At 40.9% G+C, this 115,343-nt stretch carries 92 protein-coding genes (2 of these 92 only partly in view); 40 read left to right on the top strand and 52 right to left on the bottom strand.

Going from position 1 to position 115,343, the window contains the following annotated elements:
• The 3 genes from hmpA to R2S08_RS05860 form a co-directional block, all read right to left on the bottom strand.
• Positions 1-1,178: the 5' portion of an NO-inducible flavohemoprotein gene (gene hmpA / locus R2S08_RS05850; RefSeq protein ID WP_316834262.1), read on the bottom strand. 34 nt of this gene lie to the left of the window's left edge; 1,178 of the gene's 1,212 nt are visible here — the first part of the coding sequence; its start codon is at positions 1,176-1,178; its stop codon lies off the left edge, out of view.
• Between the two features lie 47 nt (positions 1,179-1,225).
• On the bottom strand, positions 1,226-1,663 hold the full coding sequence (locus tag R2S08_RS05855; RefSeq protein WP_316834263.1) for an Rrf2 family transcriptional regulator: 438 nt from the start codon (positions 1,661-1,663) through the stop codon (positions 1,226-1,228).
• Positions 1,664-1,785: 122 nt separating this feature from the next.
• The gene (locus R2S08_RS05860; RefSeq protein WP_316834264.1) at positions 1,786-2,562 is read right to left on the bottom strand and encodes a helix-turn-helix transcriptional regulator; all 777 of its coding nucleotides are present in this window, start codon (positions 2,560-2,562) and stop codon (positions 1,786-1,788) included.
• A 110-nt stretch (positions 2,563-2,672) separates the two neighbouring features.
• Between R2S08_RS05860 and R2S08_RS05865 the strand changes: the two genes are divergently transcribed.
• Positions 2,673-3,428, top strand: a complete 756-nt coding sequence (locus R2S08_RS05865; RefSeq protein WP_133781751.1) for a DUF1349 domain-containing protein — start codon at positions 2,673-2,675, stop codon at positions 3,426-3,428.
• Positions 3,429-3,454: 26 nt separating this feature from the next.
• On the opposite strand, the gene R2S08_RS05870 is transcribed toward R2S08_RS05865, so the two are convergent.
• From R2S08_RS05870 to R2S08_RS05880, 3 genes are read right to left on the bottom strand one after another with little or no spacing between them, the layout of a single operon-like run.
• Positions 3,455-3,637, bottom strand: a complete 183-nt coding sequence (locus R2S08_RS05870; RefSeq protein ID WP_316834265.1) for a DinB family protein — start codon at positions 3,635-3,637, stop codon at positions 3,455-3,457.
• A gap of 10 nt (positions 3,638-3,647) precedes the next feature.
• Positions 3,648-4,598, bottom strand: coding sequence for a bifunctional helix-turn-helix transcriptional regulator/GNAT family N-acetyltransferase (locus R2S08_RS05875; RefSeq protein ID WP_316834266.1), 951 nt, complete (start codon positions 4,596-4,598; stop codon positions 3,648-3,650).
• A gap of 40 nt (positions 4,599-4,638) precedes the next feature.
• Positions 4,639-5,040: an IS630 transposase-related protein gene (locus tag R2S08_RS05880; protein ID WP_316834267.1), complete on the bottom strand. Its 402-nt coding sequence runs from the start codon at positions 5,038-5,040 to the stop codon at positions 4,639-4,641.
• 79 nt (positions 5,041-5,119) lie between these two features.
• Here R2S08_RS05880 and dctA point away from each other — a divergent pair, with 79 nt between their 5' ends.
• Positions 5,120-6,376, top strand: coding sequence for a C4-dicarboxylate transporter DctA (gene dctA / locus R2S08_RS05885; protein ID WP_316834268.1), 1,257 nt, complete (start codon positions 5,120-5,122; stop codon positions 6,374-6,376).
• A gap of 35 nt (positions 6,377-6,411) precedes the next feature.
• Here dctA and R2S08_RS05890 read toward each other — a convergent pair whose 3' ends face one another.
• The 7 genes from R2S08_RS05890 to R2S08_RS05920 form a co-directional block, all read right to left on the bottom strand.
• The gene (locus tag R2S08_RS05890; RefSeq protein ID WP_316834269.1) at positions 6,412-7,884 is read right to left on the bottom strand and encodes a L,D-transpeptidase family protein; all 1,473 of its coding nucleotides are present in this window, start codon (positions 7,882-7,884) and stop codon (positions 6,412-6,414) included.
• Positions 7,885-8,363: 479 nt separating this feature from the next.
• Positions 8,364-9,689 carry a DUF4302 domain-containing protein gene (locus tag R2S08_RS05895; protein ID WP_316834270.1) on the bottom strand — a complete coding sequence of 442 codons (1,326 nt, stop codon included), beginning with the start codon at positions 9,687-9,689 and terminating at the stop codon, positions 8,364-8,366.
• 22 nt (positions 9,690-9,711) lie between these two features.
• Complete coding sequence (locus R2S08_RS05900; protein WP_316834271.1) at positions 9,712-11,028, bottom strand: putative zinc-binding metallopeptidase; 1,317 nt, start codon at positions 11,026-11,028, stop codon at positions 9,712-9,714.
• Positions 11,029-11,044: 16 nt separating this feature from the next.
• A complete protein-coding gene (locus R2S08_RS05905; protein WP_316834272.1) occupies positions 11,045-12,499 on the bottom strand; it encodes a RagB/SusD family nutrient uptake outer membrane protein in 1,455 nt (484 codons plus the stop codon).
• Positions 12,500-12,510: 11 nt separating this feature from the next.
• Positions 12,511-16,137, bottom strand: coding sequence for a SusC/RagA family TonB-linked outer membrane protein (locus tag R2S08_RS05910; RefSeq protein ID WP_316834273.1), 3,627 nt, complete (start codon positions 16,135-16,137; stop codon positions 12,511-12,513).
• A gap of 150 nt (positions 16,138-16,287) precedes the next feature.
• Positions 16,288-17,499, bottom strand: coding sequence for a FecR family protein (locus R2S08_RS05915; RefSeq protein ID WP_316834274.1), 1,212 nt, complete (start codon positions 17,497-17,499; stop codon positions 16,288-16,290).
• An 83-nt stretch (positions 17,500-17,582) separates the two neighbouring features.
• Positions 17,583-18,188, bottom strand: a complete 606-nt coding sequence (locus tag R2S08_RS05920) for an RNA polymerase sigma-70 factor (protein WP_316834275.1) — start codon at positions 18,186-18,188, stop codon at positions 17,583-17,585.
• Positions 18,189-19,113: 925 nt separating this feature from the next.
• On the opposite strand from R2S08_RS05920, the gene R2S08_RS05925 reads away from it, so the two are divergent.
• Positions 19,114-19,734: a hypothetical protein gene (locus R2S08_RS05925; RefSeq protein WP_316834276.1), complete on the top strand. Its 621-nt coding sequence runs from the start codon at positions 19,114-19,116 to the stop codon at positions 19,732-19,734.
• A gap of 6 nt (positions 19,735-19,740) precedes the next feature.
• On the opposite strand, the gene R2S08_RS05930 is transcribed toward R2S08_RS05925, so the two are convergent.
• The 10 genes from R2S08_RS05930 to R2S08_RS05975 form a co-directional block, all read right to left on the bottom strand.
• Positions 19,741-21,948 carry an alpha-galactosidase gene (locus R2S08_RS05930; RefSeq protein WP_316834277.1) on the bottom strand — a complete coding sequence of 736 codons (2,208 nt, stop codon included), beginning with the start codon at positions 21,946-21,948 and terminating at the stop codon, positions 19,741-19,743.
• A 12-nt stretch (positions 21,949-21,960) separates the two neighbouring features.
• Positions 21,961-24,621, bottom strand: a complete 2,661-nt coding sequence (locus tag R2S08_RS05935; protein ID WP_316834278.1) for a carboxypeptidase regulatory-like domain-containing protein — start codon at positions 24,619-24,621, stop codon at positions 21,961-21,963.
• Between the two features lie 72 nt (positions 24,622-24,693).
• A complete protein-coding gene (locus tag R2S08_RS05940; protein ID WP_316834279.1) occupies positions 24,694-26,235 on the bottom strand; it encodes a RagB/SusD family nutrient uptake outer membrane protein in 1,542 nt (513 codons plus the stop codon).
• 18 nt (positions 26,236-26,253) lie between these two features.
• Positions 26,254-29,343 (bottom strand): TonB-dependent receptor, encoded by a 3,090-nt coding sequence (locus tag R2S08_RS05945; protein WP_316834280.1) that lies wholly within the window; start codon positions 29,341-29,343, stop codon positions 26,254-26,256.
• Positions 29,344-29,528: 185 nt separating this feature from the next.
• Positions 29,529-31,130, bottom strand: a complete 1,602-nt coding sequence (locus tag R2S08_RS05950) for a solute:sodium symporter family transporter (RefSeq protein WP_316834281.1) — start codon at positions 31,128-31,130, stop codon at positions 29,529-29,531.
• Positions 31,131-31,132: 2 nt separating this feature from the next.
• Positions 31,133-32,149, bottom strand: coding sequence for a GntR family transcriptional regulator (locus R2S08_RS05955; protein WP_316834282.1), 1,017 nt, complete (start codon positions 32,147-32,149; stop codon positions 31,133-31,135).
• 82 nt (positions 32,150-32,231) lie between these two features.
• A complete protein-coding gene (locus tag R2S08_RS05960; protein ID WP_316834283.1) occupies positions 32,232-33,911 on the bottom strand; it encodes a PNGase F N-terminal domain-containing protein in 1,680 nt (559 codons plus the stop codon).
• A 24-nt stretch (positions 33,912-33,935) separates the two neighbouring features.
• Positions 33,936-35,096 (bottom strand): AGE family epimerase/isomerase, encoded by a 1,161-nt coding sequence (locus tag R2S08_RS05965; protein WP_316834284.1) that lies wholly within the window; start codon positions 35,094-35,096, stop codon positions 33,936-33,938.
• Between the two features lie 9 nt (positions 35,097-35,105).
• Positions 35,106-36,284: a glycosidase gene (locus R2S08_RS05970; RefSeq protein WP_316834285.1), complete on the bottom strand. Its 1,179-nt coding sequence runs from the start codon at positions 36,282-36,284 to the stop codon at positions 35,106-35,108.
• A gap of 22 nt (positions 36,285-36,306) precedes the next feature.
• A complete protein-coding gene (locus tag R2S08_RS05975; RefSeq protein WP_316834286.1) occupies positions 36,307-38,151 on the bottom strand; it encodes a sodium:solute symporter family protein in 1,845 nt (614 codons plus the stop codon).
• A 220-nt stretch (positions 38,152-38,371) separates the two neighbouring features.
• Between R2S08_RS05975 and R2S08_RS05980 the strand changes: the two genes are divergently transcribed.
• From R2S08_RS05980 to lat, 3 genes are all read left to right on the top strand, one after another.
• Complete coding sequence (locus R2S08_RS05980; RefSeq protein WP_316834287.1) at positions 38,372-39,247, top strand: AraC family transcriptional regulator; 876 nt, start codon at positions 38,372-38,374, stop codon at positions 39,245-39,247.
• A 119-nt stretch (positions 39,248-39,366) separates the two neighbouring features.
• Positions 39,367-42,141 (top strand): hypothetical protein, encoded by a 2,775-nt coding sequence (locus R2S08_RS05985; protein WP_316834288.1) that lies wholly within the window; start codon positions 39,367-39,369, stop codon positions 42,139-42,141.
• Positions 42,142-42,342: 201 nt separating this feature from the next.
• Positions 42,343-43,674 (top strand): L-lysine 6-transaminase, encoded by a 1,332-nt coding sequence (gene lat, locus R2S08_RS05990; protein ID WP_316834289.1) that lies wholly within the window; start codon positions 42,343-42,345, stop codon positions 43,672-43,674.
• A gap of 96 nt (positions 43,675-43,770) precedes the next feature.
• Here the strand turns inward: lat and R2S08_RS05995 are convergent, their stop codons facing one another.
• From R2S08_RS05995 to R2S08_RS06010, 4 genes are read right to left on the bottom strand one after another with little or no spacing between them, the layout of a single operon-like run.
• The gene (locus R2S08_RS05995) at positions 43,771-45,132 is read right to left on the bottom strand and encodes an acyl-CoA dehydrogenase family protein (RefSeq protein ID WP_316834290.1); all 1,362 of its coding nucleotides are present in this window, start codon (positions 45,130-45,132) and stop codon (positions 43,771-43,773) included.
• Between the two features lie 46 nt (positions 45,133-45,178).
• A complete protein-coding gene (gene bshB1, locus R2S08_RS06000) occupies positions 45,179-45,895 on the bottom strand; it encodes a bacillithiol biosynthesis deacetylase BshB1 (protein WP_316834291.1) in 717 nt (238 codons plus the stop codon).
• Positions 45,896-45,910: 15 nt separating this feature from the next.
• Complete coding sequence (locus tag R2S08_RS06005) at positions 45,911-46,408, bottom strand: glutathione peroxidase (RefSeq protein ID WP_133781710.1); 498 nt, start codon at positions 46,406-46,408, stop codon at positions 45,911-45,913.
• 6 nt (positions 46,409-46,414) lie between these two features.
• On the bottom strand, positions 46,415-47,032 hold the full coding sequence (locus R2S08_RS06010; protein WP_316834292.1) for a DUF4294 domain-containing protein: 618 nt from the start codon (positions 47,030-47,032) through the stop codon (positions 46,415-46,417).
• A 241-nt stretch (positions 47,033-47,273) separates the two neighbouring features.
• Here R2S08_RS06010 and R2S08_RS06015 point away from each other — a divergent pair, with 241 nt between their 5' ends.
• The 4 genes from R2S08_RS06015 to R2S08_RS06030 all read left to right on the top strand — a co-directional run bounded on the left by R2S08_RS06015 (position 47,274) and on the right by R2S08_RS06030 (position 52,671).
• Positions 47,274-49,487 (top strand): bifunctional (p)ppGpp synthetase/guanosine-3',5'-bis(diphosphate) 3'-pyrophosphohydrolase, encoded by a 2,214-nt coding sequence (locus R2S08_RS06015; protein WP_316834293.1) that lies wholly within the window; start codon positions 47,274-47,276, stop codon positions 49,485-49,487.
• Positions 49,488-49,550: 63 nt separating this feature from the next.
• Positions 49,551-50,039: a Fur family transcriptional regulator gene (locus tag R2S08_RS06020; RefSeq protein ID WP_108553590.1), complete on the top strand. Its 489-nt coding sequence runs from the start codon at positions 49,551-49,553 to the stop codon at positions 50,037-50,039.
• Positions 50,040-50,076: 37 nt separating this feature from the next.
• Positions 50,077-51,354: an adenylosuccinate synthase gene (locus R2S08_RS06025; protein ID WP_316834294.1), complete on the top strand. Its 1,278-nt coding sequence runs from the start codon at positions 50,077-50,079 to the stop codon at positions 51,352-51,354.
• 66 nt (positions 51,355-51,420) lie between these two features.
• Entirely contained in the window at positions 51,421-52,671 is a 1,251-nt protein-coding gene (locus R2S08_RS06030; RefSeq protein ID WP_316834295.1) for an anthranilate synthase component I family protein, read from the top strand.
• Positions 52,672-52,708: 37 nt separating this feature from the next.
• Here R2S08_RS06030 and R2S08_RS06035 read toward each other — a convergent pair whose 3' ends face one another.
• The 4 genes from R2S08_RS06035 to R2S08_RS06050 are packed head-to-tail and all read right to left on the bottom strand — an operon-like array spanning position 52,709 to position 55,474.
• Positions 52,709-53,539, bottom strand: coding sequence for a M48 family metallopeptidase (locus tag R2S08_RS06035; protein WP_316834296.1), 831 nt, complete (start codon positions 53,537-53,539; stop codon positions 52,709-52,711).
• A gap of 3 nt (positions 53,540-53,542) precedes the next feature.
• Positions 53,543-54,184, bottom strand: coding sequence for a glycerol-3-phosphate 1-O-acyltransferase PlsY (gene plsY, locus R2S08_RS06040; RefSeq protein WP_133781696.1), 642 nt, complete (start codon positions 54,182-54,184; stop codon positions 53,543-53,545).
• 3 nt (positions 54,185-54,187) lie between these two features.
• A complete protein-coding gene (gene nadC, locus R2S08_RS06045) occupies positions 54,188-55,030 on the bottom strand; it encodes a carboxylating nicotinate-nucleotide diphosphorylase (RefSeq protein WP_316834297.1) in 843 nt (280 codons plus the stop codon).
• 48 nt (positions 55,031-55,078) lie between these two features.
• Complete coding sequence (locus R2S08_RS06050; RefSeq protein WP_316834298.1) at positions 55,079-55,474, bottom strand: DUF4783 domain-containing protein; 396 nt, start codon at positions 55,472-55,474, stop codon at positions 55,079-55,081.
• Between the two features lie 141 nt (positions 55,475-55,615).
• Between R2S08_RS06050 and gpmI the strand changes: the two genes are divergently transcribed.
• Together gpmI and R2S08_RS06060 are read left to right on the top strand one after the other, a co-directional pair.
• Positions 55,616-57,136 (top strand): 2,3-bisphosphoglycerate-independent phosphoglycerate mutase, encoded by a 1,521-nt coding sequence (gpmI, locus tag R2S08_RS06055; RefSeq protein ID WP_316834299.1) that lies wholly within the window; start codon positions 55,616-55,618, stop codon positions 57,134-57,136.
• Positions 57,136-57,660 carry a hypothetical protein gene (locus R2S08_RS06060; protein ID WP_316834300.1) on the top strand — a complete coding sequence of 175 codons (525 nt, stop codon included), beginning with the start codon at positions 57,136-57,138 and terminating at the stop codon, positions 57,658-57,660. Before gpmI ends, R2S08_RS06060 begins: the two co-directional genes overlap by 1 nt.
• Before the next feature lie 79 nt (positions 57,661-57,739).
• Here the strand turns inward: R2S08_RS06060 and R2S08_RS06065 are convergent, their stop codons facing one another.
• Positions 57,740-58,366 carry a tetratricopeptide repeat protein gene (locus R2S08_RS06065; RefSeq protein WP_316834301.1) on the bottom strand — a complete coding sequence of 209 codons (627 nt, stop codon included), beginning with the start codon at positions 58,364-58,366 and terminating at the stop codon, positions 57,740-57,742.
• 271 nt (positions 58,367-58,637) lie between these two features.
• Here R2S08_RS06065 and lon point away from each other — a divergent pair, with 271 nt between their 5' ends.
• Both lon and R2S08_RS06075 read left to right on the top strand, forming a co-directional pair.
• Entirely contained in the window at positions 58,638-61,112 is a 2,475-nt protein-coding gene (gene lon / locus R2S08_RS06070) for an endopeptidase La (protein ID WP_316834302.1), read from the top strand.
• Between the two features lie 60 nt (positions 61,113-61,172).
• Positions 61,173-62,126 carry a lipid A deacylase LpxR family protein gene (locus tag R2S08_RS06075; RefSeq protein ID WP_316834303.1) on the top strand — a complete coding sequence of 318 codons (954 nt, stop codon included), beginning with the start codon at positions 61,173-61,175 and terminating at the stop codon, positions 62,124-62,126.
• 28 nt (positions 62,127-62,154) lie between these two features.
• Here the strand turns inward: R2S08_RS06075 and arfB are convergent, their stop codons facing one another.
• The gene (gene arfB, locus R2S08_RS06080) at positions 62,155-62,568 is read right to left on the bottom strand and encodes an alternative ribosome rescue aminoacyl-tRNA hydrolase ArfB (RefSeq protein ID WP_316834304.1); all 414 of its coding nucleotides are present in this window, start codon (positions 62,566-62,568) and stop codon (positions 62,155-62,157) included.
• 68 nt (positions 62,569-62,636) lie between these two features.
• Here arfB and cmk point away from each other — a divergent pair, with 68 nt between their 5' ends.
• The 5 genes from cmk (at position 62,637) to R2S08_RS06105 (ending at position 69,759) form a co-directional block, all read left to right on the top strand.
• Positions 62,637-63,323 (top strand): (d)CMP kinase, encoded by a 687-nt coding sequence (cmk, locus tag R2S08_RS06085; protein WP_316834305.1) that lies wholly within the window; start codon positions 62,637-62,639, stop codon positions 63,321-63,323.
• 128 nt (positions 63,324-63,451) lie between these two features.
• A complete protein-coding gene (locus R2S08_RS06090; RefSeq protein ID WP_316834306.1) occupies positions 63,452-64,618 on the top strand; it encodes an efflux RND transporter periplasmic adaptor subunit in 1,167 nt (388 codons plus the stop codon).
• Positions 64,619-64,666: 48 nt separating this feature from the next.
• Positions 64,667-67,843, top strand: coding sequence for an efflux RND transporter permease subunit (locus R2S08_RS06095; protein WP_316834307.1), 3,177 nt, complete (start codon positions 64,667-64,669; stop codon positions 67,841-67,843).
• Positions 67,844-67,853: 10 nt separating this feature from the next.
• A complete protein-coding gene (locus tag R2S08_RS06100; RefSeq protein WP_316834308.1) occupies positions 67,854-69,257 on the top strand; it encodes an efflux transporter outer membrane subunit in 1,404 nt (467 codons plus the stop codon).
• 85 nt (positions 69,258-69,342) lie between these two features.
• Complete coding sequence (locus R2S08_RS06105; protein ID WP_316834309.1) at positions 69,343-69,759, top strand: DUF5655 domain-containing protein; 417 nt, start codon at positions 69,343-69,345, stop codon at positions 69,757-69,759.
• Positions 69,760-69,804: 45 nt separating this feature from the next.
• Here R2S08_RS06105 and R2S08_RS06110 read toward each other — a convergent pair whose 3' ends face one another.
• Positions 69,805-70,242, bottom strand: a complete 438-nt coding sequence (locus R2S08_RS06110) for an OsmC family protein (protein ID WP_108552830.1) — start codon at positions 70,240-70,242, stop codon at positions 69,805-69,807.
• 421 nt (positions 70,243-70,663) lie between these two features.
• Between R2S08_RS06110 and R2S08_RS06115 the strand changes: the two genes are divergently transcribed.
• A complete protein-coding gene (locus R2S08_RS06115) occupies positions 70,664-71,161 on the top strand; it encodes a hypothetical protein (protein WP_316834310.1) in 498 nt (165 codons plus the stop codon).
• Between the two features lie 23 nt (positions 71,162-71,184).
• Positions 71,185-71,409 (top strand): DUF6965 family protein, encoded by a 225-nt coding sequence (locus tag R2S08_RS06120; protein ID WP_316834311.1) that lies wholly within the window; start codon positions 71,185-71,187, stop codon positions 71,407-71,409.
• On the opposite strand, the gene R2S08_RS06125 is transcribed toward R2S08_RS06120, so the two are convergent.
• Both R2S08_RS06125 and R2S08_RS06130 read right to left on the bottom strand, forming a co-directional pair.
• Positions 71,406-72,086 carry a substrate-binding periplasmic protein gene (locus tag R2S08_RS06125; protein WP_108552818.1) on the bottom strand — a complete coding sequence of 227 codons (681 nt, stop codon included), beginning with the start codon at positions 72,084-72,086 and terminating at the stop codon, positions 71,406-71,408. The genes R2S08_RS06120 and R2S08_RS06125 overlap by 4 nt on opposite strands.
• Before the next feature lie 143 nt (positions 72,087-72,229).
• Complete coding sequence (locus tag R2S08_RS06130; protein WP_133781666.1) at positions 72,230-72,811, bottom strand: TMEM175 family protein; 582 nt, start codon at positions 72,809-72,811, stop codon at positions 72,230-72,232.
• 114 nt (positions 72,812-72,925) lie between these two features.
• Between R2S08_RS06130 and R2S08_RS06135 the strand changes: the two genes are divergently transcribed.
• Complete coding sequence (locus R2S08_RS06135; RefSeq protein ID WP_316834312.1) at positions 72,926-73,120, top strand: GntR family transcriptional regulator; 195 nt, start codon at positions 72,926-72,928, stop codon at positions 73,118-73,120.
• Between the two features lie 134 nt (positions 73,121-73,254).
• Here R2S08_RS06135 and R2S08_RS06140 read toward each other — a convergent pair whose 3' ends face one another.
• A complete protein-coding gene (locus tag R2S08_RS06140; RefSeq protein ID WP_316834313.1) occupies positions 73,255-74,382 on the bottom strand; it encodes a formylglycine-generating enzyme family protein in 1,128 nt (375 codons plus the stop codon).
• A 201-nt stretch (positions 74,383-74,583) separates the two neighbouring features.
• Here R2S08_RS06140 and R2S08_RS06145 point away from each other — a divergent pair, with 201 nt between their 5' ends.
• Positions 74,584-75,549, top strand: a complete 966-nt coding sequence (locus R2S08_RS06145; protein ID WP_316834314.1) for a DUF1080 domain-containing protein — start codon at positions 74,584-74,586, stop codon at positions 75,547-75,549.
• 17 nt (positions 75,550-75,566) lie between these two features.
• Here the strand turns inward: R2S08_RS06145 and R2S08_RS06150 are convergent, their stop codons facing one another.
• Genes R2S08_RS06150 through R2S08_RS06165 form a run of 4 tightly spaced genes read right to left on the bottom strand, consistent with a single transcriptional unit; the run spans position 75,567 to position 82,920 of the window.
• Complete coding sequence (locus tag R2S08_RS06150; protein WP_316834315.1) at positions 75,567-76,649, bottom strand: Gfo/Idh/MocA family oxidoreductase; 1,083 nt, start codon at positions 76,647-76,649, stop codon at positions 75,567-75,569.
• An 8-nt stretch (positions 76,650-76,657) separates the two neighbouring features.
• Positions 76,658-78,106, bottom strand: a complete 1,449-nt coding sequence (locus R2S08_RS06155; RefSeq protein ID WP_316834316.1) for a Gfo/Idh/MocA family oxidoreductase — start codon at positions 78,104-78,106, stop codon at positions 76,658-76,660.
• 30 nt (positions 78,107-78,136) lie between these two features.
• A complete protein-coding gene (locus tag R2S08_RS06160; protein ID WP_316834317.1) occupies positions 78,137-81,610 on the bottom strand; it encodes a DUF1080 domain-containing protein in 3,474 nt (1,157 codons plus the stop codon).
• 23 nt (positions 81,611-81,633) lie between these two features.
• Positions 81,634-82,920, bottom strand: a complete 1,287-nt coding sequence (locus R2S08_RS06165; RefSeq protein ID WP_316834318.1) for a Gfo/Idh/MocA family oxidoreductase — start codon at positions 82,918-82,920, stop codon at positions 81,634-81,636.
• Positions 82,921-83,168: 248 nt separating this feature from the next.
• Here R2S08_RS06165 and R2S08_RS06170 point away from each other — a divergent pair, with 248 nt between their 5' ends.
• From R2S08_RS06170 to R2S08_RS06190, 5 genes are all read left to right on the top strand, one after another.
• The gene (locus R2S08_RS06170; protein ID WP_316834319.1) at positions 83,169-84,422 is read left to right on the top strand and encodes an ROK family protein; all 1,254 of its coding nucleotides are present in this window, start codon (positions 83,169-83,171) and stop codon (positions 84,420-84,422) included.
• A 40-nt stretch (positions 84,423-84,462) separates the two neighbouring features.
• Entirely contained in the window at positions 84,463-84,804 is a 342-nt protein-coding gene (locus R2S08_RS06175) for a hypothetical protein (protein WP_316834320.1), read from the top strand.
• 66 nt (positions 84,805-84,870) lie between these two features.
• Complete coding sequence (locus tag R2S08_RS06180) at positions 84,871-85,023, top strand: lmo0937 family membrane protein (protein WP_108552824.1); 153 nt, start codon at positions 84,871-84,873, stop codon at positions 85,021-85,023.
• 153 nt (positions 85,024-85,176) lie between these two features.
• Complete coding sequence (locus R2S08_RS06185) at positions 85,177-87,198, top strand: hypothetical protein (protein WP_316834321.1); 2,022 nt, start codon at positions 85,177-85,179, stop codon at positions 87,196-87,198.
• Positions 87,199-87,442: 244 nt separating this feature from the next.
• Positions 87,443-88,762 (top strand): serine hydrolase domain-containing protein, encoded by a 1,320-nt coding sequence (locus tag R2S08_RS06190; RefSeq protein ID WP_316834322.1) that lies wholly within the window; start codon positions 87,443-87,445, stop codon positions 88,760-88,762.
• A 158-nt stretch (positions 88,763-88,920) separates the two neighbouring features.
• Here R2S08_RS06190 and R2S08_RS06195 read toward each other — a convergent pair whose 3' ends face one another.
• Both R2S08_RS06195 and R2S08_RS06200 read right to left on the bottom strand, forming a co-directional pair.
• Entirely contained in the window at positions 88,921-89,178 is a 258-nt protein-coding gene (locus tag R2S08_RS06195; protein ID WP_316834323.1) for a hypothetical protein, read from the bottom strand.
• 495 nt (positions 89,179-89,673) lie between these two features.
• Positions 89,674-90,327, bottom strand: a complete 654-nt coding sequence (locus R2S08_RS06200) for an NAD-dependent epimerase/dehydratase family protein (RefSeq protein WP_316834324.1) — start codon at positions 90,325-90,327, stop codon at positions 89,674-89,676.
• A gap of 323 nt (positions 90,328-90,650) precedes the next feature.
• On the opposite strand from R2S08_RS06200, the gene R2S08_RS06205 reads away from it, so the two are divergent.
• From R2S08_RS06205 to R2S08_RS06215, 3 genes are all read left to right on the top strand, one after another.
• Positions 90,651-93,053, top strand: coding sequence for a TonB-dependent receptor (locus R2S08_RS06205; protein ID WP_316834325.1), 2,403 nt, complete (start codon positions 90,651-90,653; stop codon positions 93,051-93,053).
• 220 nt (positions 93,054-93,273) lie between these two features.
• Positions 93,274-96,378 carry a TonB-dependent receptor gene (locus R2S08_RS06210; protein WP_316834326.1) on the top strand — a complete coding sequence of 1,035 codons (3,105 nt, stop codon included), beginning with the start codon at positions 93,274-93,276 and terminating at the stop codon, positions 96,376-96,378.
• A 97-nt stretch (positions 96,379-96,475) separates the two neighbouring features.
• Positions 96,476-98,023: a RagB/SusD family nutrient uptake outer membrane protein gene (locus R2S08_RS06215; RefSeq protein WP_316834327.1), complete on the top strand. Its 1,548-nt coding sequence runs from the start codon at positions 96,476-96,478 to the stop codon at positions 98,021-98,023.
• Between the two features lie 265 nt (positions 98,024-98,288).
• Here R2S08_RS06215 and R2S08_RS06220 read toward each other — a convergent pair whose 3' ends face one another.
• The gene (locus R2S08_RS06220; RefSeq protein ID WP_316834328.1) at positions 98,289-98,873 is read right to left on the bottom strand and encodes a hypothetical protein; all 585 of its coding nucleotides are present in this window, start codon (positions 98,871-98,873) and stop codon (positions 98,289-98,291) included.
• A gap of 178 nt (positions 98,874-99,051) precedes the next feature.
• Between R2S08_RS06220 and R2S08_RS06225 the strand changes: the two genes are divergently transcribed.
• Both R2S08_RS06225 and R2S08_RS06230 read left to right on the top strand, forming a co-directional pair.
• On the top strand, positions 99,052-99,270 hold the full coding sequence (locus R2S08_RS06225) for a hypothetical protein (protein WP_316834329.1): 219 nt from the start codon (positions 99,052-99,054) through the stop codon (positions 99,268-99,270).
• Between the two features lie 241 nt (positions 99,271-99,511).
• A complete protein-coding gene (locus tag R2S08_RS06230; RefSeq protein ID WP_316834330.1) occupies positions 99,512-100,672 on the top strand; it encodes a DUF1015 domain-containing protein in 1,161 nt (386 codons plus the stop codon).
• Here the strand turns inward: R2S08_RS06230 and R2S08_RS06235 are convergent.
• Entirely contained in the window at positions 100,653-100,829 is a 177-nt protein-coding gene (locus R2S08_RS06235) for a helix-turn-helix domain-containing protein (protein ID WP_316834331.1), read from the bottom strand. The two genes, R2S08_RS06230 and R2S08_RS06235, sit on opposite strands and share 20 nt — an antisense overlap.
• A 145-nt stretch (positions 100,830-100,974) precedes the next feature.
• On the opposite strand from R2S08_RS06235, the gene R2S08_RS06240 reads away from it, so the two are divergent.
• A complete protein-coding gene (locus tag R2S08_RS06240) occupies positions 100,975-101,595 on the top strand; it encodes a hypothetical protein (RefSeq protein WP_316834332.1) in 621 nt (206 codons plus the stop codon).
• Between the two features lie 122 nt (positions 101,596-101,717).
• Here the strand turns inward: R2S08_RS06240 and R2S08_RS06245 are convergent, their stop codons facing one another.
• Positions 101,718-102,200 (bottom strand): YdeI/OmpD-associated family protein, encoded by a 483-nt coding sequence (locus R2S08_RS06245; protein ID WP_316834333.1) that lies wholly within the window; start codon positions 102,198-102,200, stop codon positions 101,718-101,720.
• A gap of 88 nt (positions 102,201-102,288) precedes the next feature.
• On the bottom strand, positions 102,289-103,656 hold the full coding sequence (locus tag R2S08_RS06250; protein ID WP_316834334.1) for a TlpA disulfide reductase family protein: 1,368 nt from the start codon (positions 103,654-103,656) through the stop codon (positions 102,289-102,291).
• A 460-nt stretch (positions 103,657-104,116) separates the two neighbouring features.
• Between R2S08_RS06250 and R2S08_RS06255 the strand changes: the two genes are divergently transcribed.
• The 6 genes from R2S08_RS06255 to R2S08_RS06280 all read left to right on the top strand — a co-directional run bounded on the left by R2S08_RS06255 (position 104,117) and on the right by R2S08_RS06280 (position 109,623).
• Positions 104,117-105,994 (top strand): type VI secretion system Vgr family protein, encoded by a 1,878-nt coding sequence (locus R2S08_RS06255; protein WP_133781610.1) that lies wholly within the window; start codon positions 104,117-104,119, stop codon positions 105,992-105,994.
• A 1-nt stretch (position 105,995) separates the two neighbouring features.
• Positions 105,996-106,928 (top strand): hypothetical protein, encoded by a 933-nt coding sequence (locus tag R2S08_RS06260; RefSeq protein ID WP_316834335.1) that lies wholly within the window; start codon positions 105,996-105,998, stop codon positions 106,926-106,928.
• Complete coding sequence (locus tag R2S08_RS06265; protein ID WP_316834336.1) at positions 106,915-108,372, top strand: PAAR-like protein; 1,458 nt, start codon at positions 106,915-106,917, stop codon at positions 108,370-108,372. The genes R2S08_RS06260 and R2S08_RS06265 overlap by 14 nt, the downstream gene beginning before the upstream one ends.
• A 10-nt stretch (positions 108,373-108,382) precedes the next feature.
• Positions 108,383-108,826, top strand: coding sequence for a hypothetical protein (locus R2S08_RS06270; RefSeq protein WP_316834337.1), 444 nt, complete (start codon positions 108,383-108,385; stop codon positions 108,824-108,826).
• Complete coding sequence (locus R2S08_RS06275; protein ID WP_316834338.1) at positions 108,827-109,342, top strand: endonuclease V; 516 nt, start codon at positions 108,827-108,829, stop codon at positions 109,340-109,342.
• A 116-nt stretch (positions 109,343-109,458) separates the two neighbouring features.
• On the top strand, positions 109,459-109,623 hold the full coding sequence (locus R2S08_RS06280) for a hypothetical protein (protein ID WP_316834339.1): 165 nt from the start codon (positions 109,459-109,461) through the stop codon (positions 109,621-109,623).
• Between the two features lie 520 nt (positions 109,624-110,143).
• Here the strand turns inward: R2S08_RS06280 and R2S08_RS06285 are convergent.
• From R2S08_RS06285 to R2S08_RS06305, 5 genes are all read right to left on the bottom strand, one after another.
• A complete protein-coding gene (locus R2S08_RS06285) occupies positions 110,144-112,027 on the bottom strand; it encodes a PAS domain-containing protein (RefSeq protein WP_316834340.1) in 1,884 nt (627 codons plus the stop codon).
• Between the two features lie 82 nt (positions 112,028-112,109).
• Entirely contained in the window at positions 112,110-112,757 is a 648-nt protein-coding gene (locus tag R2S08_RS06290; protein ID WP_316834341.1) for a DUF2306 domain-containing protein, read from the bottom strand.
• Between the two features lie 144 nt (positions 112,758-112,901).
• Positions 112,902-113,753 carry a LytTR family DNA-binding domain-containing protein gene (locus tag R2S08_RS06295; RefSeq protein WP_316834342.1) on the bottom strand — a complete coding sequence of 284 codons (852 nt, stop codon included), beginning with the start codon at positions 113,751-113,753 and terminating at the stop codon, positions 112,902-112,904.
• 91 nt (positions 113,754-113,844) lie between these two features.
• Positions 113,845-114,549, bottom strand: a complete 705-nt coding sequence (locus R2S08_RS06300) for a hypothetical protein (RefSeq protein WP_316834343.1) — start codon at positions 114,547-114,549, stop codon at positions 113,845-113,847.
• A gap of 168 nt (positions 114,550-114,717) precedes the next feature.
• Positions 114,718-115,343: the 3' portion of a nucleotidyltransferase domain-containing protein gene (locus R2S08_RS06305; protein WP_316834344.1), read on the bottom strand. The gene runs 256 nt beyond the window's last position; the window shows 626 of its 882 coding nt (coding positions 257-882); its start codon lies off the right edge, out of view; its stop codon occupies positions 114,718-114,720.

The following is a 115,343-nucleotide window of genomic DNA, read 5'->3' on the forward strand; positions in this document are numbered from 1 at the left end:
TCAAACAAAATTGCTTCTTTATCAATACCCAAAGCGATTAGGTCTGTATATTGCTTTTGAATAAAAGCAGAGGGTCCGCACACATAATATCTTGTACCGGGAAATTGTGGCAAAGATGCTATCTTATGGATATCTAAAAAACCTTCTATAATGCCTTGTTGTCTATCTTCGTGAGTAGATACATCATAAAAAACATGTTGGGTAACCTGATCTGCCGTTTGAGTAATCTGATCTATTTTCTCTTTAAATGCATGTACAGAACGGTTTCTGCAGCCATGAAGCCAGGTTACCGGGTAGTTGTAATTCTTTTCAACCAAATTCTCGAGCATACTTATCATAGGTGTTAAACCTACTCCTCCGCTAATTAACACTACTGGAGCGCTAAGCTCCTCAGAAAGTGTAAAGGTCCCTGCAGGAGCCGTTAAATCCACCTTATTGCCTTCCTGAATAAAATTGTGAAGGTAGTTACTAATTTTACCATCCGTATCTATTTGGGTACCTTTTTCTTTTTTTACGGATATTCTGTAGTATTCGTTAGATGGGGCACTTGAAATGCTATATTGCCTGGCCTGATAAAGTTCCATCTCCGGAAAAAAGACCCTAAGACTAATGTATTGACCAGGTATATGAGGCATCACCTTTCCTCCATCGGAAGGATATAAGTAAAACGAAGTGATCTCTGTTGACTCCTCAACTTTTTTATCTATTTTAAATGGACGCCAGCCTGTCCATCCATTATCCAGACTTGTTTTTTGCTCATAAAGATTGGCCTCGTGACCAGACATCAGAGCAGCTAACTGTACATATGCTGCGGTCCATGCATCTACAATTTCAGGCATAGCAGCTTCCCCTAAAACTTCCTTGATGGAGGCAATTAAATGGCGCCCAACAATTTGATAATGCTCAGGCCTGATGTCCAGACTCACATGCTTATGCCCTATTCTGTCTACCACCGGCATTAATACTCCAGGATTTGCAATGTTTTCAGCATAAGCCAACACCGCCATAGCCAAAGCAGTTTGCTGTTTCCCACTTTGCTGATTTCCCATATTAAACATGTTTTTAAGTTCCGGATTGTGGGTGAACATTCTGTTATAGAAATGTTTGGTTAACAATATTCCGTTTTCTTTTAATACTGGAACCGTCGCGCTGATCAATTGTTTTTGTTCTGTTGTCATAATAAAATATATTAATACCTTTTTATCTTTTATTAGGGTAATTTTTTTTATTTCTTCAATTTAGTAATCCCCAGGTTCAGGTCTTCATTAAACTCTCCAATAGTGGTTTGTTGAAGCATTTGTTGTATTCTGTTTCTGATTCCTTTAAATTCTTCATGTAATGGACAAGGATTGGTTTCGGAGCAATATTCCAGGCCCAGACCGCAGCCGGTAAACAGGCTTTTCCCATCCACAGCTTCTACTACGTCAGACAAAGGTCTTGCAAGGGTTGTCGCGTCCATATAAAATCCGCCGTTAGGTCCTTTTATAGACTGAACAATTCCTTTTCTACTTAAATCCTGTAAAATCTTAGCTAGAAAATGCTCGGGAGAATCAATGCCAGATGAAATTTCTTTTATCCCTACCCTATTGCCGGAAGCTGTACGGTGAGCGATAAAAAAAACCGATCTCATAGCATATTCGCACGTTTTTGAAAAAATTCCCATTTGCACAACAAAGGTAAGCGATGGACCTGTAAAATAAAAGAGTTTTTTGTCTTTTATTTTACATACTCACTGCAATCAGCCGATACCTTTATAGACTATTATACATAGATATAAATATGCTTTCATATAATGATTCCTATAGCTAAACCCGTTTTTACAGCTTCTGCTGTATTGGAAACCTGCATTTTGCGAAGGATGTTTTGTCTGTGCCTGCGTACCGTGTAAACCGCGATATGTAACTGCGCGGCAATTTCTTTACTTCCCATTCCTTTTGCAATAAGATTAAGGATCTCTACCTCTCTTCGGCTAAGGACTTGCTGACTGTAATTTCTATACTGTTCAAAGGATATAGTTTCACCTGTTTCCCTGTTAACAATCTTCCCATCTATCCCCGGTCGTGGGAACAGGTCAACTGAGGGTGCGTAAATACATAAGGCCAGCCACACACTGTCGTTAGGTTGGCTCTTTAAATAAATGGTGCGATGGTTTATATAGGAATATTCGCCCTCTGCATTACTGGCCCTTATTCTACTGATTGTGCTGTATTTCTTGCGTTCGGAGGGCAGTAAACTCTTCTGATGTTCAAAATAGCTGAGCTCTAAAATATGGCGCTCTGTCAAGTCATCCGGGTGGACCTTATCAAAAATACATTCTTCAAATGCCGATTCAATTACAATATGACCACAAGACAATCCAAAGTGCTGACCAAAGCTACCCACATAGATATAGCTTCGGTTTGCCTGAAAATCAGAAAGTACGGCTATACTATGGTCAATATCTACATATCCTTCTACCAAACGCTTGTATTCATCAAGTAAAACAGTATCCTGGCTACTACTTGAAAAAGATTGTCCTAATAAAGCGGTAGTTAATTGATCCTGGATAGAGCGTTGTTCCATGTTTTCACTAAAAATTGGTTAATTTGAGGTATTGCAGCAACTGGAGTCTGTATTTAACTTTAGCCTGACGAAAATATGTTTTTTCGACGATTATAAAATATAAAACAACTATGAAATCAAAATTTTCAGGTATCAGTGCTTTACTAGGAATCGCTTTTTTATTCAGCTGCAATAATAAGGAGATCAAAGATCAGGAATCTAAAGATTCACTGAAGGTAACATCTACCGATTCGGCACGTGTAAATGGAACACCTTGCGATATTTCAATCTCTGGAATTCATTTTACAAAGTCCGTTAACGGAGCAGACACCCTTGCGAAAATAGACCAAAGTGGAAAAATAGCTTTCCATGTAGGTGAAAAGAAGGACTATTTCTCCGATCCGAATAACCAGCTATCGAATAATACCGCCCCTATTCTTCTGGCAAAGGTAGATAATACAAAGCCTTTCACCTTAGTTTCAAAGGTCACTCCTACTTTTACAGAAAAAGGACTTTACAATGCAGGAGTACTTTATATCTATGTACATGATAATTTTTATCAGAAGTATTGTTTTGAACAAGATGAGCGTGGAAACCACCGATTGGTCACTGTACGCACCATTGGCACCTCTGATGACAATAACCACGATGCCATACAGAGCCCTTTTGTTTACATGAAGATCTCTTCTGATACCCGTACGGTAGCCAGCTATTATTCTGTTGATAAGAAGACCTGGCATATGGTTCGCCTCTATAAGAACAACTACCCTGCTGAAATCTGGATGGGAATTAGTGCTCAATGTCCTGTAGATACGGGATCGGTAAGCTATTTCGAGGAATTGAGCCTGCAGCAGAACAGTGTGCGTGATTTTCGTATGGGAAATTAATACCTACATACAAATCCACAAACATATTACCATCCCATTCTTTTACGTAAGGAAATGATCTGCTCTGCATGATGTGCTCCATGCCAGTTGTACTGATTAACCATTTGCCAGATCGGCATGTATTCATTATTTCCGGGATGGTAATATGTTCTTTCCCAATGACCGGTTGAGATTCCTGAATTGTAAACGGCACCACAATAGTATGCCATAAATAAAGTTTCACAACTGTAGTTCCATTTGAATGTTAACCCTTTCGTAACCCGTGTTTCTTCCAGACACCTTATTAAAACCCAGTTTATGATACAAATTGATGGCTGGTTTTAGTATGGTATTGCTTTCCAGGTAGAGCTTATCTGCACCTAAAAGTTTTGCTTTTTCTATAACGGCCTGCCCAAGCAGCCAACCTGCATGTTTGCCCCGAGCACGGGGAGAAACCGCCATTTTTGCCAGTTCATACTCATATTCAGGATCTGTTCTCTTAAGCAATGCGCATACCCCTATTGGCTCATCATTATAAATGGCAACAAAGATATGCCCGCCATGATTTAAAACGTACCCTTCAGGATCATCCAGCATCTTATAGTCTGTATCCTCCATTTTAAAATAGGTAGAAATCCATTCCGTATTAAGCGCCTTATAAACTTCTTTGTATTTAGGCTCATAGTTAACAATTTCTACATTTTTACTTTCCCGGGCCTTCCTCTGTTCCTGTACCCTTAACAACAGAGATTTATGTTCCAGTAAGAACTCCCATTCTGCTACAGCTTTCCAAAGATCATGCTGTGTTTGTTGTGTAATTGCATCAATGGCCCCCGCCAGATCTCCGTACTGAACTTCAATCTTCTCGGTAATCTGTAAGCCTTTTTTAGAAAGTCCTACAATATTCCTGCGTCCGTCAGTTTTATCCTTTTTTTCTCTGATCAGCCCCTTTTTAGACATTTCACCCAAGATCTTACTCACTGAGGGATGTGAATGTCCTATCTCTTTGGCAATCTCGGTTACCGTCTTCTCTTCTCCCTGCGAAAGCACATAAAAAACAGGGAACCATTTTGGCTGAAGATCAACATCGTAAGACTTATACAGCTGTGCCGCATCTTCAGTAATTTTCTCTGTCAGCATCCGAAGCCGGCTTCCAATGGCTATTTTACCAATCTTATCAAAAAAATCCATTTATAAAATGACTAGGTTAGATATCATATTGTTTTGAGCGTTAAACCTTCCGTTGTAATTTACCTGGCTTCAATTTATCCAATTCCTTACGTTGCTCCGGCAATTGAATTCCTTGTTCCTTTTCCAGTATTTCAAACAGGTTTTCATACATCTGGTTTCGGGTTCGTTCTCTCTTTAAGGCCGACTCCAACTGTTTGATGCGTTGCTCCGGATGAAGTTCATTTTTCCGTTGTGTACTTTGTTTTTTAGGATATTTCCAATCCAGGCAACCATGCTTTCTCAGCCAAACCAGCACTGTACTCTTTCCCTGTATGCCATATGTCTTTTGAGCTTCATGATAACTCATCCGGCCACTTTCAACTTCGCGAACCACGCGCAACTTAAAATCAAGCTCATAATCCCGCCGGCTTCGTTTAGGCGGTTGTTCTTCTTCTGCGTTCATAGATAAGTAACTGATTACGCAATTATAAAGATATAATTTTATATTTACAAAAAGATCCAGCGATTAACCAGCGCAAGCAATGAAAAAAATCTTCAGCAACCTTACCTTTCAAGTCATCTTAGCCATCATTTTAGGAATAGAAGTGGGCGCCTACTTTCCTTCTTTTGCACCTACGGCCCAAACCATCAGCAAGACGTTCATCAATATGATCAGCATGCTGATTGCGCCCATCATCTTCTTTACGATTGTACTGGGTATTGCAAAAATGGGCGACGTGAAAAAAGTTGGTCGTGTAGGCGGCAAAGCGCTGCTGTATTTTGAAGTCATGACCACCCTTGCTCTTTTTATCGGGTTACTGGTTGCTAATGTCCTGAAACCTGGCAAAGGCGTTATCCCGGTACATGAAAAGATCAAATATGTCGTACCATTGGCTACTGACAGTATCAACTGGCTGGAATTCGTGACCCATATCGTTCCGCACAACATTGTAGAATCTTTTGCCAAGGGAGAGATCCTGCAGATCTTGTTTTTTGCCATCCTGTTTGGCTTCGGTATGAGTAAAATGGGCGAGTCCGGTGCCTCAGTACTCCAGGGATTTGAAAAAATCTCGCAGGTACTCTTCAACATGATGAAGTTTGTAATGAAACTGGCGCCCATCGGAGCCTTTGGCGGAATGGCCTTTACCGTCGGCAATTACGGCCTTCATACCCTGTTGCCTATGGCCAAGATTATGTTTACGGTCTACCTCACCTGTATTCTGTTTATTTTTATAGTCCTGAACCTGGTCTGTTACCGCTACAAATTCAGTTTGTGGGCCTATCTCAAATACATCCGGCAGGAAATCCTGGTGGTCCTGGGTACCTCATCCTCCGAATCGGCCCTGCCCAGCATGATGCAAAAGATGGAAAAGTTTGGCTGTTCCAAATCCGTGGTTGGCCTGGTTATTCCCACCGGCTATTCCTTTAACCTGGATGGCACCTCTATTTACCTCTCTGCGGCCCTGATCTTCCTTACACAAGTATTCAACATTGAACTCAGTATCTGGCAGCAGCTCACTGCAATGGGCATCTTAATGGTCACTTCCAAAGGTGCTGCTGGTGTTACAGGAAGTGGTTTTATTGTATTGAGCACTACCCTGGTTTCCTTAAAGATCATGCCCATTGAGAATGTAGCCATCCTTTTGGGCGTAGACCGCTTTATGTCAGAAGCCCGCTCCATCACCAATCTCATCGGTAATGGTATTGCAACCATAGTGATTGCCAAAAGTGAAAATGAATTCGACGAGCAAAAGTACCAGCAAGTCCTCACCCATTCCGCTGCCGAAGACACCGAATAAAGCCTTTCCAGAAAAACATAGGCCACAATTACAGATTACAACAAAGTTCTGTACACCAAAGGATCCAGCTGATAAACATCCTTATACAAATGAATCAAGCCATTCTGATCCGCCCATGCCGTAAAATAGGTAATCCAAATGGGAACCGGTTTGGGTAGCCCAATAAATTTAGCTTTAGGATAGCCGCTGCTCATGGCCCGTTTGATCTGTTCGTATTTTTCATTCTGTCCAAACAGTGCCAACACAAGCTCCAGTGGTTTCTCTACCCGCACACAACCATGACTAATGGCCCGCATCTCCTTTTTAAAAGGAGATTGTACCGGCGTATCATGAAGATAAACGCTGCTTTCATTTTTAAAGAGGAATTTAATCCGACCCAATGCATTCTGCTCCCCCGGCTGCTGTTTAAAAGAATACTCATCCGGATCTGCCATACTCCAGTCAATCGACTCCGGATCCCCGATCAACTTCCCCTTCTTATATACATTAATATTGTTATTGGCCAGATAATACCGGTCCTCAGCTGCATTTTTAGTCGTCTCGTTTCTGGCGATACTCTGCGGGATATTCCACACCGGATTGACCTGCACCGAATAAATCATACTATTCAGCTGCGGAGTTTCCTTCTCACCTTTCTCCCCTACACAAACCTTCATCTGCACAGTCGATTTTCCCTGGTTCAAAACATCAAGATTAAAACCTGCAATGTTCACCCGAACCAAAGTCTGCCCGGAAGGCTGGTTCTTCCACCTCAACCGTTCCAGGTTAACAACAAGCGCCATACAAACTTCCTCCTTGCTTTTCATGGCTGTTCGGGCTTCCGCATTCAAAGCCCTCTGCAGAGCCAGATACTGGCGGTTCTTAGGCTGTATGCTGTCCAGGTATTTCCTAAGAGACTGTACTTCCAATATATGAGAAATAGCTGCACTATCCGGCCGCAAAGTCAGCGTGCTGTAATGAGGACAAATTTGGGCAGGATCAGCCAGACCATATTGCAATACCGAACTGTATTTAATCAAGGCACTCGCTACCGATAACTCCAGTTCCATACTGTTCCTGTAGCCTTCCTTACCAGAAACCGATCCTTGTTCCAGATATTCATCGTACTGTTTCTGAATAGCCATTAAACCAAACAATTCCGGATTTAGACCATGCTTACCCGCCTGCGACAAATAACCCAGAAAACCTTCTATAGAATGATCAGAAAGGAACCTGGAAATCAATACAGGCTGATAATTTTCCTTCTCATAAAAACGACGGATCAACTCCGGATAAACCAGATCATCAACTTTATGTTTAAATACCTTACCAAATTCAGACTGAAAATCGACATCCGTTTTATTCAACTGAGCAACAGGCGCCTGTACAGCATCAGTTCTAACCTCGGATCCAGCTTTAACCAACGGCCGTTTCACCGTACAAGACCATTGAAAAACAAGGCAAATAACCACCAAAAACAAAATACCCTTTCCAGAAAGCATTGTTGGTATATATCCCCTTGATTCCATAATAAATAGCTGAACCTAATCAACAAACACACTGACGCACAAATAGTTTCAAAACCATCTATAAAAAAAAGAAATCTACTCCCTACCCTAGCCCCTGCTCTTTAAACTCTACTCCCTGCATTTTAACCTCTGCTCCCCGCTCTTTAAACTCCACTCCCTGCTCTTTAAACTCCACTCCCTGCATTTTAACCTCTGCTCCCCGCACCCAACTCTGCTCTCAACTCTCTACTCTCTCTACTCTGCTCCCCGCACGGTCACCACCCTCCTCTGCAATTTGCTACGGAAAATTCTCGTACGCTGCGGAAAGACCTCAGAGATCTGCGGGCCCTTCAGCCCGCCTGATATCGTTAGTCTTGAAGCAGCTGTACAGAATTTTCCAAAAAATTCACCTCCAAAAATTTCACTTCCAAAAACATTATGCATAAAAAGGGGTATCCGAATCCACGGATACCCCTTTCCCTATTCACACTAAAATTAATCTACTTAATTAAAGTACCATAAAAGAAGGAAGCCGGATTAGCAGTCGTATAAAAACCACCATAAGAAGCCCCTCCACCAGGATTAGAAACCCAATCCACTTTAAATGTATTGTTACTGAAGTAATCCTTTAAAGACGTCAAACCACCACCAACAACACCCGCATTACCATCCGAAGCCAGATATACAAAAGAAAACGTTCCACTTGCATCCCTCGAATAACTATAGGTCATATTGGCCTGGAAATTCGAATTCGACGTATTGTGGTAATAAAACCTCAAACTCATCGTATTGTCCAGGTTGATGATTACCCTGACAGCATCCAATGTCCGGCCCGCATTTCCCACAGCCGCCAAACCAGTCTTGGCCGTATTATATTTTGCATTAAAATCTGAAGACAAGTTCGCCGCTACAGTACTCGGATTGTATTCCATTTGTGAATAATCCTTCCCAGCCGGCATAAACAAGGTCCGGAGTGGAATAATAGGCGTTACAGAATTCTGCAAGTCAATACGAGTAGTACCAGACATCGCATAATAGATCTTAGCTGCCGGATCATATAACAGCTCATTAAAACTGAAATTCCCATATTTTAAATAACCGCTAAGCGTAATCTTGTTGATGCCATAAGCAAAATTTACCGTTTGCAACTGACTAGCTTCTTTACTGTCCAGATAATTTAACTTTACCGTTTTCGCAACCGGATCAATCAAAATGGCCCCTTTAGTCCCATCCGAAAACAATAAATAAGGGTTTTTATTGAGCTGCAAGTAAGCTGTATTCGCCTGAGTCATCGTTTTAAGACCACCCTCCAATAGAGCCTTTGACTCCTCAGCACCCAGTTTAATCATCACCATTTTATTGCTGTTAAATGTCCCCTCCATTTTGATGCTATCGCCCGCTACAGAAGCAAAAGCAAACTCAAAATCAGAAGACAAACCAGATGCAGAAGCACCACCACTTACCGAAGCATCAGGATCTGCAGCCAAATGGATATAATTGTAAGTATCAAAAATCAATGTAGGACGTTGCAGCGCTTTCAAACGATAAGTGCTTTCCTGCAAAGTCGTCGCTGAGGCTGCATTAAAATCAGACAACATTTTCACTTTTCCATCTGCACCAAACAGAAAATAAAAAGAGAAACCTTTCCCACCTTTAGGGTAAATCATCGCTTTCCAGCCATTGGTTGCCGAGGTAATCTGACTCTTATCTGCATCTAAGGCCTTTGCAAGCCTGGTATCAGGATCGTCGAAGATCGGGTCCTGGTCTTTTTTACAACTGGTTATAAAAGCAACTACAACCAGCAGAACATATATTATTTTTTTCATCTCTTATATTTTTTAAAATGAATTAATTACCAGGAACACCAAAGAAGAAAGATGTTGGATCAGCTGTTTTAAAAAGACCGATATATTCTGATGCATAATTCGGACTATAAAACCACTTATAGGTAAATTTATTCTGTGTCAGATAATTTGTTAAACTGGTTACACCTGAAGCAATAACCCCAGCATTACCGTCGGTACTCGCCAGCGCAAGAGAAATATTACCATTGGCATCTGAAGTTACATTGTAAGTGAAATTGGCCACCAAAGGACTTCCTGCTGAATTGCGGTAATTTAACCTCAACACCATCTGATTTGCAGCAGGATAAAGAATATTGAAATTATCCAGGATACGTCCTGCACCTCCTACCAGTGCCAAACCAGTTTTTGCAGCGGCAAAAACGTCTTTAAAGTCCGCAGATAAACCTGGTAAATTGTCCGGGTTAACGGTTAAAGCCGTATTGTTCTTTCCAAACCCCAGGTAAGTTAATGGCGAAAGCGGTGCTGTCTCGTTCAACGCAATTTGTACACGGCTTTGCAAGGCATAAATATCAATGCCCCAGGTCTGTTTAAAATAACTCACCACCAATTGTTCTTTTGCGCGGATAGCAGCCACTGCTGTAGCAGATGTATTGGCCTTTAAAATCGCCTCATATCCTTGCTTTCCTTCGGTCAGCATGATAGAAACCATCTCCGCATAATCCTCACCAGGAGCAGCCTGGGCATACTGGCTGATGAAACCATTTGCTGCAAAAGCTGAACTGTTGTTCCAATCCGCCGTATATCCGGCCGGAGTCACCATCGGAAACTCCTTCTGATAGGTAACGGTCTGGTTCAGGATGTGTGTAAATTCGTGATGTATCGTTTTCAATACCCTCTTTGCAACGGAGCGGTCTGTTTTATCAAAATTATTGACATTAAATAAAGTGACCTTAACACCACCTTCTGCTTCTCCAAGAGTAACCGTACCACCCGAGTTGTATTGTAAACTGCCCACCAGTACATATTGCTTAGGCGCAAAGCGTTTTATAAAGTCCTGACCGGTTTCGGCAGTGTACGCATCAATCCAGCAGGATTTAACCACCTCCATCAAAGGCTGTACTTTTTCAAATTTAGGTGGCGTAAGCGTTTTGGAATTGTCGTATTCCGTACCATCCCATCTGTATTTTACACTAATGTTATAAGGCTTTGTAAAGTTATTATACAGCCATTGATCCAGCGCCGTTTGCTCCCAGGTATCACCACCCAGACCAACGATATCCCGGTCAAGATTTTCATTCTTTTTACAGCCCAGTAAGGAGGCAACAAAAAAGAGTAAGATTAAAATATATTGTCTTTTCATGTTCTTGGTTCTAAAATTAACGTGGATTTTGTGCTAAACCTGCAAGAGTAACTTCTGAAGGCAACTGCCAAAGCTTGCGCTTGTCGTCAGCAGCCAGTTCCATTGCGTTTCCATTGGCATCAAGATGTGTAACAGTCATTTTTAGTCTAAGGATATCCATCCAGCGCATACCTTCTTCCACAAATTCGGCCCGCTTCAAATCCAAAAGCGCATACAGGTAAGCTTGTTTAACATCTTCTGTTTTAGCCGCGTAATACGTGGTGATCTTTGTTTCCGTTAAATTGCTGCTTGCAGCTACATAATTTGTCATTCTGGTACTGATCAAGGTGTTCATGTCTGTAAGCGCTTCGGTATACTTTCCCTGCATGATATAAGCCTCAGCCCTGTTCAAAAGCACCTCTTCAGTGGTCAGCAAAGACTGCATCAGATAGCCTACTCCTGTACTCGCATTAATACTCGTGCGTACAAAATGTTCATAAAGTTTGGGTACAAAATAGAAGGTAGAAGAGTAAGAATAACTCTTATAAGCATTCAGGCTTAAACCAACCGGAGCAAGAATACTATTTAAGCGGTTTTGGCTCAAAGAATAAATAGTTCTTGCATAATTCCTAGCGGCCCATGAAGATGTTTCGCAAAGCAACAGATTACCCGGATTGGCTGCACTCGACATATTCTGCGCAATTTCAGTAGAACCTCCCGTTGGAGAACCAAAAGCCAGCCAGGGACGAACATTGGCTGCAAAATTATTTGCAGGGAAAGCCAGGCCAGCATATTGAACAACCTTGGCCATATCTTTTTTAAACAGATAAAAACGACTGGCAAAAGCGTAAGCGGCCTTATGGGTAAAATGATATGCCGGAACCCTGTATTGCTCATCCTTTAACAATGGAATACCAGCCAGGAGGTCCTTCTCGATCTGCTCATATACATAGGTCACGGTTTTCCTTTCGTAATTTTTAAGAACGATACTCTCTGGTGTAGTAACATAAGGTATACCCGGATCCGTTGCTGCTGTTGCCGGATCATAACATTTAGAGAAAAAAGTAACCAGCATGAAATGCGCATAAGCACGGGCAACCAGAGCTTCTCCTTTCTGAGCACTGTAATTCTGCGGATCACTTATTTTATTTATGGCATCAAGCGCCTGGTTTGCAGCCGCAATGGCAGCGTAACAATCATTCCAGTAATTGTTCGGGGTATCTTGTCCGGTACCCTCAACGTCTTTCCAGAAATAAGCATCCCTGTTTTCAGGTTTATCATATCCGGTGGTACTGTTAAAAGAAGGATTGTCAGACATGGCCTCAGCCAGCATAATATAGCTTCCGCTAGGGTAAGCCGTTACCAGCAACTCCGAAACTTTTTCAGGAGTATTTAATTTGGTCCGCTGATCTGGAGCCTGCTCCAGATATTTTTTACATCCGGTACCCAGGGATGCTATAGAGATCAATAAATATGCAGTATATTTTTTCATTTCAAACACTTTTAAATTCCAACTTTTAGAGACAATGTAAACTGTTGCGGGATAGGCAATGCCACACCACCGGAACCAAAGAACTCCGGATCCTGGCCTTTTAGTTTTTTATCCGCATAGATCAGCCAGATGTTGTTGCCCTGCAGTTTTAAAGACAATGAGTTTACCCCGATCGTCTTTGCAAATTTCTTAGACAGATCGTAACCCACAGCTACCTGTTTAAGGCGTACAAATGAGCCATCTGCAACCCTGTCTGAAGAATAGTTATAAGCCGTAAACGGATATTTACCAGACAAAGACTTGATCATCAGGTAATCGGCTATTGCAGGCACATTGGTCATGTTTTCATCTCCAGGTAAAGTCCACCTGTCCAGAAATTCTCTTGGCATGGCTTTGCTGTCGTCATAACTGGTAGAGAAAACATTGTTTAACCTGATCTTGTTACCCGTTTGGTAAGAAACAAAAAAGTTAAAATAGAAATCTTTATATCTAAATGTATTGGTCCAGCCACCAGTAACCGGAGGATCTACCGGGCCTTCATATTTCAGGTAATCGGTTGTGGTACTTTGAACATACACACTGGTATTGAGCTGTCCATAATCGTCTATAAAAGTAGGTACGCCAACACCATTCAGTTTTTTGAAGTCGATAGAATATAAGCCTCTTACCGCTCCACCTTCTTTAGGACCGCCTTCTGGTACAATTAAATCGTAGATACGTGGCTTGCTTTTTAAGTTCGAAATCCTGTTTTTAGAGTATCCGAAGGTAAAATTCGTTGACCAGCTGAAATCTTTTGTTTTGACTGGCATACCACCAAGTGTAATCTCTACCCCCCGGGATTTCATATCCGCATAATTGGCATATTTGGTGAACTCCCCTCCAATACCTGAAGTACGGAAACTTCCGATCAGGTCAAAACCATTTCTTCTGTAATAATCAAAAGAGAAATTTACACGGCTTTGAAATAGCCCCAGGTCCACACCTATATTCGTTTCATATTGTTTCTCCCAGGTCAGTTCAGAATTTTCCAAACCATCCAGTTCAATCCTCGGCTCCACTTCAGATAACCTCGGTCTCAAGGTTGTGCTGTTGGTCAATACCACCGATGAATTGGTGGCACTTCCCATACTTGCGGTTAATCCGTATCCTAACCTCATTTTTAAAAAGCTGATGGTTGGAATCTTCTTAATAAATTCCTCTTCGTCCACATTCCAGGCGCCACTTATGGTCCAGGTCGGCAGCCATCTGGCTTTGCTGGTTTCTCCCAAACGGTTACTTCCATCATACCGGTAGGTACCGTTAATAATGTATTTTGAATCGTAAGAATAACTTCCGTTAGCAAAGAAGGCTGCATATCTATCATAGAACTGGTCCATTCCATAATAATTGTAATTGCCTTCCAGTTGCATTTTTATAATGCGGTAATCAATGAAGGGTTTACCGCCCTTATCATATTGGTAGCCGTAACCATTGCTGAAACTGTTTTGACGGTTTGCATATTTGATCTCCTGGCCAATAAATGCACTCAGGGCATGCTTACCATAATCATGTCTCCAGTTGATCTGATTTCTGACATTGAAATTCAACAGATAATCATCATTCCTGTTGTAAAAACCACCCTGTGGCAATACCGTTTCTTTATCAATGATTTCCGGATGATCGGGGTCATCATACAAGAAAATATTGGCATTGGTGATGGTCGAGTTCGGCATATAGCGGTAAGCCGCTGCCATATTGGAATATTCAGTAATCTTATGCTCACGTGTGGTCTTTACATAACGCATCGCACCGACAGATCTGAATTCAAAATCTTTCAGGAATTTATAGTTCAGTTCCCCCTGTAATTTCATATCAATCATATCCAGGTCGATATAATTGTTATCCAACTCTTTTATAATGTTAAAAGGTGCATAATTACGGGTAAAGTACTCCAGGTTTCCATTTTCATCATAAGGCCGTAAAGTACGACTGGTATTCAATGCATAACTAAATGGGTTAATGTCGAAATCGCGGGTATATTTACCTTCAACAACATTGCTGGTACGGCCCAGTGTTCCCGGAGCCCTTTGCTGGCGGAAAGCGCCTGTGGCCAGGATACCAATATTCAATTTTGGTGAAAGGGTATAGTTTCCGCGCAGGTTCATCGTATAACGTTTGGCCTTATCCGCAATGGTCCAGCCATTGTCGTTATAATAACCCATAGAGAAATAGTGCTGTGATTTCTCAGATCCCGAAGAAATACTCAGGGAATGTTCCTGTACGAAAGAATTCCGGAAAAGTACATCAAACCAATCGGTATTTGCTTTCGCATATTGCTTTAAAAATGCAGATCTTCCTTCCGGGGTATTCTCTACACCAAACTGTCCTGAAGTTGCATCAAAAGTATTGATCTGCTGGTACATTTTAGCAAATACACCGCCATTCATACCGTTCACAATATTTGGCGATAAGCCACCTTTACGGTAAACTTCAGCATACACAGACATCTGATCTGCTGAATTCATGATATTATAAGTATCGTAGCTTGGTTTCAAAAAGCTGGAAAAGTTCCCGCTATAGTTGATCGTTGTATTTCCGGCTTTACCTTTTTTAGTGGTGATCACGACCACACCATTCATTGCTCTCGCTCCATACAAAGCCGTTGCAGAAGCATCTTTCAGGATATTGAAGCTTTCAATATCATCTGCATTGATACCCGCAACCGATGAACCAAGTAAAGTGGTTGCATCTCCGCTGGAAAGCTGATCATTGGAAATATTTACAATATCTTCCAGCACCACTCCATCCACTACCCAAAGCGGCTTGTTCTCACCTGAAATGGAAGTTGCACCACGGACACGTATTTTAGGCGCCGCTCCAAAGGTTCCGGAAACATTTTGTACCGATACCCCTGCCACTTTACCTTCCAGCATACGACTCACATCGATTACTCCGTCTTGTTTGATATCCGAACCTTTAATGGTCGTTGCAGCACCGGTAAACAATTTCTTTTCAATGTTCTGAAACCCCGTAACCACCACCTCAGTAAGGGCATTGGTATCCTCACGCATCTGAACACTAAAGGTGTTTTTTCCGGTAACAGGAATCTCCTGACTTTTAAAACCCAGCATGCTTACCACCAAAATATCTCCATCCTTTACCCGAATGGAGAAGTCACCCATTTCATTGGTAGAGGTGGCCAGTGTAGCGCCTTTAATTCTTACCGAAACACCAGGTAAGCCAATACCATCATTAGCCGACACCACTTTTCCGGTAACAACCCGCTCTGGTGCAGCAGCAACATGTACCGCTTTAACCAGGATGTCTTTGTCTTTAATGGTAAAAGTTAAATTCCTGGGCTCAAAAATAGATTTAAGCACATCAGCAATTTCTTTGTCTTTTACCTGTACGGTGATGGGTCCGGTGCGTTCCAGTACCTCATTACCGTAGATAAAATCGTAACCAGTTTGTTTCCTTATTTCTTTAAATAGTTCCTTCAAACTGACATGGTCCTTGGAGAGCGTTACCCGCTGGGCAAAAGTGGTTGCTGATGCCTGCAGGGAAAGGACCAGGATTAATATTCCTGTGAGTTTCATAACCAGTATGGCAATTTTATAAGGGGCAATAGCGCTCCTTATTGAATGTGAATAATCATTCATATATTTGATTTGTAGGGTTTAAGTATTGGTTGATTGACACAATGAATAGGGTAACCCTTCAACCCTGCCGCCAAGCAGGATTTTTTGACCTTTCCGGGACGCAATCCGGAAAGGTTAATTTTTATAGGTTAACCTCTAGAATTTTAGTAATTATTTCTTCATAATCATCTCCTTTCCTGTTTTAACAGTGATTTGTTTCGCTTCAACTTCAAATTCCAGACCGCTGGTTTCTTTCAGCATTTCCAGGATCTTGGATAATTTCTTTGTCCTGGAGATCATCCCTGTAATGTACAGCCCGGGCTTTACATCCTGATAAACGACCTCTATATTGTACCACCTCTTTATTTGGCGCATGACCTGTTCAATGGGGGTATTGTCAAACTGAAAATAACCGTTCTTCCAGTCTGCAACCTCCTCCGGATCAATATTTTTCAGGCTGATATGATCTGAACCACTGCTGAACAAAGCCTGCTGGCCCGGAACCAGCAGCTGAGAATTTCTCTCCAGGTTTACCCGGACAGAGCCTTCTGCTAAAGAAACCTCAGATCTGGGTTCATCTGCATAAGACATAATGTTAAAATGCGTGCCTAATACCGTAACTTCTGCTTTTCCGGCTTTTACTTTAAAAGGATGGTTCTTATCCTTTGAAACTTCAAAATAAGCCTCTCCGGTTAAAGTCACATTTCTTTCGGCTCCGGTAAATACCGCCGGAAAGGATATCGATGAACTGGAATTCAGCCAAACCTGGCTGTTGTCTGGGAGAATGATCTTGTATTGACCCCCGGAAGGGGTACTTAATGTATTTATATAGGACTTACCTGCAACATCATCTATATTCGCGGAGGCCGCATCATACATCAGCATACCATCCGCTGTTTTCCTGATTTTGGTACTTCCCTGACTGGCCAGCAGCCCATCATTACTCGCATCAAGAATGATCTCTTTTCCATTGCCGAGTTTAAGTACCGCTTTATTGCTCCCCGGTTCTTTATCACTATGGTGTAAAACGACTGCTTTTGACGTCATTTTCAAACGCTCAGTACGTTCTTTCCAAATCAGCAGTCCTGTACCAGCAATGACTGTCCATACGGCCGCTATTTTCAATACCTTTTTCCATAAGGGCCGGATCTTCCTTTCTTCTGGTGCAGAGACAATTCCTGTAAACATCTCATCCCAGTTTACCGTATGCACACCTGCCCCGGGCACAACGGTTTTATACCGCTGCTCCATTTCTACCTCTAAACGACGGTTGTATTCATCCAGTTCCAGGTAATTAAAAAACTCCTTTAATTCCTCCTGGCTTACTGCCTTGTTTATATATTTTTCGAGAAGGTATTCAAACCTTTCTGTTGTTCTCTCCATCAGGACAAATCGCTGCTATTTGTGCAGTACTATCCTATAGTTACATGAAAGTGCTTAAAGGACCGCCCTAAATTGATTTTTTTTTAAAATATTTTTTTCAGAAGGACAAAAAGTACCATTAAATGGCCTTCCTGTGCTAAAAAGAGGCGAACATATCTTAAAACTTCAACCATAATATTTTTCACCCTGCTTTTGGAAAGTCCGGTTTCTGCAGCAATATACTCATGGCTAAGCCCTTCCTCCCGACACATCCGGAAAATTTTCTGTTTCTGTTCAGGTAGCCTGGCTATGGCTTCATCTATGCGTTTCTTACTTTCACGAAACTCCATATCCTCCTGGGTTGAATTGCTTTCGGTTTGCATATTTGCCAGGATGATCCGCTGCATTTTTTCATCTCTGATGACATTGCCTATATACCGCATGGTTTTGTTCCTCACCAGGGTATATATATAATTTCTCGGATGTTCCACGCTGGTCAGACTATTCCGCTGCTGCCACAGGCTTAGAAAGGTTTCCTGAACAATCTCTTCGGCATCTGCTCTGGAATGAATAAAATTTTCTACAAATGTGAATACCCTGCCTTTATAGGTATCAAAGACCTCTTTAAAAGCAGCTTCATCACCCATAGAAATCTTATGGAGCAATAGCTTTTCATTGATCAAATCATAAACTACCCCATGGGTTGCCATATTTATGCTTTAATTTAGTTCGTTTAGGAATAACAGTTCTTTAATTCAAGATTTCTTATGGAAATAGCAATGAATTGTTTGGTTTGGTATCGCAATTTAGTAATATTTAAAAAAAAACAAATTTTTGTTGAAATAATTTCCAGGATATATGGAAATAAATTACAGATCTATCTTATAAAAATGGCTTTGCAAGAAAAGAAGGATGAGTTCGAAGGCTGGTTAAGTTTAGGAATGAATTATGCAGGATCTTTTATCTTATAAAAAAAAGAAGGATGAGCTCGAAGGCTGCTTAAGCTTAGGCGGGCAGAAAAAGCCCGCAAACCTTAAAAGGCCTTCTCCCTTCATCCTTCTTTTTTTTCTGGGTGCATAGCCTGAGTTCCCGTATAAATTCAGCGGTTCATCACTACTCAATCCATAACCAGGATTAAAAAACAACCATCTAAAATTGAAAAATAACCAGTTTAAATCATCCTACATCCAAAGACGTAACAAAGTATCAATTGGCTTAATATAAACAGGGATCAAACAGGAACCAAACAGGGATTAAACAGGGATATAACAGGGATAAAATACCTGTTTAGCTCCTGTTTTTTCCTTATATATTATTTGTTTAGTTTTTATTTACCAATAACCACTATTATATCAATGATCAACCAGATACAATCCAAAACCTATAGAAAAACCCGCACCCAACATGGTCTCCTCCCTCCCTCTGCAATTTGCTAAGGAAAATTCTCGTACGCTGCGGAAAGGCCTCAGAGATCTGCGGGCTTCTTCAGCCCGCCTGATATCGTTAGCCCTGAAGCAGCTGTACAGAATTTTCCGACATAATTCAGCCCACCTGATATCGTCAGCCCCGAATCAACAAGCTAAATTTTTCAAAATTCACCTCTTTATATTTTTATGCTGTATCTTTAATCTGTCTATGAACACTCAAGAAAATAACATCCCCAGAGAAGCCCTGCGTGCTGTTGCAACTGGCCTGCTCCTCATGTCTGTATTCACTATGATTTGGAGTTCGATCGCAAATGGTGGTTATCAAGGTCAGGACCGACATTTGTTCCTGTACCTCTGCATCATCATCGTTCTTGTCTTTATAGTCAATAGCATCAAATTGTTTCGTCTCTCCTCAACACTGCCATTATCTTCCTCCGACCAGCAAAATCAGGAGAAAAAAAGATCAGGAAAATGGTTTGCTATCATTTTTGGTCTTGAAGGCATCAGCATTCCAATTGCGATCAATATTGCCATATACATGCATCATCCAGAACTTTCCATTCCACTTATGGCGCTGGTGGTGGGTTTGCATTTTTATCCCCTGGCCTGGGTATTTAGAAGAAAAATAGACTATTATCTAGCTACCTGGAGTTGTATAATTGCTATTTCAGCCATTTACTTCAGCCTCCATCAGACCTTCTCTCAAAGAAATATATTAGCAATGGTAGGCACAGGACTAGCCCTTGCTACCATTGCTTATGGGGTTTATATGATTTATAAGGGCAGGAAGATGGCCATAAAAGCGCTGCAGCAGCAATCAGCCATCTAAAATTCCCTACAAAGCTTCTATTTGCACAACAACACTAGTCCTGTTCAGATCAAGCAACGGGTTAAATCCAACTTTCATTAAAAAATCACCAGAATAAACCTGCTCACCAGACAGAGCAGAAGACGCGCCCGGATACAGGTTAACCTCTTTAAGTCTGTACTTCCTGGCAGGATCCAAACCTTTCAAACGTACAGGCAATTTACTTCCTTCATCATACCTGCTGCTCACCAGATAATTAAAAACAACCCCCTTAGACAGGTCATCCGATAGATACAACATGGATGCCACACTGCCTTCCCCAGGATTGGCCAGCCTGTATTGATTACCCTGCCAAATGGTCGGTTTCAAATCATTATACACCTGTATCGCCTCTTTGCAAAATTTCAGGTCATTCCCCGAAAGTTTACTCACCACGATATCAAATCCCAGTTTACCCATCATTGCCACATCCGTGCGGAACTTAAGTGGCTGCTTACCCCAATCGGTTACGTGGTTGGAACTGCTGATGGCCGGGTAGAAATAAGAATATTCCCATTGCATAAAAATACGCTCCAGAGGATCTGTATTGTCACTTGGCCAGAATTCGGTAAAATACTGCAATGCAGCATAATCTACCCTGCCACCGCCACCAGAACACAACATCATAGGCACCGTTGGATATTTGGCACGGATTCTCTCGAGCACCTTATACAAACCCCGCATATACTCAATATAAAAATGGTTCTGATTTTTCAGCGTAGCCGAATGGGCATTGTAAATTACCGCATTGCAATCCCATTTGATATAAGCCAGTTCCGGGTTTTTAGTAAATAAACCATCTACAACGCCATACACAAAATCCTGCACCTGCGGATTACTCAAATCCAGGACCAGCTGGTTCCTGAAATAATATTCCTCCCGCTTGTCTTCCTTAACCACCCAATCCGGATGCTTTTCATAAAGCTCACTTTTAGGATTCACCATTTCAGGCTCAATCCAGATCCCAAACTTCACTTCATTATTTTGTGCCTCTTTGATCAGCGAAGCAATGCCATTAGACAATTTCTTTTTGTTCTCCTGCCAATCGCCCAGACCCGCGTGATCATCATTTCTTGGATATTTATTGGCAAACCAACCATCGTCCAGCAGAAAAAGATCAACGCCCAGTTTTTTTGTATCCTTCAACAAGTCTGCAAGCTTGTTTTCATTGAAATCAAATTGCGTAGCTTCCCAGTTGTTCAGCAAGGTAAGCCGGCTTCCTTTTCCATCCAGCAATTTGTAATTCCTTGCCCAGCTTTGAAGTTTGCGGCTGGCCGCACCTTTACCCTGATCAGAAAAGGTATATAAAAAGGCCGGTGTCTTAAAGATTTCACCTGGTTTTAGCGTATAAGGAGAGGCATAGTTATTGATTCCTGCAATGATCCTCAGGTTGTCCTGATAATCTACTTCAAGATCGATCCTGAAATTACCACTGTACTCCAGTGCACCGTACAATACATCGCCCTCATCTTCCCCGGCCGGTTTATCTAAAGAAACCATAAATACAGAAGGCTGGAAAAGGTTAGCCCGGGTACCGAGTTTGGTATCCAGTGTCTTGATGCCATGGGTCAGTTTAGATTCTTCCGGCTGCATTTCTTTAGCCCAGTCTCCATGGTATTGTTTTAACCAATAACTGCCTGCTTTTAAATGAAGATTGGCCGAGGCAAATTTGTGCAGGACCACATTCCCTTTTTCCTGGTGGCGGATCTCTGTCCATTGCTCTATCACATCTTCATTATAATACACCTGGTAAAACAGCGTCACTTCAAATGCATAAACCGGATCCTTTAAGACTACGGATAGCAATTTCACCCCTTCTTTTACATCGGTGATTTTGTGGCTCACATATTTAAGGTCCAGGGAATTGTTTCCATCTGCATGCGTAACCGTAATGGCAGGTTCCATAAGATTCCGGGAACCAGATGGTGTATACACAGAATTTAACAAGCCTGTATAATCGCTGGTCTGTCTATATACAGCCGGTACATGGGCATACTCTCCGGTGCTGGTTAGTTTTTTACCAAAATAAATGGTGGAGAGGTCCTTCCTGGCACCCACCTGAAGGGCCAGTGCATTATTTTTTGATTCTATCGGAATCACAAATGCAGACTGTGCCTTTGCCATAAAGGTACTGCCTGTACCGATAAAAAAAACAAAGAAAAATGGTTTAACAAGGAATCGGAATTTAAAAGTCATATCAATGGGTAATTATTTTTTAGTGAGTTCAAATCTTAAAATACGGACATCTGCCGCAGGTATAGTTTCTTCCAGCGTCGTTCCGGCTGTACCTGTTTGACCTGTCCAGAGTTCTTTATAGCTGCTTCCACTTAAAAGCACACCCGGAATGGCTGTTACCGGGATACGGAGATGGGCTTCCTCCTTACTGTAATTGAATAAGGCCAGGTAAAGGTATTGACCGTCTTTTCTGAAAAAAGCATTGGCTGCCTTTCCACCTTGTGCGGGATAAACGGGCTGGAAAGACTGTCCCGAACGGGCAATTGCATTGACATCGGGATTGGTGAGGAATTTAAGGGATTTCGTTTTCGCTTCCATGCTCCCCCCCGCACTCAGGTCATCCCCCGAGATATAGATTCCGGTTGTTACGGATGAAGTTACCCTGGAACGGTTCTCTGCTTCAGAATGTCCTTCCAGGACAATATGGTCTGCATCATTGTACAAATACACCTTAGAGAGCCACCAGCCATAGGTAAGCGAGTTCATGGCGTATTCTATTTTTTCTGTATCTCCAAAAACATCACAGGCAATGCGCCTGGACTGTGCATAATCTGCCGGGAAAATTGGCGATATGGCCTGATTGAGGTAAATACTATCGCCCAGTACTTCCCTCAGGTATTTCATTCCTTCGTTGTAGGCCTGGATTCCAGTGGTCACTTTTGGATTGTAATAGTGATCGGCCTCCAGGGAAGCATGGGCCAGGAAATCGACTTTCATAAATTTAAAACCGAGCCGTTTAAATCTTTCCAGAGATCTTTTAATCCTGGCTTTGGTACCCGGATGGGTTGGATCAATAGCCGCAGCACCATCAATATATTGCTTGTTACCATGTGCTCTGAGGTAAAGGTCCTTATACATATAAGGCGTTCCCTCTATAGTCCTGGTACTGTCTCCACCCCAATCGGCAAAGGGACCATAGTAACCACCGGGAATCTGGTTGTTCTTCCTGCACTCGTTTACAAAAGCAGTCAGCTCTTCATCTGACCGGTCTTCAGCTCCGGCATCGAGTCCAATATAGGTGATTCCATCGTTCTCAAAACTTTTATCCCTAAGCGCTTTGGCAAAAAAATCAGACACTTCCACCGCTTTTTGACCAGTCAGGTTGAACTGAATCTTGCCCCAGCTGTTCCAGCCAAAGGGAACGCCTCCAGGCCATTTCAATCTTTTATGTAAACCAGAATTGACTGCTGCAAAATCATTCATTCCTTCTTTCCAGTCTGTATATGAACCTACAAACATTCTGGGCGAACGCACCAGCTTGCCGCTGATCTTTCCATGAGGCAGGATATCCCTCGATGTCGCATAAGTAAAGCCACCATAAGCTTCCAGACGACGGAGTGTATTGCCTTCTGTTGCGGTCACCACACCTGTTTTCCAGTTATCGTGGTCTACAGAACCAATCACCAGCCCCTGGTTTGATTTTTCATTAAACAACACGGATACTTCATGACTGGAGACCACCTTACTGAAAGGAAAAGCTACATAACGCACCCATTTGTCGTTGTCAAAAGGTACAAATAAGGCATAATTATTTCCTGAAGGAAGAACCTGAAAAGAGGTCTCAGATTTTAAGGGGGCCATATAAGCGCTGCTGAATGCTTCATTGCTCTTTACAGAAAGCCTGCTCAGGATAAATCCTTTATCTGCATACAACCAATATTCCTGGATCATCTCCGGAAGTCCCTTTGCAGTGGAATTTACGCTAAAAAGTGTTCCGCTACCGAGCTGATCTGTAAAAGGTTCTTCTTTGATTTCATGTGTGGAATAATCCATACTGGAAATCACCTTTGGAATATGGGCTTCTGCATAAACATTAGAAAGAATCTGTTTTCCAAGGGTATAAAAATCGGCCGTACCGGTTTTAACATTGTAATTGATATAGGTATTGCCTTGACCCAGCTTTCGGATATCGGCTGTTTTTTTAACAAATGTTGAAGCGGTAAAATTTAAAGCTGCACCATGATCTTTAGCCCCTGCAGTTCTGGAATGGGGAAAAATAAGCTGACCGTTTGCAAATGCAGAGAGCAAATAATCACCTTCCGGAACATCATTGATCCGGTAATTTCCGGCAGCATCTGTGCTGACCAGACGATCCGCGCCTCCCCGGAGTTGCACCTCTACACCTTTAACAGGTTTCCCGCTTTTGTCTTTAATGGTGCCTTTAAAGCTCAAGGACTTTACAGGGACTGTACCATAGGCAATCCGGTCCAGATCTGGACCACCTTCTACAGGATTATCAAAAGATACCGTATTAAGACCTGCTTTCAGCGGAACAAAGATTTGCTGCAAGCTGGACTGCTCTGCCGGCGCAATACGCCGGAAAACAACCTTCTGCGGAACGCTCTCCTGGTTGACCCGAACGCTCAGGCTCCGGTCATCCGAAACCCTGAAATAGACGGTTAAAGGATAAAGACCTGCCTTGGGTACTTGCAGACTAAAAACGGCTGCACCATTTTTCAGATCTCCCAGACCAGCTACTTTATTTCCACCAGAACAGGTGGAACAGGCTTCTATTCTTGCACCATTAGACAGGTTTGCAGCTTCGGCTTCTATAAATTTTTCCTGAGCCAATAGCTTTTGATAAAAGCCGCCCGATAGGCCAAGGAACGTAATCAGCAAAATTCTTGTTCGCATCTTGAGGTAATAATTTGGGTATTCAATGATCAATATATCAATAAGTCTTCATACAGTTATATCTGCTTATTCTTAAAAGCCAGGATTTTGCTTCAGTACACCTTTGGACAGATCAATATCCTGCTGTGGTATTGGAAATAAATTGTGTTTTTCTGCTACATCAGCACCTTTTGGATTGCCTTTATCATAAGGATCTGTACTGGTGCTGTTGTTATAGGTATAAAAATCCTTAACGACTTGCACCAGACGGTGTTGCCTTACCAAGTCATAATAGCGATGCCCTTCCATAGCCAGTTCCAGTCTTCGCTCCAGCCAGATGTCATTTAACAATTGCGCGCCGGAAGAACTTCTCGGAAGAACGGTACCTGGATTCAGGCGGTTGGCTCTTTCCCTCACCATATTCAGGCTTTTCAAGGCTACAGCCTCGTTACCGTTGCGATAAGCAGCCTCTGCATCAATGAGCAGTAAATCTGCATAGCGCATCTGGATGATATTTAACGGTGCATGGGAGAGCTCATTTGCCGGGCGGTCTGCCGGAGCCAGATAGAATTTTCTGCTGATCCTGCCGGATTCATTTTCAGACAACTTGGTATCATAATGTGAATAATCGAAATTCGGTGTAGGTGCGCCAACGTTATCTCCCTGCTTAATAATGGTCCATTTCAATCTCGGGTCGTTCTCTTTCAGAAATGCCTGCTCCAGATGGCTTGAAGGTGTATCAAAACCCCATCCGCCATCGGCCCTGCTTCGCGTCAATGTGGTCAGTGCGGTTCCTAAATTGAAGGTCTGATCTGCGTTGTATTGAAATTCAAAGATCGACTCCACGCCGTTTTTGTTACGCACACTCCAAACATTGCTAAAACTTGGTTCCAGGCTATACTGTCCCGAAGCAATTACCTGATCCGCATACTTTTGTGCCTGTGCCCAGTTTTCTGTAAACAGATAAGCCTTTGCCAGATAAGCATTGGCTGCTCCCTTGGTGGCCCGTCCGATCTGGTCTGCGCCTTGCGCCGCTCTTTCTGGTAATACCGCTGCTGCATCAGAGAGGTCTTTAACAATCTGAGCGAAGCACTCTTCTTTACTGGACCTGGCTACGGAAAGTACAGCCTGAGGATCTGGAACATTCAGCACCAAAGGCACGCCTCCAAAGCTCTTTACCAGTTCAAAATAACAGTAAGCCCTTAAAAATTTAGCCTCCGCAATCAGTCTTTGTTTTACTGCATTGTCTATCATAGAGGTACTGATGCCCTCGATAGCGAAATTACAATTGCCTACGCCCTTCCAAAGGTAGCTCCACCTGAAGCCAAACCATTCATTTGTTGCATCAAAGTGATAACGGGCAATATCGCCAAAAAGAGACTGATCTCCCGGAATTGAATTGCCTTTAAAAGCGTCATCACTCAAGGCATCGCCCATCATTTGACTTCTGTCCAGTTCATACCACTGGTCTGAATGTGTTCCAAAATAGCAGGCAATCACAGCGGCCTGGCAATCGGCCTCTGTTTTAAAGTAATTATCGGTATTCTGACGGCCAATAATAGGCTGATCCAGAAACTTTTTGCAGCCTGCAGAAAGCGAAGCAATGGCGATGAGCATGAATATATATCTTTTCATAATAAGTTCTCCAAAAGTTTAGAATGTAAAATTTAACCCAAAAAGAAAGGTTCTTGAAGTTGGATAATTACCCCAATCCAGTCCTCTGTTCAATGCGGAACTATTGTCAGTCCATTGCGTACCATAAGCCAGTTCAGGGTCCAGGCCTTTATATTTAGTTATGGTCAGCAAGTTCTGAGCACTGGCAAATACTCTGATCTTTCCTGCCTTCTCGCTGTTAATGGTGTAACCTAACTGTAAATTCCTCAACCTGGCAAAAGAACCACTTTCAATATAGAAATCATTGAATTTAGAGTAATTGCCATTGTTGTCAAAAGCGGCAATACGAGGTGTGGTATTAGAGGTTCCCTCGCCATGCCATGCAACACTTTCCAACCCTGCAATTTTATTGTAATTGTTACTTCCCGAATTGGTATATCCTTTCAATACATTCACCAGATCTCCACCCAGGTTTCCTGTAAAAAAGACGGTCAGGTCGAAGTTCTTATAGGCTGCAGTAAGGTTGATACCAAAGGTAAGCTTTGGTGTAGGATCGCCAATAAAAGTACGGTCTGAAGAATTGATCACACCATCGCCGTTAAAATCTTTAAAACGGAAATCTCCTGGCACAGCATTTGGCTGGATCAAGGTACCTGCAGCGTTTTTATAGGAAGCTACTTCTCCTGCATTTTGAAAAATCCCATCTGTTTGAAGTCCATAAAAAGCACCTACCGGATGCCCCTCCCTGGTTAAGCTGGTGGTTCCAAAAATAGCCGTATTACCTGAAAGAATATCATTTCCCTGGGCCAGCTTTTTGGCTGTAGCCGTGTAGTGTGTGGCATTCAGATTGATCCCATAACTAACCTCTCCTGCCTTATCCTGATAGCCAATACTAAATTCAAATCCTTTGGTTTGCATGGTACCTACATTGGTCCAGGGTGAGTTGCCACCAAAGCCCGCATAGGCAACAATCAGCTGGGTAGCAATCATGTCTTTAACATTGCGAACAAAGTAATCTCCCGAAAGGGTTAATTTATTATTGAGTAAACCGGCATCAAGTCCAAGGTTAATGTCTTCCACCGTTTCCCATTTCAGATCGCGGTTAGGAACAGATGTTCTGATCACACCAACCTGTGAGGCACCTGTTGCCCCCATAGCACTGTAGACCGTTCCTAAATTGGATACATATTGTCCAAGTGGAACGGCACCCTGGTTACCTACCTGCCCGTAACCAGCCCGGATCTTCAGATTACTCAGCCAGGCTGTATTTTTCAGGAAGTCCTCTTTAGACACGACCCATCCTCCTGAAAAAGCAGGAAAAGTTCCCCATCTGTGTTCAGGTGCAAAAATAGAGGAGCCATCGGCCCTTACACTTGCAGACAGCAAATATTTATCCTTATAACTATAGTTGACCCTGCCCAGATAAGATTGCAACGTACGGACATTATCAAATCTGGAACCATCTCCCACGCCGATATTAAATCCTCCCGTTGATGCTACTGGATAACGCAGCGTCGGATCATTGGATGGAATACCCTGACCGCTGGCAAATAACCGTGTATCTATAAATTTCTCATTGGTAAAACCAGCCAGTACCGTCAGGTTATGATCGCCAAATTGCTTTTTATAGGTCAGTGTATTGGTATTGTTCCAGTACTTGGAAATATCATGTTGTCTGCTCGCTTTATTGACCAGACTGTATTGTGTGGCACTGATGTTATAGGTGGGTGAAAAACTATTGTACTCATACAGGTCACCGTTCACACTAAAGCGGGGCTCAAAAGTCAGCCCTGGAATAATTTCATAGCTTCCATAAATACTCCCAACCAGGTAAGTGTTTTTTACATTCTGAAAATTCCGTTCCACCACTGCCAGGGTATTGGGGATGTCTGTTGGAGAACTGCCGTAGTTGTCAAATTCACTGGAACTTCTTTGAACCCTTGCAGGCGTAACCGGATCGGCAAGAATGGCATTCTGAAAAATAGAATTGCTTCCCCCAGGGTTTGGTGATGGTGTTCTGCCTGTTCCTGAAATGTTAATATCCTGTCCTACTTTGATCTTCGGGCTGATCTTATATTCTGTTTTCAATCGAAAATTGACTCTGTTAAAGTCTGTGGTCCGGATCAGCCCCTTTTCTTTATAATATCCTACACTGCTCGCGTAGTTCAATTTTTCAGATCCGCCCGTCAAGCTTAAGTTGTAATCCTGTGTTACTCCCCTCTGCGTTACTTCGTTCCACCAGTCGGTAGAATTGGTGATCGCATTGATGTCTTTATATACGGGTGGATTTCCTGAATTACCAGCCGCAAGATTCATAATGGAGGCGTATTCTTTAGAATCTGCCATTTTTGGTTTACGTAAAGGATCAGAAAAACCAGTTGACGCATCAAAAGAAATTGTGGTCTTGCCCTGTGTTCCGGAAATGGTTGTAATGATGATTACACCATTGGAAGCCCTGGACCCATAGATCGCTGAAGATGAGGCATCTTTAAGGACATCTAAACTGGCAATATTCTTCGGATTTAAAAAGCTGATGTCTGTTAAAGGCACCCCATCTACAACATACAGTGGTGCATTAGAGCCAAAAGTACTGATCCCCCGAATAAAGACCTGAGGACTGCTTCCTGGTTCACTTCCCGAAGCCACAACGGAAACCCCGGATACCTTTCCCTGTAAAGCAGAACCTACGGTTCCGACCGTCATTTTAGACAATTCCTCTCCTTTTACGGAAGAAATGGCTCCGGTAATATTGGATTTTTTTTGGCTGCCGTACCCAACCACAACGACATCGTTAAGCATGCGTCCCTCTTCGTTGGGTTTCAACTGAACATGTATAGAATTTCGGTTACCTACCGTAACTTCCTGCTGGTTATAACCAATAAAGGAAAAAACCAGGACAGCATCTGGGCCAGGAACTTTGATACTGAAGGTTCCATCATTATTGCTTACTGATGTTTTAGCTGTACCCTTCAACTTTATGGTCGTACCAGGTAAGGGGCCGCCCATTTCATCAAGGGTTTTCCCTGTGATGGTTTTCTCTACATCCTGCGCTTTTAAAAGAATTGGAGAAATGGTTAAAAAGATCGCACAGAAAAACATCAATTTGAATAAATCGTAAAGTGTCTTCATTTTTAGGATTGGTTTAAATTTGGTTATTAAGCATAGAATAACCTATACTATTCTATACTATAATTTAAAGATTGTAAAGTTTAAGTGTAAATGCAAATCTTTTTTTCCGGAAATCAGATCAGATGACCAAAATGGAGACCAGATGGCTCGTTAAAAACAGGGCTATAAATCATTTTAACCCTATTTTATCCCCTAACAAGACCAAGCGGAGAAAAAACAACAAAAACAAATATCATCAACAAAATAAGTACCGCTGCCGCCAGGTAACGATATTTCCAGGGCTGTACTTTATTGATCATCGTCTTTGTAGACTCATAGGGGTGTTGCATTGGATACAGGCGCCCGATCAGGAACATGATCGCCATTGTTGCCACGAAGAGAATGGCCATTAAATGAAGAAAATGCATTTGCACCGGAAATACAAAGTGCAGGAATACATAACAGATGATATAGAATACAACTGCGACCTTTGCAGCCAAAGGAGGTATTCTCTTGGTGATCATCCCAACAAGGATGATGGTGAAAATCGGAATGCTGAAGATTCCGGCGATTTCCTGCAGGTAATTGTAAAAGCCTTTGTCTGCAAAAATGATAAAGGGCGCAATAAACATCGCCAGAAGAGAAATAGCCACCTCAAAAAGTTTTGCTATTTTAACAAGCTCCTTTTCTGAGGCGGGTTTATTTTTTTTAATCCTTAATGGTTTATAGATGTTGAGTACAAATAAGGTGCTGCTGCTGTTTAAGCCGGCATTGTATACCGTAATGGCAGAGCCTAATATAACGCTCCCTATTAATCCGATAAACAAGGAAGGCAGTGCATCTTTAATCAGCAAAGGGAAAACCTGGGCCGTATTGGTCAGGTTTGGATACAAATGGACAGCAATAAGCCCAGGGACATTGATCAATAAGGGGCTCAGGAGTTTTGCAATACAGGCCAGTGCAATCCCTTTTTGAGATTCGCTGAGATTTTTAGCGGCCAGTGACTGCTGTACAATATATTGCTCCATCCCCCAGTAATAGATGTTCACCACCAGCATCCCGGTAAAAATAGTAGAAAAAGGAACGGCATCTGTTGCACTGCCTATAGCGTTTAAATGAGAAGTTTTAGAGGAAATAATAGTGTGCAAACCATCTATAATACTCCCCTGTCCAAGATATCTGAGCCCATAGACAGGAAGGATCACTGCAATGATCAGCATTCCAAAACTCAGGATACTGTCTGAAACTGAAATGGCTTTTAACCCGCCCAGAATACAGTAAGCGCAGCCTATACCTCCCATGATCCAGACCAGGATCCAAATGCCCTGCCAGTAGCTGATATGCAGCACCTGACTGATATTAAACATCCCATTAAAAGCTACCGCACCTGCATACAATACTGTTGGCAACAGATTGACAATATAACTGAACAGAAAGACGATAGAGACCAGTCGTTTGGTTCCTTTATCATACCTGGCTTCCAGAAAATCGGGTGTGGTGATCATTCCGCTTCTGAAATAAACAGGCATCAGGAATTCAGAAACCAGCAACATAGCCAGAACAGAACTGACGCCCCAGCCAATGATGGTCATGTTATTGATGTAAACCGATTCATTTTCCCCTATAAACTGATTGGCGCTCAGGTTACTCAAAAACAGAGAGCCCGCAACCAGCAAATAACTGTTGTTCCGGTTGGCCAGGAATAAAGAAGTGGTATTGGTGATTTTGACCTTCCGGCTCTTGAGCCAGGAAAAAAAACCAACCAACAGCGTACATACCAATAAACTGATTACAGCTGATGTATTCACTTCTACAATGAATTTCGTCTAAGCAACAGCGTAGGCATAACCTCTTGTATTTTTTGTCTGTCCAATACAAATCCGGCAGCCTTTTTTCCCATCTCTCCAAAATCTACCGAAAAAGTGGTGATGCCATTACAAACGATTTCTTTTACCGTGTCATCGTTATGGGAAAGAATACCCACGTCCTTGCCCAATTGGAGGTTCTTTGCTATTGTATCCTTAATGATCACCCACAATTCTGAATTGTTGATGGTAAAATAAACCTTCCCTGCTTTTACAGAGCCTGGTACATAGGTCGTTTTTACCGTACCCTTCACCTCAAAATCTTTTAGAAAGCGTTTAAAGGCTTTTAGAATATCTATAGGTTCTGCAGAGGATGGTTTAAAGAAAAATATGATTTCTTCAAACGCCTTGATCCGTTCACTTAAACTTGCAAAAGCCTGATAGGCCGGCTCTTCAAATTCCTGCACAATATAAGACACTTCCTCGTCTACCGGCACATAACGATCAATCATCAGCAAACGGTTGGTGGGAATGGACTTCAGCAGTTCTGTGGTTTTCGGATGTGGAATCGGCGCAATTACATACATTCCATATTTACCCTTCATATTAGAGAGGATACTTTCGAAGGTCTCGATATTATTATGGTGAAAAAAGATGTCCAAGTGCACATTCTCTCCAAGTCCTTCTTTAAAATTTCTATAGAGGTCTTCCTGAAAAACATCAAAATTAAACAATACCAGAGCCACCTTCAGAATTTGCTCTGTATCTTCTATGGCCACAAAATAGCCCAGACGATTGGTAGACTTGATGATACCCCGGTTGATCAGCTCTTTATAAGCTTTTGCAATGGTTTCCCTTGCAAAACCAAATTCCTTGATCATGGCGTTTACCGAAGGCAGAATCTCTCCTTTGGAAACCAGCTTTTCATCAATGGCATTTAGAATCCCCTGAATCAGCTGTTCATTTTTGGAGAGAGAATTGATTTCGGTAAGTTCCCTTATTTTTTGAAAAATAAAATTCATGATCAATAATTATATTTGGCTCTGTACTACTCTATACTACTTTCCAAATATGGTAAAGATAAATAGTTTTTGCAAAATTTAATTATTCCTGGTCGCCAATCAGCACACCAGAAACATTCCATGCGCTGAAACTTCCGCCTTCCGGCTTGCCTAGTGGGATCGCCACCTGGATCAGGTGCTTGCCTGGCTTCATATCCGGTAAAGGAATTTCTACGGGAAGGGTAAGTGTGCCCGGGCACCAATTGGAACGGCTTAAATCTGATGAAGACAAACCATTGCCAAAGTTTCCAGAGGCCGGGTTCAGCATGCGGTAGGTTGCACAGTCTTCTCTCCAGGGAATAAAGTGATAAGTGCGGCTGCCGTCTACAAATATTTCATTTTGTTTAGGAACAAATTCGTCGCCGTTTTCCCAGCCACCGTGCCCGGTGGTCAGGTACCTCAATTTCAGGTTCTTTACCCCTTTTGGCACTTCTACTGCCACGGTAAGAGAATCCTTATCGAATAGTGTTCCATATTCCTGACCTGCCATTTCCATAAGATTTGTGGTGTTAAATACGGGCATCATCCATTTTTTATCGCGCTTTTTATCCTCTCCATCATCTCCGGGATAGTATTTAAAGTAAAGACTGGCTTTATGTCCGCCTTTATCATAGTTCCCTATAAAAACACCAATCCATACTTCTCCCTGTAAACTTGGCAATAAGGTGGTGATGTCTTGTTTGTAGACCACAGAATCGGCCCAGTTGTAACCTTTGATCTTCGCCTGAGCGTTAAAATGCCCCACCCCAAAGGAGGTAAAGAACCTCATCAGTTCTAAAGGTGGCAGATATTGGTCTGTTGCGGTAATCCCCTGGTATTTCTTTCCATTTCTGGCATTATACACGGGCAGCACCTGCAAGCCGTTCTGGAGTGCTTTTAAAAACGACACTTCACGGCTTACCGGAATCATAAAAACAGAACCTGTACGGTCATAAGCATCTCCATTGGAATGCTGCACCAGTTCTGCAAATAAATGCTGTCCTGGCAAAGCAGAAGGCAGTTTCACTTTTTTCATGATCACTGTACCACCGGCAAAATGATAGGTGGTATTGGCTTGCTCTCCCGTCGGATTGTCTATTTTACGGCCAAAATTGATTTGCTCGTCGTTAAAGATCTGCAGTGTCATATAACGGCTTTCGATTACCTGGCGCTGATAAGCGGGCTCATCCAGCAGGATTCCCCATTGGGTGGGCCATTGCAGTTCTTCCGTTTTAATTTTACGGTAAGTGATGTTTTTAGCTACCGTTTCGGAATTCCCATTGCGAATGGTCTTGAGCACCAGCCCAAGCCCTGGAGCAATGGTAATTGCCGGGCTGCCTTTTATTTTCAAATCGGTATTATACCAGATTTCAATGGTATTGGAACGGATGAAGAGCTTTGCTTTTTTACAGGGAATACCACATATGGTGTCTATACCCGGCAGCAATTCAGCCGAAGCATATTCCGAAAATGGCTTTTTAAAAGTATACTGGGAGCCTTTACTGTTCAGCACCTGATAGCTGGCGGCCTCATCAAACTGCAGGAACTGCTGCTCTGTTTGGGCACCATTCCTGGCCAGGCGTGCCTGCTTATCTTTAATAAATAGTTTCAGTTCTCCGTCCTGATCTTTTCCATTGCTGCGAAATTTATAGGTCACTACAGCCTGGGTTGCATTGGTGTTCTTTTGGGCAAATAAGGAGGTGCTGATGAACAACAGCACACAGCCGATAAACAAGGTTCTCATGGAGGGTAAAGATAATGGCTTTTTTTATGCTGTCCTCTTAATAATTTCAATACATGCACGGCTGTTGTGGTACGGACATTTCCAGGGGCCAGTTTTATCTTGATTTGGCATTACCCGATCATCTGCACCGATTCCCCAAAACCATTCGCCATTATTTCTATCGATGATCCTGCTTTTTACAAATGTCCAGGCACCCATTGAAGCGGCAAGAAACTTCTCCTCTCCAGATAATTCCCAGGCCTTGTAAAATCCAAGCATTGCTTCAGCTTGTACCCACCAGTGTTTTTCGCGAACGACACGCTGCGAGGCGGGCTCGCAGGTGTACCACATTCCTCCATCAGCATCAAGGCCTTCCATAGACGCTGTTGACATTTTTAAGGTGATCACGTTAAATGCAGCAATCAGTTCTGCTTCTCCGGTCAGCTCTGCAGCTTCTTGTAACAACCAGGAGGCTTCAATGTCATGGCCATAGGATATGGTATCGGATTTCCGCGCCCAGTCTTCATCGAAGAGCAATCCCAAATGGCCTGTATCTGCCTCAATAATGGAGTTTCTGAAGTTTGCAAGAAGATCAAGCAATTGCTGTTTCAGTTCCTCATCTGGCCATATGCGGTATAAATTGCTCAAACCTTCCAGCACATGCAATTGGGTGTTCATGGTTTTAGATTCATCCAACAGTTCCCATTGCCGGCCAAAAGCCTCCAGGTAACCGCCTTTTTCTTTGTCCAGACCGTAACGGATCAGATCCTTATACAAGGCAACGGCATGGTCTTTTGCCACTTCTTTACCTGAAGCCATAAAGAATTCACTCATGGCATAAATAGTGTAAGCAATGGTATAGATCTGTTTTTTAGTGTCCAGCGGATTTCCTTTGGGATCTGCAGACCAATACACGCCACCAAATTCGTGATCAAGGAAATGATCTATGATATAATGATAGGCCCGGCCGGCATGTTCAAGATATTCAGGCAGCGGATTCAGATTATAGGCAGCTGCAAAAGACCATAAGATCCTGGCATGGAGCACAGCCCCTTTTGCTGCAGTTTCATCGATAATGTTGTCCTGATCAATTCTTCCCACAAAGCCACCATAATGATCATCAGGGGTAAAATCCATCCAGTAACTCAGGATGTTTGACAATTCCGATTGCAGTTCTGCTGCATATTTTTTTTCTTGATCCGCCACGTTATGTATTTAATGTTTCTTCACCAGCTGGTTGTTTTCAATATTGCTCAGAATAGTCTGTACGGTTGCCGTCGAGCGGAGGCCGTCTGCAGGCGTATTCATCACATAATCCAGTAATACAGCTAAGTTAGTGGTTGCAACGTGCATTCTTGTATCCGAAGAGGCATAATAAATAAATATTTTTCCATCTTCATCTAAAATCCAGCCATTACAGAAAACCACATTAGATACATCTCCAATTCTTTCTATACCCTCAGGCGCCAGAAAATAACCGGCTGGCTTATAAATTACCTTGGTCAGATCATGCAGATCAGTCATAAACAAATACAATACATACCTTAATCCCGCAGCTGTATTCCGTACTCCATGCGCCAAAAAAAGCCAGCCATGTTCCGTTTTAATTGGCTCCGGCCCCATACCGTTCTTCGCTTCGTAAACTGTATGGTACTGCTTGGGATCGACCACGGTTTCCTTTTCAATCACCGCTTGCTCCATGGAGGCACTGAGACCAAAACCAATGCCGCCACCTGTACCACTTTCAATAAAACCATCCTGCGGACGGGTAAAAAAAGCATAATGTCCGTCTACAAATTCCGGGTGCAGCACTACATTTCTTTGCTGAGGAGAGGGTGTTTTCAGATCAGCCAGACGTTCCCAGGTCTTCAGATCTTTGGTCCGGGCAATACCGCATTGTGCTACTGCCATCGACTGATCGTAAGCTGGAGCAGATGGATCTTTCCGTTCTGTACAAAACAGGCCGTACATCCAGCCATCCTCATGTGCGACAATACGCATATCATAAACATTGGTGTCTGGTTCTTCTGTTTCCGGTAAAATGACAGGTGCATCCCAAAAGCGGAAATGATCTATTCCATTCGGGCTCTCCGCAACAGCAAAAAAGGATTTTCTGTCTGCTGCCTCTACCCTAACCACCAGGATATATTTCCCGTTAAATTTAATTGCACCGGCATTAAATGCTGCATTAATCGCAATCCTTTCCAGTAAATTCGGGTTGCTTTCCGGTCTAAAATCGTATCGCCAGTTTAATGGGGCATGCGCAGCGGTTAACACAGGATGTTTGTACCGGTTATAAACCCCGTTGCCCTCTTCTATCATTTCGTTGTCCAGGGCAATCAGCCCCTCATAGCTGTCGTAAAGGTCTCGAACCTTCTTTTCAAAATTATTCATTTCTTATGATGCAGATAAATATCTAGTAATCGTTCAGTTTATTCCACCATGTTTTTTTAAGGACGGTGATGATAACTGCCAGGATCAATACGGTGATCACCAGTGGCAGCTTCTGCATCATGATCAGGTACATGGGCAGAATGGTTAGGCAGAGCTGGGCAATAATGCCCAGAACGACATTGAACATGTTTAACTTAAAGTTCCGGTTGGGCTCAAACGAGGGGTCATCGGCCAGGACCAGGTCGTTGACGGGTTTCCAAAACCCCCATGGCCGCACGGTGGTATAAAAAGATTTCAATACCGTTATTTCCGTAGGTTCAGCGGCGTAGGTTCCCAGGATACAGCCAGCCATAGACAGGATAAATAGGAAAGGCCAATAATAAAGGTCCAGTCCGGAAAGCACACCAAAGGATTTTAAAATGGCCAGAGCAATTGCAGGTACAATTCCAAACATCATGCCCCAGAAGAAGCCGTTTGCATTGAAACGCCACCAAAACCATTTCAACATGTTTGCAGCTACATAGCCACCATATAAACCAGAAACGATCCATTGCAATACTGTGTTCACATCTTTTACAAAAAGCCCCAGGATCACCCCGATGGCAACCACCAGTATGCCGACCAGATAGTTCATACGGATGATTTTTGTTGTACTGGCCTCCGGATTAACATATTTAAGGTAGATATCGTTCACAATATAGGCCTGAGCTGCATTTAAGGTTCCGCTGAAGGTTCCCATAAATGCACCAAGCAGCCCGGTAAGTACCAGCCCCAACACCCCTACCGGAAGGAAGGTATTGATGGCTGCCGGCAGGATCCTTTCAAAATCAGTAACACCATCCGGTCCTTTTAAATACAGCTGATTATAATACAACAATGCCAGGACAGTTAAGCCCATCACCATCGAGTACCGAATGGGTAACAGAATAATACTAACGAATCCAGTCATTTTACTGGCTTCCTCAGGGCTTTTTGTACTCAGTACCTTTTGCATATCATAATTTGGAGCCGGCCCGGCCAAAGAAGCAAATACACCTTTCATCAGCATCATACCGAAGAACAATCCGAACAGGCTAAAACCATCATCAGCTATCTTTTTATTGGCTTCAGCAGCAATTTTGCTCCAGTCGAGGTCAAGACGCCAACTAAAAAATGGATCGTCCCATCCCTTAGGAACATTTAAGGTCTGTCCATATAAATGTTGAAAGGCAATAATTCCAATAGAAATACAAGCAACCGTCATGATGATATATTTGATCACATCTCCCAGAACGATACTGTGCATTCCACCTATAATGGAATAGAACATGGCAAAAAGTGTGAATACGATTCCGTAGAAATGTGGTACATACCGATCGGAAAGCTCAAAGGGCACATAGGCCTTCACTTCGCTCCAGGGCACAAAAATCTCTATAAATTTCCCAAGCCCTACAAAACCATAAGCCAGAAAACCAAAGCAGCTGATCAGGGCAAATGCGATGACCACAACCTGAGAGCCCTTAACGCCTTTTCCGGAAATCCCGAAACGGGTAAGCAGCCATTCCGCTCCGGTATTGGCGTTGCTCTTGCGCAACCATTTACTCAAGAACATCATCATAAAAACCTGGTTGAACACCGGCCATAACCAGGGTATCCATATGCTTTTCAGGCCATACACAAAACAAAGGCTCACCATCCACATGGTTCCACTGATGTCGAACATGTCTGAAGCATCACTTAAGCCCAGCATATACCAGGGCAGGGATTTACCCCCCATTAAATAGCTATCTTTATTTTCTTTTGCTTTTTTTCGATACCATAGACCAATAAAAATGGTCAACAGCAGGTAGGCAAGAATGATACACAGATCAATACTTGTTAATCTCATGGTGTAGGCTTGTTGAGTAAGTGATTTAGGTTATTCAATAACGAACTAAAATTAGGCATCAATTTAGCATTAACAGTAATACTATTTTAACCAATCAGCATATAAATCTTATAATATCAAGATCTTTAAGACCTCAAACACTTAAACAGCTCCACATTTTGTTTATATTGCCTATAATGTTCTTTTATCTGAACTATAATACTTTTGAACGCTGCTAATTATGAACAACATCATTAAAGAAATTACACCGCTCACTCAGAACGACTGTTTTACCATCTTTTCCAGGGTAAAAAAGGAGTTTGATTTCCCACTTCATTTCCATGAAGAATATGAACTGAACCTGATCCTGAATGCTGCAGGAGCAAAGCGCATGGTTGGAGATAATATAGAAGAAATTACAGACATGGAGCTGGTACTTGTGGGTCCAAACCTTTCCCATGTATGGACTACGCACTATTGCAAAAGTGAGGAAATCACTGAAGTGACCATCCAATGGCACAGAGACCTGTTTGATGACAAAATGCTCAGAAGAAATCAACTCACCTTTATCAGGAGAATGTTTGAACGTTCAGTAAGAGGTATACTTTTCCCTAAAGAAACCGTAGAAAAACTATACAAAAGAATATTAGCCATTAACCAGCTCCAGGGTTTTGATTCTGTTCTCGAACTGATTAGCATTCTGCATGAGTTATCCACCTCTAAAAGCATGCGTGTTTTATCTGACGCAACATTCAATAATGATCAGGTTCTGAATTACAACAGCAGAAGGATCGACAAAGCCTTTGAATTTATGCATGCAAACTTCCATAAACCCATCAATCTGAAAGACTTATCCAAACTGGTTAGCATGACCGAGGTTTCCTTTAGCCGTTTCATCAAAAAGAGGACAGGTAACACCTTTATTGACAGTCTGAACGATATCAGGCTGGGACATGCGACCCGGATGCTCATTGAAACAACACATTCTGTGGCAGAGATATCCTATAACTGTGGTTTTAACAACATCTCTAATTTTAACCGTTTATTTAAAAAGAAAAAACGCTGTACCCCAAAAGAGTTCAGGGAGAATTTTTCGGGAACCAGGGTCTTCATCTAAATTGAACCGAGGAAATAATCCCATGATCATTTGCAAAGGAGCGGACAAAAATGATTTCTAATTAGAAAGGATTTAATATCTTCAGGAAAGATTTGAACTCTGCAGATAGTCGCTCCATTATGAAAACAAAAAATCTCTTCTTGTTTTTTGTCCTTTGCTATCCTCTTTTCTTTCCAGGCTTAAGCTTTGGACAGTTATCTCCAAAATCTCCGCTAAACCAGTTTCTTTCCAATATCAACCTGAATACGGATAGCCTTGCTCTGGAAAAATTATATATTCAAACCGATAAACCTTCTTATCTGGCTGGAGACACGCTATGGTTTAAGGGATATTTACTCCAGGCTTCTCTTCAAAATTATTCACAAAAAAGCGGAGTACTTTATCTTGAGCTTGTCAATGACAGCAACCGGCTTTTGCAAAGAATTATGGTACCGGTTTACAAAGGGATGACGACGGGCTATATACCCATGGACAGTGACAAGCCTGAAGGCAATTATACCCTGAGGGCTTATACCAACTGGATGAGAAATTTTGGGGAAAGTTATGTTTTCCAAAAACAATTTTACCTTGGTACAAATTATAGTTCTGCCTGGCTGATTAACTACAGGACCTCTGCTGAAAAGCAAGACAATCAACGCCATGTAAAACTGGACATTCAGATCAAACAGTTTGATCAGTTCCCTGTGGGTTTAAGGGAAATGCGGCTGTCTGTTACCGGTGAAAAAAGAACTTTGTTAAATACCAGGACGGAAACGCTCGCTGATGGCAAGCTGCACCTCGATTTTGAACTGCCAGAGAAAACCAGTGCCAAAAACCTTTCCCTGAACATTGAAGACCTTCGCAAAAGCCAGGAAAAACGTAAGATAAGTATGCCTCTGGTATTAGATCGACCAGAAAAGATGGATCTTCAGTTCCTTCCTGAGGGTGGTCAACTTGTTAGCGGCTTGCCTGCAAGAATTGCTTTCAAAGCACTCAATGAACAAGGCTATGGCGTGGCTATAGCGGGAAAAGTATACAACAACCAACAGCAGGAAGTAGCCACTTTCAACGCCCAGCATGCTGGAATGGGTACATTCAATTTTGTTCCACAGGATACCGGACCTTACACGGCCAGAATCAAATTACCGGACAGCTCATTTAAAGATTATCCCTTACCTGAGGTGAGCCAAAAGGGAATCACCCTCCAGATTGTTAACCCGTTTAACGCGGACTCCTGCATTGTGAAGGTGCGTGCCAGCCCCGGTATAGCCACGAACAGCCGCTATTATTACCTGATTGCAATGGCCGGAAATATAGTCTACTGGGGAGCCACGGTTGATCTTAAAAAGGAAGTATGCAATTATAAAGTGGATAAAAAGATCTTTCCAACTGGAATTGTACGTTTCCTGTTGACCGACGAAAATCATAGAACCTGGAATGAACGCCGGATCTACAACGACCTTGGAGATCAGCTTAACATCCAGTGCAGCATGAACAAAGCAAGCTACAGGCCCCGGGACAGCGTGGCTTTAGACATTCTGGTAAGGGATAAAGAAGGTAAACCTGTACCCGGCACTTTTTCTCTTGCTGTAACCGATGATTCCCAGGTAAAAACAGACGCTAACGCAACATCTATTCTAAGCTACCTGCTGTTGTCATCAGATCTGAAAGGACATATTGAGCAACCCGGATATTATCAAAATGCCGCCCTGCAATCTGCTAAATGGCAGCATCTGGACCACTTGCTGTTGTGCCAGGCTTGGGCTGGATATGACTGGAGCGAAGCGCTCAAGTCTGTTAAAGCGTTCTCCTACCCTTCGGAGGAAGAATTTCTGATTAAAGGAAAAGTAACCAACATGTTTAACAAGCCGGTAGCGAAATCTGAAATTGTTTTAATATCAAAAAAGCCAGCAATGATTTTAGATACCATAACAAATGATAAGGGAATTTTCACATTTAAAGGTGTTTTTCCAACAGATACCGCTTCATTTTTCATCAGTGCAAAAAATAAGCGGGGCAAAAGCTTTAATGTAGGAATTGAAGTGGAGGAGTTTAAACCACCGGTGTTTAGCCCAGTCAATGAAAGGCTACTGCCATGGTTTGTCAATATAGATACCAGTACTTATTTAGCTGTAAATAAACAGGTCAATCTAAAGAAAGAGCAGTTACGCAAAACCGGAGGCAATATGCTGAAGGAAGTGATCATCAAAACGAAAAGAATAATTAAGGATTCCAAAAACCTCAATGGCCCTGGTCAGGCAGATCTGATTATTGATGAAACACAGCTGGAAAAAGAAGGAAAGACAAGTCTGGAAGATCTTCTGAATAAGAACCTAAAGGGTTTCGGGGTAAGAACGACCAAAACCGGGCTGCGCTATTATAGCGTCTATCGCAGTTTTGTTCATCTGGTAGTAGACGGAATAAATACTGATTTTTTTATCACAGATCTGGCATCCCGTTATCAGTACCTTAAAGATATATTTGATTATTTTGATGCTGAGGAAATTAAAGGTATCGAAGTAATGATCAGCGGAAAATACATGACGAGTTATGCTATTCAGTTTCTTGATCCAATGGAACACCACTGGGACCATGTCTTCATAGAAGTGACTACCCGGGGAGGTAAAGGCCCCTTCCTAAAAAAGAGTGTTGGAACCTATCTTTATAAGCCTATGGCTTTTACCCTCCCTAAAGCCTTTTATTCGCCAAAATATTCGCCCAACAGTCAGGCAGATCAGACAGATATCCGTTCTACTGTATTTTGGGCACCCAATATCATCACTGATCAGCATGGAAAAGCAGCAGTAAGTTTCTTTGCTGCCGACAATCCAGGCACTTACACCTTTATTATAGAGGGTACGGATCTGCAAGGGCATTTAGGAACGCAAAGAAAACAAATTGTGATTGGCAAATGAGAAAAAAAGCCGGAATCAATTGACTTTTTGTATAAATAAAGGAAGAAAATTTATTCACATTTGTTAGACCAAAACCGATTCTATTACAAAATCATACTTTAAACAGTTTAAACCTAGTTTTTGTCTTTTGAGTTCAAATAGTGCCCAGATTTGTTAATTAGGGGGTTTTTATTACATTTGACACATACCAAAATAAAAACTATGTACCAGTTAACTGTAGCACCAGGTGAAGTGAATGAAGTTCTAGGAAAACATATTTTAGCCGATGGTTATGATATGACCTACGATATGGACAAGAGTCAGGGTACCTATATCTATGATGCGAAGTATGAACGTAAACTGCTTGATTTTTTCACCTGCTTTGCTTCTGTTCCTTTGGGATACAACCACCCTAAAATGATCCATGATGAAGCTTTCAAGAAGAATCTTTTGGCTGCTGCCATTGCCAATCCGTCAAATTCTGATGTATACACACAGCAATACGCGCAATTTGTAGATACTTTCTCTAAAATTGGTATCCCCTCTTACTTACCGCATGCTTTTTTCATTGCCGGAGGTTCTTTAGCTGTGGAAAATGCGCTTAAAGTAGCGATGGATTGGAAAGTGCAAAAAAACTTTGCAAAAGGCTACAAAGAAGAGAAGGGTTTTAAAGTTTTGCATTTTGAGAAAGCTTTTCATGGCCGCAGTGGCTATACCTTAAGTTTAACGAATACACTGCCGGATAAGACCAAATGGTTTGCTAAATTTGACTGGCCAAGGGTATCTGTACCCACTATAAAATTCCCGCTGGAAGGAGACAACCTGGCTCTGGCTGCACGAACTGAAGAAATTTCTATAGCTCAGGTGAAGCAGGCCTTTGCAGAAAACAAAGATGAGATTTGCGCCATTATTATTGAACCCATACAATCTGAAGGAGGTGATAACCATTTAAGAGAAGAATTTCTAATTCAGCTTAAAACCCTTGCCGATGAAAATGAGGCTTTCCTGATCTATGACGAAGTACAAACGGGGGTTGGTTTAACCGGCAAGTTCTGGTGTCATCAGCATTACAGCGAGCAAGCACGCCCGGACATCCTTGCTTTCGGCAAAAAAATGCAGGTATGTGGTATTTTGGTAGGGGATAAAGTAGATCAGGTAGAGGGAAATGTGTTCAAAATTCCTTCGAGAATTAACTCAACATGGGGCGGAAACCTGGTTGATATGGTACGTTCCACTCAAATTTTGCAAATTGTACAGGAAGATCAGCTTTGCGACCATGCCGCAGAGGTTGGACAATACCTGAAAGAACAATTGCATACACTGGCTTCCAAATACGATAAAATCAGCAATGTACGGGGTAAGGGACTTTTATGTGCTTTTGATTTCCCGGGAAAGGATATGCGCAATGCTTTTATTCAGAAAGGAATGGATAAAAATGTCATGTTCCTGGGTTGCGGCAATCAGACTATTCGCTTCAGGCCGGCCTTGTGCATAGAAAAACAACATATTGATGAGGGTATAGCGGTGATGGAGCAGATTTTACCTTCTTTATAATGAACAAAAGCAGGACTAGAGTTATTCTTGCAATTTTGGTATTGGTACTGTAAGTCTTTCAAAAAAGCCCTTTGATCATTAAAGGGCTTTTTCTTGTTAAACAAAGGCAGAGAAGCCGGTTATGGCCCGTCCAACAATCAGTGAATTGATCTCTTTGGTTCCTTCGTAGGAATAAATCGCTTCTGCATCTGCCACAAAACGGGCAACATCGTATTCCAGCAAAATACCATTTCCTCCCATTACTTCTCTTGCCCGGCTCACCACATCACGGGTTCGCATAGAGCAAAATACTTTTGCCAGTGATGCATGTTCATCTGTCAGTATTCCCTGATCTTGTAATTGCGACAAACGGAAACAAAGGGTTTGCATAGCGGTCAGATTAGACAACATTTCAACCAGGTGATTTTGGATAAGCTGGTAAGAAGCGATGGGTTTACCAAACTGCTTTCTGGTCCGGGTATAGGCTAATGCGCTTTCATAAGCTCCTCTTGCACAACCAACAGCCTGCCAGGCTACTCCTGCCCGGGTCATCCGCAGTACCTTAGCTGTGTCTTTAAAGGAATTGGCTTCCTGCAGGCGGTCTTCTTCATTTACTTCGCAGTTGGTTAGGGTGATCAGTCCGTTTTGTACAATGCGAAGCGCCATTTTATCCTGTATTTTTTCTACGGCAAAACCTTTGGCCCCTTTTCTGACCAGGAAGCCCTTCACCTGGTTATCATCCAGATCTCTTGCCCAGATAATAGTGACGTCTGAAAAAGTTGCATTTCCGATCCACTTTTTCTGCCCATTCAGCACCCAGGTATTGCCGGTTCGTTTAGCAGTGGTGGTTAAGCCTCCTGCAGCACCTGAACCTACCTCCGGTTCGGTTAAGCCAAAGGCCCCAATGGTTTTAAATTGTTGCATGGAAGGTAGCCACTCTTGCTTCTGGGCCTCTGAACCCAACAGATAGATGGAACCCATTGCCAGTCCGCTCTGGACACCAAAAAAGGTAGAGATAGAGGTATCCACTCTGGCCATTTCCATGGCCAGCATACCTTCCATCAAGTTGGAGCGCCCGGGACAACCATAACCCGTATAAGTTAAACCGCAAATATTCAGTTCTGCAATTTTTGGGATCAGTTCAAACGGAAATTCGGCTTTAAGCCAATATTGATTCACAATAGGTTTCACTTCTTTTTCCAAAAAGGCCCTTACCTTAAGCTGAAGTGCGCGGTCTTCATCTTTTAAGGCTTCATCACCCAGGTGATAAAAATCGCCTTCTATTGGTGGTAATTCTCTTTTTTTTGAAGGAGTTCCCAGCATTTTCATTAAGCCGTTGAGCTGGGTTTCATCAAGATGAGAAAAGGAGTCGACCACTTTGGGGAGATCAACTTTTTTGGAGAGTTCTTCAAGTTTCTGAAAATCTACATGCTTAAACAGACGATAAGCATTTTTTAAAGAGGAGAAAAGATTAGACATAGTTTCTGTTTTTAGTAAAAACAGAAACTATGGACTTTTGTTGGATTTATCTCAAATCGAAAAGATTGTCTACGCCCAGCAATTTACGGCTGGTGAAACCTTCACCGTAAGTGGCTCCGATCGATTTGCCAAATTCTCTGGCCCGCCCTATGACACTCTCAAAAAATTCGGGCGAGGAAATATAAGTTTCCTGCTCCTGGTGATCCGGGTTGAAAAACTGTGTTTTAAAGGCTTTGATAGAAGCAATTTTGGTTTCTATATAAGGCGTAATGTCCACAATAATGTCTGGCCTGATGTAATGGTCCTGTATGTACTGAAAATTCAATCTCGGTCTCCAGGCTTCCTGCACCTTTCCATCCAGTTCCGTTATGATCTTTGGTAATCCGGATAAAAAACAAGCATCATTGGCCAGGTCTCCTGCCCTTCCATGATCCGGGTGTCTGTCCTGAAGAGCATTACTGAATACGATTTCAGGCTGGTATTTGCGGAGCATCTTAATGAGTTCCAGCTGGTGTTCCTCATCATTTTTAAAAAATCCATCTTTAAGACGGAGGTTTTCCCGGGCATGCAGCCCAAGGATTTTCGCAGAGTTGGCGGCTTCTTCGTCCCGGAGTTCTGCTGATCCGCGTGTGCCCAGCTCTCCTCGGGTAAAATCTACAATGCCTACTTTTTTTCCTAGGGCAATATGTTTTAATATCGTCCCTGAACAGCCCAGTTCGGCGTCGTCGGGATGTACGGCAAAAACCAGTATATCTAGCTTCATAATGTAATCTGTTTTTTATAGCAAACGCATGATCTTCTTTTTCACCTTAGAAGACATGGGCTTTGTGAAAGGAAAAAAGTAGTCGACTACTTCTCCCTGTTTATTGATGAGGTATTTATGGAAATTCCAGCGGGGGGTAGAGGTCATCTTCCCGTTGAGTTTTTTGTCTGAAAGAAATTTATAAATGGGATGTGCCTGATTGCCCCGGACCATGATCTTTTCAAAGACCGGAAACTCAACACCGTAATTAACCTGGCAGAATTCACTGATCTGCTCCCCTTCCAGCGGCTCCTGCCTTCCAAAATCATTGGAAGGAAAGGCAAGGATCTCAAATCCTTTATCCTTTAACTCTGCCCGTAACTCCTGCAGTTCTTTAAGCTGTGGAACAAAACCGCAGGCAGAGGCAATATTGACCACCAGCAGGACTTTATCTTTATAAGCGGAGAGGTTCTTTTCTAAACCATTAAGGAGTTTCGCCTTAAACTGATGGATACTTTTGGAATGATCGGTCATTAGGTTTTATTGATAATAGCCAGAAGAAATGATGATGGATTCTATATCCCGGTCTTCGCTTGGGCTGTATGTACTTTTTAAATTGTGACCGACTACTCTGGCCACAGATTGGTATAAAAATGCGGTAAAGCCGCCTTTGGTTTGTTTGACAATATCGTAAGTTGTCCTTCCAAGTTCGCGGTCTACCAGCTTGGTTAAGATCTGTCCTTGGGTAATGGTCAGTTCTTTGATCTCTTTATTGAACATTTGCTTGATTTCCTGATCGCAGGCTTTGACCAGCTTTTTTTGCTCTTTCTTATCTGAAGTTAGGGCCAGATCTTTTTCCAATTGTTCATAGCGTCTTTTGGCAAACAACGCATAAGGCATTACCTTCAGTACATTATACCTTAAGCGGTTAAAAGCTGTGCGCTCTTCTGGTGTTTTAAAAATCCGTTCGCCATAGATCACCACCTCTTTAAGCGACATCCAGGGAATCATTTCCCCGTCTACATTGGTTCCGGCTACTTTAATGGTATCATTCTTTCCCAGCACCGGCATTTTTACCGGCGCAGTTGTCTCCTGGCCCCTTGCAGTAGTGCCTGTAATAATGACAATTAACAGAATAAATAACCTATAAAATTTCATAAATTTATACTCCTGCAAAGTTAAAGCAATTTTATATATTAGGTTCCATCTGAACTTCTAATTTTGTGCTCAGAAAAGGTGATGGCCACCTAACTAACTAATATAGCGTTTTAACGGAAAACACGCAGTAATTATTACGAAAAAAATACAATTGAATACCACCGGAACAAAGCTGAAAACACACAGTATGCAGCGTTTATACCGGTGGTATTCTGTAGAATAAAAAAGAAAGAACCTACAAATGAAGAACACATTGGTGATAGATCTGGAAGCAGAAAAAAAGGAAATCCTGAAGAGATACAGGGCCCTTTTGCGTGCGTGTAAGCCAACATTACAGCGAGGGGATAAAAAAGAGATCAGGAAAGCATTTGATATGGCCCTGGAAAGCCATAAAAATATGAGGAGGAAATCTGGAGAACCTTATATCTACCATCCTATTGCTGTGGCCCAGATTGCCGCAGAGGAAATTGGATTGGGTACCACTTCTATTGTTTGCGCCCTGCTGCATGATGTTGTTGAAGATACAGACATTACCCTTGAGGATATTGAAAGAGAATTTGGAAAGAAAACGGCCAAAATCATTGATGGCTTAACCAAGATCTCGGGTGTCTTTGACTACAACAGTTCGCTCCAGGCAGAAAATTTCCGAAAAATGCTCCTGACCCTTGCAGATGATGTAAGGGTGATCCTGATTAAGCTTGCCGACCGTTTGCACAACATGCGGACCATGGATTTTATGCCAAGGCAGAAACAATTGAAGATTGCTTCTGAAACCATTTATCTCTATGCACCGCTGGCACACAGACTTGGACTTTATGCCATTAAATCTGAGCTGGAAGATTTGTCTATGAAATATCTGGAGCCGGATACATACAAATATATAGCCACCCAGCTGAACGAGAAAAAAGCGGAGCGGAACCTTTTTATCAAGAGATTTGTGGAGCCCATCAATGAGATTCTGGCAGAACAGGGTCTGGTGGCCGATATTTTTGGACGACCTAAGTCCATCCACTCCATCTGGAACAAGATGAAAAAGAAAAATATCCCTTTTGAAGAGGTATATGATCTTTTTGCCATCAGGATCATCCTGGACAGTCCGCCTGAGCATGAAAAAGCGGATTGCTGGAAAGCCTATTCCATTGTAACCGATCTGTACCGGCCGAATCCCGACAGACTGCGCGACTGGGTGTCATCGCCGAAGGGAAATGGCTATGAATCCCTCCATACCACGGTAATGGGACCTAAAGGTCAGTGGGTGGAGGTTCAGATCCGTACGCAGCGGATGAATGAAATTGCAGAGAAGGGTTTTGCCGCCCACTGGAAATACAAAGAGTCCAGCAACGACAATGGCCTGGATCAGTGGATCATGAAAGTACGGGAAATGCTGAACAATCCGGAAGCCAATGCACTGGATTTTCTGGATGATTTCAAAATGAACCTGTTCTCTGATGAGATCTTTATTTTTACACCTAAAGGTGCTTTATTGCAATTGCCTTTGGGTGCTACCGCACTGGATTTTGCTTTCGAGATCCATACAGATGTTGGTGCAAAATGCATCGGAGCAAAGGTGAACCACAAACTGGTTCCTTTATCCCATAAACTACAAAATGGTGACCAGGTAGAGATCATCACCTCTGGCAAACAGGTCCCCAAAGAAGACTGGCTGAACATTGTGGTTACCGCAAAAGCCAAGTCTAAAATAAAATCTTCCTTAAAAGAGGAAAAGAGAAAGATTGCCGAACTGGGTAAGGAGATCCTGGAGCGCAAATTAAAATCGCTGAAGATCACTTACAACACGGATAACCTGAACAAACTGAGTTATTTCTTTAAATTACCTTCGACCCAGGAGCTGTTCATCTCCATTGCCAATGGCAAAATAGAATTGAAAGACCTTAAAGATTATCTGGCTGCAGAGAAGGAAATTGAGAACCGCAGTGGGACATCGGAAAAAAATGATCATCAGCAGATTGAAGCGTTGCTGAGCAAGGTAAAAGGTCCGGAATCTGACATCCTGTTAATTGGGGAAGATCTGCAAAAGATAGATTATAACCTGGCGGCATGTTGTAATCCAATCCCCGGAGACGATGTTTTTGGTTTTGTGACCGTGAGCGAGGGCATCAAAATCCACCGGACCAATTGTCCGAATGCCGCGCAACTGATGGCCAACTATGGTTACCGGATTGTAAAAGCAAAATGGAACCGTCAGAAAGAACTGACTTTCCTGACCGGCCTGCACATTATTGGAATTGATGACGTGGGTTTAATCAATAATATCACTAAGGTTATTTCGAACGATTTCAAAGTAAACATGCGTTCTATTACTGTAGACACGGATAATGGAATTTTTGATGGTTCGATTATGATCTATGTAAATGATAAAGAGCACTTAGATAAACTGATTGAAAATTTACTGGAAGTTCGGGGCGTAACCGGAGTGACACGCTTTGATGCCTAAAATTAGGAATAAATCCTAAGTTTTATTTAGAAAAATGATACCTTTGAAAGGAGTTTGAAAACTATGTCTACAAATCACAACAGCGAGTTGGTTAGAAAAATATTTGAAGCCTACCTCGAAAATAAAGCACTTAGAAAAACACCTGAACGTTTTGCTATACTGGAAGAGATCTATTCAAGAGATGATCATTTCGATGTAGAGACCCTCTATATCCATATGAAAAATCAGAAATACAGGGTAAGCAGGGCTACGGTGTACAATACACTGGAATTATTGGTATCCTGTGATCTGGTGACCAAACATCAGTTTGGCAAGAACATGGCCCAGTTTGAAAAGTCGTATGGCTATCATCAGCACGACCATATCATCTGCATTGATTGTGGTAAAGTGGTTGAATTTTGTGATCCGCGGATTCACCAGATCCAAAGTATGGTTGGAGAGTTGCTTAAATTTGACATCAAGCACCACTCTTTAAACCTTTACGGTGTTTGCTTTGACTGCAAAGCAAAATCGGCGGTAAATGAAAAGGCTGAAACAGAACATGCTAATTAATAAATATCCAATTATAATATTTTCTTAAATTAAAATAATGACGCAAGTAGATGTGCTTCTTGGCCTGCAATGGGGCGACGAGGGCAAAGGTAAAATTGTTGACGTTCTTAGTCCACAATATGATTTGATCGCTCGTTTCCAAGGCGGACCAAATGCCGGCCATACTTTAGAATTTGATGGCAAAAAATTTGTTTTGAATACCATTCCTTCAGGTATTTTTAATGAGAAAACCATGAATTTGATTGGTAATGGTGTTGTAATTGACCCTATCATCTTAAAAAGAGAATTAGATAACCTTAAAGCTGCCGGACACGATCCTGTTGCAAAAGGCAAACTGGTTATTGCACGCAAAGCACATTTAATATTGCCGACCCACCAGTTACTGGATGCTGCAAATGAGCAAAAAATGGGTAAGGACAAGATTGGATCTACCCTTAAAGGTATTGGTCCAACTTATATGGACAAAACCGGCCGCAATGGTTTACGTATCGGGGATACTACTTTACCCGATTTCAAAGACCGCTACAACAAACTGGTGGAGAAACATAAAGAAATTTTGTCTCACTATGACTTTGAGTACGATCTTACCGAAAAGGAGGCTGCTTTCTTTGAAGCCATTGAGTTCATTAAATCTATTCCTCATGTAGACAGTGAGCATTTTGTGAATGCTTACCTGAAAGAAGGAAAAACTGTTTTGGCAGAAGGTGCTCAGGGTACTTTACTGGACGTTGACTTCGGATCTTATCCTTTTGTAACCTCTTCTAACACCACTACTGCAGGTGCATGTACAGGTTTAGGTATTGCTCCAAACAAAATCGGACATGTATTTGGTATTTTTAAAGCATACTGTACCCGTGTAGGAGGTGGTCCTTTCCCTACGGAACTGGAAAATGAAATTGGCGAAACTTTACGTCAGGTTGGACATGAATTTGGTGCAACAACAGGCCGTGCCCGTCGTTGCGGTTGGATTGATCTTCCGGCATTGAAGTATGCTATTATGCTGAATGGGGTAACTGAACTGATTATGATGAAAGCGGATGTATTAGATGGTTTTGATACCATTTATGCCTGCACGCATTATGAGCACAATGGGGAAACCATTGACTATATGCCTTATGACATCATTTCTGTTAAGCCTACGCCTGTTTTAAAGGCTATTGAGGGCTGGAAAACTGACGTTACTAAAGTGAGCAAGGTAGAAGAGATTCCTGCAAAACTGAGCGAATATATTGCTTTCCTGGAAAAGGAACTGGAAGTGCCTGTAAAATACCTTTCTGTAGGTCCGGACAGGGTTCAAACTTTAGAGCTGAACTAAATATTACATTTTTATATAAAAAGGCACCCCTGTGGTGCCTTTTTTTGTTTTAACTTTGGCCGACCAATGAGGAGACCAGACCTTTTATTTAAACAGAAAGCACTTGCATGGGCAAGTTCCTTTGATGTTTGCTGCATACTTGATTCCAATGGCTATACGGATCAGTATCAGAAATTTGATCTGCTGATTGCGGCAGGTGCCAGACGGCAACTTCGTATATCCAGCGGCATGGCATTTAATAGTTTAAAGGATTTTTATGAGGAGCATCAGAACTGGATGTTTGGATTACTGGGTTATGACCTTAAGAACGAGGTCGAAAATCTTCATTCAGAAAACCCGGATACCCTGGATTTTCCTGATCTTTTCTTTTTTGTTCCCGAACATCTGATTGCCATTAAAGATGCCCGGCCAGAGGTGCTTTTAGGAAACCCGGAAATCTTACAGGAAATCCTACAACAAGAGCTCCATCCTTCTAAAGCCTCTTTTGAGCAAAAGATTGAAAGCAGAATGAGCAAACAAACCTACCTGGATAAGGTAGAAGAATTGCAGCGCCATATCCACCTGGGAAATATCTATGAAGTGACCTTTTGCCAGGAATTTTTTGCTGAACATGCCGCTATAGATCCAGTTGCGGTGTATGAAAAACTGATTAACATCTCTCCTACTCCATTTGCCGGCTTTTTTAAGATCGGTGAACAATATATCCTTTCTGCAAGTCCGGAAAGATTTTTATCCAAAAAGGGTCGGACCCTGATTTCCCAGCCCATTAAAGGCACAGCCCGCAGAAGTCATCATCCTGAGGCAGATCAAAGAATTAAGAGCCTGCTTAAGGAGGATCTGAAAGAGCAGACAGAAAATGTAATGATTGTAGATCTTGTCCGTAACGACCTGACTAAAAGCGCCCTTCCGGGAACAGTTAAAGTGGAGGAGTTGTTTGGAGTCTATTCCTTTCCGCAGGTGCATCAGATGATTTCGACCATCACCTGCGAGCTTCGCCCCGGATTGCATTTTATCGATGCCATCAGAAATACATTTCCAATGGGCTCTATGACTGGCGCACCAAAAATCAAGGCGATGGCGCTTATTGAGCAACAGGAATGCCGTAAAAGAGGGGCTTATTCAGGTTCCATAGGCTATATCAATCCAGATGGAGATTTTGACTTCAATGTCGTGATCAGAAGCATTTTATACGAGGCTAAAAAGCAGTATTTATCTTTCCAGGTGGGGGGAGCCATTACGTACAGCTCTGTTCCGGAAAAAGAATATGAAGAATGTATACTAAAGGCTTCGGCCATCATAGAAACATTAAAGGGCTGAAACCAGCCCTTTAATGTTGTAAATTAATTCTCCTTAGTTATTTGTTGGGTTTGCCCGTTGGGGAGTTAAAATAGCGTTGTGCCTCTGGCAGATCTCTTTGAATTTGAGCAATCCTGGTTTCATCGGCCGGGTGGGTACTTAAAAACTCAGGCGGTTTCTGACCACTTTGGCTTGCTGAAGCCATTCTTTGCCAAAAACTTACTGCATTTGCAGGATTATAACCCGCCATAGACATAAAGATCAAACCTAAATGATCTGCTTCAAGTTCTTGCGTTCTGGAGTTTGGAAGCAGATAAAAGCCTTGTGCACCCACTCCATAAACCTGACTGATCAATTGCTGCGTGGCTTGTGAACTGTTTCCTGTCGCTGCACCTAATAGACCTCCCAGACCTTGAGCGACAGCTGCTTTGGAAGCACGTTCTGAGGAGTGTCTGGCTACCGCATGGGCGATCTCATGTCCCATTACCGTGGCAAGGCCTGCATCGTCTTTGGTTACCGGCAAAATACCGGAATAAACCGCTACTTTTCCTCCGGGCATGCACCAGGCGTTTAATTCCTTACTGTCAATGAGGTTAAATTCCCAATTGAAACCTTGTATTTGTTCGGCATAACCATTAGCCGTCATGTATTTTGTAACCGCTGATGCAATTTTCTGTCCGATCCGTTTTACCCTTGCGGCATCGGCATTGTTCAGTACTTTGGTTTGAGGATCTTTCAGCAATGTAGTGTAACTCTGTGCAGCAGCCGTCTGCATCTCGCTCTCGTTCACAAAACTTAAGCGGTTACGTCCGGAAAGCGGTACTGTTGAACAGGAATACCCAACCATTACTGCGATTGCAGCAACACCTATCAATTGAAATTTCTTCATAATTTATTTCCTTTTAAACAGATATACTTTAGATTCCTTGCCTTTTAGGAGTCGCTCCAGATTTTTCTGGTGCGTCACTAAAATCAGTATGCAAACACACATTCCGTACAACACTTCTGACTTCACGCTGGAATGAAATATAAATATAATTCCCAGCGGAAAGGTAAAGCCTGCACATATAGAACTGAGCGAAACGTATTTAGTGACCAGCAGGACGACAACAAAGACCAGAACGCAAAGTAAAGCTGCTGGAAAGTTAACTGCTAAAATCATTCCAAAAAGAGTAGCAACCCCCTTTCCTCCCCTAAAACCAGCAAAAACAGGAAATAAGTGCCCCATAACAGCTGTAACACCGAGGGCAAGTTCATAATTGATAAACTGGGAGGAATTATGTGGTCCGGTCACAGACAGACCGATAAAATAGGCTAATTTAGTTGCTGTATATCCTTTCAGTATGTCTATAGTCATCACGGCTATGCCAGCTTTTTTACCAAGAACCCTAAAGGTATTGGTCGCTCCGGCATTCCCGCTTCCATACTCCCGAACATCCACTCCGTAAAATGCCTGGCCAAGCCATACTGCGGTGGGTATAGAACCAAAAAGATAGGCAATCAGCACCGCTGAAATAGAATAGATAGAGATCATATTCTAAAAGGCTTTTAAACTCATATCTAAACTCTTAACCGAATGCGTAAGTGCTCCCATAGAGATGTAATCTACACCACATTCTGCATATTGAGTTATATTTTCTTCCAAGATGCCTCCGGAGGCTTCTGTTGTATATCTGTGATCTATCGTATTAACCGCTGTTTTTAAATCATCAAAGCTGAAGTTGTCGAGCATGATGCGGTTAATATGTCCGGTTTGCAATACCTGATCCAATTCCTGAAGGTTTCTGACCTCTATCTCAATTTCCAGTTTTTTACCAGTTCTTTCCAGGTAATCATTTGCAGCATGGATTGCATTTACGATACCGCCGGCATAGTCTACATGATTATCCTTGATCAGGATCATATCATACAACCCAATCCGATGGTTTACACCTCCACCAATTTTAACTGCCCATTTTTCCAGATAGCGTAATCCTGGTGTAGTTTTCCTGGTATCCAGTATTTTCGCAGCATAAGGTTCCAAAAGCTGGACAACACGGTTGGTTTTTGTAGCTATACCACTCATTCGCTGCATACAGTTAAGCACTAATCTTTCTGCCAGCAGTATGGAATGTGTTTTTCCTTCTACAGTAAAAGCGATGTCTCCGTATTTTACCTGTGCACCATCCTCTATGAAGACCTCGACTTTTAAGTCCTTGTCTACCTGATTAAATATTTCGAGCGCAAGTTCCACACCTGCAAGCACGCCATCCTCTTTAATCAGTAATTTTGCTTTTCCTAAAGCTCCGGCCGGAATGGTTGAAAGTGAAGTATGATCTCCATCGCCTAAATCTTCAGCGATAGCATTTTTTATAAATAGGTCTATTATATGCTTGTCCAAATCATCAATTTTAAACCAAAAATAGCATTTTTACCTAAATTGTTTTATTTATTTCTCTGCTTCTATTCTCAAAGAAGTGATTAAAAAGACATTAGCCGTTTTTTTGGACGTTATAGAAACCCGGAATTTCCCATTTTTTGTGATTAAAGAAAGAATTCCAAACCGGATATTGGGGTTCGTATTAATGAGATGTACAACGGTAGAATTAACAGCCGGGTGTTTGGTGAAAAAATCTCTTAAAATTTGTTCTGCCTGTAGTTTTGAGTAGACATCTTCCTCATTAATCAGACTTAACTCAACAGACGAACTGAAACTTTTAGCGATCTCCCTGGAGTTTCCTGCTTTAAACAGAGCAGACATTTCATCAACAAAATCCCCCTGAAATAGCGAAGAAGGAAGAAAAGGCATAACAAAAACGAGCACCGGAAGTAAAAATCTGATCATCTCAATTAATCTATAATCCCCAGTCCTACATAAACTATGCCATTAATAGATCATAAATTGCAATTAAGTGCCTTTTAAAACCCTAATAGACTTATATTTGTTCATCTAAAATAAGACAAGATTTTTAACTAAAATATGCTGATGGAACATAAAAAAGTAATGCTTCTGATCCTGGACGGCTGGGGTTATGGTAAACAGGACAAATCTGATGCCGCCTATGCCGCAAATACCCCTTTCTTTGATTCCTTATTAAAAAAATACCCCAACTCTAAACTGGAAGCCTCAGGTGAAGCTGTAGGCCTACCTGCCGGCCAGATGGGAAATTCAGAAGTTGGGCATATGAACCTGGGTGCAGGACGTGTGGTATATCAGGAACTGGGCAGAATCAATAAGGCAATCAGCGACCGGAGCCTCTTTTCTAATCCTGTACTCAAAGATGCATTTAATTATGCAAAAGAAAATAACAAAGCTGTCCATTTCATAGGTTTGCTTTCTGACGGTGGCGTTCATGCGCATATCAACCATCTTAAAGCGCTTTGCGATGCTGCAGATGAAGAAGGATTAAAAAAAGTATTTGTACATGCTTTCCTCGATGGAAGGGATACCGACCCCAATTCAGGGCTTGGCTTTGTTAAGGATCTTCAGGCTCATCTTGAAAAATCTTCTGCCCAGCTGGCCAGTATGATTGGTCGCTATTATGCAATGGACCGGGATTCCAGATGGGAAAGGGTAAAACAAGCTTATGATTTGCTGACAAAAGGTGTTGGCGAAGCTACACAAAATGCAGCTGGGGCACTTGAGCATTCCTATGCAGATGGTGTAACAGACGAATTTGTAAAACCTATTGTCATTACAAAGGCAGACGGCTCTCCTACCGCAACAATACAGCCGGATGATGTAGTGATCTGTTTCAATTATAGAACAGACCGCGGACGTGAGATCACTTCTGCGCTATGCCAGCAGGATTATGCTGAATTTAATATGCATAAGCTGCCATTGTATTATGTGACAATGACAACGTATGACGAGAATTTCATAAACGTTAAGGTAATCTTCACTAAAGATGATCTGAGTGAGACATTGGGAGAGGTTTTGGAAAAACACCACAAAAACCAAATTAGGATTGCGGAAACAGAAAAATATCCACATGTAACTTTCTTCTTTTCTGGAGGCAGGGAGCAGGTTTTCGAGAATGAAAAACGTATTATGATCCCATCTCCTAAAGTTGCCACTTATGATCTGCAACCGGAAATGAGCGCACAGGGCATTACCGACGCCATTGTAAAGGAGTTGGAAACGGGCTGGGCCGATTTCATTTGTCTGAACTTTGCAAACCCTGATATGGTTGGCCATACCGGTGTATTCGACGCAGTAGTTAAAGCTGTAGAAACCGCTGACCGTTGTGCAGAAGCCGTAGTGACCAAGGGATTGGAAAAAGGTTATTCTTTTATCATCCTGGCCGATCACGGGAACTCAGAATTTATGATCAATCAGGATGGCTCGGTAAATACTGCTCACACCACCAATCTGGTACCCTGCATTCTGGTAGACAATGATTATACGTCTATTGCAGATGGAAAACTTGGCGATGTTGCCCCAACAATCTTAAAATTAATGGGAATTCCTAAACCAGAGATCATGACTGGAAATTACCTGATCTGATGAAGAAGCATCTGTTTTTACTTTCTTCCTTAGGGTTTCTTGCGGCTTGTCATCCATCTGCCCCAAACCCTCATGTAGAAGATAAGTATTTTAATATTCAGCATTATTTTCAACAAGAGGCGCTTCGCTTAAATAAAGCGAAGCCTCTTGTTGAAAAAACTGTTGTGGTCAATGGCGCTGAAGAGAAGAAAAAGGTGAGCATTGCTGACTGGAACAGGGAATTTTCTGTCTTTTCAGATGCTGATATTAACAAATCGGCCTGGAAAGGTGCTTTTAAAGTAACAAAAACAAAGATCGAGGAATTGTATGTAAATACAGAAGATAAGATTCCTGTAAAGCAGGTTCTTGTGTATAGAGCAGGTGATCAGGTTACTGGTATTAAAATCTTACAGAACACGACTAATTACCTATATAAATCAGTCGATACGCTGGTATATTATCCTGATAGCCTATACCAGATCAGTAAAACGCAACATATTAAATTACTGAATGCGAAGGCGTATAAAATTACCGGAAAATTCTAGGTTATACAAAAGATGATTAATGCAAAAGGGCGGTATTTTTTTTTACAAATACCGCCCTTTTGCTGTTGAGTTGTTTCTCTTATTTAAGACTGACTATCTGGGCTTTTACATAATCCACTAAAGACAAAATGTCCTTTCTTTGTGGCTGTATAATTAAAATCTTCTGAAAATCAGAAGTTGCATTATTGAATAAAGCAATACATGCTGTTTTCTCCGTAGTTTTTTTCACCTTGTAAGATTTGAAGATGGCATAGTCTTTATAGGCAATGCCCCTGTTTTGCAACAATTGTGCATTTTCTTCCCCACTAATTTCAATGGCCTTCGTAAAATCTTTAATTGCCGAGACATAGAAATTATCGCGCATCTGGTTTAAGGATTCTTTGGGGTCATTGGCAATATTCTGTCTGGCCTTTCCCCTGTAATAATAAGCAGAGTACTCTGATGGCTTCAATGCAATAAGCCTGGTATAGGTGGATATTGCATTTTCAAAATCCCCGCACTGAAAGTAAGAATACCCCAGCATTTTCAATACCTCTGCGTTATTCGGGTTTTTTACATCCGCTTTTTCCAACTGGCTCACCGCACCCTTAAAATCACCCTTCATCATGGCCTGCATACCTAACTTATCATAGCCGCCAGTTTGGGCCATAGATGTTGCTGTAGAAAAAACAATTAAAAGGAAGATCGCTTGTTTTAGGTAATTCATTAAATTTTAATTAAAAAATAAAGATATAAAAATCAAAGGTAAACTTCAGACAACTATTGTACCATTTGCAAATATTAATTTCTTTAACGCTGAATAAGCAAAAATATGATTGGCTGTGAAATAATTTTTACACACTGCCTTTTTAGCATGATAAACCCCTTACCTTTGCTTTGGCACAAGAGTTGAAAATATAGGATTCAACACATAATTAATATTTCCGCGACGACATGCTGTCAGATTGTCGTTTATTATTTTAAGAAAGGCTTTTTTAATGAGTATAAAAGATCAGTTTGATTTTGGCAATGCGCTTCCCATCATAAATGAAGATACAGAATTCTTTCCGCTGATGTCTCAGCAGGACGAAGACGAAATGAATAACGAAGAAACACCAGAAATCCTGGCCATTTTGCCACTGCGCAATACGGTCCTTTTTCCTGGTGTGGTAATTCCGATCACGGTTGGCAGAGATAAATCGATAAAGCTAATCAAGGAAGCCTACAAGGGCAACAAGATTATAGGTGTTGTATCACAGCGGGATGTTTCGATTGAGGATCCTACTTTCGATCAGCTGAATAGTGTGGGAACAGTAGCCCATATCATCAAAATGCTTCAAATGCCTGATGGCAACACCACTGTAATTATACAGGGCAAGCAACGTTTCAGGCTAATTTCAGAAGTTCAGTCTGAACCGTACATAAAAGTAACCATTGAAAAATTCGAGGAGGCCAAGCATAAGTCGGATAAAGAGTTTAAAGCACTGGTCGCTTCTATAAGAGAAATGTCTTCGCAGATTATACAGCTGTCACCAAATATTCCAAGTGAGGCTGGCATTGCGTTAAAAAATATTGAAAGCACTTCTTTCCTGATCAATTTCATCTCTTCCAATATGAATGCCGACGTGGCAGACAAACAGAAGATGCTGGAAATGTCCAGTCAGCGTGACAGGGCAGAAATGGTCATGGAATTGCTTACGCTAGAACTGCAGATGCTGGAGTTGAAGAACCAGATCCAGTCTAAGGTTCGTACAGATCTGGATAAACAACAAAGGGATTACTTTTTAAACCAGCAATTGAAAACCATCCAGGAAGAGCTTGGAGGCAATTCTTCTGATGTGGAGTATGAGGCACTGGAAGTCCGTGCAAAGAAGAAAAAATGGGAGGTTCATGTTCGGGACCATTTCAACAAAGAACTGGAAAAATTAGGCCGGATGAACCCCGCAGCTCCGGATTATTCCATCCAGATCAACTACCTTGAACTTTTGCTTGACCTTCCATGGAATGAATTCACTAAAGACAATTTTGACCTGAAGCGTGCACAGCGTGTATTGGACAAAGATCATTTTGGACTGGAGAAAGTAAAACAACGGATCATCGAATATCTTGCCGTACTGAAACTTAAACGGAATATGAAGGCTCCGATCATCTGTCTGGTTGGCCCTCCGGGTGTTGGTAAAACCTCCCTGGGCAAATCTATCGCAAAGGCCTTAAACCGTAAATATGTAAGGATGGCTCTTGGTGGTATCAGAGACGAAGCTGAAATCCGCGGACATAGAAAAACATATATTGGAGCAATGCCGGGCCGTATCATTCAATCCATTAAAAAAGCTGGTGCGGCTAACCCGGTATTTGTGCTGGATGAAATTGATAAAGTAGGTTCTGACTTCAGGGGAGATCCTTCTTCTGCCCTGTTGGAGGTGCTGGATCCTGAGCAAAACAATGCATTTAACGATCATTATGTGGAAACAGATTATGATTTATCTAATGTTTTGTTTATTGCCACAGCCAACTCTTTGAGCACTATACAGCCGGCACTGCTAGATCGTATGGAAATCATTGAAGTTAACGGCTATACGATTGAAGAGAAAATAGAAATTGCAAAAAAATATTTACTGCCTAAGCAGAAAGAGATCCACGGTATAAAATCGAAGGATATTACGCTTAAATCTGGTTTGATTGAGAAAGTCATTGAAGATTATACCAGAGAATCTGGTGTACGCGGTCTGGAGAAGAAAATTGGCTCGCTGGTAAGAGGTGTGGCAACAAAGATTGCCATGGAAGAGACTTACGAACCGGTATTGACCAATGATGATGTAGAACGCATCCTTGGTGCTCCGATCTATGACAAAGACTTATATGAAGGCAACGAAGTTGCTGGCGTGGTAACCGGATTGGCATGGACATCTGTTGGTGGCGATATCTTGTTTATAGAGGCTAGCCTGAGCCCCGGAAAGGGTAAACTGACACTGACAGGAAACCTTGGAGAAGTGATGAAAGAATCTGCGGTAATTGCCCTCGCTTACCTGCGTGCACACGCTGGTTTATTTGGTATTGCCTATGAATTGTTTGACCAGTTTGACATCCATGTGCATGTTCCTGCCGGAGCAACACCTAAAGATGGCCCTTCTGCCGGTATTACCATGCTTACAGCTCTAACTTCTGCATTTACCCAACGTAAAGTGAAATCAAATCTGGCTATGACAGGAGAAATCACCTTAAGAGGGAAAGTTCTTCCTGTTGGAGGTATCAAAGAGAAGATATTGGCTGCTAAACGGGCAAACATTAAGGATATTATTTTATGCAAATCCAATAAAAAAGATATCCTGGAAATTAAAGAAAGCTATATCAAAGACCTGAATTTCCATTATGTAACGGAAATGAAAGAAGTCATTGAACTGGCGCTGACAAAAGATAAGGTTAAAAATCCTCAGGATTTGACAATTAAAACAAAGCCTGCAGCGACTAATTAATAAAATTAGATATATTTAAGGCCCCGGACCGATCGTCCGGGGCTTTTTTAATTCCTTTCCATGAAATTTTTAAAATACCTTATTGTGTTGCTCTGTGGACTGTCTTTTCAAATGGCGAATGCACAGACCTATAAAAATGAATTTGGCTTTAAAAGCGACAACGATGCTTATCTGGGACAAGGTTCAGACCGTTATTACACCAATGGATTGTTTCTGAACTTTAAACATGCACTCGACCAGAGTAAATTAAAAGAAAACCTGGAAAAAAAGACCTGGGAAATTACTGCCGGCCAAAAGATGTTCAATCCTTATTCGGGATATGCTCCGGATCCCACACTGCAAGACCGTCCTTTTGCTGGTTATTTATACGTGGAAGGCACAATGAATTGGTTTTTCAAAAACGAGAGCATTCTGAGGACAAGTGTGCAGATTGGTACAACCGGGCCCAATTCACTGGCACAAAAAGGACAGGAACTTTTGCACAGAACCGTTGGTTTTTATACGCCTGAAGGATGGGACTATCAGATCAAAAATGAAATGGCTATTAATCTTTCTGCACAATACACCCGTCTATTGTACCGGACAGCTGATCCTATTGCAGATTTTTCTTTTGAGGGTTATGCGAATGCAGGTACGACTTTTAGCGGTGCCGGAGCAGGGATATTGTTTAGGATAGGAAGCATCAACCAGCTTTTTAATTCTTCCTATACCAATGCTGTAGTGGGAAACAATGCAAAAACCAAGGGATTGGTTAAACAGGAAATCTTCTTTTATGCCAAGCCACAGTTAAACTTTATTGCTTACGATGCGACCATTCAGGGCAGTTTATTTAACAACAACAGTCCGGTAACATTTGGATCGAAACCAATTGTGTTTGCGCAACAATTGGGTGTAGATTACAGTTCACAGCGATTTACATTTGATTTTGGGGTTTTGTTCAAAACGAAGGAAGTAAAGAGTGTGGCAAGAGCCCATCAATGGGGAACAATCAGTATGGCCTACAGATTTAACTAAATCTGCTCTGTTATAAAATAAAGAAGCCTCAATAATCTAATTGAGGCTTCTTTCGGTTTGCTTTTTTAAAGGAGCGTGTTTGCTTGTCTTCCAAGCGCTTTCGCACCACCGCTCCGGGAATCCGGGTAGGCTTTCTTTTCTTATCAACATGCAGGGCCACCTTCAGTAAATGAAGTAGTTTAACAATCGTTTTTTCCTTATTTAACAATTGACTCCTGTCTTCCTGTGATACCACATGAAGGTTGCCTTCCTGATCAATACGATGCCCCAGCCGCTCTGAAAGCAAGGCCTTTTCTTCCGGATTGAAAAAAGGTGCATCAACAATATTGATCACCAATTCTACTTTACTGGAAACTTTGTTCACGTTTTGTCCACCTTTTCCTCCGCTTCTCGAAGTTTTAAAGGTGGCTATTTTCATAATCTCTTCTCTTACAGGTAACATTTTGTAAAAATAATATTTTAAAGGCATTTTAACCTTAAAAATTGGCTAAAGTATTAACTTTGCGCCATATGAGAAAAAACCTTGTGATTGCCATTGACGGCTATTCATCCTGCGGAAAAAGTACCCTGGCAAAGGCCCTGGCTAAAAAATTAGGTTTCATATATATAGACAGTGGTGCCATGTACCGAGCTGTAACACTCTATTTCATCAGAAATCATGTCAATATGAACGACGATGAAGCCGTAAAAGATGCCCTTCAACATATAGAATTGAATTTTCATTCCCGGGACTATGAATCTCATATTACTTTAAACGGAGAAGAAGTTTCTGAGGAGATCCGTTTAATGCCTGTTTCTGAGAATGTAAGTGCTGTATCTGCGAATAAACTAGTTCGTAAGGAAATGGTGAAACAGCAGCAGCGTATGGGAAAATCCAAAAACATTGTAATGGATGGCAGAGATATTGGCACAAAGGTGTTTGAAGACGCACAGGTAAAACTCTTTATGACCGCAGATCCTAAAATTCGGGCGGAAAGACGTTTTAATGAAATGAAGAGCAAAGGAGATACCACCACCACGCTCGAAGAAGTTTTCGAAAATATTGCTCACCGGGATTATGCCGATACCACCCGTGCAGAAAGTCCGTTGACCCGGGCAGAAGATGCCATTATTTTAGACAATACAGACATCACCCAACAAGAGCAACTTGACTTTGCTTTAGAAAAAGTCAAGCCCTATTTGCCTGTTATTTCGTAGTTTTCTGCAAAGCTTTAGTTACAAAAGCCTCTGAGACTTAAACATTACAATTTAATGTTTAATCTGTATTTTAGTATTAATATTTTCGTCGCCATTGACTTACAAAGACATAAAAAATTAATATTAAAATGAAGTTAACAGTCCACTCCATCTACTTACTACTACCCGCTTTACTGATGATCAGTTCTTGTGGAAACACTGGTCAGAAAAAGGATGCCGCCAAAACTGATCAGGTTCAGGCTTATCCCGTTTTCGCAGTAAACACCCAATCTGCCACGCTCCAGACTCAATACCCGGCCACGCTAGAAGGCATACAAAATATTGATATCCGCCCGAAAGTGGATGGTTTTATCGAAAAAATCTACGTGGATGAGGGTGCTGCAGTGAAAAAAGGGCAACTGTTATTCAGCATTAATGCACCTCAGTACGAACAAGCAGTTAGAACAGCAAAGGCAGCCATCAGCAGTGCTGAGGCCGACGTCAATACCGCACAGCTTCAGGTTACCAAAACAAAACCTCTGGTAGACAAAGACATCATCAGTAAATATGAACTGGATGCTGCACAGCTGACTCTTCAAACTAAAAAAGCGGCATTGGCTCAAGCCAAAGCAGAACTGGTAAATGCAAACGTAAACCTGGGTTATACCCATATTACCAGCCCTGTTGATGGTGTAATTGGAAGTATCCCTTATAAAACCGGAAGTTTAGTGAGCAGTACCAGCGCAGATCCCCTGACAACTGTAGCCAACATTTCCAGAATTTTCGCCTACTTCTCCATGAATGAGAAACAGTTGCTGGATTTCTCCAGAAATTATAAAGGTAAAACACTGGACGAGCAGATGAAGAATATTCCTGCCGTCTCCCTGGTATTGGCCGACGGCACTACCTATGCTGAAAATGGAAAAATAGAATCTATCAACAGTCAGATCAATACCAGTACAGGTTCTGCAAGCTTAAGGGCAACCTTTTCCAATCCTGTCAGATTGTTGAAAAGCGGAGCAAGTGCTTCGGTGAGCATACCTCAGCATGTGGACAATGCCATTCTGATTCCTCAAAAATCAACAACCGATCTGCAGGGCAAGAAATTCGTCTATGTGCTGAACAGCAGTGGCGAAGTCAAAAACACTGAAATTGAAATCATGGAAAATACTGTAAACAATTTCTATGTGGTGACTAAAGGACTTAAAGCAGGCGACAAAGTGGTACTTGAAGGGTTTCAATCTCTTAAAGACGGCGTAAAAATTAAGCCTGAAGAACAGAGTGCCGATGTCGTATTTGCCGACCTTAAAAAATAATTAACCTGCTGATGTGATCCGGTTTTCAAACCGGTTGAAAAAGAAAATATGTTTAAGAAATTTATAGAAAAACCCGTATTGTCAACGGTGATCTCGATCATCATTGTCATCCTGGGTATACTGGGATTAATTACCATCCCGGTTTCTCAATATCCCGAAATTGCCCCCCCAACAGTTCAGGTATCTGCATCCTACCAAGGGGCCAATGCTGACGTTGTGATGAACAGCGTTGTTGTACCGCTGGAAGAACAGATTAATGGTGTGGAAGACATGACTTATATGACTTCTACTTCCAGTAACGATGGTACAGCCACGATTACCGTAAATTTTAAACTGGGTACAAATCCTGACCTGGCCGCAGTAAACGTACAGAACAGGGTATCCAGGGCAACCAGCTTATTGCCTGCAGAAGTCACAAAAGCAGGTGTAATTACAGCTAAGAAACAAGCCAGTAACGTACTGATCTTTGGTTTGTACAGTGATAACCCTTCTTACGATCAGAAATTTTTACAGAACTATGCAAACATCAACCTGATTCCTCAAATTAAAAGGATTAATGGTGTTGGCGATGCGAATGCTTTTGGTTTAATGGATTACACCATGCGGATCTGGCTTAAACCTGATGTAATGGCGAGTTATGGTCTGGTTCCAAATGATGTGAGCGTGGCTTTAGCGGAACAAAATATTGAGGCTGCGCCCGGCCAGTTCGGTGAGCAAGGGAACCAATCTTTCCAGTATACTTTAAAATATTCGGGCCGTTTAAAGAATGAACAGCAATTCAGCGACATTATTATCAGAACGGGTACCAATGGACAGGTATTGCGTCTTAAAGATGTGGCCAGGATTGAACTCGGTGCTCAAAGCTATGCCAGTTCTGTAAGCTTTGATGGTAAACCTGCATTAGGTATTGCCATTAATCAAACCGCGGGGTCGAATGCAAAGGATGTTATTGAAGGCTCCTTAAAAGTTCTGGACGATGCAGCTGCATCCTTCCCTAAAGGTGTTCATTACGCACCACTGGTGAATGTGAACGATTTCCTGGATGCTTCTATCGAAAAAGTACTGCATACTTTGATTGAAGCCTTTATTCTGGTGTTCCTGGTTGTATTTATTTTCCTTCAGGATTTCCGTTCTACCTTGATCCCGGCCATCAGTGTTCCTGTGGCCATTATAGGAACTTTCTTTTTCCTGAGCTTATTTGGTTTTACCATCAACTTGTTAACCCTGTTTGCATTGGTGCTGGCCATTGGTATTGTGGTGGATGATGCTATTGTGGTTGTAGAAGCGGTCCACGCCAAGCTGGACCATGGTTACAAATCTGCAAAAAAGGCAACTATAGATGCCATGGATGATATTACCGGTGCAATCATTTCCATTACACTGGTTATGGCAGCAGTGTTTATCCCGGTAAGTTTTATTCAGGGATCATCTGGTGTATTTTATAAACAATTCGGATTAACACTGGCCATTGCTATTATTCTCTCTGCGATCAATGCTTTGACGTTGAGTCCTGCTTTATGTGCACTGTTTTTAAAACCGCATGCAGAGGAGCATGAAAAGAAAAAGAGCTTTCTTCAAAAATTCTATATTGCATTTAATACTTCCTTTGACCGCATGACCGGCCGGTATAAAAAGTCGGTCAGCTTCCTGTCCAAAAACAAATGGATGGCCGTTGGAGGTATTGCCTTGTTTACTGTAGTGCTGATCTGGACCATGAGAACAACTCCAAAAGGATTTGTACCTAATGAAGATCTTGGAACGATCTATTCTGATATCTCTCTGCCAGCTGCCACTTCACAGGAACAGACCAATGTCGTGATCTCAAAAATTGACAGTGTTGTACACACTATACCAGAAGTTAGAAACTCTTTAAAGGTTATTGGACGGAGTTTGATCAGTGGTACAGGTAGTTCTTACGGAATGGTAATTTCCAGATTAAAGCCGTGGAACGAACGGGAACGGGATGTAAAGGCAATTATTGCTGAGCTTTTTGCGAAAACGGCTGGTATCAAAGGTGCTAAGATCATTTTCTTTGCTCCACCTACTATCCAGGGTTTTGGTACCAGTGGTGGTTTTGAATTTCAGTTACAGGACAAAACAGGTGGCGATATTAATAAATTTAATGCAATTGGGAATGAGTTCCTTGCTGCATTGAACAAAAGAAAAGAGGTGCAGTACGCTGCGACTTCTTTTAACCCGAATTTCCCGCAATACCAGGTGGATGTCAATATTGCCGTTGCAAAACAAGCTGGATTGAGTGTGAGTGATGTACTGGGTGTATTGCAAGGATACTATGGTGGTGTTTATGCTTCCAACTTCAATAAGTTTGGAAAGCAATACCGGGTGATGTATCAGGCTGACGCAAAATACCGTGCCAACCAACAAAGTTTAAACGGCATTTATGTAAGAAATGCCAGCGGAAAAATGGCGCCGATTTCGGAGTTTATCACGCTAACTAAAGTATACGGCCCTCAGGCTATTTCCCGTTTCAACTTGTTTACCTCTATCTCGGTGACTGGAAACCCGAACCCTGGATTCAGTTCTGGTGATGCTTTAAAAGCTGTACAAGAAGAAGCTGCTATCCATTTACCAGCCGGATATGGCTACGAGTTCTCCGGTTTATCACGTGAAGAGGTAGCTGGCGGTAACCAAACCGTATTTATTTTCTTACTGTGTGTGATTTTTGTGTACTTCCTGCTTTGCGCACAATATGAAAGTTATATTCTTCCATTAGCCGTTTTAATTTCTCTCCCTATCGGTCTGGCTGGTGTATTTATCTTCGATAAGATCTTTGGTATTGACAACAATATCTATACACAAATTACCCTGATCATGCTGGTGGGACTGCTGGCAAAAAATGCCATTTTGATTGTTGAATTTGCCGTAGACCGCCGCAGAAAGGGAATGAGCATAGTAAATTCTGCTATTGAAGGTGCGACAGCTCGCTTGCGCCCCATTCTGATGACCTCTTTTGCTTTTATCCTTGGTTTACTCCCACTTATGCTTTCTACCGGTGTAGGTGCTGCGGGTAATAAATCTATTGGTACAGGTGCCGTTGGGGGAATGCTTATTGGTACATTATTTGGTATTTTCGTTATTCCTGCACTCTTTATTATTTTCCAGAGTTTACAGGAAAGGGTAAGCAGTAAATCACCTTTTGATGATGATATTATAGAGGAACAACAGGACCTTGAATTTCCGGTAGCTGATATGCGTGAACATTAATTTTAAAAACATGAACACTAGATATAATAAATTTTATTTCATTGCCGGATTCTTTGCACTTACCCTATCCGCCTGTGTAACAAAAAAATACGAACGTCCTTCGATCAATTCAAAGGACCTCTATCGTAGCGTTACAGATTCGGATACCACGACCATAGCTAACCTGTCGTGGAAAGTGCTTTTTACAGATCAAACCCTACAGGGATTGATCCAGCAGGGCATTAACGAGAACCTAGATTTAAAACAGGCAATCGAAAAAATTAAGGCTGCTCAGGCAACGCTAAATGCGAGCAAAGCAGCTTTCCTTCCGAGTTTAAATGCAAGTCTATCTGCCACAGACAACAAACAGTCTAAAGCGGCTGTTAACCTCCCTTCGGGTGTAAATATAGCTACAGAGACACAGACGTATACCGGACAGCTCAGTACCAGCTGGCAGGCAGACATCTGGGGCAAATTAAGCAGTGCCAAAAGATCTGCTTATGCTTCTTTATTACAAACAGATGCAGCGAAAAGAGCTGTTCAAACCAGCCTGATTGCCAGTATTGCCAATGCTTATTATACCCTTCTTTCTTTAGACCAGCAACTGGCCATTACCGAGCAAACGGTAAAGATCAGACAGACGGATGTAGAAACAATGAAGTCTTTAAAAGACGGTGCTATCGTAAACGGAGCTGCAGTGGTACAAAGTGAAGCAAACTTATATGCAGCACAAGTCACTATTCCAGATTTGAAACGCAGTATAAGAGAAGCTGAAAATGCATTGAGTATCCTGTTGGGTAAAGGCCCTGGAGAAATTACGCGCACCACGATGGACCAGCAAACCGCTTATGCTGATTTGCGCACAGGTGTCTCTTCACAGTTGCTTCAAAATCGCCCTGATGTCCAGGAGGCCGAATTTGCTTTCAGAGCGGCATTTGAGAACACCAATAATGCGAAAACTTATTTTTATCCGGCGCTGACATTAACTGCTAACGGTGGTTTATCGTCCCTTAAACTGAAAAACTTCTTTGACAATTCTATCTTTTATAGTTTAGTTGGAGGTCTTACTCAGCCAATATTTAATAACGGGCAAAATAAAGCCCGATTAAAAACGGCTCAGGCGCAACAACAACAAGCTTTCTATGCTTTTCAAAAGACTTTGTTAACCAGCGGAGCCGAGGTATCTAATGCTTTGTATGCTTATCAGACAGCTAACGAGAAAGCAGAAACCAGAGCTAAACAAATTGCTTCATTGACTAAAGCGGTTGATTACACCAAAGAATTGTTGCGCTACAGTTCTGCTACAAATTATACAGATGTATTAACTTCGGAACAAAGCTTACTCGCTGCACAGCTAAGCGGTGTAAATGATAAATTACAAAAACTACAGGCCGTTGTGAATCTATATGAGGCACTTGGCGGCGGTTCTAAATAACCATTAACATATAATGGAGAAAAACAGCCTGTTCGAACAACAGGCTGTTTTTTTTATCTATTATATTTGTCTAAAGTAAACGAGTATGTGGATCTGTCCTTTATGTAATCAGACTTTTCTAAAAAACAATCAGTCTCATGCCTGCAATGAAATGCAGGTAGAAGATTTTCTTCGCGGAAAATCTGACCATACCCTTAGCTTGTTCCGGCATTTCACCGAACACGTATCTCAGATCGCAGAGATCAAACTAAATACGACAAAAACCATGATCAGTATAGAATGTGAAGGAAAAAGGAATATTTATATTTCCCAACTTGGCAAGAATTTTCTCCATGCTGTATTTATTTTCAAACAACTGTACCCTGATAATTTATGCTTTATAAAATTTGGCCAGGTACCCGGAAGTGATCAATTTAACCACCATTTCAGGATGTATGAGAAAGAAGACCTTAATGAGGAAGTAGATCAGTTTATAAGAATGGCACTGAACGGAGCCAGTTAAAGATTACGGCCTTGTTCTTCAACAAAGCCGTAATACCAAGAATTTTTATGCGCTAAAGCTAATGTTCAATGTAATTGGAGTTGCACTTAATGCTTTACTTACCGGACAACCCGCTTTTGCGGCATTGGCCAGTTCTGTAAATTTAGCTTCATCCATTCCGGAGACTTTACCTTTCAAGTCAAGAGTAATGCTGGAAATAGCAAAACCGCCCTCTACAGGATCCAAAGAAACAGTTGCCTCGGTGGTCAGTTCATCGGCTGTGAAACCTGCTGCAACGATCATAAAGCTCAATTGCATATTAAAACAGCCCGCATGTGCTGCTGCGATTAATTCCTCAGGATTGGTTCCGGCTTTTCCGTCTTCATTTTCGAAGCGCGTTTTGAAACTATAAGGTGTTTGATCAAAGAACTTATTGGAGGAAGACAATGTTCCTTTACCTTCTAATCCTGTACCGTTCCATACGGCTGTAACTCTTCTTTTCATGTATTTAAATTTATTGTTTTTGGGGATCCGTAAGTATCCGCAGATACCGTTTTACTTACATAAACCTAAGCATTCCTTTTAAACTTTACAACAATTTAAGACAGTCATTTCGTTAAGTCAAGCGCCATAATCACTAAACAAAATCCATATCAACAGATCTATTTTTTAAAATAATTCAATACCAGCTCCCAGATAGTTAAAAATATTCATTACGTTTGAAAAAAGGAATTAAATCCCGCTATGAGAACGACAATTTTTAATCTGAATACCATGATATCCAAGCTGAGCTCGGGTATTGCTGTTATTGTGGTTATTATTATTGTCATTTGTGATATGGGGAAGGTTATGTAGAAAATAGATCAAAAATATTATATCACATAAGCCTTCCCTACCCGGAAGGCTTTTTTTATACTTTAAAATTATGAACGGGAAATTTATCATCAGCATTTTATCAGAAGACAAAAAGGGGCTTCTAAACCAGATCACCTCTGTTTTCAACAAGAAAAATTATGAAATTGAAAGCCTCTGTGTGGCTAGAACAGACATTCGGAATATTGTGATGATCACCGTAGAAGCTATACTTCCTTCAACTGATCTTCAAAATACATTATTTAAACTGGAAAGGTTTATTGAAGTATACCGGGCAGATGCCCATTGCGCTAAAGCACACAGCCTGAGAAAAGTGGCCTTTTTCAGGGTTTCCAAAGAAATTATGACATCGCATTCCTGGTCGTTGATCCAAAAATACGGGGCGAGCATTACCGGAGTATTTGAGGATTCCCTTCTTTTAGAAAAAACCGGAACAGACGCTGACATACAGGAACTGTATAACAAACTGGATGGCAGTCATCTGCTTAGTTTTTGTAAAACGACATTAGTTCTTGAGGAATCAATGTCAACTATGGAGGGGCTTTTTTAGGATAACAATCTTATCTTTGCCCTATGTCTATTGAAGAATTAGAAGCTTATTTTGAAAGTGTTGACCTGCCCGAAAATGTGTACCTGAATCAGGCCACTAAAATTACAGATGTAAAAAAGTTTGTAAGCAGTCACATCATAACCGTGAAAGCACATGGCCATATTAAGGCTTATTCAAGTTTTATGGACAGGCTGATACAGTTAAAAGAAATTATTGAAGTCCGGGATTCCGCAGAAAAGGCAGATTAAAGTTCTATATAAGTAAACCACTTTTTATAGATCTGATGGTATACGCCATTCTCCTTAAGATGTCTGAGTACCTCATTGATTCGGTGCCTGAGTTCGGTATCTCCCTTTTTCATAGCGATACCGTAATGGGAATGTGTGTCGGGCAGAAACATTCCCATTTGCAGTTTTTTATATTTTTGTAAAAAGCTTCCCGCAATAGGCGAATCGTCTATTACAATGTCAATTTTCTTTTTAACAAGCAGCTGATAGAGTTCTTCATTTTTAGTGGCATGTACAACCTGATGATTTGGAAATTTTTCCATAATGTATTTCTCTGCCTCTGTTGCAATACGGACACCGAGAATCTTATGGTCAAAGCTGTTTAAATTATTTAAGGATGTCCCCTCATTGACCACTGCGCAAAGTCTGAATTGCAGATAAGGCACGCTGAACTCCAAAATCCTTTGTCTGGAAGGGGTCATGGTCACAGCAGAACAGATCATATCCAGTTCTCCTTTATAAAGTTTTTCAAGGATATTTTTCCAAAGCGAAATCTCATAGTGGATCTCCAGATTCAGCTGCCCGGCAATTTCTCTCATCAGATCAACCTCAAATCCCTCAAATACATCAGAATTATAATCTGTATGCATAGGGACTGGCGCTACAGAATCCAATCCAATTTTAAGTATTTCTTTCATTTCAATGGTTTTTACAGTATTTAACTCAGATTCTGCTCGTTTAATCTTTATCTCAATACCAATACAACAATTGGAACTTGATGATAAAGATAAGTCAGAATCCTTAAAATACGGCAATTTGAGCAGAAATTAATCTAAAGAGATCATTCTGAGGCAAATGTTTTTTCTATCCTTTTATCCGGTACAAACCAGATCATGGCTACCAAAATGTAAATACCAAAACTGATCCAGGAATTGAACATAGCTGCAACAATGGCGATCAAATACAGTGCAACCGAAATTTTCCCTTTGTTATCCGTTCCGATGGCTCTTTTTAACTGAACATTTTCATTGCCATTTCTAATCAGTACATTGATGAGAATAGAATAGGCTATTCCATTCATCAGCAATACGAAACCATATAATGCTGTTGGCCATTGACTAAAGTGGTTTTCGCCCATCCATCCGGTTACAAAAGGTATTAAAGACAACCAGAACAGCAAATGCAGATTAGCCCATAGTGTTGGCCCGTTGATAGATTTAACACTTTGGAAGGTATGGTGATGGTTATTCCAGTAAATGCCCACATAGATGAAACTCAGCACATAACTGATAAATACGGGCAGCATCGGAAGCAGGTCCTTAATGTTATCTTTCTCATGTGGTACTTTGATTTCCAGTACCATGATGGTGATGATGATGGCAATCACCCCATCACTAAATGCTTCCAAACGTCCTTTATGCATAGTTCTAATCTATTTCCATAGCAATATAACAAATAAATTAAAAAATGCCAGGCCGCCAATGTTACCCATATTATTTCCAATTAATGACTTTAAAGATCTCCATACACTAAGCTTATGAAAGAAACAGATTTAATAGAAAGTCTGAAGAATATAGATACCAGCTCTCTAGTAGATAAAGTGGAAAAAAGTCTGATAGAATTATTCATTGAAAAAAAATTCAAAGTTGGCGACTGTATTCCCAAAGAACTGGAACTTACACAAGCTATGGGCGTGAGTAGAACTGTCATCAGGGAAGCTTTACTCAGATAACAAATTGTAGAACTCATAGAAAAAGGTTCTGCAGAGCTACTTAGAAATGGAATGCGTAATCATCTGGAAAGCCATTTCTCCAGATTATTTGATTAACACACATAAAACATCGCCTTGTATACTTTACAAGTCAACTATTTGGATACACATCTGAAACCTGTATTTTGCAAACCAGTATCAGGCGATGATTTCATTCTTGCAGAAATCCGGTAGCCCTTACAATAAGAACTGTTACACATAAAAGATCCGCCCCTGGTTACTTTTTTTGGTACAGTAGGTTCATCCGGATCATAGCTATCTTTAGGTCCACCTGGATTAACGCTGGTTGTACCTTCTAAACCCCGATAATAATCTGCCTGATACCAATCGGCCACCCATTCCCAAACATTTCCTGCCATATCAAATAATCCATATCCATTTGCAGCAAATGAACCTACCGGTGCAAGACTATGAAATCCATCCCAGTCGGTATTTTTATCGGGAAAACTTCCTTGCCAGGTATTGGCCTTAGGTTTGCCACTTTCTATAGGTTCATTTCCCCAGGGATAAATAGCGTCCTTCATGCCTCCGCGCGCTGCATATTCCCACTCCGCCTCTGTAGGCAATCGCTTTCCGGCCCATTTAGCATAAGCATTCGCATCTTCCCAGCATACCTGCGTTACGGGAAAATTCTCTTTTCCTTCAATAGTACTTTTTGGTCCTTCAGGATGTTTCCAACTCGCTCCACTTGTCCAGGCCCACCATTGAGATGCATTATCTAAGGGAACCGGATGAGACGGTGGGTTAAATGTAAGTGCTGCAGGGACAAGAATATTATCTGGCGGCTTTGGAGTTCCCGGTGGTAATTGTTTCTTGATTTCTTCCCAATCCGGTTTGCGTTCCGCAATCGTTTTGTAGCCAGTGGCTTTAACAAATGCAGCAAATTCTTTGTTGGTTACTTCTTTTTCATCCATCCAGAACGCATCCAGCTTAACCTGATGTGCGGGATATTCATCCTTTCGCCCCTCCTGATCCTTCGCTCCCATGGAAAAAACACCCGCAGGAATCCATTTCATTCCGTGATGTGATGTTTTCGAGCCCGAAGAAAAGGTGCTGTCTGCGGAAGTGTGTGTTACTGCAATGCCGTACCTGGATGGTAAATGCGCAGAGCATGACTCATCAGTTTCTGTTTTTACAGCTGCTGGTTTTTTATTCTGAGTACAAGATAGTCCAAATATCAATGGGAGAATCAGAAGGTACTTAAGGTTCAAATCAAATCTCATTACACTACTAAATGTATATCTTTTTATGTGAATTCCAAAGTGAAGCGATATTTTTTAAAAACTGCTGCAGTCCCAGCCAGGCTATAGTTTAATATGAGGGCAACAAGATCCCACCCAGATGCATCAGATACGATTCATACTAGTAGAAGGTAACATTGATAATAATGTTTATATTTATCTTAATCATCAATAAATATAAACATGAATAGAAAATACTTTATCGCAGTTTTGATATGTAGCATCGGTTTAATGAATCCTTCCAATATAATGGCTCAAGTATCTGTCATCAAGACAGAAAGCGTCAAAGGTGGTGGACTGATAGGTCGGTGGGATATCAAAGTAAGTGAAAATGGATCAGACCATCCTTCCTGGCTAGAGGTAGAGCTTTCTGGATTCAGTACACTGGTAGGCCGTTTTGTAGGTACGGGGGGAAGTGCCAGGCCTATATCTAAAGTAGCTTATGATAACGGGAAATTCAGTTTTTCTATTCCACCACAATGGGAAAGGGAAGACCATGATATGACTCTTGAAGGCACCATTTCCGATACAGGTATTGGTGGCACTATTCATTCCAGCGGTGGCCAAAGCTACCCTTTTACGGGAGTGAAAGCCCCTGATCTCAAAAGGACGACTGCACCTGTATGGGGTAAAGCAATTAAATTATTTAATGGAAGGAACCTGGATGGTTGGAAAGTTTCTGGACAAAACCAATGGCTCGTTAAAGATGGTATATTGACCAGTCCTCATTCCGGATCCAATCTAATCTCTGAACAAAAGTTCTCAGATTTTAAACTCCATGTAGAATTCCGGTATCAGCAAGGTAGTAATAGCGGTGTTTACCTGCGTGGTCGTTATGAAACGCAGATCATTGATAACCCTAAAACTGATCACCCGAACAGCCACCTCTTTGGTGGAATTTACGGATTCCTGGTACCTAATGAAATGGTTGTCGGTGATCCTGGTCAATGGCAGACATTTGATATTACACTGGTAGGCCGCATCGTAACAGTTGTAGCAAACGGTAAAACCATCATCTGCAATCAGGAGATTCCAGGCATTACTGGTGGCGCATTAGACTGTAACGAAGCAGAACCGGGTCCAATCTATTTCCAGGGAGATCATGGTCCTATTGAATTCAGAAATATTGTGATTACACCAGCTAAATGATTTTTTATCATTCTACCCTACAGCAACACAATCTTTCCGGTTTTTACAGATTCATCACAGGCAAAAGCTATTTTTAAACTGTTCACAGCATCTTCTGTCGCTGAGCTAAGATCAAGGTCTTCCTGGATTGACTTTAGAAAAAAGATTTGTTCCCGGTTGCAAAGTTCCTGATGATTGGGTTCATCCTGTAGATCAAGGTATTCGTCTTTCCTGGTAAATTCATCTTCCTGGTCCAGATCTGCATAATGGATTTTAATGGACTCCGTTTTAGTATGAGAATCAATCGAATCAGATCTCCCACTGGCTGATGCCTCTCTGGCCACGATAGATACTGCGCCTCTTGGTCCAAAAACATCTTTAATAAAAAAAGCATTGTCGCTTACCATTGGCCCCCAACCGGCTTCGTACCAGCCGATAGATCCATCTTCAAAACGAATCTGCAACTGTCCATAATTGTAATTCCATTCAGGAATATCGTCAGTAAGTCTGGCACCAATGGCACTCACTTGTATGGGCGTCGACCGTGTCATCTGGCACATGATATCAATATAATGGACAGCGCAGTCCACAATCGGGCTTAAACTTTTCATCAGATTACGATGCACTGTCCATTTAGGCCCATGGCTTTGCTGGTTCAAATTCATACGCATAACCAGGGGCTTTCCCATTTCCCGAGCCAGCTCGGTAAATTTTTCCCATGATGGATGATAGCGAAGAATATAGCCAACCAATAATTTTTTGTTCGCTTTTTTTGCTGCTTCTGTTACCCGTATTGCACCTTCTACACTATCAGCCAGGGGTTTTTCTATAAATACATGGCAGTCACTTTCGAAAGATTTTATTGCATAAGCTTCGTGCGTATCAGGATAAGTAGAAATGCAAACGGCATCTGGCCTGGTGATCTCAAGAGCCTCGTAAAAATCTGTATACAAATTATATTGTCCGCCTAGTTTTTGATTGAGAATCTCCTTGCTTTTGCCGGTAGAAACCAATCCGCATATTTCAAAACCCGGTAAATTATGATAAGCTGTGGCGTGGGAAGCCCCCATATTGCCACAGCCTACTACCAATACTCTTAAATTCTTATTTTCTATTGACATACTAAATCTTAAACACCCAAACTCCAGCCTTTACGGTACTCTCGTTTTACAAATTGGTTTGCTTCATCAAAATTGGTCACCTTCATATTTACCTTATCCCAAAGCAGTTTGATATCTCTACCTGGATAGCTGATTTTACCCGCTGCATCTCTCCGCTGTATATCTGTACCTCTGATTGCTAAATTGGCAATTAATAAAGTTTCGGTAAGCGGTCCGGCAATTTCAAATGGTGAACTCAATGCCATTTTTCCATAGCCAGCAATTGCAGCTTCGGCAAATTGTGTATAATGGCCTTCTTCCTGATTCGCAATACGTGGTATGGTGATTTTAGTCTTATCTGACTCATTGCGCGACAATGGCAATAGCTTTGGATTTTTACCATAGGTTTCGCAGATCATTTTGCCTTTTGTACCGATAAAAAGCACACCGTTATCTCCAAAACTTTCATTTGGACCTAATTCTTCCGGACGCTCAGGTTTGATTCCTCCATCCATCCAATGTAGCTGAACTTCATGCTTGGTTTTTGCCGTTTTCGCAAAAGTTAGGATGACGTGGCTTGATGGTGGACAGCTTTCCGGTAAATAGGCACGTTTGAATTCATCAACATATACACTTCCCACGCTGCATTCTACACTAATGGGTGTATCTAAGTCTAACACTCTAAAAGCTGGTTCTACCAAATGACAGCCCATATCGCCAATAGCACCAGTACCATAATCCCACCAGCCCCTCCAGTTAAAAGGCACCAGTTTATTTACATATTCTTTATATGGAGCGCTGCCTAACCACAAATCCCAGTCGAGCTCTTTCGGTATTTCGCCTTTTCCTGCTGGCCATGAAATCCCCTGCGGCCATACTGGTCGGTTGGTCCAACAGTAGACCGTATGTACTTTACCGATTCTACCGGCGTCGTACCATTCCTGAAGCCTTCTGACACCATCGCCCGATGCACCCTGATTTCCCATCTGCGTAACCACTTTATAACGGTTTGCCGCTTCAGTTAACATCCGGGCTTCATAAATATCGTGGGTTAGAGGTTTTTGCACGTATACGTGTTTACCCAACTGCATAGCAGCCATGGCAATCTGCGCATGGGTATGATCGGGTGTAGATACGGTTATGGCATCAATATTTTTGCCTTCTTTATCCAGCAATTCACGATAATCTTTATAATATTTTGCTTTTGGAAAGTTCTTTAAGGAATTTGCAGCTCTTCTGTCGTCCACATCGCATAGAAAAGCGACATCCGTTTTACCTCCTCTGACAATGCTGGCAATATCTCCCTCTCCTTTTCCACCTGCACCTATACCAGCCAATTGTAACCGATCACTTGGGGCCAGAAAGCCTGGTCCACCTAATACATATCGCGGTACAATCATAAATCCAGCTGCTGCGAGAGCTGTTGTTTTAATAAAGTTTCTTCTCGAATTTTCGGTTTTCGAATTTGCTTCTATCATTATTTAAACAGTTATTATGCTAAATTTAACTTATTTCTTTTTACCTGTAGCTGTTGTAGCCGTTTCTTTTTTAACAGCATCTTTCATGCTCAAATCTTTAACCCTGATGTTGCGGAACTGAACTGGAGATCCATGACCAAGGAAACCGATATGTCCACGCTCACGCAATAAGCCTGGATGCTCCTGGTGATCGGGGGTACCGTTTTTCTTAAAAGGCTCGATATCACCATCCAAAATCACAGTACCATTTAAGATCACTTTAATTTTAGATCCTTTGGCAATTACTTCTTCATAATTCCACTCCCCTGTAGGTTTTAGAAACCCTCTTTTAGCAGGAATGGTACCATAAACCGATCCGTGATATTGGTATGCCTTTAAATCTTTATAAATTGGTGCTTCATTATCCAAAATCTGTAATTCCATTCCTACATAGGCAGCATCGCCTTCTAATGGTGCTCTTATTCCCAATCCGTTGTTTGCGCCAGGTGTTAACTGAAACTCAAAACGATAAACAAAATCGCTAAATTCTTCTCTGGTGAACAAATTACCGCCCGATCCTTTCCCTGGTTTTGGCCTAACGGAGATGGTTCCATCTTCAATTACATAATCGGTGGTATTGCCTGTCCAGCTGTGCATATTGGTTCCATCGAACAATACTTTATAACCTTCTTTTTTCTCTTGTGTACTCAGTTCAAAAGGTTTTGGCCGTGGGATTTCTTTAATGTAAATATCACGGTAAGCCACTGGTGATCCATGTGCCTGTAACTCTATCTGCTCTTCTGCAAAAATCGGCAGGCTCCTATCCCAGTAGTTTTCTAAGATCACGTTATCTGTAACCAATTGTCCGTTCAGGTAAACTGTAACCCGGTCACCTTTCATTAAGATTCTGAATGTATTCCACTCATCTAACTTATTATCGGCTACTTTAAGCGGTTTACTTTCATTACTTTGGTTATTGTATAAACCTCCGGAGCCGACCTGTGCACCAACCTTTGTACGGGCAAGATCCCAGATCTGAACCTGTGGCGTACCACGAAGATAAATACCAGCATCTCCCTCGCCTTTTTTATCGTCAATGATTTTCCAATCTACCAGCATTTCAAAATCACCATACTTTTTAACAGTAGCGAGGTTATTACCATGACTTTGAAATTGAAGTTCACCGTTAATTACTTTCCAGCTTTCACGGGCTTCAGCATCGGCCTTGGTTTGTGCATCAGCCAAGGTCTTTTCATCCATTTTTGATCTTTTGATCGGATCGGCTACAAGACCTTTCCAGCCAGACAGATCTTTTCCATTAAAAACTTGTACAAAGCCTTCACCAGCTTTCATTTCTGAAATATATTTACGCATGCCTTCTTTCTGATAGCCTGCATCTCCTCCGGTGATTACTGCAATTGTTTTATTTAATAGGCCTTTTATAATGTCGCCATTATAAGTTCCGGCCATCGTAATGTTCATCACTGCATTTGCAGCGGCTTGTTGTAAAGCCCCATTATCTAAATACTGCCCTGCAAAGACAATCGCATTAAAGCATTTGGCCTGTTCGGTATCTTTCAGAATCTGTTGTTGCTGCACCGGATTTTGGGCCACTACCATTGCATTACGCAACAATAATAAACGTTGCTCGGCTGGATAGTCGGTATTTCTTACCAAGGCCAGATAACCGATAATAGCTTGATTTAAGAAGTCTTGATTGGTGGTCGTACGGGCAATTCGGATCAACTCGTTAATTGCACTCGCATCCGTCCATGAAGAGAGGGCCTCAATTGCAGCCTTCTTTGTCCTATCATCGCCTATGGCATATGCTTCAGATACAGACTTTAATGATTTCTGACCACCTAAACTACCTAATACCTTGTAAAACAATAATCTCTTATCTGCAGGTGTATTGCCCATTTGCTGAAGTATAACATCAGTTTGAGCATCTTTATCTGCAGTTCCTTTTATAGAAGCAATTATAGCCTCCTGCACGGCAGTAAGTTCACCGGCATCAGTCGTTTTATTTAAAAGGTCAAACAATTGTGTTTTGTTTTCCGCTACAGCCACATGTTGTAAGGAAAGAAATGCCACTTTTCTAACTTCAGCATTCTTACTATTTAATAAAGGATAAATAACTGTTATCTGGTTTGTTGCTGCACGGGCGGCTAAAATATTAATCAAGGCCACCTGAACCTCTGGTTTAGCTTTTGGGATATATGCTCCAACTTTAGTGGCAACACTTTCGCCTTTTATTCTTAAAATACCCTGGGCAATATTCTCTATACTTGTAGCATCACCTTTGCCCATTATTTTCAGCAAGTCATCCAAAACACTTTCCTGTCCCAGTTTAACAGCTGCATTAACGGCGGCGAGCTTTACCTGCTGATCATCACTTTTTATGAATTTCAACACATCTGACAGTGTAGACTTTGCCGTACTATTTCCCAGCATATCTAAAATAGAAACCTGCGTTGAGGCATCTGTCTTTTTTAGTTGATTTACCCAGGCTGCACTATTCGTATCATTCAAGTCTGCTGCTGCAAATTTAACCGCAGCCGCACGGAACTCAAACTGTTTATCGCCCATAGCCTCCAGCAAAGCTTGCTGATCGGCTTGCGTTGCCGAAAGTAATTTTAAGGCCGCAATGCGTTCGTTGACCTGATCATCAGCTGTTGCTCTCCCCAAAATTGTTTTAGCTATGGTTTCTACACCCGCTTTATCATTTGCTACATTTTTCTGTGCATACACCAATAAGGCAGCTACTGCATTGGTTTGATCATATTTATAACCCGCTTGTTCCGCTGCCTTTAATAAAATTTCCTTTGAAGATGCATCGCCGATATTGGCCAAAGCATATAAACTAACTTTGGTTAATTCTTTATCTGTACCCGTTGCCAATGGAACAATGGCTACGGCGGCAGCTTTAGTATCCGTATGTCCTAATGCTTCTACAATGGCTATTTTTGCTTTCCCCGTAGCTTTACCCAGCCCCCTCACCAATGCATTGGTTGAAGAAGTTGTTCCAATTTTAGCTAAAGCCCTGGAGGCTTCATCTGCCAGTTGCTCATCAGCAAGGTAACCTTCTAAACAGGAAACGGCAGCATCATTCCCTATCAGATCAAACTGACTAATGATGAATGCTTTGTTCTGTTTATCTGATAATTTAGTCAGGGATTTACAGTAAGCACTGACTGCCATATTCCTTAAATCTTGCTGACCACTTTTTGTAGCGTAGGCAGTAAAACCACCTATCGCGTATTCAATGGAAGCATTATTCCCTTGTTTAGGAGTTGTTAAACCACTAATTAAGGTTACATATCCTTCTTCGCCTAAATTGGCAACTTCTTTCATGTTACCTTCTAGCTGTGCAGCATCTCTGGCAGGTAATTGCGCCAGTAAATCGGCAATACGCGTAGTTGTAGTTCTTTCGTCTTTTTTATCTTGTGCATGGGCCGTTAAAGTAAAAAATGCATTTGAAAGCATTACAAGAGCCAGCAGCACCCTTAATATTTTTTTATTCATGATGGTTTGTATTACCTAATGTTTTAAATGGAAAATGGTGCACGCATTACAGGGTTGATTAATCTGTTTGCAGCCTCGTCATCAATAAACTCTTGTTTAACAGGGTCAAACTTTAATGATCTTCCCAACCTTAGGGCGGCCAAACCAATATTTACAATAGTGCACGAACGGTGTCCGTTCTCTTCATTCAGAGCAAATTTCTTCCTCGTTCTTACCGATTCTGAGAATTCTACAATCTGTGGATCAGGATCAGGAAATTGTGCCAGTTTACGTTCCAAATCGGGAATATCAGATTTAAAACCTGGATACAGCTTGCCTTTTGGCCCTTCTATGTAAGGGACATTGGCATCTTTACCTTCACCATCCAATATAATCTGACAGCCATCGGCATAGGTATAGGTAATTCTGCGCCAAATACCCACAGCATCAGTATGTTGTTGCGGTGCATCTACTTCAACAGAAATTGGACTGGTATCATCTTTACCTAAAAAGTACTGTATCGGATCAATATAATGTTGCCCCATATCACTTAATCCGCCACCATCGTAATCCCAATATCCCCGGAAAGTTTGATGAACACGATGTGCATTATAAGGTTTATATGGTGCAGGGCCTAACCATGCATTATAATCTAATTCCGGTGGTACTGGCTGAGGCTCCAAATGGTCTTTGCCCACCCAGTAAAATTTCCAGTCGTAGCCAGTATGTTTACTTACTGTTACTTTTAATGGCCAGCCCAGCATACCGCTATCTACCAATTTTTTAATTGGCTTTACAGTAGTGCCCATGCCGTAAAAAGTGTCTTTAAACCTAAACCAGGTATTTAATCTAAATATTCTGCCATGTTGCTTTACAGCCTCTACTACTCTTTTTCCTTCGCCTATGGTATGAGTCATTGGTTTTTCACACCAAATATCTTTACCTGCATTTGCAGCATCTACAGCCATTATACCATGCCAGTGAGGCGGGGTAGCAATGTGCACAATATCTACTTCGGGTAATTGTATAAGTTCTCTATAGTCACTAAATGTTTTCACCCCTTTATCTAACATTGCCGCAGCCTGTTTAAGGTGGTTCTGATCTACATCACAAATGGCCACTACCTGCGTACCTTCGTAGCCGAAATGGCCTCTTCCCATACCGCCAACGCCAATTACAGCTTTGGTTAATTTATCACTTGGTGCAAGATATCCCTGGCCGCCCAATACATATCTTGGGACAATGGTAAATGCTGCCAGGCCAATTGCTGATTTTTTAATAAAATCTCTTCTGGAATTTTGTTGTTTTTGTGGTTCTTCTTTAGTTTTCATTTTGTTTGTTGGTATTGTAGAAAATAAACTTACACGGCAGCAAATTCGTTTGGTTTCAACAGTATTTGTGTGATGAAACTAATTGTTTAATTGTTGGTTAGAAAACATTGCATCAAAATTAGCAACCTAATATTAGTGAGAAATTGTTATAAAGACAAAACATCATTGATTTTTTTATGCATTAAAAAAACTTTAATAATTTTTTAATAGAAGTTCTCTATATTTATCGAAATAGTAGAGCTAACCAAATGAATCTTAATCTATTAAATAACTTAATATCTGACATCAACGATAAGCAATCGGTTTATAAACACAAGCTCGTTAAGCATCTTTTTAATTTAGGTGCTTCTTCGGTTTCTACCTTATGTGAAATTATGGATATGAGTACACCTAGTGTATTGAAACTCTTAACTGCTTTAATTGACGAAGATTGGATAGAAAAGAAGGGCTATGGAATATCTATTGGCGGCCGAAAGCCTGATCTTTATTGCTTAAAGGACAAAAAGATCCAGATTCTCTGCATTGATATTGAGCTATTTCACACCAAAATAGCCATTATAGATAACAACTATAACTTTGTGCTTGATGTTAGAACTATTCTGCTACCCATTTCAAAAAGTAGGATTGATTTTTTTAATATTCTAAACACCCACATTCAAGATATCTTAAAATCTGCACACATCAACAACCAACAGTTGATTGGCTGTAGCGTAGGTATGCCTGGTTTAATTGATGCTGAAAAGGGCGAAAACTACAGTTATTTTTTAAGTAATGGGGAAAATATTTCTCTAACTGCCGCATTTGAAAAGATGCTGAATTTACCTGTAGTGATACAAAATGATGTGAATGGTTCGTCAATGGCAGAATTTATGCACGGAATGGCCAAGGGTAAACAAAATGTGCTGGTATTGTTAATGGACTGGGGTGTGGGCCTAGGTATCATTATGGATGGCAAATTGAGGCAGGGTACCTGTGGTTTCTCCGGAGAACTGGGGCATATCTCTTTTGTTGAAAACGGCGCATTGTGTTATTGTGGCAAACATGGCTGTTTAGAAACCATCGCATCAGGAAATGCGCTATCAGCAATGGCTAAAGAAGGTATTTTATCGGGCAAAAACTCTATGCTTAATAATCTATCTAATGAAGAATTGGAAAGAATTGAACCAGCCGTTATTATTAAAGCGGCCAACAAAGGCGATCAATATGCCATCCAGTTGTTATCAAATGTAGGCACTAATATGGGTAAAGGGATATCGATGCTGATCCAGCTATTTAACCCTGAGCTCATTATTTTAAGTGGCAAAATTGCAGAGGCCAAGCAATACATTACGCTACCGATGCAACAGGCCATAAATATGTACTGCATGACTCAAATTAGAGAAAAAACGACCATTGTTTCTTCTGAACTTGGCGAAAATTCAAGACTTTTAGGTTACACGGCATCTGGCATTGATCAATTTTTAGAAGCCTATATCAAGAAAGTCAAAAAGCTGAAAAAGTGATGTATTAAATGACTTAAACCGCCTTAAATTTGCTGGCAATATGAATTTCAATGAAGAACAAATAAAGAGTTTCAACCGCTTAAGCGGAAGCTTCGTTAGCAGTAATAAATACCTAAGTCAGGCAGCAACTGATCATGAAAGACTCATCACCTTGAACCACGATAGTCAATTGATCTTTAATTTCAATTGTTTAACTGAGGCCTATCAGAGAAAGTTTATTCTAAACAATTTTGAATTGTATTGCACTTCCTTGTTTATAGCTATAAGGCCCAGAATTCTTACTTTTCTTAAAAATGAAGGACTCACAGGCTTTACTTTTGACAGTATCTATATTCTCGGTCAATTAAGAGTTGAGCGAATTGAAAAGGTTTCCATAAGGTAACAATCGTCATCTTCCCTAAACTATTTAAGTTAGTTTATGTTCATTAATCAAACTAAAACTAATTTTATGGGAAATCTACTTTATGTCGTCGCAGTTATTTTGGTTATTATCTGGGCAATCAGCTTTTTAGGAGGCTATTATACCGGAGGAATAATCCATGTACTTTTGGTCATTGCTGTTATAGCAATTCTCCTTAAACTAATTAACAGAAGTACCTAATGATATATTAAAAGGCCTTAGGATTTTATAAGGCCTTTTAATACATTTTCAAAATCCAACACATTATGTGTTAAAACTTTGCGAAGACAGAACCCATTAACGCAAACGTTTGTTCAGGAAATTTCCATTTAAATCCTTTATTATTATACTCAAATGGAAAATTCGAAAAAACACATTCTTCCTATTCTAGTCTTCATAGCGGTTTCTTTATATACGAGTTTTACTTCTATAGCACAAGTCTACTACTCAGGTAAAAGACCGGAAAGGGCCAGTATCTCGGCAGTAAACAACGTTCTTAGTAACAATATTCTGGAAGTAAGTGTAGGCCTGGTAAATGATCGGATAAATAAGATCTCATTTAGAGATAAAGTTTTATCTAAACGCACAGATTTAAAGGATACCTGTTTATTCGAGCTAAAACTTAATAATGGAAAAACATTATATGCTTCTGATTTTCACATCACAAGCAAAAATAGCGAAGAGATCTCTGCAAACCCTAATGCAATAAAGATGCTAGACAGATTATCCGGAAAACAACTGGTCTATCAAATGTCAGATGCATCGGGAAACATTAGGATCAACTGGAGCATTTCTCTACACAACGACTGTAATTTCATACAACAACACTTCAACATCAGCGACGCTAAGCAACTGGTCAACAACCTCACTTTGGTAAATATCCCTAAAGTATACCAGCCAGAACTTTCGGGAAAAGTTGATGGTTCGCCAGTGCTTTCGGGACCACTTTTCTTTGCTATTGAACATCCAATGGCACAAAACCAAGTCAGCTCAACCGGAATTAAGATCTGCCTTGCAGCTTCGGCTGCACTCCATAAAGCAGATGGATTTGAGGTTAGTGTAGCCTGGGGAACCACTCCTACTGAACAACTCCGCAGAGGCTTTCTTTACTATCTCGAAAAAGTAAGGGCAGTACCTTACAGGGCCTTTCCTCACTATAACTCCTGGTATGATGTTGGTTATGATCGCAAAGAAATCACAGAGGGAAATGCGATGGATCGGATCAAAATGTTTGGGGATAGCCTGGTACTGAAGCGTAAGACAAAAATTAGTGCTTTTTTATGGGATAGTGGTTGGGATGATTACAAAAGACTTTGGTACTTCAGCAATCAATTGCCAAATGGGTTCAAACATATGGACTCACTGGCAAAAAAATACAATTCAAATATGGGCGTTTGGGTATCGCCCTGGGGCGGATATGGGGAGGAACAAACCAGTCGTCTGGCCAGCATTAAGACACTAAACCTACCATTCAAGCCTAACGACAACGGCCTGAGCCTTGCAGATAAAAGTTACTTTACTTATTTTAAAAAACTCACAGAAGATTTTGTTAAGGATCAGGGCGTGGTCAGTTTTAAGTTTGATGGCGTAGGTGCCGGGAACGGTGCTGCCGGGGCCGGAGAGAAATACGCCAAAGATTTGGAAGCTTTCCTGCGCGTGATCAGTGACCTTCGGGACATAAAACCAGACCTCTATTTTAACCTAACCGTTGGCACCTGGCCATCTCCTTATTGGCTCAGTTATGGCGATGCCATTTGGCGTGCGGGAGGCGACATGGATCTTCTTGGAGCTGGTACCAAAAGGCAACAATGGATCAATTACCGGGATGCAGAAGTTTACAAAAACATTGTTAAACGCTCCCGCCTTTATCCGCTAAACGCACTAATGTACCACGGAATAGTGGTGAACAATGAAAACGGTATAGGTGCAGAATTTTCTAATGATGATAAAGGCATCACAGAAGATATATGGGAATTTTTCAGCAATGGAACAGGCATGCAGGAACTGTACATTAACCCTCATCTGCTGAGCAGCAAAACCTGGGATGAATTGGCCAGGGCAATGAAATGGTCAGAACAGCATCAACAGGTCCTATCAGATGTGCACTGGGTGGGCGGAGACCCTGCCAAAGAGGACATTTACGGATTTGCGGCATGGAATAAAAAAGAAGGAATTTTAACCTGGCGAAATCCTTCTGCGCAAGCCAAACAAATCACTTTTAGCCTTAAAGATGTGTTAGAGTTACCTGCATCAGAAAAACAAACCTATGCAGTGTGGAATGTACTGAGCCAACATCAGGAAGAAAAGATGGTTAGTGATGGTACCATAACGCTAAATCTACAACCATTTGAAGTAAAAATACTAGAGTTAAAATAATAAATAAAGGCTTTAAAAATTTATTTAGTTTAAGCAATATTATATTCTTTCTCCTCTACCTATGCCTGTTTGCTTTTATTTTCTTAATTTGGTGCAAAGACCTTCATGCCAGATCGCGTTGGCTTATTTTATAAAAAGGGATCAACCTTTATTCCAGTAATGATTGCCTTCACTATTGTATTCTATCTTCTGCTCACTTTATTACTCAAGATTAAAAATCGTTTTCACCTTAAACACTAAAACTATGTACAAAAAATTGCTTACCGGAATGCTACTTATTTTTTGTTTATCAGTTTCATATGCACAAAACATTGACAAATCTAAGTTAGATGCTTATTTCAAAACGCTTGAAGACAACAATAAATTTATGGGTAGTGTAGCAATCTCACAGAATGGGCAATTGCTTTATACCAAAGCCATAGGATATACTGATATTGAAAATCAGACCAAACCTAATGAAAACACTAAATACAGGATTGGTTCCATTTCCAAAACCTTCACAACAGTTCTCATTTTCAAAGCTATTGAAGAAGGTAAACTGACACTCGAACAAACCATAAACCAGTATTTTCCTACTATAAAAAACAGCGATAAAATTACCATCGCTCAACTTCTAAGTCACAGAAGTGGGATTCATAACTTTACGGATGATGAAGAATACCAACAATGGAATACAACAAAGAAATCTGAAAAAGAACTTACTGATATTATTGCAAAAGGAGGAAGTGATTTTGAACCTGACAGCAAAACCTCCTATAGTAATTCCAACTTTGTACTTTTGTCATTCATTTTACAAAAGGCTTATAAACAACCCTATTCTGAAATCCTAAAAGAGAAAATCACAAAACCTCTAAACCTGAAGAACACATTCTATGGTGGAAAAATAAACCTTAAAAACAATGAAAGCTATTCCTATAAATTTGTAAACAGCTGGAACAAAGAACCAGAAACAGATATGTCTGTTCCGATGGGTGCCGGGGCTGTTGTCTCTACCCCTGCTGATTTAACCAAATTTGCAGAAGCTTTATTTGGAGGACGGCTCCTATCAGCTAAAAGCTTAGAACAAATGGAAACGATAAAGGATGGTATTGGAATGGGCCTGTTCAAATTTCCTTTTTATGATAAGCCGAGCTATGGACACACCGGAGGGATAGATGGTTTCACTTCAGTTTATTCTTATTTCCCATCTGATAAAACTGCAGTGGCCTTAACCTCAAATGGTTCAAAGTACGATAACAATAAAATCATGATTGCATTGTTAAGCAGCGTCTATAATAAACCATTTGAGCTCCCAAATTTTGCTACTATCGAAGTTTCTAGTGAGGAATTGGATCAATACCTGGGTGTATATGCCAGTCAACAAATCCCTTTAAAACTTACCGTAACCAAAAAAGATAAGACTTTACTGGTACAAGCAACCGGACAATCTTCATTTCCATTGGAAGCTAGTGAGAAAGACAAGTTCAAGTCTGAACAGATCGGAGTTGCTCTTGAATTTAACCCGGCCCAGAAACAAGTTATATTAAAACAACACGGCGCTACGTTCACCTTTAATAAAGAGTAAATTTGAATTATGGCAACCAACAGGGTGATATTTCTCATATTCAACAGCGTCCATCTTCTGGATCTGGCAGGTGCAGTTACTGTCTTCTATGAATCCGGCTGCTGTGGGAAGCATTACGACACTAATATTATCTAAAGGATCAATAAAAAACTTCCGTGCTAAACAGATTTCCAAATCTTAAAGGTATTTTCACTCTGTCCGTCCATTGCACGAATGACCAGCAAAATATGCTCCTCTCTTTTAGGATAATGTTTATCAATGATTTGCTGTATTTGTTGCAATAATCTTCCCAGCTCCTGTTCGAAATCGATATTTCTGACCTTTAAAATCACCTGGTTCATTTTAGAAGAGATGGTACATTCATAAGTAAATTCCCTTTTGAGCGCCGCTACTACTTTCGATCTGAGTTCTTTCATTGAAATATAATTATCAGTTTAACATTTTACAGGAAGCAATTATTTATGTTAACGCCTGGATAATTTTAATGTTGTACAAAGTAATGTCATTATTACATTTGACAAGTACCTGCTGATCCATTCAGATGATTTATACGGTGATCATTAATTCGGGGTTATCATGATAGCTATTCCTTATTTGTCAACTGCAACACGATGTTGGGATGCTGGCTGTATTTGGGCTTTCGTTCCCTGATTACATTTGCCAAGCAAGGTCCAGATTAACACAAAAATAATAACAGTAGACAAACAACCTCCACCTAATTTCTTTGCACCCCAAGCTGCAATAATTCCCCTAAAAAAGTCATTCATAATTTATTTTTACAGCTTAACAATCACTCTTTAAAATAGTTTTAACCAATCGGGCAAACAACATTGCAGAAGATCATTCCATACAATAAAGTGAATGGAGGATTAGAATTTATATTTCCGAATGAAAAACCGATTTGGAAATCATTATACAGCACCTGCCAATTTCTTAATATCCCTGGCTTCAAGTGTTCTTTGCGGATATCCAACCTTTACTGCAGCAATCATTGCCTTCCCTATTTCCCTTGTGCTACAACCCGTGTAAAAAAGTTTGAACAACGGATACAACAATCTGATGTATTTATTATAACCCCTAAGTTGTACTTGTTTTTGATCAGGTATCATTAAACCAGGTCTAAAATTATATTGAGCTCTGAACGCCATTAGCCCCAGAGCATTCTCGGTCTTACCTTTAACCCGTGCCCACATGGACTTTCCTTTCTCTGTACTATCTGTATGAGCACCTGATACAAAATTAAATACCATATCCGGATTAAGTTTTAAAAGAACATCTGCAAAATACAATGTGGTGTCATATGTAATTCTGGTATAATCACTTTCATTCATGCCTACGCTACTTATACCTGCACAATAGAAACAAGCATCAAAGCCTGAAAGATGGGTATCCCCTTTCTTAAGTGTAAGAAAATCCGGAAGCGTATATTCATTCAATTTAGGGTGCTGAATTCCACTAGACTTTCTGCCCACATAAAGAACCGAAGTCACCTGTTCATTATCAAGGCATTCCATTAGAACACCTTCGCCAACCATTCCAGTTGCACCTGTCAAAATAACCTTCATATTTTATAATTTAACTCTATAATCTTTAGTTTAAATAGCTCTAACAAATTTAGATTATTTATAAAAAAATAATTTTGTTGAGAAGTTCAAACTTTGTTTGCCCAAAAGCCCAAACAGCTTTAGTATTAATTCCCATCAATTTTAATCATAAAAAGCCCATTAAATTCTATTTTAAAAAGATACTTATATTTTAACATATAAATATCAAAATATATTGAAATCAAAATATATCTCTTCTTTATTTAGAATTATTTTAAATAACTTGAAATTTCAAGATACATCTATTACTTTTGCCTTATTCATAATTAATCCAAATAACCAAAATGTTTAAAAAACTACTCATACTAACAGCAGTGATGTTGTTTAGCAGTTTAATCACATTCGCGCAACAGCCAGCAATCATAAAAGGCAGCGTTAAAATATCCAGTGGAAAAGCTGTACCACAAATTTCTATTACACTAAAAGGCAAAAATATAGGTACCACAACTGATGAAAAGGGAGAATTTACTCTTAAACATGTCAAATCAGGAACCTACACGATTAAAGCATCAGCTGTAGGTATTCGATCTTCTGAAAAGAATATTATAATTAATGCAGGAGAAACCAAGACCGTCGATTTTATTCTGGCTGAAAATGATGAAGCGCTCCAGGAAGTAAAAATTGCAGCTATTAAAAATAAGTATAAGGTCAGCCTGCCATCGGCCACATTAAGACTAAATGAACCTTTACTAGAAGCCCCTCAAAACATCCAGATTGTTAGTGAACAAGTCCTCAAAGACCAGCAAATTACCAGTATGAGTGATGGCGTGATCAGAAATGTTAGTGGGGCTATACGCACCCAACACTGGGCAGACATGTATGCCAACATCAAAATGCGGGGTTCACAAATCCAGGCTTTTAGAAATGGTTTTAATGTAGTCAATTCATTCTGGGGCCCACTCACTGAGGATATGAGTTTTGTAGACCATATTGAATTTGTTAAAGGGCCTGCAGGATTTATGCTGGGTAGTGGTGACCCAAGCGGTTTATACAATGTCGTTACCAAAAAACCTACGGGAATCAATAAAGGAGAAGTCTCCTTTACCACAGGAAGTTATGGTCTTTATCGTACAACCGTAGATTTTGACAGAAAACTCACTGACGATGGCAAGTTGCTGTTCAGACTCAATGCAGCAGCGCAGAATAAAAAATCACATCGTGACTTTGAATACAACGATCGCTACAGCATTGCCCCCGTCCTATCCTACCAAACCGGTAATACCAAAATTACGGCGGAGTATACTTTACAACAAGCAAAAACCAGTCAGGTAGGCTCTTCTTATGTTTTTGGCGTAAATGGTTATGGCACTTATCCTGTTGATTTTTCACAATCGGATCCTTTAATTCCACCTACTTATATCAATGATCAAAGCTTCACTGTGAATGTGCAGCAAAAATTTGATGAACACTGGAAACTTACTGCACAAGGTGCTTATTACAAATATAACATGCTGGGTAACAGTGCATGGCCATCTAAAGTAAATGCAGATGGCACGATGATTCGTAGAATTGGAATATGGGATGCAAGTAGCAATATGAAACTGGCTCAGGTATTTTTAAATGGAAATTTCAATACCGGCCGTGTACAGCACCGGGTCCTGGCTGGTTTTGATGCAGGGGACAAAAAATATGAAGCAGACTGGGACGCGGGTGTTAACCTCGACACGGACTCCAATCCATTTGATAGTCAACATCCAGTTTATGGCACCAATCCTATCGCTTATTATGCTTTTGACACCCGAAGGTTGACGCCTTTAAAAGAGCGTGCCATAGAGGCAGGAGGATTGATTGGCTCTAAATATCACTCTTTTTATCTGCAAGAAGAACTGGGCTTCTTCAGCAACAAATTAAGACTAACCCTTGCTGGCAGATACACCAGCTTGAGTGAATACAGCTGGGGCGTAGATCCGGGTGCACCAAACAAGACCAACCAGTTTACCCCAAGATTTGGCCTGAGCTATTCAATTGACAACAATACCTCTTTATATGCCGTTTATGACAAAGCTTTTATTCCTCAAAGCGGTATACTTACCGGTGGTGGTAAGATCAAGCCAATTACTGGTGTCAATACAGAACTTGGTATCAAAAAGGACTGGTTTGACGGTCGGTTCAATACCACCTTATCAGTTTACCGCATCATAAAACAAAACGAACTGACAGCTGATCCTACCGATACAACAAGAACACATAGCATTGTTTTAGGTGAAAAAAGAGTACAAGGTATTGAGCTGGACCTTAGAGGAGAAATTATCAAAGGGCTTCAGCTCATTGCCAACTACGCTTATACAGATGGGAAAGTAACTAAAGTTGCCCCAGGCGTCGACATTATTCAGGTCGGGGATGTTGTTCCGGGTTTCGCAAAACATACGGTTAATAGCTGGTTAACCTATACGCTTCAAAATGGTCCACTGAAAGGCGCCGGAATTTCAACAGGATTCTCGTGGCAGATCGGTCGAGTGCCGGGTAGCTGGAGCAGAACCGATGATAAACCTTTGCCAGATTATTTCCGTCTGGACGGCGGACTGTTCTGGGGATGTGGCAATTTTAAAATCACAGGCAACGTATTTAACATCTTAAATAAATACCTGTATGATGGTGAGATCAACTATTTCGGTAATGTTACCGCCTATGCATGGCAAACAGAGCCCCTACGAAATTATAGAGTAGGCATTGCTTACAAGTTTTAAATATTTCCATAGGTGTACCGGTCTAAATATCTAAAGATTATTTTATACTGAAATAAGCCAAAAACAACATTAAAAACGGCAAGTCTATGCCAAAATAGCACAATATTATACTCAATATCCTGATCATTTGACCTCAAATAATGGCCACATTGCAAGCCTACTTTGTGGAATGGTTTAGCCTTTTCGCAGAGGCTATTTAACCATTTATAAATTTTAATGTATGAAAAAGGAATTTTCTACTAATTCTGCACCTGTTTTTCTAAAAAAAACAGGTAGCATACGGTATGCGCTCACGACAATTTTCCTCTTACTCCTCTTTGGACAACACGTACAAGCACAAAGTACAATTACCATTTCAGGTGTAGTCAGGGAGAGCTCAGGACAAAGCATTCCAGGAGTAGGTGTAAAGTTAAAAGGTTCAACAACCGGAACTGTTACAGATATTTCCGGAAAATATGTATTAAAAGTACCAAGTGCAGGAGCAGTACTTTTATTTTCTTCTATTGGCTATAACACTGTCGAAGAGATAGTAGGTAGCCGTCAAACCATCAATATCACTTTAAAAAGTGCACAAACAGACCTCGAAACCGTAGTTGTAGTAGGTTATGGAACGCAAAAAAAAGCCAATCTTACTGGGGCCATAGCCACTGTATCTGGTGCAGACCTAACCAAAAGAGTAGCCACCAATCCAACTCAGCTGTTACAAGGTAAACTACCAGGTTTATCCGTAACCCAAGCCTCAGGAGAAGCAGGAAATGAGGGAAATGTTCTTCGGGTTCGCGGTCTGGGCACCTATAGTGGCGCAGGGAACGAACCCTTGGTTATCATCGATGGGATACCAGGCAATCTTACACAGTTAAATCCAGAGAATATTGAAAACGTCACCGTCCTTAAGGATGCGGCTTCCGCCTCTATATATGGCTCACGTGCAGCAAACGGGGTTATCCTTGTCACCACAAAACAAGGAAAAGCAGGTAAAATGCAAGTTTCATATAGCTATAATTTTGGAATCTCTAAGGCCAGCAGCTTACCGGATCTGGTGTATAACTCCGTGCAGTATATGCAAATGTACAACCAGGCTGCGTTGAATTCTGGCGCGCCAACCAGCAACAGATTTACCCAGGAACAAATCGATGCCTACGCCAATAGTACAGACAGGAATCTATACCCAAATTATAACTGGCTAAATACGGTGATACGTCCGGCACATGTTCAAACCCACAATCTGAACTTAACAGGAGGCAGCGAAACAACAACTTATAATGTGGGTCTGGGCATTGTTGATCAACCCGATATTATGCTGGGTTTCAAGTATAAAAAATACAATCTGCAATTGAACCTGAACAGCAAAATTAATGACCGAATTACTTTTGGCAGCAGCATTACCTTAAACTACGGTCAGCGTACCTACCCTAGACCAGGTAGTCAGGACATGTTCCTGTCCACACTATCCCAGTCTCCGCTTTACGGACCGGTATTACCTGATGGCAGTGGACGTTATACAGCCACGGCCTATTCTTTTCAGACCGCCAATAAAAATCCTGTCGCAATAGCAGAAAATGCACTGGCATCAAATACCGATTACTTTATGCAAGGGAATCTATTTCTTGATGTCAAACTCATTGAAGGCTTACAATGGAAAACCAGTGTCGGAACAAATTTTGATTTTCAGAAATCCTATGATTACAAACCAGTGATAGGACAATACCTCTGGTTTGCTGGACCAAATGATGCACCATTCCGTACCTTAGATACAGGTGGACAGGGATTACTCGTAACTGATAAGAACTACATATATCCAATTGGCTATACTCAATTGACCTATACAAAAAAAATAGGTGATCACTCTTTTAACATACTTGCAGGAACCCAGGCAGAGTATTATAAGAACCAGAGTCTTTCGGCTTCCAGGGTTACCTATCCTAACAACTCTGTGCCCGAAATTGACGCAGGAGGTACAGGTTCCCAGCTCAACGGCGGAACCGCAGCTGAATGGTCCATCAACTCTTACTATGGCAGATTGAATTACGATTATAAAGGAAAGTATCTTTTGGAAGGAAACATCAGATATGATGGTTCTTCCCGCTTTGCACAAGGAAATAAATGGGGTTTGTATCCTTCTCTGTCTCTAGGTTACAGAATTTCACAGGAGGATTTTTTCAAAAATCTCCTGCCAGTAGTTTCTGATATGAAAATCCGTGCCTCAACGGGAAAACTAGGCAATCAGAACATAGGCAATTATCCTTATCAGGATGTATATACAACAGGTTTTTCTTATCCATTTGGAGCCAATCTTGGTGACGGAGTTCGTAAAACTGGTCTCGTTGACCAAAGTATCAAATGGGAAAGCACAAAGGTTTTCGATCTCGGGCTGGACATGTCTTTCTTTAAAAATAAGTTAAGCCTAACCGCAGATTATTATAATAAAATCACCACTGACATTCTAGACCAGGGGCCCTTACCAATCTATGTTGGCTATGACCCTCCCATTGTAAACAATGGTACAGTAAGAAACCGGGGTATGGAACTATCCCTCTCTTATAAAGATAAAATAGGAGAAGTAGGATATTCCTTTACAGCAAATATCCAGGCCAACAGAAATAAATTACTCAAATACAGTGCAACCAAAATTAATGCAACAACAATAGATAAAGTAGGTTTACCTTTCGACAGTTACTATGTCTATGAATTTGACAAGATCTTTCAATCAACCGATGAAATTGCTGCCTCACCAAAGCAACCTTACAATCCGGTTCCGGGAACATTTAAATTTAAAGACTTAAATGGAGATAATAAAATTGATGAAAACGATAGAACCGTTGTTTCAGGAGCCTTTCCAAATTACGACTATTCATTAAATGCCAATTTCGAATATAAAAATTTCGACCTCTCTATCTTCCTCTATGGCTCGCAGGGTCAAAAACAATATGTAAACGGATGGGGTTTCCAGCCCTTCAACCAGGGCTCCGTCCCAACAACAGATTGGCTTAATGCCTGGACTCCAAGCAATCCAAGCACCACAATGCCACTAATATATCTGACAGGTACGGGAACGGTTAGTCAAAACATCAGTACAACCTCAACATACTATTTAAAAGATGCCTCTTTTTTAAGGATCAAAAATATACAATTGGGCTACAACCTCCCTGAAAAACTAGTTAAATCAATAAAAATGAGCGCCTTGAGGGTTTATTTTGCCGGAGAAAACCTGTTTACTTTCACCAAGTTCCCTGGACTGGACCCAGAACGCATAGCCACCAACACACGCTATGTAACACACCCTCAAAACAAGACATTTAACTTCGGAGTTAGAGCCACCTTTTAATTAAATACTAATGAAACCATCATGAGTTTACACTCAAAAAACATAATGAATAGAAACTCATGATAGCTTCATAACCTTTAAAATTAATTATATACTAATGAAAAAGCTATTTATATTTATCATAATCCTATCTGGACTAAGTATTTTTAGTTCATGTAAAAAGGATTTTCTTCAAAAAGATCCCCTGGCACAATTGTCACAAAATACTTTTTGGAAAACACAGAGTGACGCGGATCTGGCCCTGGCAGGTTGTTATAATTTCCTTTGCAGGGGACACAATGCAACAAGTGTAAGTAACGCAGGAGCCGGTTTTGGTGGCGGGTATATGTTTTGGGAAACCCTTACCGATAACGGCTATACAATTTCCAGCGGAGGTAATTTTTCTACGGTTTCCACTGGTAACATTGAAGCAACCATGACAGGGATTATTTCAGATGCCTACAAATACAGTTATCAGGCTATTGCAACATGCAACCTTTTCCTGGTCCGCGTCGGCGATATTCCGCTAACGTCAAACTTAAGAAACCAGTATATTGGAGAAGTGAAGTTCATAAGGGCTTATCATTATTTTCTGTTATCCCAATTATATGGAGATTGTGTCCTTACCTTAAAACCATTGAGTTTTGATCAAGCTAGTATAACCATTCCACGTTCACCCAAAAGTCTCGTTGTGGATTCCATTCTTGCCGATCTTGATTATGCAGCAGCCAATTTACCCAACACAAATTATAACGGACACGCGGTAAGAGGCACAGCATTAGCTTACAAAGCCAAAGTACTGTTAGCCAATGGTCAATACCAAAAAGCAGCTGATGCTGCCAAACTGGTGATCACAGAAAACAAATTCAAACTTGCAGATACTTACAGCAGTCTGTTTTTAAAACCTGGTCAGAATAACAATCCAGAAATCATGTTTTCAGCACGTTATTCACCTCCAAGCTTTTATAGCCCCCAAGATTGGTTGTTTTCCTATCTCAACAACGTAAATGTGCTCAAATACCTTGTAGATGATTATGAATGTACGGATGGATTGCCGATCCAGTCTTCACCCTTGTTTAGCAGTACAACGCCTTATGTCAATAGAGACCCAAGATTAAAAATGAGCATTATTGTTCCCGGCGACTGGCGGGGTACAACTGCGTCTACTGCTTTTGACCCTAAAGCCGCAGCAGTACCCAGTGGCTTTTTACCACGCAAAGGAATTGATCCAAACCGTTTTCCAACTACTTATGCAACACAAAGTGACCAGGATTGGGTACTCATGCGCTACGCTGATGTATTGCTCATGTATGCCGAAGCCCAAAACGAAGTCGCGGGTCCGGATGGCACAGTTTACGCCGCTATAAATGCAGTGAGAACCAGACCAGACGTCAATATGCCTCAGATTCCGTCAGGGCTATCCGCTGCAGATATGCGCACCCGGATCCGTCATGAAAGAAGAATTGAATTTGCAATGGAAGGACAACGCTTTTTTGACCTCAAAAGATGGCGGTTTGATCGTACGATCATTCCAACTATTAAGGATCCGAACAACGCTTACCGATCATTCCCACTCAGAGATACCATCTGGCCAATACCACAATCAGAAATTGAGGTCGCTAAAAGTGTGGGGAACATAGGATTTAAACAAAATCCAGGCTATTAATCAACAGAAGATTCAATATTATCTTATACACATTTTAATAGACCACAATTAATCTTAAACCAAAAAGCCCTGGCAAAATTCAAATACCTCAAATTGCCGGGGCTTTTTAGTTTAAACAGAAATTCTAAAGATAAAATACGATGCCCAGTCTGGGCGCAAAAGTAGACAAGCCAAAACTGAAAGAGTTTGAAGTAATATGGGCATGTATCCAATATAAGGGCGAGTATTTCTTAATAAGCTCTTCAAGATCAAGAGTATACAGAACTCACCGGATTGAAAGAATACGTCTAGACAAAGTGTATACTAAAATAGCATTCCAATCATCCATATAGTTATAACTCTTATAAATCTTAGGGTCATTTTTAGAAAAAAGAGCATAATAGGTCCTATAAGCTTTAGTTCCCACATCCTCCAAAGGGACATGTTTACCTTTTATTACAACACCTTCTTTCTCAAATGAGGTTTCGAGCACTTCGAATTTACCCTCGCTATTAAAAACTTCTATTGCTCGATTTACAATATCATTGTAATGCGTATCCATAAAAGTATTGATGATTTGACAATATTTTTCATCTAAAGCTTGTTTTCCTATACCATAAAAAGAAGTCATTCTTATTTTTATATTTCGGCCACGCGAACCTTTGATGTCTATGCAAAAAGTACGGCCAATAGTAAATGTGTAACCCTTTAAAAATTTAATGCCGAATCTAATCGCTTCAACTTCTCCTTTAATAAATCTAGCGACTGTATCCGTGTCCCAATTGGTATCATCAAATTCTATGAAATCAGAATTCAGTAGTAGCTTTCTAGATCTATCTAGGATATTTGGTTTTATATCAAGTTCTAACATGGAGCATTAGTTATAAACAAAACGAATTTAGATATTAATTCTTTAAAAAGCAGAAAGATACTCACAAACCACCTCCTAAATTTGCCGTTTCAACTTACATTTTTGCCCATCTACCTATTCCCCATTTCTCCGCAAGCAAACTCCCCGTAATTTCATAATGTAATTAATCCCTACAACTATGAACAACCTAAAAAATATCATTACAAGCTTACAAATTACATTTGCCATTGCAACATTTATCACTCTGGCCGTAAAAATGAATCACCAGATAGAACTCATCTCCTTCCTGATGCTGAGCACCTTTCTTTTTTTTACCTTTTACCTCATCAGCCTAGACAGAAAACCGGTGATAAACAAATATCCAACCTCTCCCTCCCAGCGTTCCGTCAAGCTTTAAACGAAGCAACTGACCTTAAACAAGAGTAAGTGTATGAACTACATATAAAAATGCAATACCTCTATCAGAACAAAATTCTTCCAGAGAACGAAATATCCCTTCCAACAAAATTATATAATGTGCACGACGTCCTTTATAGAAAATTGTCCCAAAATAAACGAATCATTAACGAACAATAATCTAAACAACAGAACTTTACACCACTAAAACCACCCCTATTAACCAGATATTAAGATACGTCATGAAAATAAAAGCCTTTAACGCAATGCACCCTGATCCTGCCTGGTATAACAGCATAATGAGCGGGACTACAGAGCGACAGCATTTCAGGCAAACACTAGAACCAGTACAAAATGATTCAGTATCATTTGATGCCTGCAAGGTTAATCTTAACACACTTAAAAATCTCGGTAAATACAAGCAGGAAGAGGTATCAGGGATCTATATCTATGAAAAAGAAACCGCCTATGGGTCCCAATTCGGAGTATGGGTACTAACCAGTCTGGAAGATATGATCAGTGGCAATATTGTTACCCACGAACGTACACTAGAAGAAAGAGAAGATCGCTTAAAAGCCTATCGGAAGGGCCTTGGACTAGAAGGTAGCCCTATACTGCTCACCTATCGTAAAGATTCAACAATGACCCAGTTGATTGAAAAAGTTGCTGCCTTTCCTCCCATCGTTACCCTGATACAGGACCGCTGCAATCATAAGGTGTGGAAAATACGGTCACAGGAAACAATCCTGGAATTTACAAGCGCATTTCAGAACATCAAACAAGCCTATGTAGCCGATGGGCACCACCGCTTGGCCGTCGCAGCAGCAGAACACCACGTTAGCCCACAGTGGATCAGTACACTCTATGTATCCAGCGGCCAAATTAGCTGCAGAGAATTCCATCGTATGGTGTGTCCCGAGTCTCCATTGGATACCAATCTGTTACTGGAAAAGCTAAGCAAACAATTCTACATCTCAGAGGTACCTAACAATGTAGCCTATAAACCTTCAAGATCGCACCGGTTTGGCATGCAGCATAAATGTACCTGGTATCAGCTCGACCTGAAACCAGAATACATCAACGAACTACTGGACGTACAAATCCTCCAGGAAATGGTACTGAGTCCCTTGTTTGGCATTCATGACCCAACAACAGACCAACGTCTCCGTAATTTTCCAGCAAATAAATGGGAGGACCTGCTCAATGTACAGCAAGAGGAGCCAGAGTCTATCACCTTCACGCTGTTCCCCATGAGCGCAGAAGCGCTCATCCAACAAGCAGATAAACAGCACGACTTACCTCCAAAGAGTACCTATATAGAACCAAAAGTACCATTTGGTTTACTGCTGTATCAAAACGAAACGACAGAAAAAATATCTTCTTCTAGTCCAGCACTCCATTAGATATCCTGCCAAATTTCCTCTTAAAAGAATGCGAGAAATGAGAAAGACCTTCAAACCCCAGGTCAAGGTAGATTGTAGATGGCTTCATTTTCTTACTTTCTATCAAATGAAGAGCCTCTGTTAGTCTTCTTTCCTGCAGCCAATGCCTGGGTGGCATATTAAAAGTTTTTTTGGAAATCACGTTTAAACCCAGCAAGACTTCTCCCAGTAAGCTCCGCAATATTTTGTTAGTAAAAACTAAAGTCCTGTAGCGTTACATGCAAGCCCAACGTTTTAGATTTAAACCTTAACCTTTCAATACGATGAAATATTTTTCCTTACTCTGTCTTGTCCTTTTCCTGTCTGCATGTTCAAAAGAAAAGCTTTATGGTCCTCTCAAACTTAAAAATGGACAGGAAGTAGAATTATTAGTAGACCACCGCTACGCAGCGGAAAATGAATCCTTGTTAATTTTGCCTCAAAATGAACCGGCAGGGATATCCTTACATGGATTCACCGACAGAAAACCCGGTTATATCTACCGTGTCAAAGCCCGGCTAAACGTAGATCCAAATCCCCCACAAGACGCTTCAGATAGATGGTTTAATTTAACAAAGATCATCAGCAAAGAAAAATACCAGGGTAATGAACAGTTCGATATCACACTTATCAAATCGATTATACCAAGCGGACCGGTAATTACAATGGGCAAAATAGATGGTAAATATTACTATATCAACGATAAGCTAGAGCTCACTTATTCCAACGATGCAGTGAAAGCTCAATTGGAAGAAATCTGGCAAAATGGGCTAAAAATACAGGATGACCGAAAGAATAATATACAAAGTTATCCAAAATGGAAATCCATTAAAGCAACAGTAACCCACGATCCCAATAATTTCGGAAAAGCCTATTTAGTACAGCGTATCGAATTTTCAATATAATTTAATGATCTTTCAGGTCTTGTAAGGTCCCGAAAGATCATTCACAAAAAATATGTTTTAATAAGGTATAAACTTACTCCTGAAAGCCAGAACCGCTCTTTTTAAATTTCAGACCAGGATTTTTATGGCTTATCTCTACCCACAAATCTCTCGTTTCCTAATAAGAAATTAATGGCTCTCCCTACATTTTTATCAATGCTCTCTTCAGTTTTTAGATGCGCAATATAACGTACAATTTCAAATTGCAATGAAGGTCTTAAGTTTTCAAACACTTGCAAAGCCTCTTTATTTGCTTTAAGCGCTTCTGTCAGTTTAGGATGCGCTGATATAGTTCTGTCTGATGAGTCATATTCTACAGTGAGTTCAATAATTTCGCCAATACGTTTAGGCGAATTTTTAAGCATGGTGGTATTAATATAAAGCCGCCAGTCACCGCTGTATTTCACCAATGTTTGTCTGTATGGGTTATCGTTGATTACACCACGTATTGGAATAGCCCCCTTGTTTTTACCCGCTTCTTTAAAAAGGTTCTCAAGGATACTTTCAGGAACAAAAACAAAAGGATTTATCCCAATAATCTCTATGCTAGCACTGAATTTATTCATTACCTAATAATACAAATAATCCAAGTTATTTACCATAACAGAATACGTTTCCGAAAAATCAGACATCTATATATGGCCAATCTTAAACTTATTTCAACAAACGATCTAATTCAGACCTTAAGCCCTCTTTTTGCTCCGGCCCAGGCGCATTGCTATTTACAAGCTTTCCATCTTTGTTTATGATTAGATAATGAGGTATTCCATTGATGTTAAATTTTGATGCAAGCAAATTATATTGATCATTAGTTAATTTATAATGGATGCCTCTAAGCTCCCTGTTAGCAACTGTGGCCTTCCATGACTCATCACTGCATTGATTAGCAAAAAAAACAAATACAATATCCTTATCTTTGTAATACCGCTGAACTTCCCTTGATGCTGGCATAGCCGCCATGCAAGGACTACACCAAGGTGCCCAGAAATCGACATAGATCACTTTACCAGAAAATCGCCTGACAACCGAATCCAAAACAGATTCATCTTTGGCTTGATCAACTTGTGCCAATACAGTACCATCTTTGATTTGCTGGTTCTCTAAATAGCGTTCAAGTTCAACACTTTTTTCTATTATTTTACTTTTCAAATAAGAATTCAAAACCGGACTACTGTTCCACAGCGCTTTGAACTCCTTTAATTGCTGGCCATTCAAAGCATCCATAAAAAGCATGGTAAGTAACAGTTCCCTGGTCACACCACTGGTTTTATTTTTTATATGCTCTGAGAACAAACCTCCAAGTCCAAGAAAATTTCTTTCCCTGGCATATTGTGCAAACAATGCAGATCTACCCACATCCGCTTTATGAGTAAAGTATCTATAAAGTCCGGATAAGAATTGAGAATATTGAACAGATAGAACCGGAAGACGATTCATATCATAATTCGCCAAAAATGAAGAAATGCTATCCCCTTGCAATGAATGATCATTGTAATGTTGCACCAGTTTACTAAACACCTCATATTTAATATAATCCGCTGCCCAGGCATCAAATAAAGAAGACGATGCACTTTCGGGCTTTTTATAATCTCTACCCAAAGTCCTTTGGGCCAGAAAATCTTGGATCATTCCGTTCTCTCCGGCAAGATTACCACTAATGATATTGATAAAAGGAAATTTACCCAACTCAATCTTAAGGCTATCCCCTGGGCGAAAGAATAATTCTGCTGTGTTGCCTGCATACTGAATGGAAACATCCAACGGGCCTGCAACAACAGTTTCAAATCTAAAATTGCCTCTTGAACCGATCATTTCTGTTTTTTTGATAACCCCATTTACAGCTGAATTGATTAGAAATACAACAGTATTCTCGCCCTTTTCGTGATCGAAGTCCTTTACAGATCCAGATACTAAGATCTTTCCTTCCTTAAAGTCTTGCGGAGACGATTTAAAGGAAATGAGTAAAAAACAAAAGGCAAAAACAACCCTGTACAATTTGAAACAAGACCTAATGAAATCCATACTTTAAAGCATTAAATTAAATACCCTACTATACCTCTCTATTTCCTTTTAGACAGCAAGTATGATTTATTGTTTCAATGGAAATACACCAACGCAAAAAATTCATCATTTAACTCCCCCGACTACTCCATACTACAATGACCACTTACTAAACCGCCCCTTAGTTATGAATCATATTGCCTTGAAAAACAAACAAAGCTTATTTCGCCCTATACAATTGACTATTAGACAGTAATGGCAGAATTTTTGTGGCTATTTAAACAATTAATTAATAATCATCCCTAAAACACAAACTTATGGCTTTCAAAGCAAGATTTGATTTTTGGGGCAGCGCATATCTTATATGCCCTCCCCCTAACTATGGAACCACTTCATTCGATCCCCCCGACCCCGTCATCATTAACTTAACGGACCACAATCGAAAAATTATTTTTTAACAGTTCCATTTACCTTCTACCCTATGGTAAACAAACTCATTGTAGACATCAGCATAGAGCAGATGTCTATCACTCATTTCAGCCGTTTTACGCTGGACCAGCGCTTCAATGAACATCATTTCTTTGAATTGCGCATTAATCATGATCAACTGGAAGGAACCAGCAACATCACCCTAACAAAATCCAAAGACTTTATTGGTAAAAGTTTAACCGCGCAATTTGGCACAATCGGAGACACGGCCAATATATTTACCGGAATTATCACCAAAGTAGAAATTGCCCAGACACATGGTTTTCAGGGAGACATTATTATCACAGGCCAAAGCCCTGATATTTTAATAGACAGAGGACCTGATCTGGGCTCCTACCTAGGAAAAGACCTAAAAACCATCATACAACAAGCCACAAATGATACACCCCAAAATGACCTGAATTTTCAAATCAAACCTTCATATAGTTCAGGCATTGATTATTTAATACAATACAGAGAAAGCGATTTCGATTTCATCAACCGGCTTTCTGCAGAATACCACGAATGGTTTTATTACGACGGCCGTGTGCTCCATTTTGGGAAACCAGACCAGCAGGAAGAGGTGCCGTTAATCTATGGACGTGATCTTCGCAGCTTACAGTACGGACTTCAAATCACACCATTAAACTACAAAAACTTCGCTTATCATTCTCAACAAGACGAATTACTAAGTGCACAACCCTCAACTGTAAACTCACCATTATCTGATCTGTCACATGCCATCACTGCATCCAATGAAGTTTACAGTAAACGTTTTAACCAACCTCTAAATGTAAGGGTCAACTCTCAAAAAGAAATTGACACATTTGTAAATAATGAGCATCAATCTTTAATCTCTGGACTGGTAGGCATCTCTGGCCAGGGAGATAATCCAAAAGTCGGCCTGGGCAAAATAGTTAACATCAGCACCAGCATGCGTAATGTAGTGGATTTCCAGGTTCAAGAGTTCGGAAAATTTATTGTAACAGCCATATACCATGAAATTGACGGCATTGGCCATTACCAGAATTCTTTTGAAGGCGTTTCAGCAGACAGCGAGAAACTCCCTGTACGCAAAACACCAAAACCCCAACCAGACATGCAGCTGGCCGATGTATTAGACAACGACGACCCTCAGGGACAAGGGCGTATAAAAGTCCAATTTAAATGGCAATGTCAAGCCAATGACCCTACAGAATGGCTAAGAGTGATGAGCCCCAATGCAGGATCAGGCGATACAGGTGCAAACCGTGGCTTCCATGTCATCCCCGAAAAGGGTGATCAAGTGGTTGTTGCCTTTGAAGAAGGCAATATAGCAAGGCCAGTTATTCTAGGAAGTGTTTATCACGGAAAGAGCGGAGATAGTAAAGGCTTCAAAAACAGCAATACAAAAGGCCTCACTTCAAGAAAAGGAAGTGCATTAAGCTTTGACGATTTAAATCATGCCTTAAATCTGGGCACCAATGCATCCAATTTTGTAAATATTAAAAATGGACAGGCATTGGTTACTGCACAGGCGGGCAACAAAGTAGTTATCCAGTCTGGTGCCAGTACAATTACGCTCGATAAAGAAGGTAATATTTCTATTGTCGGAAAAAACATAAGCATCAACGGAAGCGAAACCATTGATATACAATCACCTAAAATAACAATGGGAAATCTTGCCCCTTCCGAAGGTGCAACACCGGAGCAAAGTGCTGCGGCAACACAAACAATAGATATAAAAGGAATAGTTATTACTGTTGAAGGAGAGCAAAGCATCGAACATACAGCTCCTACCGTAGATTTAGGTAAGGCGGCCGATGGTTTAACCAATATGAAAGGCAAAACAGTCAACATTGATGGACAGGCAGAAATCAATTTAACCTCAACAATTATTAATTCAAACTGACATGGCCTGGCTCACTAATCCCTTAAAAAAGGAAGATCTGCATGAAAAATCTATTTTTCCGCAAGTAAAAGGTGAAACGGTACAACAATTTAAATTCACTTATACCGATAAACATTGGATAAATGGATCGCTCTTAAACCAAAATATCCAGGGGCAGTTCGATGTTGCAGTTACTTTCATTGATTATACTACAGAAAAGTGGGATGTATTTTTTAATGCCGTAAATTTCGATCGTTCCAAACCTCACATTCCAGAGCTTTACTTACTGTTTGATGCCGTTAAAAGAGCAGATTTTTTTATTGATAACCAAAGTGGACTTATTCTGGATCGTCTTCAGATTTTTAATCAGGAAACAACACTAAAACAAAAAATAGCTGACGCCGAAGTCTTTATATCTGATAAAAATGGCGCAAAACTATTTAAAGTTTTCTTACAAAGAAACCTGTTAAATCCAGATTTTGCAAAAAAACAATTAAGCATACAGCCAATACTAGGACTGCTCTTTAACACCATCCGGCTCAGAAAGGCAATCTACCATCATCCTGGCGTACACCCCCTGGCAGAGAATTATACTAAACTATCTTATTTTTCAGACAAACATGATCTTTGTATTAAATCATGCTGGCTTAACAAACCAAGAACCACTGAAACCACCGTTAATACCTGGGTGCGAACAGGAGGACTCGATACCGATGCCTATCTAAATGGGCCTGTTCCCGATTTGTTAAAAAAACTATCTGGTAAGGTAAATACGCCCAACGATTTACAAATGGATTTTTCTGAAACCTACCAATACAAAAGCAATGACCACCTCAGTTGTGCGCAGCTTTTGTTTGCGGAATCCTATCTTCAAACTGCTCTAAGCGAGGTTTGGTTTAAAGAAACCGAAATAACTATAAGTTCATCTAATTCTGAAGACTATGCCAGCAGATGATTTATACGTACCACACGGCTCATTTTTAAAATGTGATAAAGGTGCCTCGGTGATGCAGTTAACAGCAACACCAAAAAAGCATAATTTATACGGTTTGCCCATTGCAACCGAAACTGATAACATTCCACTGGTAAATATTCCCACATTTGCCATATGCTCTGTAGATGGAAAACCTTGTATTCCAATAACCCCAAAATGGATGAAAACCCATGAGGGGGCACAAAAAGTTCTGGGTAAAAAACCCCTGCTGGTAACCTCCTACTGCAAATGTATGAAAGGCGGCAATATCGAAATCTTTTTAGAGCGGGCAGCTGCAGAAACCGCATTAGAAAAAGATAAAAAAGACCGCGTAGATGGAATTCCATGGCTTGATGGCCTAATAGGTGGTGCACTATTTGGCGCAACCGGAAGCATAATGAACAGTTCTGATGAAGGCAAAAAAATTACTCAAGGCCTAGGCCGGGGAATTCGAAAAGGCCTGAAAGGCACATGGAACTTCCTATCAGACGACATGTGGAAAGCTGATACCTGGAAAGGCATGGGCAAAATGGCCGCAGTAGGCATAGTTGGATACGGCTCACCCGTAACCATGATGATACCGCCCGAAGTAAAGCTCCAAGCCTTTGACGACACCTTTGGAACCGATTTAAACAAAACTCATCAAGCAATTGGGAATGCCATTTCCGATACCTGGGATAAAAAAGTAGTAAATGGCACTACAGAAGAACGGTCAGAACTGGCAGGACAAACCCTTGAAATGGTCATTGAAGCTGTTGCCGGAAGTAAGGGCGCCGGACTCGTTGCCAAGGGAGCTATGACGGGAGCAAAAATGGCAATAGGTGCTGAACGAATTGCAGAAATTGCCTCAACAATTACTAAATTACGCCAGGCTTTAAAATTAGAAGAACTAGCAGGCAAAGTGATGGGGATTTTTAAAGTTGGCAGAAAATTGGCAAGAGAAAAATTAATTGATGATGTTGCTGCGAAAGCTGAAGAGTTGATTCAAAAGGCAAAACAAGGAATACCTGGGTTTAGCAACAAAAAAAATGGTCCATGCCTATCAGGTGTATATGATCCAAAAACCAAGAAGACATTTTTTGGCCAAAATTTCGAAAAAAACGTGAAAGGAAATAAGGAATATGCAGACTTCGTTGAAAATGCACATCCGATTATAAAAGAAAGGATTAAAGCACAACAAAAATTAATAGATGAAGGCAAAATGCCTGCAGAAGTAGACAAAAGAGCAGGTGCGCATTCAGAAGTTCGAGCTTTGGATGAGGCTATAAAAGCAAGAGAAGCACAAACAGGTAAACCAGTAACGGAGAAAGACCTTGGAAGTTTTGACCTGCACAACAGGCATATGCCAAGCAACACGCCATTTAACAGGTGTCCAAACTGTTCAAATATAACCAACGGCGCCAATACGATTGGAGGTCACAATTAAAAAAAAGTAAATGAAACAAATAGATGATTTATATTCCAAAGGAGATGTTCAGAGCGGCGATACTAAATATTTTACAGATAAAGAATTGAGTATACCATTTACAGGAATGGTATCTGATGCATCTAATGGACATACCAATTCCATTTTTGAACTTAAAGAAGGATTAAAAGACGGAATTGAAAAAGTATTTCATGAAGACAGTGACCTATTAGAGCAGGTCTCAGAATACAAAAAGAACCTGCAATTTGGCGTATCAAAAGAATACGATGAACAGGGAGAACTAGTGCATGTTAGTGTAGTTTGGAACAACAAATATCTGAAAACATTAACTTTATCTGAGCAAAATGTCATAGAGCGGGATGAAGACTATGACCTAAGCCAGGAAAACTATCCAGAACGCATAGTCCAGCTCCTAAAGTTAACCGACCATGAATTGATAGATTATAGCTTCTAAGTGATACTAGCAATTGACGTATATTATTTCGAAAATAAGGCCAAATCTGTAGGCCTTATTTTTAATGACTGGAACGATGATCAGGCAAAAGAAACTGTATTTACCTATGTAGAGAATGTAGAAGAATATGAATCTGGTGCTTTTTACAAACGGGAGCTGCCCTGCATCCTCCAGCTTTTGGAAAAGATTGACCTCACCACTATTCTAATCATCATCATTGATGGTTATGTATATCTTAACGATGACAAAAAGTTAGGTATGGGCGGGTATTTATATGAATCACTTGAGCATCAGATCCCAATTATTGGCGTAGCAAAACATCCGTTTCATAACAACAAGAAAAATGTAAGAGAAGTATACAGAGGAGAAAGCAAAAATCCACTGTATGTAAGTGCTGTGGGCATAGACATTATAGAAGCAGCCGAACAAATTCAGCATATGTCAGGGACATTTAGGGTTCCAAAATTGTTAAAACTCCTGGATCAGGAAACTAAGGCTCACACTAAAGCTTTGTGAAATTTCAACAAACAATAAAACATGAAACATATTATTCTCTATCCCTTATCCTATTAAGTTCAGTTAATGTATTTTCTCAAACCGGGCAGTATGTTAAGGACATAAAAACTGGATGTATGATCTGGAGCGATGAGTATTCGCCTAAAGATAGCCTAAGATGGAGTGGTTCTTGTAAAAATGGATATGCTTTCGGAAACGGCGTATTGCGGTGGTATCAGGATCATAAATTGGCTGTGATTTATACAGGGCAAATGAACCAGGGCAAACTTTGGCAAAGGTAAATATGAAATTATTGGCTACGCTACTTTTGAGGGTAATTTTAATAATGGAGCACTAAATGGAAAAGGTGCTGCATATTACAGTAATGGAGGTAAAACAATTGGCAACTTTGTAGACGGCAATTTTCTAAATCTGGACGACAAGTATTTAGCCATACTTAGAAAACAATATCTCGATATTAACGACAGCACAGAAATTTACATTAACGATAATGGAAGTGATCAACTTTTCTATTATGCCCTTATACCCACTCAGACTATAAATGCAGTTTTAGTCCTGTTTCCTTCCACAGGCGAAACAGCTGAGAATGCGATCAGCTGTAACAAAAATTTGATGCAACAAGCCTATAACAACAATATTTTATCGGTTGTAGTAAGTGTCAACTACAATAAAAGGCACCCGCATTCTTGGTCTATTTGTCCCCTTCCAGATCACCACCCAAAAAAGCCTGCATCTCTTTTCTCACCTCAGGGCCTGAAGCTTTTCGCGGAAGGTCCAGTGAGAAAAGAAGTGCAGAATTTTTCACTCCATCCCAATCAACGGCAAACTAAAAGTAAAAGTAGATCCAGACCCAAAAACACTTTCCGCGGAAATCTCACCCATATGGCGCTGAATAATTTCCTTACAAATGTAAAGACCAATCCCAAAACCCGAAATAGAGAACATCTGGCTACCCTCAACCCGATAATACCGATCAAAGATCCTTAACAAATCATCAGGTTTAATACCCATCCCCCTGTCTTTCACACTAACATTCACCATATCCCCTTCTTCAAAGCAAGAAACTTCAATAATACTATGAGCTGGCGAATATTTAACGGCATTGCTGATCAAGTTGTGAATCACCTGTTCTATTTTGTCCCAATCTCCATTTACCAATATCGTTTTAACCGGATCAAAAACCACAACATGACTCGAAATGGTAGCCTTCGACTCCTCCTCCACTTCCCCCATAAGCCTCGCCATATCAAATTCCTGAATATCCATATAAATCTTTCCAGATTCAAGTCTGGACACATTTAAAAAACTATTCACCATAGCCGTCATTTTCCCCACCTGGCTATTTGCTTTTTCCAGCATTCCAGCACTAAACTCCCTATTTTGTTGATTTAACCTTTGCAGCATTTGGATATACGCTCTCATAGAAGTAAGTGGCGTTTTCAGTTCATGACTTACCATCCCGATAAAATCGTTCTTTCGCAATTCATCCATTTTCTGCTCAGTAACATCCCTTGTGGTTCCCGCCACCGCTTCCACTTCTTCAGCTTCATTAAGTACCGGGATCAGTATATAGTCGTAAATCCTCTTTCCCAAAACTGCATGCGGAAAAGCAACTTCACCACGAACGGATTCCTTTGTTGCTCTAATATGATCGATTTCCCGTTCATGCATAGCCGCGTGCCATTCTTCATAACCATTTTCCCGTAACCCCTTACCAATAGCGGCGTCCCAAGTCTTACCCCACATGGTCAACAATGCACTATTCGCATACGTAAAACGATACTCAAGATCAAATACATACATTAAATCCGGTGTCCCTGAAGTGATCGCTTCGTAAACTCTTCTTTGTTGATCGGCCTGTTCCCTAGCCTTTAGAAGCTCCTCCTGCACCCGGATCATGTCCGTTACTTCAAACACAAAATTCACAATACCATCTATATGATTATACTCATCCCGCCTGGCCTGGAAGCTGAAACTAAAATAACGTTCTTTTGTTGGCCCACCCTCATATTCTGAAACAGGAATCATCACCTCGCTCATTTCCCAGGATTCTCCCTCATTATACACCTTTAACAACATTTCTTGTATGGATGAACCCACCAGTTCGGGAAGAGCCTCAAAGATAGGACGCCCAGAAAGCTCACGTCGAGGCAAGATCTGTTGATAGGCAGGATTGACAAGTTCATAAACCAGATCAGGACCACGCAGCACACATATCCCGGCAGCAGCTTGCATGAAATAACTATAGAGCCGGTCACGTTCAACTTTGAAAGCATTTTTTGCAACTTCCTCTCTTTGTCTTTCCACAACCTGCCTGGTATTTTCCAAAACCCATACCGCAACTCTTTTTACTTTACCCGCCTTGTCCTTTACCGGAGCGTATACAAAAGTAACAAAGATCATTTCCGGTTGTCCATGGCGAATCAGCATAAGCTCTACCTCGTCCGCATAATAGGCCTCGCCAGTTTGAACCACTCCAGTCAACGCGGCCTCATAATAAGGCCGAGCCTCAGCAAAAGCATCCCAGTAGTAGTGTCCATAGATCGCTTCGTAAGGTTTACCCGCAACCTCAAGAAATTTATCATTAACAATTTCTGCAACAAGCGTATCCGCATCCAATATGCATATACCGATCGGCGCATTCAATAAGGTAGAATTAAAGTCTTCTGCGTCTGTAAATAGCATAGGTAGTTATTTGATGTAATGAAAATAACCAAAATCTACAGATTTTGTTTAGCAGACTATAAAAGACGGAGTAACCTTACTTTCACCCCAGCTTCACTTTATACCTTTTCACCCACTTTAAAATCAAAGGAAACATCACTACCGTTGGAAGCAACCAGGCAATATAAGCGGGTAATAAGGTATTATTAACCACAAGAAACGCCGTCAAAGCTGCAACATAAGCCCCAATCATTCTTTGGATATGAGCAACAAGCCAGGTATTTAAAACATCCCCTTTCCCCCTAAAGTTCTTAAAATCCGAACGCACCATTCTAAATCCAATGAGCCCAAAAACAATAAACACAGCCCCAAAAGAATTCTTATGGATCAAATGATAAATCCCAAAAAGCAAAAACAAAATACCGAAAGTGAGCATAAAATAAGTCAGCAGCCAATCAACAGCACCAGGCTTTTGACCTTTAGACAAATTCTTCAAATGCAGGTATCTCGTACCGGAGGAAACCATGTATAAAGTAAAAACCCCAACAATAAACAAAAAGTAATTTGGATGAAGAACAGAAAGTACAAAAGCAGACAAGCTAACAGTCAACATTCCATATAGAAAAAATCGCCCTGCTATCCGGTGCATCTTTCCTCCTTTTTTACCAATAATATTAACCGTTCCTGAAATTAAGCCAATAGTTCCGGCTACAATATGCAGTATTAAAAATACCTTAAATAGTACATCCATGTCGTTTAGTTTTTGAATTCTTCCACAATGCTAACAGGAAGAAATCAATACATAAACTTTTAGGGATGAACTGCACGCTTTTGTGACGAAAAGCATGGTTTAATTAGCCTTCAGTACTATTTTGTGATACACAGCGATGTAAAATCACCCCTTATTTACAACCTGCTTGATGAGTTTGGTGTATTGTCTCGACACATAAACCTCCCTGTTGGACTCTTTAATTCCCAAACGATAACCCTGAGCATTCCCCTTAACACTTTCAATAAAATCAGTGTTTATAATAAAAGCCCTATGACACCTCAACATTTGATTATAGCCCAATAATTCAGCCTCCGCTTTTACAATACTGCTCCGAATAGTGACCGGAGCAATTAGCCCATCTTTACGACGATAAACCTGAATATAGTTTCCATCAGATTCGATAAACGCCAAATCACTTACCTGAATGTTCAGCTCCGTTTTGCCATTTTCCGCAGTAAGCACAACATCTCCAGGCAAATCCCTTACAGGTTCAGTTAGAAGAAAATGATCATTTAAAACCTCAGCCGATTTTCTATTCAACCTAAGCATCCTGTTTTGTCTGATCAACACCAGAAATGTAACTGGAATAGAGCCAATAATCAAAGTGTACAACTGGAAAATCACCAAACCAGCCATAGTAAAATTCAAACGGCCTATACACAAGAAGGTATACACATAATTTGCTAAGCCCAAACAAAAAAGCGACCAGCAACTCCAGCAAATCTGTCTGAAGATCGTCCAGCGCAAGTCTGAAAACAACCTGAGGACAACCAGCCCATTAAAAAGCAACACTAAAAAACTAACTAAACCATAACCAGCAGAAAACAAATGATCATGCTTTACAGAAATATTGGAAAGTCCAAAAGGCTTTAACAAAAACATCAGCAAGCCAATCCCTAAACCAACCAATGCAGCTACTTTAATCTGCCTATCAGGAAAAGGATAAGGCTGTTGCAAAAAACTCTTCAAATTCATTTTAAACAATACAGAGCCGAATATAGCTTATTCTTTCACATCCGCATATTCAGATCAGCATGATTTCTCCTGGTTAGCGAAGAAAACCCAATCATAGCTTCCCATGATTGATCTGCAAAATACCCGGAGCCTGGTTTTCAGTTCCTCCCAATAAACCATTCCAAACCAGTGTGTATGCAGAAACCCCGGAAACAGGAACCAAAATATAGCTTGACAACAATGTTCCGTTAGTAGCATCCCTAATCTCAAAAGTAAAAGGCGCTGCTACGCTTGTGGAAAGATGAGATTTAAACGTACCAATACCCTGGTAAGGGAGTGCAGCAACTTCTGAGCCCGGGGCGGCACCTATTAGATTTACCGAAATCGCAGGCCCTCCTTTCAACAAGTTGATTAAACGTACAGAAAGCGTACTATCACTATATGGAGGAATACTAATTTCCTTGTAGAAGAAAGCATCCACAGAATTGGGCCAGAAACCAGACAGCATCAAAGTAAATAAATCTCCATCTGCCCCATTAACATCCACCCCAAAGTAATTCAATGCTGTATTTTTATAAGAAAAAGCAGAAACATACAAATGATCTCCACCAGTACCCGTTAAAACCTTTGAACTCCTGTTCACCACACTATCCTGCGGACTTTGATTCAATACAACAGCATTTCCACCAACCATCACATTTACTACATTATAAGAAACAGTTCCCGATCTTATAATTTCGTTTTTCTTACAGCTACATAAGCTAAAGACCAGTAAACAAACCATTAGGATGTTAGAATAAAATCTTCTGTTCCCCATATATTCAGTGTTAAGATTAAAAGCCCCTAAAATGACCAAAAACTACACCATAAAGTATGAAGCCAACACAATGAATAAAATGAATGATCGCCACCAATATAAGCTAAATCACTAATCTTAAAAAACTATTATGTCAGCTACACTCCAGAAATTGGCAATGTGAAATGCTTAATCCAAACTAACTTTAAATCTGGGTTCATATTCACCATCCGTTAAAGCAACAACCTCCTGCCACAATTCTTTCAACAGATCTGTGCTTCCCATTAATTCATCAGCCTTAGAACCCGCCTGACCCAATATTCTATTTAGTTTTTCTTCAATTTTTAAAGGAGCCCTTTTGAATGAGCTTATAATTTGAACAGCCCTTTTATCACCCAAAGGATAAGTTTCATTGATAGCAAATAAAGCATGAACCAGATAGTTAACAATTCTTGTGAAGCAACCCACAGTATTGTAAGTATCGCCGGTGCTCGCAAAAGAAACACATTGCATCAATGTAAATTCAGCAAGCCAAAGACTGTCAGATATAACGACTTGCCTTAATTTCACAGGATACGGTGTAATCAGTGCCTTGAACCCCTGAAGAATATTCTGTGGATCGAATAAAGGTTTGCATACTTGAGTTTCCCCCAAGTAAATGATCGACCTAAACCCAAAAGGAGGTTGCTGATCAAAATTATGTTGCCAGATTCCATTCACAGCATCTGTAATTGTTTGCTGAACCTGATCAATATTCCTATATAGCAAATCTACTTTTCCAATAGCTGTCATCATCCATGATCCTCCATTTACCC

It is taken from the genome of Pedobacter nutrimenti, assembly GCF_032678445.1.
GTDB lineage: Bacteria > Bacteroidota > Bacteroidia > Sphingobacteriales > Sphingobacteriaceae > Pedobacter > Pedobacter nutrimenti_A.

Bases quoted from the DNA above. Each gene is read 5' to 3' on its own strand.
- R2S08_RS05935 (WP_316834278.1), bottom strand. From the start codon at position 24,621: ATGCGAACAAGAATTTTGCTGATTACGTTCCTTGGCCTATCGGGCGGC.
- R2S08_RS05865 (WP_133781751.1), top strand. From the start codon at position 2,673: ATGAAATCAAAATTTTCAGGTATCAGTGCTTTACTAGGAATCGCTTTT.
- R2S08_RS05985 (WP_316834288.1), top strand. From the start codon at position 39,367: ATGAAAACAAAAAATCTCTTCTTGTTTTTTGTCCTTTGCTATCCTCTT.
- R2S08_RS06050 (WP_316834298.1), bottom strand. From the start codon at position 55,474: ATGATCAGATTTTTACTTCCGGTGCTCGTTTTTGTTATGCCTTTTCTT.
- R2S08_RS06125 (WP_108552818.1), bottom strand. From the start codon at position 72,086: ATGAAAGAAATACTTAAAATTGGATTGGATTCTGTAGCGCCAGTCCCT.
- R2S08_RS06160 (WP_316834317.1), bottom strand. From the start codon at position 81,610: ATGAATAAAAAAATATTAAGGGTGCTGCTGGCTCTTGTAATGCTTTCA.
- R2S08_RS06235 (WP_316834331.1), bottom strand. From the start codon at position 100,829: ATGCCACCCAGGCATTGGCTGCAGGAAAGAAGACTAACAGAGGCTCTT.
- R2S08_RS05945 (WP_316834280.1), bottom strand. From the start codon at position 29,343: ATGAAGACACTTTACGATTTATTCAAATTGATGTTTTTCTGTGCGATC.
- R2S08_RS06015 (WP_316834293.1), top strand. From the start codon at position 47,274: ATGAAGAACACATTGGTGATAGATCTGGAAGCAGAAAAAAAGGAAATC.
- R2S08_RS06135 (WP_316834312.1), top strand. From the start codon at position 72,926: ATGAAAGAAACAGATTTAATAGAAAGTCTGAAGAATATAGATACCAGC.
- R2S08_RS06220 (WP_316834328.1), bottom strand. From the start codon at position 98,873: ATGTTAGAACTTGATATAAAACCAAATATCCTAGATAGATCTAGAAAG.
- R2S08_RS06210 (WP_316834326.1), top strand. From the start codon at position 93,274: ATGAAAAAGGAATTTTCTACTAATTCTGCACCTGTTTTTCTAAAAAAA.
- R2S08_RS06205 (WP_316834325.1), top strand. From the start codon at position 90,651: ATGTTTAAAAAACTACTCATACTAACAGCAGTGATGTTGTTTAGCAGT.
- R2S08_RS06265 (WP_316834336.1), top strand. From the start codon at position 106,915: ATGCCAGCAGATGATTTATACGTACCACACGGCTCATTTTTAAAATGT.
- R2S08_RS06030 (WP_316834295.1), top strand. From the start codon at position 51,421: ATGAGGAGACCAGACCTTTTATTTAAACAGAAAGCACTTGCATGGGCA.
- R2S08_RS06215 (WP_316834327.1), top strand. From the start codon at position 96,476: ATGAAAAAGCTATTTATATTTATCATAATCCTATCTGGACTAAGTATT.
- plsY (WP_133781696.1), bottom strand. From the start codon at position 54,184: ATGATCTCTATCTATTCTATTTCAGCGGTGCTGATTGCCTATCTTTTT.
- R2S08_RS06100 (WP_316834308.1), top strand. From the start codon at position 67,854: ATGAACACTAGATATAATAAATTTTATTTCATTGCCGGATTCTTTGCA.
- lat (WP_316834289.1), top strand. From the start codon at position 42,343: ATGTACCAGTTAACTGTAGCACCAGGTGAAGTGAATGAAGTTCTAGGA.
- R2S08_RS05870 (WP_316834265.1), bottom strand. From the start codon at position 3,637: ATGGCATACTATTGTGGTGCCGTTTACAATTCAGGAATCTCAACCGGT.
- lon (WP_316834302.1), top strand. From the start codon at position 58,638: ATGAGTATAAAAGATCAGTTTGATTTTGGCAATGCGCTTCCCATCATA.
- R2S08_RS05975 (WP_316834286.1), bottom strand. From the start codon at position 38,151: ATGAGATTAACAAGTATTGATCTGTGTATCATTCTTGCCTACCTGCTG.
- R2S08_RS05855 (WP_316834263.1), bottom strand. From the start codon at position 1,663: ATGGGAATTTTTTCAAAAACGTGCGAATATGCTATGAGATCGGTTTTT.
- R2S08_RS06200 (WP_316834324.1), bottom strand. From the start codon at position 90,327: ATGAAGGTTATTTTGACAGGTGCAACTGGAATGGTTGGCGAAGGTGTT.
- R2S08_RS06120 (WP_316834311.1), top strand. From the start codon at position 71,185: ATGTCTATTGAAGAATTAGAAGCTTATTTTGAAAGTGTTGACCTGCCC.
- R2S08_RS05930 (WP_316834277.1), bottom strand. From the start codon at position 21,948: ATGACTTTTAAATTCCGATTCCTTGTTAAACCATTTTTCTTTGTTTTT.
- R2S08_RS05925 (WP_316834276.1), top strand. From the start codon at position 19,114: ATGAACACTCAAGAAAATAACATCCCCAGAGAAGCCCTGCGTGCTGTT.
- R2S08_RS05980 (WP_316834287.1), top strand. From the start codon at position 38,372: ATGAACAACATCATTAAAGAAATTACACCGCTCACTCAGAACGACTGT.
- R2S08_RS06185 (WP_316834321.1), top strand. From the start codon at position 85,177: ATGGAAAATTCGAAAAAACACATTCTTCCTATTCTAGTCTTCATAGCG.
- bshB1 (WP_316834291.1), bottom strand. From the start codon at position 45,895: ATGAAGCTAGATATACTGGTTTTTGCCGTACATCCCGACGACGCCGAA.
- R2S08_RS06010 (WP_316834292.1), bottom strand. From the start codon at position 47,032: ATGAAATTTTATAGGTTATTTATTCTGTTAATTGTCATTATTACAGGC.
- R2S08_RS06290 (WP_316834341.1), bottom strand. From the start codon at position 112,757: ATGGATGTACTATTTAAGGTATTTTTAATACTGCATATTGTAGCCGGA.
- R2S08_RS06110 (WP_108552830.1), bottom strand. From the start codon at position 70,242: ATGAAAAGAAGAGTTACAGCCGTATGGAACGGTACAGGATTAGAAGGT.
- R2S08_RS06175 (WP_316834320.1), top strand. From the start codon at position 84,463: ATGAATTTCAATGAAGAACAAATAAAGAGTTTCAACCGCTTAAGCGGA.
- arfB (WP_316834304.1), bottom strand. From the start codon at position 62,568: ATGTTACCTGTAAGAGAAGAGATTATGAAAATAGCCACCTTTAAAACT.
- R2S08_RS06195 (WP_316834323.1), bottom strand. From the start codon at position 89,178: ATGAAAGAACTCAGATCGAAAGTAGTAGCGGCGCTCAAAAGGGAATTT.
- R2S08_RS05910 (WP_316834273.1), bottom strand. From the start codon at position 16,137: ATGAATGATTATTCACATTCAATAAGGAGCGCTATTGCCCCTTATAAA.
- R2S08_RS05960 (WP_316834283.1), bottom strand. From the start codon at position 33,911: ATGAGAACCTTGTTTATCGGCTGTGTGCTGTTGTTCATCAGCACCTCC.
- R2S08_RS06295 (WP_316834342.1), bottom strand. From the start codon at position 113,753: ATGAATTTGAAGAGTTTTTTGCAACAGCCTTATCCTTTTCCTGATAGG.
- dctA (WP_316834268.1), top strand. From the start codon at position 5,120: ATGAAAAAAATCTTCAGCAACCTTACCTTTCAAGTCATCTTAGCCATC.
- R2S08_RS06260 (WP_316834335.1), top strand. From the start codon at position 105,996: ATGGCCTGGCTCACTAATCCCTTAAAAAAGGAAGATCTGCATGAAAAA.
- R2S08_RS05895 (WP_316834270.1), bottom strand. From the start codon at position 9,689: ATGAAAAAAATAATATATGTTCTGCTGGTTGTAGTTGCTTTTATAACC.
- R2S08_RS05880 (WP_316834267.1), bottom strand. From the start codon at position 5,040: ATGAACGCAGAAGAAGAACAACCGCCTAAACGAAGCCGGCGGGATTAT.
- R2S08_RS06095 (WP_316834307.1), top strand. From the start codon at position 64,667: ATGTTTAAGAAATTTATAGAAAAACCCGTATTGTCAACGGTGATCTCG.
- R2S08_RS06285 (WP_316834340.1), bottom strand. From the start codon at position 112,027: ATGCTATTTACAGACGCAGAAGACTTTAATTCTACCTTATTGAATGCG.
- R2S08_RS06155 (WP_316834316.1), bottom strand. From the start codon at position 78,106: ATGATAGAAGCAAATTCGAAAACCGAAAATTCGAGAAGAAACTTTATT.
- R2S08_RS05875 (WP_316834266.1), bottom strand. From the start codon at position 4,598: ATGGATTTTTTTGATAAGATTGGTAAAATAGCCATTGGAAGCCGGCTT.
- R2S08_RS06115 (WP_316834310.1), top strand. From the start codon at position 70,664: ATGAACGGGAAATTTATCATCAGCATTTTATCAGAAGACAAAAAGGGG.
- R2S08_RS06170 (WP_316834319.1), top strand. From the start codon at position 83,169: ATGAATCTTAATCTATTAAATAACTTAATATCTGACATCAACGATAAG.
- R2S08_RS06180 (WP_108552824.1), top strand. From the start codon at position 84,871: ATGGGAAATCTACTTTATGTCGTCGCAGTTATTTTGGTTATTATCTGG.
- R2S08_RS06090 (WP_316834306.1), top strand. From the start codon at position 63,452: ATGAAGTTAACAGTCCACTCCATCTACTTACTACTACCCGCTTTACTG.
- R2S08_RS06025 (WP_316834294.1), top strand. From the start codon at position 50,077: ATGACGCAAGTAGATGTGCTTCTTGGCCTGCAATGGGGCGACGAGGGC.
- R2S08_RS06065 (WP_316834301.1), bottom strand. From the start codon at position 58,366: ATGAATTACCTAAAACAAGCGATCTTCCTTTTAATTGTTTTTTCTACA.
- R2S08_RS06150 (WP_316834315.1), bottom strand. From the start codon at position 76,649: ATGTCAATAGAAAATAAGAATTTAAGAGTATTGGTAGTAGGCTGTGGC.
- R2S08_RS06145 (WP_316834314.1), top strand. From the start codon at position 74,584: ATGAATAGAAAATACTTTATCGCAGTTTTGATATGTAGCATCGGTTTA.
- R2S08_RS05920 (WP_316834275.1), bottom strand. From the start codon at position 18,188: ATGGCAACCCATGGGGTAGTTTATGATTTGATCAATGAAAAGCTATTG.
- R2S08_RS06165 (WP_316834318.1), bottom strand. From the start codon at position 82,920: ATGAAAACTAAAGAAGAACCACAAAAACAACAAAATTCCAGAAGAGAT.
- R2S08_RS06005 (WP_133781710.1), bottom strand. From the start codon at position 46,408: ATGACCGATCATTCCAAAAGTATCCATCAGTTTAAGGCGAAACTCCTT.
- R2S08_RS06130 (WP_133781666.1), bottom strand. From the start codon at position 72,811: ATGCATAAAGGACGTTTGGAAGCATTTAGTGATGGGGTGATTGCCATC.
- R2S08_RS06060 (WP_316834300.1), top strand. From the start codon at position 57,136: ATGAAGAAGCATCTGTTTTTACTTTCTTCCTTAGGGTTTCTTGCGGCT.
- R2S08_RS05900 (WP_316834271.1), bottom strand. From the start codon at position 11,028: ATGAAAAGACAATATATTTTAATCTTACTCTTTTTTGTTGCCTCCTTA.
- R2S08_RS06245 (WP_316834333.1), bottom strand. From the start codon at position 102,200: ATGAATAAATTCAGTGCTAGCATAGAGATTATTGGGATAAATCCTTTT.
- R2S08_RS06230 (WP_316834330.1), top strand. From the start codon at position 99,512: ATGAAAATAAAAGCCTTTAACGCAATGCACCCTGATCCTGCCTGGTAT.
- R2S08_RS05905 (WP_316834272.1), bottom strand. From the start codon at position 12,499: ATGAAAAAATATACTGCATATTTATTGATCTCTATAGCATCCCTGGGT.
- R2S08_RS06035 (WP_316834296.1), bottom strand. From the start codon at position 53,539: ATGAAGAAATTTCAATTGATAGGTGTTGCTGCAATCGCAGTAATGGTT.
- R2S08_RS06190 (WP_316834322.1), top strand. From the start codon at position 87,443: ATGTACAAAAAATTGCTTACCGGAATGCTACTTATTTTTTGTTTATCA.
- R2S08_RS05890 (WP_316834269.1), bottom strand. From the start codon at position 7,884: ATGGAATCAAGGGGATATATACCAACAATGCTTTCTGGAAAGGGTATT.
- R2S08_RS05915 (WP_316834274.1), bottom strand. From the start codon at position 17,499: ATGGAGAGAACAACAGAAAGGTTTGAATACCTTCTCGAAAAATATATA.
- R2S08_RS06105 (WP_316834309.1), top strand. From the start codon at position 69,343: ATGTGGATCTGTCCTTTATGTAATCAGACTTTTCTAAAAAACAATCAG.
- gpmI (WP_316834299.1), top strand. From the start codon at position 55,616: ATGGAACATAAAAAAGTAATGCTTCTGATCCTGGACGGCTGGGGTTAT.
- R2S08_RS06300 (WP_316834343.1), bottom strand. From the start codon at position 114,549: ATGGGGAACAGAAGATTTTATTCTAACATCCTAATGGTTTGTTTACTG.
- R2S08_RS06255 (WP_133781610.1), top strand. From the start codon at position 104,117: ATGGTAAACAAACTCATTGTAGACATCAGCATAGAGCAGATGTCTATC.
- cmk (WP_316834305.1), top strand. From the start codon at position 62,637: ATGAGAAAAAACCTTGTGATTGCCATTGACGGCTATTCATCCTGCGGA.
- R2S08_RS06270 (WP_316834337.1), top strand. From the start codon at position 108,383: ATGAAACAAATAGATGATTTATATTCCAAAGGAGATGTTCAGAGCGGC.
- R2S08_RS05860 (WP_316834264.1), bottom strand. From the start codon at position 2,562: ATGGAACAACGCTCTATCCAGGATCAATTAACTACCGCTTTATTAGGA.
- R2S08_RS05955 (WP_316834282.1), bottom strand. From the start codon at position 32,149: ATGAATTTTATTTTTCAAAAAATAAGGGAACTTACCGAAATCAATTCT.
- R2S08_RS05970 (WP_316834285.1), bottom strand. From the start codon at position 36,284: ATGAATAATTTTGAAAAGAAGGTTCGAGACCTTTACGACAGCTATGAG.
- R2S08_RS06075 (WP_316834303.1), top strand. From the start codon at position 61,173: ATGAAATTTTTAAAATACCTTATTGTGTTGCTCTGTGGACTGTCTTTT.
- R2S08_RS06020 (WP_108553590.1), top strand. From the start codon at position 49,551: ATGTCTACAAATCACAACAGCGAGTTGGTTAGAAAAATATTTGAAGCC.
- R2S08_RS06140 (WP_316834313.1), bottom strand. From the start codon at position 74,382: ATGAGATTTGATTTGAACCTTAAGTACCTTCTGATTCTCCCATTGATA.
- R2S08_RS06225 (WP_316834329.1), top strand. From the start codon at position 99,052: ATGAACAACCTAAAAAATATCATTACAAGCTTACAAATTACATTTGCC.
- R2S08_RS06240 (WP_316834332.1), top strand. From the start codon at position 100,975: ATGAAATATTTTTCCTTACTCTGTCTTGTCCTTTTCCTGTCTGCATGT.
- R2S08_RS05995 (WP_316834290.1), bottom strand. From the start codon at position 45,132: ATGTCTAATCTTTTCTCCTCTTTAAAAAATGCTTATCGTCTGTTTAAG.
- R2S08_RS05940 (WP_316834279.1), bottom strand. From the start codon at position 26,235: ATGAAAAGATATATATTCATGCTCATCGCCATTGCTTCGCTTTCTGCA.
- R2S08_RS06250 (WP_316834334.1), bottom strand. From the start codon at position 103,656: ATGGATTTCATTAGGTCTTGTTTCAAATTGTACAGGGTTGTTTTTGCC.
- R2S08_RS06280 (WP_316834339.1), top strand. From the start codon at position 109,459: ATGATCTGGAGCGATGAGTATTCGCCTAAAGATAGCCTAAGATGGAGT.